The 115,343-nt window shown below is 60.7% G+C and carries 90 protein-coding genes (2 of these 90 cut by a window edge); 46 read left to right on the top strand and 44 right to left on the bottom strand.

Going from position 1 to position 115,343, the window contains the following annotated elements; translation table 11 throughout:
* On the bottom strand, positions 1-247 hold the beginning of the coding sequence (locus MUN80_RS20735) for a fumarylacetoacetate hydrolase family protein (RefSeq protein ID WP_244715919.1). Its footprint begins 368 nt before the window's first position; the window shows 247 of its 615 coding nt (coding positions 1-247); its start codon is at positions 245-247; its stop codon lies beyond the left edge, outside the window.
* A gap of 215 nt (positions 248-462) precedes the next feature.
* Between MUN80_RS20735 and MUN80_RS20730 the strand changes: the two genes are divergently transcribed.
* From MUN80_RS20730 to MUN80_RS20715, 4 genes are read left to right on the top strand one after another with little or no spacing between them, the layout of a single operon-like run.
* Positions 463-1,257, top strand: coding sequence for a M48 family metallopeptidase (locus MUN80_RS20730; protein ID WP_244715917.1), 795 nt, complete (start codon positions 463-465; stop codon positions 1,255-1,257).
* 23 nt (positions 1,258-1,280) lie between these two features.
* On the top strand, positions 1,281-1,850 hold the full coding sequence (locus tag MUN80_RS20725) for a hypothetical protein (protein ID WP_244715915.1): 570 nt from the start codon (positions 1,281-1,283) through the stop codon (positions 1,848-1,850).
* On the top strand, positions 1,850-1,999 hold the full coding sequence (locus MUN80_RS20720) for a hypothetical protein (RefSeq protein WP_244715913.1): 150 nt from the start codon (positions 1,850-1,852) through the stop codon (positions 1,997-1,999). Before MUN80_RS20725 ends, MUN80_RS20720 begins: the two co-directional genes overlap by 1 nt.
* Positions 2,000-2,044: 45 nt before the next feature.
* Positions 2,045-2,329, top strand: a complete 285-nt coding sequence (locus MUN80_RS20715) for a hypothetical protein (protein WP_244715911.1) — start codon at positions 2,045-2,047, stop codon at positions 2,327-2,329.
* Here MUN80_RS20715 and MUN80_RS20710 read toward each other — a convergent pair.
* Both MUN80_RS20710 and MUN80_RS20705 read right to left on the bottom strand, forming a co-directional pair.
* Positions 2,310-3,008, bottom strand: a complete 699-nt coding sequence (locus MUN80_RS20710) for an alpha/beta fold hydrolase (protein WP_244715909.1) — start codon at positions 3,006-3,008, stop codon at positions 2,310-2,312. The genes MUN80_RS20715 and MUN80_RS20710 overlap by 20 nt on opposite strands.
* A 146-nt stretch (positions 3,009-3,154) precedes the next feature.
* Positions 3,155-4,540 carry a UDP-N-acetylmuramate--L-alanine ligase gene (locus tag MUN80_RS20705; RefSeq protein WP_244715907.1) on the bottom strand — a complete coding sequence of 462 codons (1,386 nt, stop codon included), beginning with the start codon at positions 4,538-4,540 and terminating at the stop codon, positions 3,155-3,157.
* A 288-nt stretch (positions 4,541-4,828) separates the two neighbouring features.
* Between MUN80_RS20705 and dnaB the strand changes: the two genes are divergently transcribed.
* The 3 genes from dnaB (at position 4,829) to MUN80_RS20690 (ending at position 11,051) form a co-directional block, all read left to right on the top strand.
* Positions 4,829-7,384 carry a replicative DNA helicase gene (dnaB, locus tag MUN80_RS20700; RefSeq protein ID WP_244724934.1) on the top strand — a complete coding sequence of 852 codons (2,556 nt, stop codon included), beginning with the start codon at positions 4,829-4,831 and terminating at the stop codon, positions 7,382-7,384.
* 193 nt (positions 7,385-7,577) lie between these two features.
* Positions 7,578-9,701, top strand: a complete 2,124-nt coding sequence (locus tag MUN80_RS20695) for a YCF48-related protein (protein ID WP_244715905.1) — start codon at positions 7,578-7,580, stop codon at positions 9,699-9,701.
* Between the two features lie 6 nt (positions 9,702-9,707).
* Entirely contained in the window at positions 9,708-11,051 is a 1,344-nt protein-coding gene (locus MUN80_RS20690; protein WP_244715903.1) for a WD40/YVTN/BNR-like repeat-containing protein, read from the top strand.
* Positions 11,052-11,206: 155 nt separating this feature from the next.
* Here MUN80_RS20690 and MUN80_RS20685 read toward each other — a convergent pair whose 3' ends face one another.
* From MUN80_RS20685 to MUN80_RS20670, 4 genes are all read right to left on the bottom strand, one after another.
* Positions 11,207-11,866: an HAD family hydrolase gene (locus MUN80_RS20685; RefSeq protein ID WP_244715901.1), complete on the bottom strand. Its 660-nt coding sequence runs from the start codon at positions 11,864-11,866 to the stop codon at positions 11,207-11,209.
* A 215-nt stretch (positions 11,867-12,081) separates the two neighbouring features.
* Positions 12,082-13,338: a pyridoxal phosphate-dependent aminotransferase gene (locus MUN80_RS20680; RefSeq protein ID WP_244715899.1), complete on the bottom strand. Its 1,257-nt coding sequence runs from the start codon at positions 13,336-13,338 to the stop codon at positions 12,082-12,084.
* 195 nt (positions 13,339-13,533) lie between these two features.
* Positions 13,534-14,799: a PepSY-associated TM helix domain-containing protein gene (locus tag MUN80_RS20675; protein ID WP_244715897.1), complete on the bottom strand. Its 1,266-nt coding sequence runs from the start codon at positions 14,797-14,799 to the stop codon at positions 13,534-13,536.
* Positions 14,800-14,933: 134 nt separating this feature from the next.
* Entirely contained in the window at positions 14,934-17,453 is a 2,520-nt protein-coding gene (locus MUN80_RS20670) for a TonB-dependent receptor (RefSeq protein WP_244715895.1), read from the bottom strand.
* A 225-nt stretch (positions 17,454-17,678) separates the two neighbouring features.
* On the opposite strand from MUN80_RS20670, the gene MUN80_RS20665 reads away from it, so the two are divergent.
* The 6 genes from MUN80_RS20665 to MUN80_RS20640 all read left to right on the top strand — a co-directional run bounded on the left by MUN80_RS20665 (position 17,679) and on the right by MUN80_RS20640 (position 24,283).
* On the top strand, positions 17,679-18,257 hold the full coding sequence (locus MUN80_RS20665) for a Crp/Fnr family transcriptional regulator (protein WP_244715893.1): 579 nt from the start codon (positions 17,679-17,681) through the stop codon (positions 18,255-18,257).
* A gap of 319 nt (positions 18,258-18,576) precedes the next feature.
* Positions 18,577-19,044 carry a T9SS type A sorting domain-containing protein gene (locus tag MUN80_RS20660; protein ID WP_244715891.1) on the top strand — a complete coding sequence of 156 codons (468 nt, stop codon included), beginning with the start codon at positions 18,577-18,579 and terminating at the stop codon, positions 19,042-19,044.
* A gap of 149 nt (positions 19,045-19,193) precedes the next feature.
* Positions 19,194-20,081: a 4,5-DOPA-extradiol-dioxygenase gene (gene ygiD / locus MUN80_RS20655; RefSeq protein ID WP_244715889.1), complete on the top strand. Its 888-nt coding sequence runs from the start codon at positions 19,194-19,196 to the stop codon at positions 20,079-20,081.
* Positions 20,082-20,172: 91 nt separating this feature from the next.
* On the top strand, positions 20,173-20,532 hold the full coding sequence (locus tag MUN80_RS20650) for a winged helix-turn-helix domain-containing protein (RefSeq protein WP_244715887.1): 360 nt from the start codon (positions 20,173-20,175) through the stop codon (positions 20,530-20,532).
* 99 nt (positions 20,533-20,631) lie between these two features.
* Positions 20,632-23,268 (top strand): TonB-dependent receptor, encoded by a 2,637-nt coding sequence (locus MUN80_RS20645; RefSeq protein ID WP_244715885.1) that lies wholly within the window; start codon positions 20,632-20,634, stop codon positions 23,266-23,268.
* Between the two features lie 232 nt (positions 23,269-23,500).
* The gene (locus MUN80_RS20640) at positions 23,501-24,283 is read left to right on the top strand and encodes a S1/P1 nuclease (protein ID WP_244715883.1); all 783 of its coding nucleotides are present in this window, start codon (positions 23,501-23,503) and stop codon (positions 24,281-24,283) included.
* A gap of 289 nt (positions 24,284-24,572) precedes the next feature.
* On the opposite strand, the gene MUN80_RS20635 is transcribed toward MUN80_RS20640, so the two are convergent.
* The 3 genes from MUN80_RS20635 to MUN80_RS20625 form a co-directional block, all read right to left on the bottom strand.
* Positions 24,573-24,989 carry a response regulator gene (locus MUN80_RS20635; protein ID WP_244715881.1) on the bottom strand — a complete coding sequence of 139 codons (417 nt, stop codon included), beginning with the start codon at positions 24,987-24,989 and terminating at the stop codon, positions 24,573-24,575.
* Positions 24,990-25,033: 44 nt separating this feature from the next.
* Positions 25,034-27,655, bottom strand: coding sequence for a PAS domain-containing sensor histidine kinase (locus MUN80_RS20630; RefSeq protein WP_244715879.1), 2,622 nt, complete (start codon positions 27,653-27,655; stop codon positions 25,034-25,036).
* Positions 27,656-27,987: 332 nt separating this feature from the next.
* A complete protein-coding gene (locus MUN80_RS20625; protein WP_244715877.1) occupies positions 27,988-28,413 on the bottom strand; it encodes a hypothetical protein in 426 nt (141 codons plus the stop codon).
* 433 nt (positions 28,414-28,846) lie between these two features.
* Between MUN80_RS20625 and MUN80_RS20620 the strand changes: the two genes are divergently transcribed.
* The 4 genes from MUN80_RS20620 (at position 28,847) to MUN80_RS20605 (ending at position 37,870) form a co-directional block, all read left to right on the top strand.
* The gene (locus MUN80_RS20620) at positions 28,847-29,062 is read left to right on the top strand and encodes a hypothetical protein (protein WP_244715875.1); all 216 of its coding nucleotides are present in this window, start codon (positions 28,847-28,849) and stop codon (positions 29,060-29,062) included.
* 178 nt (positions 29,063-29,240) lie between these two features.
* Complete coding sequence (locus tag MUN80_RS20615) at positions 29,241-32,192, top strand: PAS domain-containing protein (protein ID WP_244715873.1); 2,952 nt, start codon at positions 29,241-29,243, stop codon at positions 32,190-32,192.
* A 437-nt stretch (positions 32,193-32,629) separates the two neighbouring features.
* Complete coding sequence (locus MUN80_RS20610) at positions 32,630-34,972, top strand: T9SS type A sorting domain-containing protein (protein ID WP_244715871.1); 2,343 nt, start codon at positions 32,630-32,632, stop codon at positions 34,970-34,972.
* Between the two features lie 270 nt (positions 34,973-35,242).
* Positions 35,243-37,870 carry an MGH1-like glycoside hydrolase domain-containing protein gene (locus MUN80_RS20605; protein WP_244715869.1) on the top strand — a complete coding sequence of 876 codons (2,628 nt, stop codon included), beginning with the start codon at positions 35,243-35,245 and terminating at the stop codon, positions 37,868-37,870.
* Here MUN80_RS20605 and MUN80_RS20600 read toward each other — a convergent pair.
* The 3 genes from MUN80_RS20600 to MUN80_RS20590 all read right to left on the bottom strand — a co-directional run bounded on the left by MUN80_RS20600 (position 37,853) and on the right by MUN80_RS20590 (position 39,752).
* A complete protein-coding gene (locus MUN80_RS20600; RefSeq protein ID WP_244715867.1) occupies positions 37,853-38,176 on the bottom strand; it encodes a DUF3817 domain-containing protein in 324 nt (107 codons plus the stop codon). The genes MUN80_RS20605 and MUN80_RS20600 overlap by 18 nt on opposite strands.
* 10 nt (positions 38,177-38,186) lie before the next feature.
* Positions 38,187-38,642, bottom strand: coding sequence for a hypothetical protein (locus tag MUN80_RS20595; RefSeq protein WP_244715865.1), 456 nt, complete (start codon positions 38,640-38,642; stop codon positions 38,187-38,189).
* A 186-nt stretch (positions 38,643-38,828) separates the two neighbouring features.
* Entirely contained in the window at positions 38,829-39,752 is a 924-nt protein-coding gene (locus tag MUN80_RS20590) for an AraC family transcriptional regulator (RefSeq protein ID WP_244715863.1), read from the bottom strand.
* A gap of 184 nt (positions 39,753-39,936) precedes the next feature.
* Between MUN80_RS20590 and MUN80_RS20585 the strand changes: the two genes are divergently transcribed.
* Positions 39,937-40,641, top strand: coding sequence for a dienelactone hydrolase family protein (locus MUN80_RS20585; RefSeq protein ID WP_244715861.1), 705 nt, complete (start codon positions 39,937-39,939; stop codon positions 40,639-40,641).
* A gap of 80 nt (positions 40,642-40,721) precedes the next feature.
* Here the strand turns inward: MUN80_RS20585 and MUN80_RS20580 are convergent, their stop codons facing one another.
* From MUN80_RS20580 to MUN80_RS20560, 5 genes are all read right to left on the bottom strand, one after another.
* Positions 40,722-40,958 carry a hypothetical protein gene (locus tag MUN80_RS20580; protein WP_244715859.1) on the bottom strand — a complete coding sequence of 79 codons (237 nt, stop codon included), beginning with the start codon at positions 40,956-40,958 and terminating at the stop codon, positions 40,722-40,724.
* Positions 40,959-41,177: 219 nt separating this feature from the next.
* Entirely contained in the window at positions 41,178-42,245 is a 1,068-nt protein-coding gene (locus tag MUN80_RS20575; protein WP_244715857.1) for a bile acid:sodium symporter family protein, read from the bottom strand.
* A gap of 143 nt (positions 42,246-42,388) precedes the next feature.
* Complete coding sequence (locus MUN80_RS20570; RefSeq protein ID WP_244715856.1) at positions 42,389-42,841, bottom strand: ankyrin repeat domain-containing protein; 453 nt, start codon at positions 42,839-42,841, stop codon at positions 42,389-42,391.
* A gap of 108 nt (positions 42,842-42,949) precedes the next feature.
* Positions 42,950-43,990, bottom strand: coding sequence for an LLM class flavin-dependent oxidoreductase (locus MUN80_RS20565; RefSeq protein WP_244715854.1), 1,041 nt, complete (start codon positions 43,988-43,990; stop codon positions 42,950-42,952).
* Positions 43,991-44,102: 112 nt separating this feature from the next.
* Positions 44,103-45,692 carry an MDR family MFS transporter gene (locus MUN80_RS20560; RefSeq protein ID WP_244715851.1) on the bottom strand — a complete coding sequence of 530 codons (1,590 nt, stop codon included), beginning with the start codon at positions 45,690-45,692 and terminating at the stop codon, positions 44,103-44,105.
* Between the two features lie 148 nt (positions 45,693-45,840).
* Between MUN80_RS20560 and MUN80_RS20555 the strand changes: the two genes are divergently transcribed.
* The 3 genes from MUN80_RS20555 to MUN80_RS20545 all read left to right on the top strand — a co-directional run bounded on the left by MUN80_RS20555 (position 45,841) and on the right by MUN80_RS20545 (position 48,089).
* Complete coding sequence (locus MUN80_RS20555; protein WP_244715849.1) at positions 45,841-46,617, top strand: sulfite exporter TauE/SafE family protein; 777 nt, start codon at positions 45,841-45,843, stop codon at positions 46,615-46,617.
* A gap of 180 nt (positions 46,618-46,797) precedes the next feature.
* Positions 46,798-47,316, top strand: a complete 519-nt coding sequence (locus MUN80_RS20550; protein WP_244715847.1) for a hypothetical protein — start codon at positions 46,798-46,800, stop codon at positions 47,314-47,316.
* Between the two features lie 338 nt (positions 47,317-47,654).
* On the top strand, positions 47,655-48,089 hold the full coding sequence (locus tag MUN80_RS20545) for a DUF4262 domain-containing protein (protein ID WP_244715845.1): 435 nt from the start codon (positions 47,655-47,657) through the stop codon (positions 48,087-48,089).
* 1,528 nt (positions 48,090-49,617) lie between these two features.
* On the opposite strand, the gene MUN80_RS20540 is transcribed toward MUN80_RS20545, so the two are convergent.
* The gene (locus tag MUN80_RS20540) at positions 49,618-50,247 is read right to left on the bottom strand and encodes an HAD family hydrolase (protein WP_244715843.1); all 630 of its coding nucleotides are present in this window, start codon (positions 50,245-50,247) and stop codon (positions 49,618-49,620) included.
* Positions 50,248-50,406: 159 nt separating this feature from the next.
* Positions 50,407-50,910 carry a DUF4890 domain-containing protein gene (locus tag MUN80_RS20535; protein ID WP_244715841.1) on the bottom strand — a complete coding sequence of 168 codons (504 nt, stop codon included), beginning with the start codon at positions 50,908-50,910 and terminating at the stop codon, positions 50,407-50,409.
* 181 nt (positions 50,911-51,091) lie between these two features.
* Here MUN80_RS20535 and MUN80_RS20530 point away from each other — a divergent pair, with 181 nt between their 5' ends.
* Positions 51,092-52,126, top strand: coding sequence for an SDR family NAD(P)-dependent oxidoreductase (locus MUN80_RS20530; protein ID WP_244715839.1), 1,035 nt, complete (start codon positions 51,092-51,094; stop codon positions 52,124-52,126).
* A gap of 221 nt (positions 52,127-52,347) precedes the next feature.
* Here the strand turns inward: MUN80_RS20530 and MUN80_RS20525 are convergent, their stop codons facing one another.
* The 13 genes from MUN80_RS20525 to MUN80_RS20465 all read right to left on the bottom strand — a co-directional run bounded on the left by MUN80_RS20525 (position 52,348) and on the right by MUN80_RS20465 (position 68,252).
* The gene (locus MUN80_RS20525; RefSeq protein WP_244715837.1) at positions 52,348-53,448 is read right to left on the bottom strand and encodes a PepSY-associated TM helix domain-containing protein; all 1,101 of its coding nucleotides are present in this window, start codon (positions 53,446-53,448) and stop codon (positions 52,348-52,350) included.
* A 15-nt stretch (positions 53,449-53,463) separates the two neighbouring features.
* Complete coding sequence (locus tag MUN80_RS20520; protein ID WP_244715835.1) at positions 53,464-55,860, bottom strand: TonB-dependent receptor; 2,397 nt, start codon at positions 55,858-55,860, stop codon at positions 53,464-53,466.
* A 250-nt stretch (positions 55,861-56,110) separates the two neighbouring features.
* Positions 56,111-56,608: a hypothetical protein gene (locus MUN80_RS20515; protein WP_244715833.1), complete on the bottom strand. Its 498-nt coding sequence runs from the start codon at positions 56,606-56,608 to the stop codon at positions 56,111-56,113.
* A 303-nt stretch (positions 56,609-56,911) separates the two neighbouring features.
* Entirely contained in the window at positions 56,912-57,742 is an 831-nt protein-coding gene (gene mutM / locus MUN80_RS20510) for a DNA-formamidopyrimidine glycosylase (RefSeq protein WP_244715831.1), read from the bottom strand.
* A gap of 121 nt (positions 57,743-57,863) precedes the next feature.
* Complete coding sequence (locus tag MUN80_RS20505) at positions 57,864-58,757, bottom strand: PhzF family protein (RefSeq protein ID WP_244715829.1); 894 nt, start codon at positions 58,755-58,757, stop codon at positions 57,864-57,866.
* Between the two features lie 127 nt (positions 58,758-58,884).
* The gene (locus MUN80_RS20500; protein ID WP_244715827.1) at positions 58,885-59,757 is read right to left on the bottom strand and encodes a M48 family metalloprotease; all 873 of its coding nucleotides are present in this window, start codon (positions 59,755-59,757) and stop codon (positions 58,885-58,887) included.
* Between the two features lie 299 nt (positions 59,758-60,056).
* A complete protein-coding gene (locus MUN80_RS20495; protein WP_244715825.1) occupies positions 60,057-61,850 on the bottom strand; it encodes an ABC transporter ATP-binding protein in 1,794 nt (597 codons plus the stop codon).
* A gap of 216 nt (positions 61,851-62,066) precedes the next feature.
* Complete coding sequence (locus tag MUN80_RS20490) at positions 62,067-62,756, bottom strand: peptidase associated/transthyretin-like domain-containing protein (RefSeq protein ID WP_244715823.1); 690 nt, start codon at positions 62,754-62,756, stop codon at positions 62,067-62,069.
* 270 nt (positions 62,757-63,026) lie between these two features.
* Positions 63,027-64,721: an MFS transporter gene (locus MUN80_RS20485; RefSeq protein ID WP_244715821.1), complete on the bottom strand. Its 1,695-nt coding sequence runs from the start codon at positions 64,719-64,721 to the stop codon at positions 63,027-63,029.
* 67 nt (positions 64,722-64,788) lie between these two features.
* Positions 64,789-65,559: an OBAP family protein gene (locus MUN80_RS20480; protein ID WP_244715819.1), complete on the bottom strand. Its 771-nt coding sequence runs from the start codon at positions 65,557-65,559 to the stop codon at positions 64,789-64,791.
* Between the two features lie 194 nt (positions 65,560-65,753).
* Positions 65,754-66,134, bottom strand: coding sequence for an STAS domain-containing protein (locus MUN80_RS20475; protein ID WP_244715817.1), 381 nt, complete (start codon positions 66,132-66,134; stop codon positions 65,754-65,756).
* Between the two features lie 212 nt (positions 66,135-66,346).
* Positions 66,347-66,904 carry a hypothetical protein gene (locus tag MUN80_RS20470; RefSeq protein ID WP_244715815.1) on the bottom strand — a complete coding sequence of 186 codons (558 nt, stop codon included), beginning with the start codon at positions 66,902-66,904 and terminating at the stop codon, positions 66,347-66,349.
* Positions 66,905-67,190: 286 nt separating this feature from the next.
* Positions 67,191-68,252 (bottom strand): chemotaxis protein CheB, encoded by a 1,062-nt coding sequence (locus tag MUN80_RS20465; protein ID WP_244715813.1) that lies wholly within the window; start codon positions 68,250-68,252, stop codon positions 67,191-67,193.
* A gap of 252 nt (positions 68,253-68,504) precedes the next feature.
* Here MUN80_RS20465 and MUN80_RS20460 point away from each other — a divergent pair, with 252 nt between their 5' ends.
* The gene (locus MUN80_RS20460) at positions 68,505-71,537 is read left to right on the top strand and encodes a CheR family methyltransferase (protein WP_244715811.1); all 3,033 of its coding nucleotides are present in this window, start codon (positions 68,505-68,507) and stop codon (positions 71,535-71,537) included.
* Between the two features lie 77 nt (positions 71,538-71,614).
* Positions 71,615-73,609: a PAS domain S-box protein gene (locus tag MUN80_RS20455; RefSeq protein WP_244715809.1), complete on the top strand. Its 1,995-nt coding sequence runs from the start codon at positions 71,615-71,617 to the stop codon at positions 73,607-73,609.
* 233 nt (positions 73,610-73,842) lie between these two features.
* Here the strand turns inward: MUN80_RS20455 and MUN80_RS20450 are convergent, their stop codons facing one another.
* The 3 genes from MUN80_RS20450 to MUN80_RS20440 form a co-directional block, all read right to left on the bottom strand.
* Positions 73,843-74,601: a hypothetical protein gene (locus tag MUN80_RS20450; protein ID WP_244715807.1), complete on the bottom strand. Its 759-nt coding sequence runs from the start codon at positions 74,599-74,601 to the stop codon at positions 73,843-73,845.
* A complete protein-coding gene (locus MUN80_RS20445) occupies positions 74,598-75,962 on the bottom strand; it encodes a hypothetical protein (RefSeq protein ID WP_244715805.1) in 1,365 nt (454 codons plus the stop codon). Before MUN80_RS20445 ends, MUN80_RS20450 begins: the two co-directional genes overlap by 4 nt.
* A gap of 148 nt (positions 75,963-76,110) precedes the next feature.
* On the bottom strand, positions 76,111-76,836 hold the full coding sequence (locus MUN80_RS20440) for a TVP38/TMEM64 family protein (protein WP_244715803.1): 726 nt from the start codon (positions 76,834-76,836) through the stop codon (positions 76,111-76,113).
* Between the two features lie 203 nt (positions 76,837-77,039).
* On the opposite strand from MUN80_RS20440, the gene MUN80_RS20435 reads away from it, so the two are divergent.
* From MUN80_RS20435 to rpiA, 3 genes are all read left to right on the top strand, one after another.
* Entirely contained in the window at positions 77,040-78,824 is a 1,785-nt protein-coding gene (locus tag MUN80_RS20435; protein ID WP_244715801.1) for a glycoside hydrolase family 15 protein, read from the top strand.
* A 111-nt stretch (positions 78,825-78,935) separates the two neighbouring features.
* Positions 78,936-79,592 (top strand): beta/alpha barrel domain-containing protein, encoded by a 657-nt coding sequence (locus tag MUN80_RS20430; protein WP_244715800.1) that lies wholly within the window; start codon positions 78,936-78,938, stop codon positions 79,590-79,592.
* 62 nt (positions 79,593-79,654) lie between these two features.
* The gene (gene rpiA, locus MUN80_RS20425) at positions 79,655-80,398 is read left to right on the top strand and encodes a ribose-5-phosphate isomerase RpiA (RefSeq protein WP_244715798.1); all 744 of its coding nucleotides are present in this window, start codon (positions 79,655-79,657) and stop codon (positions 80,396-80,398) included.
* A gap of 14 nt (positions 80,399-80,412) precedes the next feature.
* On the opposite strand, the gene pgl is transcribed toward rpiA, so the two are convergent.
* The 5 genes from pgl to MUN80_RS20400 form a co-directional block, all read right to left on the bottom strand.
* A complete protein-coding gene (pgl, locus tag MUN80_RS20420; protein ID WP_244715796.1) occupies positions 80,413-81,144 on the bottom strand; it encodes a 6-phosphogluconolactonase in 732 nt (243 codons plus the stop codon).
* A 4-nt stretch (positions 81,145-81,148) separates the two neighbouring features.
* Positions 81,149-82,663, bottom strand: a complete 1,515-nt coding sequence (gene zwf / locus MUN80_RS20415; protein ID WP_244715794.1) for a glucose-6-phosphate dehydrogenase — start codon at positions 82,661-82,663, stop codon at positions 81,149-81,151.
* 39 nt (positions 82,664-82,702) lie between these two features.
* Complete coding sequence (gene gnd / locus MUN80_RS20410; protein WP_244715792.1) at positions 82,703-84,202, bottom strand: NADP-dependent phosphogluconate dehydrogenase; 1,500 nt, start codon at positions 84,200-84,202, stop codon at positions 82,703-82,705.
* A gap of 518 nt (positions 84,203-84,720) precedes the next feature.
* A complete protein-coding gene (locus MUN80_RS20405; protein ID WP_244715790.1) occupies positions 84,721-86,901 on the bottom strand; it encodes a bifunctional alpha,alpha-trehalose-phosphate synthase (UDP-forming)/trehalose-phosphatase in 2,181 nt (726 codons plus the stop codon).
* A 195-nt stretch (positions 86,902-87,096) separates the two neighbouring features.
* Positions 87,097-87,423 carry a DUF6686 family protein gene (locus tag MUN80_RS20400; protein ID WP_244715788.1) on the bottom strand — a complete coding sequence of 109 codons (327 nt, stop codon included), beginning with the start codon at positions 87,421-87,423 and terminating at the stop codon, positions 87,097-87,099.
* A 491-nt stretch (positions 87,424-87,914) separates the two neighbouring features.
* On the opposite strand from MUN80_RS20400, the gene MUN80_RS20395 reads away from it, so the two are divergent.
* The 5 genes from MUN80_RS20395 (at position 87,915) to MUN80_RS20375 (ending at position 95,477) form a co-directional block, all read left to right on the top strand.
* The gene (locus tag MUN80_RS20395; RefSeq protein WP_244715786.1) at positions 87,915-89,576 is read left to right on the top strand and encodes a glycoside hydrolase family 28 protein; all 1,662 of its coding nucleotides are present in this window, start codon (positions 87,915-87,917) and stop codon (positions 89,574-89,576) included.
* 61 nt (positions 89,577-89,637) lie between these two features.
* Complete coding sequence (locus MUN80_RS20390) at positions 89,638-91,572, top strand: glycoside hydrolase family 88 protein (RefSeq protein ID WP_375373965.1); 1,935 nt, start codon at positions 89,638-89,640, stop codon at positions 91,570-91,572.
* Between the two features lie 177 nt (positions 91,573-91,749).
* Positions 91,750-92,865: a pectate lyase family protein gene (locus tag MUN80_RS20385; RefSeq protein ID WP_244715784.1), complete on the top strand. Its 1,116-nt coding sequence runs from the start codon at positions 91,750-91,752 to the stop codon at positions 92,863-92,865.
* Between the two features lie 229 nt (positions 92,866-93,094).
* Positions 93,095-94,132, top strand: coding sequence for a T9SS type A sorting domain-containing protein (locus MUN80_RS20380; RefSeq protein ID WP_244715782.1), 1,038 nt, complete (start codon positions 93,095-93,097; stop codon positions 94,130-94,132).
* Between the two features lie 160 nt (positions 94,133-94,292).
* Positions 94,293-95,477: an MFS transporter gene (locus tag MUN80_RS20375; protein ID WP_244715780.1), complete on the top strand. Its 1,185-nt coding sequence runs from the start codon at positions 94,293-94,295 to the stop codon at positions 95,475-95,477.
* A gap of 64 nt (positions 95,478-95,541) precedes the next feature.
* Here MUN80_RS20375 and MUN80_RS20370 read toward each other — a convergent pair whose 3' ends face one another.
* From MUN80_RS20370 to MUN80_RS20360, 3 genes are all read right to left on the bottom strand, one after another.
* Positions 95,542-95,844 (bottom strand): T9SS type A sorting domain-containing protein, encoded by a 303-nt coding sequence (locus MUN80_RS20370; RefSeq protein WP_244715778.1) that lies wholly within the window; start codon positions 95,842-95,844, stop codon positions 95,542-95,544.
* A gap of 3 nt (positions 95,845-95,847) precedes the next feature.
* The gene (locus MUN80_RS20365) at positions 95,848-97,254 is read right to left on the bottom strand and encodes a pectate lyase family protein (RefSeq protein ID WP_244715776.1); all 1,407 of its coding nucleotides are present in this window, start codon (positions 97,252-97,254) and stop codon (positions 95,848-95,850) included.
* 226 nt (positions 97,255-97,480) lie between these two features.
* On the bottom strand, positions 97,481-98,503 hold the full coding sequence (locus MUN80_RS20360) for a LacI family DNA-binding transcriptional regulator (protein WP_244715774.1): 1,023 nt from the start codon (positions 98,501-98,503) through the stop codon (positions 97,481-97,483).
* Positions 98,504-98,779: 276 nt separating this feature from the next.
* Here MUN80_RS20360 and kduD point away from each other — a divergent pair, with 276 nt between their 5' ends.
* The 14 genes from kduD to MUN80_RS20290 all read left to right on the top strand — a co-directional run.
* Complete coding sequence (kduD, locus tag MUN80_RS20355; protein WP_244715772.1) at positions 98,780-99,550, top strand: 2-dehydro-3-deoxy-D-gluconate 5-dehydrogenase KduD; 771 nt, start codon at positions 98,780-98,782, stop codon at positions 99,548-99,550.
* A gap of 93 nt (positions 99,551-99,643) precedes the next feature.
* Entirely contained in the window at positions 99,644-100,474 is an 831-nt protein-coding gene (kduI, locus tag MUN80_RS20350; RefSeq protein WP_244715770.1) for a 5-dehydro-4-deoxy-D-glucuronate isomerase, read from the top strand.
* 29 nt (positions 100,475-100,503) lie between these two features.
* The gene (locus tag MUN80_RS20345; protein ID WP_244715768.1) at positions 100,504-100,854 is read left to right on the top strand and encodes a cupin domain-containing protein; all 351 of its coding nucleotides are present in this window, start codon (positions 100,504-100,506) and stop codon (positions 100,852-100,854) included.
* 75 nt (positions 100,855-100,929) lie between these two features.
* Positions 100,930-102,957, top strand: a complete 2,028-nt coding sequence (gene pelA, locus MUN80_RS20340; protein ID WP_244715766.1) for a pectate lyase — start codon at positions 100,930-100,932, stop codon at positions 102,955-102,957.
* 11 nt (positions 102,958-102,968) lie between these two features.
* Positions 102,969-104,495 carry a tagaturonate reductase gene (locus MUN80_RS20335; protein ID WP_244715764.1) on the top strand — a complete coding sequence of 509 codons (1,527 nt, stop codon included), beginning with the start codon at positions 102,969-102,971 and terminating at the stop codon, positions 104,493-104,495.
* A complete protein-coding gene (locus MUN80_RS20330) occupies positions 104,492-106,147 on the top strand; it encodes a UxaA family hydrolase (protein ID WP_244715762.1) in 1,656 nt (551 codons plus the stop codon). Before MUN80_RS20335 ends, MUN80_RS20330 begins: the two co-directional genes overlap by 4 nt.
* A 189-nt stretch (positions 106,148-106,336) precedes the next feature.
* Entirely contained in the window at positions 106,337-107,788 is a 1,452-nt protein-coding gene (gene uxaC / locus MUN80_RS20325; RefSeq protein WP_244715760.1) for a glucuronate isomerase, read from the top strand.
* A 66-nt stretch (positions 107,789-107,854) separates the two neighbouring features.
* The gene (locus MUN80_RS20320; protein ID WP_244715758.1) at positions 107,855-108,865 is read left to right on the top strand and encodes a sugar kinase; all 1,011 of its coding nucleotides are present in this window, start codon (positions 107,855-107,857) and stop codon (positions 108,863-108,865) included.
* Between the two features lie 114 nt (positions 108,866-108,979).
* Complete coding sequence (locus tag MUN80_RS20315; protein ID WP_244715756.1) at positions 108,980-109,636, top strand: beta/alpha barrel domain-containing protein; 657 nt, start codon at positions 108,980-108,982, stop codon at positions 109,634-109,636.
* The gene (locus tag MUN80_RS20310; RefSeq protein ID WP_244724924.1) at positions 109,636-110,994 is read left to right on the top strand and encodes an MFS transporter; all 1,359 of its coding nucleotides are present in this window, start codon (positions 109,636-109,638) and stop codon (positions 110,992-110,994) included. The genes MUN80_RS20315 and MUN80_RS20310 overlap by 1 nt, the downstream gene beginning before the upstream one ends.
* Positions 110,995-111,015: 21 nt before the next feature.
* Entirely contained in the window at positions 111,016-111,492 is a 477-nt protein-coding gene (locus MUN80_RS20305; protein ID WP_244715754.1) for a nuclear transport factor 2 family protein, read from the top strand.
* A 288-nt stretch (positions 111,493-111,780) separates the two neighbouring features.
* On the top strand, positions 111,781-112,815 hold the full coding sequence (gene fbp / locus MUN80_RS20300) for a class 1 fructose-bisphosphatase (protein ID WP_244715752.1): 1,035 nt from the start codon (positions 111,781-111,783) through the stop codon (positions 112,813-112,815).
* A gap of 102 nt (positions 112,816-112,917) precedes the next feature.
* A complete protein-coding gene (locus MUN80_RS20295; RefSeq protein WP_244715750.1) occupies positions 112,918-114,462 on the top strand; it encodes an aldehyde dehydrogenase family protein in 1,545 nt (514 codons plus the stop codon).
* 174 nt (positions 114,463-114,636) lie between these two features.
* Positions 114,637-115,343, top strand: the beginning of a protein-coding gene (locus tag MUN80_RS20290) for an eCIS core domain-containing protein (protein ID WP_244715748.1). 1,714 nt of this gene lie beyond the right edge of the window; 707 of the gene's 2,421 nt are visible here — the first part of the coding sequence; its start codon is at positions 114,637-114,639; its stop codon lies beyond the right edge, outside the window.

The following is a 115,343-nucleotide window of genomic DNA, read 5'->3' as shown; positions in this document are numbered from 1 at the left end:
CCAAGCCGATGGCGTCGAAGTAGGTGTGGGCAAATTTGGGGTCGATGTTCTTGCCGTTCTTGCTTACGCGCAGCACCAGCTCGATTTCGTGGTGAATATCGGTCGAGAAATCGGGGTAGAAGAAGGGCATGCCGCGCTGCAGCAGGGCCGTTTCGGGCTTGGTAAAGATGACGGGCTCGTCGGGTGTTTCATTGTTGAGTTCGGCAATATGTTCGGCGTAGTTGCGGCCTATGCAGAGTATTTTCATGGGGAGGGAAGTCGGGAAGAAAAGGTGTGCGGCCAAAAATAGCGCTAATTCGCGGCCCGGAAAATCAAAATGCCGCCTACGTAACGCCGCGGCTTACCGTTGGAATACGCGGGCCTAAACATTTTACCCGCCGCTATTCGTATAGTACACACCAGCCGCGGCAGCCGCTACGGTTCTGCTCTGCCCCGCCTGTTTCCTCTCTACGTCCGAAGCCCATGCTCAAGAAAGTTATGCTGGCCAGCTGCCTGTTTGTGGCTGCCGCCTGCTCTACCGTTCCTATTACCGGCCGCCGTCAGCTCAGCCTGGTATCCGATACCGAAATCAATGCCCTGGCCGTGCAGCAATATCAGGAAGTCCTGAGCACCAGTAAGCTATCCTCCAACTCGACGCAGGTGGCCCTGGTGCGCCGCGTGGGCCAGCGGATTCAGCAGGCCGTCGAAACCTACTTCCGCAGCCAGAACCAGCAAGCCCAGCTGGCCGGCTACGCTTGGGAGTTCAACGTCATTGAGGACAAGCAGGAAAACGCCTGGTGCATGCCCGGCGGCAAAGTGGCCGTGTACACCGGCATTCTGCCCATCACCCAGGATGAAAACGGCCTGGCCGTGGTAATGGCCCACGAAATTGCCCACGCCGTGGCCAAGCACGGCTCGGAGCGGATGAGCCAGGGCCTGCTGCAAAGCTACGGCGGCCAGGCTCTGTCGGCGGCCCTGGCTGCCAAGCCGGAAGGCACCCAGCAGCTGGCCTTGCAGGCCTTTGGCGTCGGCTCGTCGGTGGGCTTGCTCAAATACGGGCGCAATCAGGAGTCGGAGGCCGACCACCTGGGCCTGATCTTTATGGCCATGGCCGGCTACAACCCCGACGGCGCAATTGCGTTCTGGCAGCGCATGGACGCCCGCGAAAACCAGGCTTCCCCGCCGGAGTTCCTCTCGACTCACCCCTCCAACGGCACGCGCATCGCCGATATCCAGCGGGAACTGCCCGAGGCCCGTAAGTATTACAAAGCCCGCTAATTTGGGGCTATTGCCCTTTTTCAATGAAAGTATTCTCCCGTTCCGCGCTGTACCTGGCCCTGCTGGCGCTGCCCTTTCTAGGGGTGCTGTCGGCCTGCGAAACCACCAAGCGCGGCTTCCCCGAAGTGAGTTCTCCCAGCAAAGACCCCGAAGAGGAAGCCAACCGTCGTAAGCGCGAAGGCGTCAGCACCCAACTGGCCCGCCTAAACGAGGGCAAAATCGAGTACATCATGCCCCGGGCCCAGCTGGCTACGGCCTTTATCCGAGAGTTCAACGACGGCACGGTGGTGGATAAGACCATGATCCGCAAGGTCCAGGAAAGCGCCAAGGACAAGCCTATCTACTACCTGGTGGGCATGGGTCTGCGCGACGGAATGTTCCGCTCCATGGCTATTCCGCTGATTACTTCCACCGACAAGACCCTGTACCTGAGCTCCCACGCCGAGCGCTACGTCATTACCAGCGTGGGCTGCTCGTTCTGCTATTTCTCCTTCGAGAAAAACCAGATTACCGGTACCACCTGCGGCGACAACAGCGGCGGTAGCCGCTGCGACCTGGTCGTGGAAAACAGTAACAACTTGTTCCGTAAGTGATGAATCGCAAATGGCTCCTGCGTCTCGGGCTTACTGCGCTGGCTCTGCTAATCACCACCGACCGGCGGCGCCCTAAGCCGGCACCCCGGCCCACCGAGCCTCCGCAGCCGCCCGAGGACGAAAAAGAAAAAGGCCCGCTCACCACGTAGCGGGCCTTTTGCCGTAGATTGTAGTCGTTTCGAAACCAGAGCACTATGAAGTACCGACTCTTAGCCCTGAGCGCCATGTATGGCGTCATGCTGCACGCGCTGCTGTTCCTGCTTTCTGCCCCTTTTCTCTTGCTCTGGGAAACCCAACCGACGTGGTGGCAGCAGGTGCTGGTTTTTGTCCTGACTTATCCCGTGCCGGTCAGCCTGCTGCCCGACAGCTGGACTTTGGCTGCCATGCTGCTCAACGGCGCGTACTGGGGCATGGTTCTATTCTCCGCCGCCTGCCTGTTGCATACCGTGTGGCGTGGGCTTAAGCCGCGCCTTGAATAAAGCGGCTGATGCGCTGCACCAACTCGTCCGGATTGACGCGCTCCAGCGGATGAGGCGTGTTCATCAGGATTTCAAACGTGGCCTCCGGCAAATAAGAGGCGAAGAGCGAGGAGCCATCCACGCCCGCCGTTTTATCTAATTCACCGACCAGAATTTGCACCGGAATGGTGATTTTGGTGAGCATGGCCGGCGTCAGGGGCGGGTTTTGGCCTAGTTCCAGCATCATCTGCCGGGTAGCGTCCAGCACGGCCGTCCAGTCCGTTGGGGCGTGGGTTTGGCTGAGCTGCTCGGCAAACTGCGGCACCTTTTCCCGAATCTTGGCCGCGTCCAGCAGCTTGTTTTCGGCCGCCGCCGTTTCCGGCGACCAGTCGAACTTGGTGCCCAGCGTCGTCACCGATTTGAGCAGACCCGGAGCCTGCGACGCCGCCAGCAAGGCCGCGTAGCCTCCCATACTGTAGCCAAAGGCATGCACGGCCGGCAGGTTTTTCTCCCGGATATAGTCTGTTACCTCCTGCGCAAAGGCCGTCATGGTGAACGAATTTGGCGTCAGCTCCCGCCCGCCGTGGCCGCCGAAGGAAAACGTGTGCACCTGGTAGAACTGGGACAAGTCGCGGGCTAGGCCCCGCAGTTGCTTATCGGAGCCCAAAGCGCCGTGCAGAAGCAGGAGGTTTTCTTTCATGGGAGTGGTGGGAGGGAAGTGTTGGAATAAAACAGAACGTCATGGCGACCAGCGGGAGGCATCTCGCATGCCAAAGTAATCAGATTACCCTTGCACGCGAGGTGTCTCCCGCTGGTCGACATGACGTTCTTCCTTTAGCTGAAATATTACTTTGTAACCTCCACTGCTAGTTGCGTCAGATCCAGGCCGTCGAAGGTGCCGGAGCTCATCATCAGCAGGTTGGCGTCCTGCCAGTTTTGCTGGTGCAGGAATTCGGCCAGGGCCTTGCTGTCGGTGAATACCCGCAGATCGGGACGCTGGAAAGCCTGCTGCACGGCCTCGGCGGGCAGGGCCGGTAGGCGCTTGTGTTCCAGCACGTGAGGGTTAAAGTAGACTACGGCTACGTCGGGCGCGTCGAAGGTGTGAGCGTACTGAGGCAGAAACGCGGGGTTCAGGGAGCTGAAGGTGTGGAGCTCCAGGCAGGCCACCAGCCGGCGCTTCGGAAATTGCTTCTTAAAGGCCGTAGCCGTGGCTTTGAGCTTGGACGGGGCGTGGGCAAAGTCCTTGTAGACCACCGACGAGCTGCCTTCGCGCACCAGTTCCAGGCGGCGGGCCGCGCCTTTAAACGTGGCCAGGGCCTCGTAAAAATCCTTGCCCTTGATGCCCAACTGCTTGCAAACTTCCTTAGCGGCCGAGATGTTGCGCAGGTTGTGCTCACCAAACACCTGAATCGGTACTTCCTCGTCCTTCTTGGTTACCAGCACCGTCTTGCCGTTGCGCACCTTATTCTCGTGCGGACCGTAGCCGATGTAGGTCACATCAGTGCTCGTGGGCACCGTCACGAGCTGCACCTGCTCGTCGTCGCGGTCATAAATCAGCACTCCCGCTTTGGGCGTCATCTCGGCGAAGATGCGGAACTGCTCCCGGTAGTCTTCTTCGGTCGGAAAGACGTTGATATGGTCCCAGCTGATGCCGGAAATAACCCCAATGTGGTGCTGATACAAGTGAAACTTGGGCCGCCGGTCGATGGGCGAGGAGAGGTACTCGTCGCCCTCGATGATGATGATGGGCGCGTCTTCCGACAATTGCACCATCAGGTCGAAGCCTTCGAGCTGGGCGCCCACGGCGTAGTCGAACTTGCGCTGGTGGTGGCGCAGCACGTGCAGAATCAGCGAGGTAATGCTGGTTTTGCCGTGCGAGCCCCCAATAACAACGCGCTGCTTGTCCTTGGAAGCCTCGTAGATAAACTCGGGGAAGGAATAGATGCGCAGGCCCAGCTCCTGGGCCCGTAGTAGCTCGGGGTTGTCGGCGCGGGCGTGCATGCCCACGATGACGGCGTCGAGCTCGGGCGTGACTTTCTCCGGAAACCAGCCTTCCTGGGCGGGCAGCAGGTCGGCGGCGGCCAGACGGCTTTTGGCAGGCTCAAAGATTTCGTCGTCGGAGCCAGTGACCTGAGCGCCACGGCGGTGCAGGGCCAAGGCCAGATTGTGCATGATGCTGCCGCCGGTGGCAATCAGGTGCAGACGCTGGAGAGAAGTGGGCGTTGGAGCCATTTAAGAAAACTAAATCAGGGCCGATAGGCTTTAAGAGCAGGGCGGCAAAGGTAATAAACCGCTGCTGTTGTACCGGAGCCTGATTGCGAAGCGTAGTGGGAAGAGCCGGGGAATATACCAAAAAGAAAGGATGGAGCCCATCAGATAATGTGCGTTTCAGCCGTTAGCTTTGTGCCCCTTTTGCGTTAGATTTGCTGAGTACCGATGAACGACCGGATGGATGACCGCCTAAAACAATCTGCCTCGCGGGCCAAAGCCGCTTGGAACAGCCGCCCCCCGCAGCTGTCCATGGGCACGCCCTCGGGTAAGCTCCCGCCCCAGGCGCGCGAGCTGGAAGCCGCTGTTTTAGGTGCCCTGATGCTGGAAAAGGATGCCCTGACCACCGTTATTGACATTCTCAAGCCCGAGAGCTTCTACGACGAGAAGCACCGGCGCATTTTCAAGGCCATCCTCAATCTGTTCGACAAATCCGAGCCGATTGACATCCTGACCGTGACCCACGAACTGCGGGAAATGGGGGAGCTCGAAGCCGGCGGCGGGGCCCACTTCGTGGCCAACCTCACCTTCAAGGTGAACTCGGCGGCCAACATTGAGTACCACGCCCGTATCATTACCGAAAACGCCATCAAGCGGGAGCTGATCAACATAGCCAGCACCATTCACCGCGACGCTTTCGAGGACACGACCGACGTTTTTAACCTGCTCGACAGCACCGAACAGGCCCTGTTCGAAGTTTCGGAATCCAACATCCGCAAGAACTTCGACGACATGCGCAGCCTGATGGGCAAGGCCATCAAGGAGCTGGAAGAAAAGAAAAACCAGAAGGACGGCCTCACCGGCGTGCCCTCGGGCTTCTCGGCCCTGGACCGGGTCACTTCGGGCTGGCAGCCCTCTGACCTCGTGATTATTGCGGCCCGTCCCGGTATGGGTAAGTGCTTAGGTAAAGGTACTAAGGTGCTGATGTACGACGGCACGCTGCGCAACGTGGAAGACGTGCGCGAAGGCGAACTGCTGATGGGCGACGACTCCACGCCCCGCCGGGTGCTCAACATTGCCCGGGGCCGGGAAAATATGTACTGGGTGCGCCAGAACAAGGCCGAAGGTTACCGCGTCAACGAAAGCCATATTCTCTCGCTCAAGCGCAGCCGCACCGAAGGCCCACACCGCCACGGCGACGTGCTCAACATCACGGTGAAAGACTGGCTGAACAAGTCCGAGAAGTTCCGCTCGAACTATAAGGGCTACAAAGTACCGGTGGAATTCGCTGCGCAGGAAATATCGGTTGACCCATATTTCCTCGGCGTGTGGCTCGGTGATGGGTCTTCCGACAACTGCCGCATCACCGGCCAGGATCAGGAAATCATTGACTACCTGCACGAATACGCAGAAGCCTTGGACATGCAGGTAACGGTGGGCGTGGTCGAAGGCCGCTGCAACAGCTACGGCATCACCCGGGGCCGGCAGGGCGGTAGCATTGCGCAGTATTCGCTGCAGGATGAGCTGCGGCAGCTGGGCGTGCTCGGCGACAAGCACATTCCGCAGCAGTACCTGAGCAACTCGACCGAGAACCGCCTGCGCCTGCTGGCGGGTCTGATTGACTCCGACGGCCACCTGGACCCAGTGAGCAATGGCTACGAAATCACCCAGAAAAACCACCGGCTAGCCCGACAGATTAAGTTTCTGGCCGATTCGTTGGGCTTCCGTACGTCATTGAAGAAAAAGCGGGCCGCCATCAGCAGCATCGGTTACGAAAGTGAAGTTTTCCGGGTGCGTATTTACGGCGACATCAATCGGGTGCCAGTGCGAATCGAGCGGAAGAAAGCCCAACCCTGGGCCAGTAAGGTTGATTGGCGCATGACGGGCATTTCGGTTGAGTTCGATAAAGAAGACGACTACTACGGCTTCGCTATCGATGGCAACCGTTTGTTCCTGCTCCAGGATATGACCGTGACCCACAACACGGCTTTCGTAGTGTCGGCGATGCGCAACGCGGCCGTCGACCACAAGAAGGCGGTGGCCATTTTCTCGCTGGAAATGTCCTCGATTCAGCTCGTGAATCGTCTGATTTCGGCCGAGGCGGAGCTGGACTCCGAGAAAATCAAGAAGGGCAACCTGGCCGACTACGAGTGGGCCCAGCTCAACCACAAGATTGCCGGCTTGTCGTCGGCCCCGATTTACATCGACGACACCCCGGGCCTGAGTATCCGCGAATTGCGCACCAAGTGCCGCCGCCTCAAGGCCCACCACGACATCCAGATGATTATCATCGACTACCTGCAGCTGATGACGGGTAACTCGGATGGGGGTAAGGGCGCCGGCAACCGTGAACAGGAAATTGCCTCGATTTCGCGGGCCCTGAAGGGGATTGCCAAGGAACTGAACGTGCCGGTGCTGGCCCTGTCGCAGCTTTCCCGTTCGGTGGAAACCCGCGGCGGCGACAAGAAGCCCCAGCTCAGTGACCTTCGCGAATCGGGCTCTATCGAGCAGGACGCCGATATGGTGGTGTTCCTCTACCGCCCCGAGTACTACAAGATTACGGAGGACGAAATGGGCAACCCGACCCAGGGCACTGGCGAGGTAATTATTGCCAAGCACCGGAACGGCTCCCTGGAAACGGTGCAGCTTAAGTTTATCGGCAAGTTCACCAAGTTTGCCGACCTCGACGGCGGGGGCTTTGGCATGGATGCCGAGTACAACACCGGCGCCTTCCCGGCCAGCACCTTCGACGACGAGCCGGGCTTCGCGCCGAACACCATCCGGCTGGGCAGCAAGATCAACGAGGGCGGCCCCGGGCCGGTACCCTTCCCAAAAAGCAACTTCGGCAACGACGACCCGCCGTTTTAAGCCGGTTGTGCCACCGCCAAAAGTGGGTCGAATGTATCAAGCACTGGTCTAACGGCCAGTGCTTTTTTGGCTCTGCCCAGGTACTCGGGCCCGCAGCTATGAAACCTGCCTGAATTCAAGCAGCTTTGTGGGAAAGTCAGAGCGGCTCCGTTCCTGACCCAAATAGAATTATACTAAGTAAGCACCATTTTGTATGAAGAAATTATACGCGTTGTTGTTTTGCCTGAGTTTGGTGGCCCGGCCAGTCTGGGCCCAATGGCAAGCCGCCTATCCGCTGGGCATCATGGCGACGGGCGTTTACTTCACCTCCGAGCAGACCGGCTACGTGGTGGGCGAACAGGCAGGCCGTGCCGTCATTGCCAAGACAACGGATTCGGGAGTCAACTGGCGCAAGCTGGCCAGTCCGGCCTTTGGCTCGTCTGTGCGGGCGGTGTGGTTTACGGCGGCCGATACGGGCTACGTGCTTCAGGAGTATAACCTGCTCAAAACCCAGGATGCCGGCGCTACCTGGACCAACCTGGGCAATCTGCCAACTCAGGCCATAGCTCAGGGTGTGCAATTTACCTCTGCCCGCACCGGGTACGTAAACTGCCTCAACGGGGCCGTGTACAAAACCACCAATGCCGGCCTGAGCTGGCAGAATACCCAGGTTCCCGCGGCCGGTTCAAACGGGTCGTACGGCAATAATAGTCGCCTTACGTTTCCCTCGGCCCAGGTCGGCTACCTGATTGTAGGATTTGAGTTGTTCAAAACCAGCGACGCGGGGGCTTCCTGGCAGCGCCTGTCCGGCGTATCAGGCGGCCGCTACCGGGCCATTATGTTTCGGTCGGTCCTGGAAGGATACGTCAACACCGACTCGGGCGGCACCTACGCCACCACCGACGGCGGGCTTACGTGGACGCGGCTGCCCGGGGGCTGGGACACAGTCGACCACCTGTATTTTCCGACGGCCCAGCGCGGCGTGTTGTTGTCGAGTTACTCCACTATCCGGCAAACTACCGACGGTGGCGCTACCACGCAGGCGGCGTATCATTCCAACTACACCTTCTCCTGGGCGGGCGTGCATTTTCCAACGGCTCGTTTTGGGTGCGCTGTGGGTAGCGACGGGGCCATCGTTATTACCCGGGACGGGGGCAGCAGCTGGCAGATGCACAACCCCAGCTCTACTAATTTGCAGCCCAACTATGCCATGACTTTTGGCCGCAATGGGCAGGGCATCATTGGCGGCGAAGCGGCCGGGCTTTGGCGCACTGCCGACTACGGTCAGAGCTGGGTGGTGGATGAGCAAACCCTGCCGTCCTATATGGATGTGTATGGCCTGCACTTTGCCGATCCGGACACCGGGCTCATCGTGACGACCAACAACGGGTTCTACATGACCCACGACGGCGGGAAAACCTTTCAGACCAATACGGGCCGGGCAGGAGCCTTTGTCGGGCATTTGTCGGCTACCGACTATCTGCTGCTCAGCAGCAAGGTGATTTTCACAACCGGCAGCTCAGTCAACGGCAGCGCCCGCCTGGCCAAATCGACCGACGGGGGGCGCACCTGGAGCTATTATGGTCCTGGCTTTCAGAACCGGCTGGCCTCGCTGGCCTTTCCTACCCGGCAGGTGGGTTACGCCTGCGGCGCGGTGGGCAAAGTGGTCCGCACGACGGACGGGGGCAACAGCTGGGAGCAGATTGATGCACCAGTCAACAATGACTTGCTTAAAATCCAGTTTCGTACGCCCACGTTTGGGCTGGCCGTGGGCACCTACGGTGGCATCGTGCGCACCACCGACGGCGGCACTACCTGGACCAGCGTCGTCAGTGGCTTGTCGTTTCCTTTGATTGCCATTCATTACGCGTCCGACTCGGTAGCCTACGTGGGTAGTACGCAGGGGGAATTAGCCCTCACCGAGAATGGCGGCCGGACCTGGAAAGTCATTACCACCCCCCAGGAGCGGATAAATGGCGTGCGGGAATATTATTTCCGGGACAACAATACCGTGCTGGCTATGAGCGAATACTCAGTATACCGCCGCGACCTGCCGGGCCAGACCACTTTGAGTGCCTTGCCGGGGGCCTCGCCAAGCCGCGCTGCGCTGCACGTATATCCCAACCCCGCGGCCGAAACGCTGACGGTGCAGTATCCGGCCAGCTTTGTGCCCCAGCGCCTGCGCGTGTACGACCGGCAAGGACGGCTGGTGCAGGAGCAGACCCAGGCTGGGCACCTACACGCCGTATCCGTCGCTAGCCTTCCGGCGGGTATCTACCTGCTCCGGGCCGAAAGCAGCCAGAATACTATTCTTAATCAGCGCTTTAGCAAACTATAATCCTTGATGAGCAAACTATTCATTCCCTGGCTGCTGGCCAGTGGTCTGCTGGTAGTAGCAGCCTGTAAAAAAGATCCAGCTTCGCCTCAGGATCCGCCCGTGGCGCAAACGGCCAAACTAACGATGGTACGGGGTGACAAGCAAACGGGGCCGTATGGCGCCGACTTGCCCGACAGCCTGGTGCTGAAAGTAACGCCCGCGGCCGGCGAAACGGCCCAGGACTACGTGGTAACCTATAAAATGCGGGTTGGCAACGGTACCGTAATGATGCCGGCCTATCCGTATTCGATAGGCAATCGGCTGTCCGTGGACCGCAAAGGCCTGACGCGCACCCGCTGGAGCCTGGGCTGTAACGCCTCCCAGCAGAAAGTCACCTTTTACTTGTCGGCCCCCAGCTGCTTGGGTGGCCAGTGCCCGCCGCTCGACTCGGTGAGCTTCACGGCTACGGCTCAGCGGCCCACGGGGTGGAGCCGCGCCTGTGGTGCCACCCCGGGGGGAATAAGCACCAGCTTCTGCAACTGCGGCCCCGGCTTGTATGCCTTGTTTAACGACCAGCCTTATGTTTCGGCCGACCAGGGCGTGAACTGGCAGCCCCTGACCGTGCCCGTGGCCAATGACCGGGTCAGATTTCTAAAATGCAACTCCCGGGGTGTGCTCTATGCCCTGCTGGAGAACAGCGGCATCTATACCTCCACCGACAAGGGCACTACCTGGAAGGCTATAAACAACGGCATCCTCGACCACCGCTATCCGCTCACCCTGCTGGTGGAAGACAACGCGCTTTTCGTCAGCTTTTCGTTTGATGGCCTCTACCGCACCACCAACAACGGCGGCTTCTGGCGCAAGCAGCTTCTGGACGGCAAGTACTATGAGGAGTACAGCTTCCTGACGCGGCATCCCAACGGCAGCCTGTACGTGTTCGACAAGTGGAGCGCCTTATTCAAGTCGACCGATAACGGCGACAACTGGCAGAAACAGACCACCTCGCGCCAGTACATCAGCAGCCCCACCTACGACATGACCGTTGATAACGCGGGCAACCTGGTGGTGGCTTCCGGCTACGATGGCTACGTGTCCACGCTGTCGCCGACCACGCTGACGGGCAATGTGACATCCTTCTACACTCCCCAGACGCATACTACGTGCCGAGTCGACCACCTAACGCCCTACCAGAACAAGCTCTACTTTACGGTAGATGGCAACCTGGTACCGGGGGTATACGCGGGCACTCCCGGCAATTACACTCTGGCCAGCACGGGCTTTACCAAGCCAATCAGTGGCTTCCATGTTCGGGATGACGGCAGCCTGCTGCTTGCTTCCCACGATGGGCTCTACTACTTCAGCCGTTAAGCGGTAGTACAGGCTACAGGCTTGCCGGGCAACCAAAATAGAAGGCCTCCCGCAGCAGTGCGGGAGGCCTTCTTGGGTGAAATAAGAAGCGCTTTTTGTTTCCAAGCGCGCTGCTCTTGCAGTGATTATGGGTAAGATGGATGGGCTGATTAGCGCTAAAGTGCCTGCGGGAGAGCTGTAATAGCATCAGCCGTAAAGTCGGCGGCGAAGTGCAGGATGTTGGGAAGGTGGGCAAACTCGTGCTGCTCGTGCGTAGTAGTGAGAACAACTGCTTTCATCCCGGCATTCAGAGCCGCTTCGGCACCTTTGGGCACATCCTCGAAGACGAGGCAGTCGGCTGGCTCCACCTGGAGCAGGGCGGCGGCTTTGAGGAAGGTCTCGGGATGGGGCTTGCTGCGCGTCACATCGTCGGCGCTGACGATGGCCTGGAAGTAGTGGCGGATGCCGAGGGTATCGAGCACGAAGTCGATATTAAAGGGAATAGCCGCCGAGCCGATGGCCATTGGAATGCCGAGCTGGTAGGCCCGTTCCAAAAACTCCGGTAGCCCGGGCAGCAAAGCCAGGTGGGGCCGGAACTGCTGTTGGTAGCGCTGCTCTTTGCGCAGGGCTAGCTCGGCCATTTCCGCTTCGGTAAACCGGTCGGGGCCGAACATGCGCACTAGTACTTCCTGGTTTTTGCCGTACATCTGGGGCTTCACTTCTTCCCGGGTGAAGTGGCCGCCCAGCTCATGGTTAAAAATGTGGTGCCAGGCATCGGTATGATAATCCATGTCGTGAATCATCGTTCCGTTCAGGTCGAAAAGAAAGGCTTTCATTGCGGAGGGGTGATATGTTGAGCGGTACGCTGCGCTGGCTATAGCAAGTGGAGCAGTAGGAGGGAAGAGGAGAGAGGGGCAAAAAGTTGGGGCAAACCGGCCTGGCTTGCCCCAACGGGTATTTGGTCAACAACTATTTGGCATGCCGAAACGCATACTTGCGCCTAGTCGTGCGCAACGAAGGTCGTTCGACGACAAGACACAACCGTGCGGTTCTACTGTAGCACGTCCAGGGCTTCTTTAAGGCGGGGTAGGGCGGCTTCCATGCTTTCCAGGGAAGCGCCACCAACGGACATGCGGAACCAGGTTGAGGTTTCGTCGGTGCCGAAAGCGCCGAAGGGTACCACCGCCAGCCGGGCCCGGGCAATGAGGTAGAAGGTAATGTCCTTGTTGGTAGCCAGCAGCTTGCCCTCGGGCGTCGTTTTGCCGAGGGCGTTGATCTGGGCCGTGAGGTAGATGGCACCCTGGGGCACGACGGCATCGACGGGGTAGCCCTGCTTTTTGAGGTCTTGCAGGCCGTTATACAGGGCATCGAGGCTGCGCTGGACTTTCACTTTGAAGCCAGTCAGGAACTCATCCACGGCGGCCCCCTGCTTGAGGTACTTGGCCGTGGCTACCTGCTCGGCCTTGGGGGCCCAGGCCCCTACGTGGCCCAAGATGGACTTCATCTTGTCGATGACATTGCTGGGGCCAAAGGCGTAGCCCACCCGCACGCCGGTAGCGGCAAAGCACTTAGAAATACCGTCGATGTAGATGACGTAGTCGCGCAGCTCGGGCCGCAGGTTGACCGGGTCGTAGTGCTGGGTCTGGCCGAAGGTCAGCATCCAGTAGATCTGGTCGTACATGATGTAGAGCGGCTTTTCGCCGGCGGCGCGGGTTTTGTTTTCGGCAATAACCAGGTCGCAGATAGCCTCCAGGTCTTCCCGGGAAAATACGGTGCCCGTGGGATTCAGCGGGGAGCAGAGGGCCAGCAGGGTGGCGCCTTTCAGGTGGGGCGCTACTTCGGCCGCGGTGGGCATGAAGTTATTCTCCACCGTCGTTTCAACCATGATGGGCTCGGCGCCGGAGAGGTGGCAGTAGTGGTTGTTGTTCCAGGAGGGCACCGGAAACACCACTTTGTCGCCGGCGTCAATCAGGGCCAGGTAGGTGGCGTAGATGAGCGGGCGGGAGCCGCCGGCTACCAGGATATCATTGACGGAGTAGGTGAGGCCCAGGCGCTCGGTCGTGAAGTCGGCTACGGCCGTGCGCAGGTCGGCCATGCCGTTGGCGGGCGGGTAGTTCGTCTGGCCGGCGGCATAGGCAGCGGCAATTTCGGTTTGCAGGCCTTCCGGGATAGGGTAAATTGAGGGGTCGAAGTCGCCGATCGTGAGGTTGCAGATTTCCTCGCCCTTGCGAATCATGTCGTTGACCTCGTTACCAATCTTGATAATCTCGGAGCCAATCAGGCTGCCGGCCATTTTAGAAACCATCATTACGTCGTTTTTTGCCAAATATAGGGGCGCCGCATTTTGTGCGTCGGAATTTATTGTTGCCGTTATGATTTCTAACGGGAGGCTTGGCTTATTCCTTTAGAAAACCCAAGCTGCTGTAGATGCCGGTGCCAAGAGCAAGGCCCGAACAAATTGCTTTGCCCGGGCCTTGCCGTGAAACGATTCACCGTAAAAGACTTAGGCGGCCACTGCGGCTTGTTTCTGCTGCTTTTTCTTGCCCTTGCGCAGGCGGTTAAGCCACATAATCACGCCCGTTACGGGGAAGGTCACGCCCAGTAGGCACACCACCACCGCTACGATTTTCGACGGAGTGCCGAAGATGGCGCCGGTGTGCACCGGCTTGAAGGTGCGCCGCACGCGCTGGCCCAGGTTGCGGTCCTCGAAGTTGAGCTTGCCCAGGGGCTGGCCCGTGTACTGATCCAGATACAGTTCATCGGTGGCGCCTTCGTAGGCGGCATTGGCCGAGGTCGTATTCACCCGCACGGCTTCGGTGGAGTCCTTGGGCAGAGAAATGCCGTACGACAGTGCGCCGGGCACCTGCTGCCGGGCCACGGTGTAGGCTTGGTCAAACGTCAGCTTACCCCCGGTCAGAGTTAAGGTCGACTTGGGGGCCTCGGGGCCTTTAGGGTCGGAGTTGGTGACGGCGAAGATGCCGTTGTTGAACCACTCAAACGACCAGGCCAGGCCCGTGAAGGCAAACACGAACAAGAACAGGGCGCTGTAGAAACCCAGCACGATGTGCAAATCGTGGTTGAGGCGCTTGAAGCTGGCGTCCCACTTGATGGTCAGGCGCTGCTTCACGATTTTGCGCGTAGCCGGCCACCACAGCACGATGCCGGTACCGATGATAAAGAGGAACATCAGCGTGCTGACACCTACTACGAGCTTGCCGATAGGGCCGCCCACCATACCGCGGTGCAGGGCCATCATGGTGAAGAAAAACGTGTCGCGGTAGTTGACTTTGTCAATCACTGCGCCGGTGTAGGGGTTCACATACAGCACCGGCCCGCGGCCACCTTCGCCACCGCCTTTGCCTTTTTCTCCCTTGCCCTTTTCACCTTTGCCGCCGTGCTCAGCGCCGCCCTGCTCGGCGCGGCCGCCACGGCCCCCTTCGGCCTTGCCTTCCCGGCCGCCTTCGGGCTTACCACCGGGGCCACCCGGACCGCCGGCCAAGCTGATTTCCACGGTGCGGGCAGGGTCGGCGTACACTTTCACCCCGCCGATTTTGGCCTTGGGGTCGGTGGCCTTCACGCCTTCAATCAGCTGGGCCAGGGGCAGGCGCTGCTGAGTGGTGGGCGGCGTCACGAAGAACCGCTCGGGGTGCCAGGCCTGGTCCAGCTCTTTCTCAAATACCAGCACGCCGCCCGTGAAGCAGACAATGGCGATGATGAGACCCGAAACCAGGCTCAAGTAGAGGTGAATGTTGCGAAACAGAATTTTCATACAAACGGTCGGTCGAGTCGGAAAGACAAAGATCGGGGTAAAGGCTTTATCGGCAACAAACCCGGAAGGCTACCAGTTGCAGCTGGAACCTCCCGGGCTTATTTTACCTATTCACTTACTTTATAAAAGACACCTTACAACCGGTAGCTGGCCGTGGCCTGGAAGTTACGGGGCGCAATGGGGTTCACGCTGTTGTCGTCGTGCAGGTTGTAGCTGAGCTCGTTGAGGATGTTGGCCAGCTTTACCCGCACCGAAAACCGGTCGTAGCTGTAGCCCAGCGAGGCGTCGAACTGCGTGTAGTTGGGAATCGAAATCAGCTTGAAAGCATCCCCGTTGGCCCAGGCTTTGCCCGTGGCGGGGTCTACCAGGCGGGTATTGCGGCCGGCCAGTTTGTCGCCCACGTAGTACGTGGTGATACCCGCATTCAGGCCGCGCAGGAAGGTGTTGCTGCCAAAGGCGCTGCTGAAGTTGTAGAACAGGCTCAGGTTAGCCGTGTGGGCGGGGTTGTAGCGCAGGCGGCTGCCGTTTTCGTAAATGTTGCTGTTGGTGTAGGCCGTGTTGTTGTAGCTGTAGCCGGTAATTACCGACCAGCCCATCATCGGCTTGCTTTGCACGTCTACCTCCACGCCTTTGCTGGTTACCTCACCGGCCATTTCCTGAGCGTTGGGGCGGTCGATGCTATAGTTATAAGCGCCGGGCAGGATGGTCTGCGTCTGGTTGCTGTTCACAATGCGGTAGGCCGTTATGTTGGCCGACAAAGCTCCTTTGAACAGGTCGTTCTTGATGCCAACTTCATACTGGTCAATCACGGAAGGGTCCAACGGCTTGCCTTCTGCATCGAAGGAGTTGGCCGACGTGTTGGGTACAAACGAGTTGGAGTAAGAGGCAAACAGCGACATCGTTTTGATGGGCTGGAATACCAGGCCAAGGCGGGGCGAGAAGGCATTGTCGTAGCGGGTCTTCGCCTCGGTAGCCGTAATCTTCTGTACGCCGTTAACGGGAGCATCGTAGGCGTAGGTCGTAACCGGCGTTTCCAGATAGCTCCAGCGTACCCCAGCCAGCATCTTCACTTTCTCCGAAATAGCCAGCAGGTCCTGCACGTAGAAGCCAGCCCGGCGGGTGCTGCCCAGCGTGCGGGAGCTGAACAAGAGCTGGTCGTAGCCGCTTACGCGCTTGGCCGGCGCCGGTACGGTCTTGCTGCGGTCCAGCACGTTGATGGAGTCAAACGCCTGGGCCCCGTAGGTAAGGGCATTGGTTTGGTACTGGTCGGCGTCGGCACCTACCAGCAAGGTGTGGCCCAGGAAGCCGGTGCGGAACTTGCCGGTCAGGTCGAGCTGGGCAATGTAGTAGTTCTCCGTCGATTGGGTGCGCGAGAGGCTGCGCTGCCAGTTGCCGTACATCTGGGGGCGCGGATACACCATGCTTACCTTCGTGGCCTGATTGGTTTTGGTAATGGTGCCGTTGTTGATGCCCGTAGGACGGTTGCCGCTTAGCTGCTCATTGTCGTAGCGCTGGAACCCGCCGATGGCCCGAATCTGCCAGGAGTCATTCAGGCGGCTAGTCAGGGTGGCGGTGGTGCTGGTCTGGTTGGTTTTGTTCTTGGCGCCGGGCACGTTCAGGAAGCGGGTGCGCGACTCCAGGATGTTGTAGTCGATAGCGCCGATACCGAAGTCGGGCGTGCGGTTGTCGCGCAGGTAGTCGCCTTCCAGCACCAGGGTCGTCTTGGGCGTCAGCTCAAACAGCAAGGAGGGGTTTACATACACTCGGTCTGACTTCACTTCGTCGCGGAAGCTGTTGGCTTTTTCGAAGGTGCCATTCAGGCGGAAAGCCACTTTGTCGCTCTTGCCCACGGCGCCGTACACGTCGAAAATAGGCTTCCACAAACCGAATGAACCCACGCGCAGACCCACCGAGCCGCCGCGCTCAAACTGCGGCTTCTTGGTGACCAGGTTCAGCACGCCGCCAGCCGCCACGTTGCCGTAGAGAATAGCCGCGCTGCCTTTCAGCACTTCCATGCGCTCCAGGGAGCTGGCTTCGGGCATTACACCGTTGTTGAAGCGTACCCCGTTCTTAAAGGTGTTGTTGGAGCCGTAGGCAAACCCCCGGCTGCCCAGTTCTTCCTGGGTGCCGCCGGTAGTGCTGGTCACGTACAGGCCGCTCACGTTGGCCAGCGCGTCGCTCAGGCGCAGTACCTGCTGCTGCTCCAGCACCTGCCGGTCGACGGTTACGACGGCCTGGGGCAGGTCGAGCAGGGCCACGGGCATCTTGCTGACGGTGGCCGGGCGCTGGTTGAGGCTGCGCTGCTCCATGATTTTCACCTCGGCCAGCTCATGCTTGTTGATCTGCAGGGTGATGGTGGGTACGGTCGTAGTTTGGCCCGCCACTACTTCTACCGAGGTTTCCTGAGTTACGAAGCCCAGGCCGCTGATGTGCAGCAACTGCACGCCGGCGTCGGCCTTGAGCTTGAAGCTGCCGTCGGAAGCGGTGTTGACACCGGTACCAGCCTTTTTCAGGCTCACCGAAATATTCTCCAGCGGCGCTCCATCCGTGCCCGTCAGCTTACCGACAATCAAGCCACCCAGTGCCTGTGCCCAGCCAGTGGCCGGTAAAAGTAGGGTGAGTAGCAGAATCGACAAGAGTAGGAAACGACGCATAGCGTTATTTAGAATGATTAAACTTAAGGCAAAGATGGGGGTTGTTTAGAATCCATCCAAACAAAACATCGACTTTTTAGAATAGATCTAAGTAGGAATCCCAGGTAGTGCGCAGGCGTGCATAGTAGGGCCTTGACGCAGCGCCAGTTGCTGCCCCCACTTCTTTGGTAGCTCAGGCTGGTGTAAACTTGGACGGTTTCCTACTTCTTTACTCTTTAGGATTATATGCTAGAGCATTTGCGCACGTATTTGCAAGCCAAGCTGCCCCTGACCGACGAGCAGTTTGGCGCCCTGGCTCCGTTATTAGTGCCCCGCCACCTAGCCCGGCAGCAGGTGCTGGTGCAGCAGGGCGAAGTGAGCCGCTACGGGGCTTTTGTGGTCCAGGGTTGCCTGCGCAGCTTCGTGGTCGATAAGAAGGGCAAGGAGCACGTATTGCAGTTTGCCCCCGAAAACTGGTGGATAGCCGACCAGCACAGCCTAATGCACCACGAGCCGGCCCTATTTTCCATTGATGCCCTGGAGGAGTCGCAGGTGCTGCTGTTTGGCCCCGACTTCTACCAGCAGTTGCCTCAGCTGGGCCCGCCGTTCCAGTCGTTTTTCGCCGACTTGAAGCAAAACAGCATGCAGGCCATGCAGAAGCGCCTGATTGCCACGCTCAGTGCCTCGGCCGAGGAACGCTACCTGAACTTCATTCGGACCTATCCGTCCCTGGCTCAGCGCCTGCCCCAGCGGCTGATTGCCGCCTATCTGGGTATTACGCCCGAGTCATTGAGCCGCATCCGGAAGGAACTGGCCCGACCCTAACTCCGGCCGCGGACTTTTCCCGTGTAGCACCACTGAGGATAGATAAGCTTTAATGATGATCTGCATGGGCTTGCTAATATTTGGTATTATTCGAATATATATTGGTAATAAATCAAAAGTTATACTTTGAATTAGATAGAGAGGCCATTGCCCTCCCATGCACATGGGCTTTTTAGTGGGCCGCAGGTGTGAGTTCTGCTGTAGAATTTCCGGTTATGCTTCCTGGAGTTGGTACGCCCTGCGGCAGACACCTTCCCGCCCTCCTCTCGCAGGAGGGCCCCTGGCTGACTATGCCCACTCATTTCTTTCCTTCTATTTCATGTGGTATCATCTTCACTTCCGCTTACTGCTGCTGAGTTGCTGTTTGTGTATTACTCCCAGCTTGCGGGCCCAGCAAGTCTCGGAAGCATGGACGGCCCGCTACGAGGGCAACGCCGATGCCTGTTCCGTTATCAGCGGTGGTTCCATTGTGATTCATGCGGGGGGCAATGCGGCCCGCGAAGTTGCCCCGGCCGGCGTCTCCGCGGTTCACGAGCTGTCGGCGTATCCCACGGTGGTGCACGATCAGGCCACCATCACATTTGTTGCCGAGCAGGACGGGAGCTACGAGCTGGCCTGCTACGATGCGTGGGGGCGGCTGGTCCGCACCCTGCCTGGAGGTACCACTCAGGCCGGCTGGGTGCAGCAGGCTTCGTTCCGGGCGGCGGGTCTGGTGGATGGGCTCTATATTATCCGGCTGCAGGCGGGGGCTCGTTCCCAGAGCGTTCGGGTACTGGTTCAGCGGTAACTCGCAGAAGGCAGCAGCGGCCCGCATTTGGTAGCAGGTGGCTGGTGGGTTTTGGCACCGTACAGGGCCCGGCAGCCGCATTTCTTATCCTAGGTCAAGGCGCGGAGCAGGCTGAGGCGGTATTTTTGAGGTGTATTTACCAAAGCAGGATGGACCGCCCCACCTTTCTCAAAACACTGGCCCTGCTGCCTTTTGCCTCCGCCATGAACCTCCACGATATTCATAAAACCGCCACTGCCTTCCCCAAATCGGAGAAAATGCCCGTGCTCTTCATTGGCCACGGCTCCCCGATGAACGCCCTGGAAGACAACGCCTTTACCCGCCGGCTAAAGCAGATGGGCCAAGACATCCGGCAGCGGCAGGTGCCCCATGCCATTCTGGTCGTGTCGGCCCACTGGCTGACCCGCGGCACGTTTGCCGGCACCAACCAGCGGCCCGAAACCATCCACGACTTTGGGGGCTTTCCGCAGGAGCTGTTTGCCATGCAGTACCCCGCGCCCGGGGCCCCCAGCTTTGCCCAGTCCATCATTGAGCACGTGCACGACGTGCACGGCTCCGACGAGTGGGGCCTCGACCACGGCACCTGGACCGTGCTGCACCATCTGTTTCCGGAGGCCAACATTCCCGTATTTCAGCTCAGCCTCGACGTGAACAAGTCCATGCAGCAGCACTTCGACCTGGCCCGGCAGCTGCAGTTTTTGCGGGAGCGGGGGGTGCTCATCGTCGGCAGCGGCAACATCGTGCACAACCTGCGCCAGAGCATGCCCAAGCTCATGATGGGCGACGCCTCGCCCTACGACTGGGCCACCGAGTTCGACGAGTGGGTGAAAGCCAAAATCGACCAGCGCGACTTCGCCAGCCTGGTCAACTACCAACAGCTGGCCGGTGGCAGTGGCCAGCTCTCAGTGCCCACCACCGACCATTACCTGCCGGTGCTGTACAGCCTGGGCTTGGCTGATAAGGACGAAAACATTACCCACACCTTCGAGGAAGTCAGCTACGGCGGCTTGAGCATGCGCACCTTTATGGCCGGCTAAACCGCAATTCCTCCTTCTGCACAACCCGGCCCCGCCTGACTAGTTTTAGGTGGGGCCGCGTGTTGTAGGGCAAATTCCTAAGATTGCAGCCATGAAAGACCTGCTGCACCCCGACCTGACCTTTCGCCTGAACGGCCGCCTGTGGCTGGAAGGACCCACCGACCGGATGATGGGCATCGGGAGGCTGGAGCTGCTGGAGAAGATTCACCGCTTGGGCTCGATTTCCAAGGCGGCCCAGGAAATGGAAATGTCCTACAAGCGGGCCTGGGACTTGGTAGCATCCATGAACCAGCAGGCCCGGGAGCCGCTGGTGAGCACCCAGGCCGGCGGTAAGCGCGGCGGCGGGGCCGTAGTAACCGAAGCCGGGCAACTGATGATACGGGAGTTTGCGGAGCTGCAGGCGCGGTTTCAAGCGTTTCTGGCCGTCGAAACTGCCCGGCTGGTGGAGTAGGCTGGGTTCGGCAGCGTCAGGACGAATCCAAACCATTAGGCGGGTTAAGCGTTATGTTTGGGAAAATATAACGCTTGGTTTCATCCGCTACGCCTCTTCATGCCGCTTTCTACTTTCTGCCAGTTCACCCCGCGGGCAGCTTACGTCGGCGTATTGCCGGTTTTCCTGCTGAGCGTACCCGCTGCCTGGGCCCAAACTGCAACACCTGCCGCCCCGGCCGACACCCTGCACAAGGTGGAGCTGGGCGAAGTGGTAGTGGCCGCCTCGCGGGTGGAGGAAAGCTTTTTACAGTCGCCGGTGACGGTGGAGAAGCTCGGGGCCCGGGCCCTGCGTCTGACGCCCGCGCCCACGTTTTTCGATGCCCTGGAAGGCGTGAAGGGCGTACAGGTGATTACACCCAGTCTGGGCTTTAAGGTGCTTAATGCCCGGGGCTTTGCCAATACTACCAATGTCCGCTTCGTGCAGCTCGTCGACGGCATCGACAACCAGGCACCCCACATCGGCGGACCCATTGGCAACGCCCTGGGGCCAAGTGACTTGGATATTGGCAGCGTGGAAATCGTGCCGGGCACGGTGGCGGCGCTTTATGGGCTCAACGCCATCAACGGGCTGGCCAATTTCAGTACCCGCAACCCGTTCAGCTCCGAAGGCCTGAGCGTGCAGCAAAAAACCGGCCTCAACCACGTAGCCGACCCGCTCGTTGGCGCCCAGCTCTACTCCGAAACCAGTGTGCGCTACGCCAAGGTGCTACGGCCCCGGCTGGCGTTGAAGGTGAACGGTACCTACAGCCGCGGCTACGACTGGATTGCCCACGACCAGACCGAGCTGAACCCCAACGGCAACGCCACTACCGGCCTGCTGGGCGCCGACAACCCCGCCCACGACCCGGTAAACAGCTACGGCAACGAGTCGTCGAACCGGATTACGTTTCGGCGCGGGGGCAAAACCTACTCGGTGGCCCGCACCGGCTATGACGAGAAGGACGTGGTGGATTACCGCCTGCAAACCATCAAGGCCGATGCAGCTCTGCACTACAAGCTGGGCCGGGCCGCCGAACTAGCCTACACCTACCGCCTGGCTTTGCTCGACAACGTGTACCAGCGCTCCAACCGGTTTCGGCTCCAGAACTACCGCCTGCAGCAGCACGCCCTGCAACTCACCGGCCCCGTGGTGCAGGCCCGGGCCTACGTGACAGGTGAAAACACCGGCCGCAGCTACAATCTGCGCTCCGCGGCCGAAAATCTGGACCGCAACTTTAAGCCCGACAATGCCTGGATAGACGACTATGGCACGGGTTACGACCAGGCCATTGCCAAGGGGCAAACCGTAGCGCAGGCCCACGCCGCTGCCCGAACCCAGGCCGATGCGGGCCGCTATGAGCCCGGCACGGCGCTATTCAATCAGAAGCTCGGCGAGCTGCAGAATATCAACAACTGGGACCAGGGCGCGGCCTTACGCGTGCAGGCCAGCTTGGTGCACGCCGAAGCCCAGGTGAACGTGGCCGAAGCCCTGCGCCGCGGAGGCCAAACCTGGTTGCCCGCTACCGTCGACGTGCTGGCCGGCCTCGACCACCGCACCTATGTCATCGTGCCCGACGGCAACTACTTCGTCAATCCCGAGCCGGGCCAGGACCCGCTGGGCGACAAGCTGACTTACGGCAAAACCGGGGGCTTCGTGCAGGCCGGGGCCCGCCTCTGGGAGCAGAAGCTGCGGCTCACCGCCACCCTGCGCGCCGACAAGAACGACTACTTCGATTTGCGCCTGAACCCGCGCTTTACGGCCGTGTACTCGCCCACTCAGCGCCACAACTTCCGGGTCAGCTACCAGAGCGGCTACCGGTTTCCAAGCTTATTCGAGGCCTTTTCCAACGTGAACAGCGGGCAGGTGAAGCGCATCGGCGGGCTGCGCGTGATGTCGAGCGGGGTGTTTGAGAACAGCTATTTGCGCAGCAGCATCGACGCCTTTAACGCCGCCGTGACGGCCAGCGTAAATGCCAATACTGACCCCACGCTCACCCCGGCTCAGAAGCAGAGCCGGGCAGTGGAGCAGCATAAAGGCCTGCTGCAACGCAATCCGTATACCTATCTGCGGCCCGAGCAGATTCGCTCCTTGGAGCTGGGTTATAAAGCCGCCCTGCTGCCGGGTGGGCGCCTCGTGCTCGATGTGGATGCTTACTACAACGCCTACCGCGACTTTATTGCGCAGGTAGAGGCCTACGTGCCCAAAACCCTGAACCCAGACTCGGCCGCCATCTACCTCAGCACCCGGGCCACCCAGAACCGCTACCGGCTCTGGACCAACGCCCAAACCCGGGTATATAACTACGGCGGCTCGGTGGGGCTGCGCTACGAGCTGCCCGGCGGCCTGCTGGCCGGGGCCAACGCCACCTACGCCCGCCTGGCCCGCACCGAGTCGGGCGACGGGCTGGAGGATGGCTTCAACACCCCGCGCTGGATGTACAACCTGAGTGTGGCCCACGAAAAGCTCTACCGGCAGTTGGGCTTCGGCCTGAGCTACCACTGGCAGCAGCATTATTATTCCCAAACCTTTCTGGTGAGCGGGAACGTACCGGCCTACAGCAGCCTCGACGCCCAGCTCACCTACACCGTGCCCCAGCCCCAACTGCGCGTGAAGCTGGGCGCTACCAACGGGCTAAACCAGTACTACACGTCCTTTCTGGGCGGCCCCAGCGTGGGCGGCCTGTATTACCTGGCCCTGACCTACACGGTGAACTAGGCGACAATTTGGCTCAGTGGTGCAACTGCGCCGGGCTTTGCGTGTTATTGGCAGCCCGGCTACAACCGGGAAGAGGCTTCCGGAGGCCTCAAGCGCCAGTCGTGGCGGGGCGGCCGGAAATGAACCCGCGCCGCCGCGGCGCAGTTCTGGCTTTCGTGCTACTTTTGTGGCTTCGGCCGCGGCCATCTTCTTCCTTTTCACCCGACTTCGTCGTCTGTCTATTTCCTGCTTTATGCTGAAAAAGTGCGTTGCCCTGCTGTGTCTGAGTATGCTGCCCGTGAGCCTGATGGCCTGGGGCGCCCAGGGCCACCGGGTCGTTGGTAAAATTGCCGAAAACCACCTGTCCAAAAAGGCCAAAGACCAGGTTGCCCTGCTGCTGGGCACCGAGCGGCTGCCGCTGGTAACCACCTGGGCCGATGAAGTGCGCTACTCGCCCGAGTATACCGCCACGGCCCCCTGGCACTTCATCAATACGGCCCTGGGCCTGCCTTTCGCCCAGTATGCCGGCGTGGTAACGGCCATGCAGGAGCCTAATGCCTACCTGGCTCTCAACCAGAATATAGCCGTGCTGAAGGACGCCAAGGCCACCAAGGAGCAGAAGGTGGTAGCTCTGAAGTTCGTCGTACACATCGTCGGCGACGTGCACCAGCCTATGCATGTAAGCCGGGCCGAGGACAAGGGTGGCAACGCCATAACCGTGAAGTACCAGGGCAAGGACACTAACCTGCACAGCCTCTGGGACAGCGGCCTGCTCGATTACGAAGGCATGACCTACTCCGAGCTGGCTACGCTGCTCGACAAGCCCACGCCCACCCAGGTGCAGCAGTGGCAGAAAGACGGCATCACGCAGTGGCTCTGGGAGTCGTATACCATCAGCCAGCAGCTCTACGCCGAAACCGAGAAAAGCGCCACTTTCGACTATAAGTACATACCGGCCCACCTGCCCACCGTGGAAGACCGCCTGCTGCAGGCCGGAATTCGTTTGGCCGGGGTCCTCAACAGTGTGCTTGGCTAAACCCGCTGGTTCTGCTATACCGGCCGAAGCCGCTCCGTTACCGGGGCGGCTTCGTTGTTTTCGGCGGTGAGTGAGCCGCGTCGGGCAACGCGTCATTACCGAGCTGACCTACCCGGCGGTGCGTGGCTTTCTGCGCAACTACCTGGAGCAGAGCTGGCCGAAACTCTGGCCAAGGTGGGCCTGCGCTACGAGCAGAAAACCGGGACTATCAGCGTGGCGGCTGAGCCCACTGCGGCCCGGCTGGCGTTGCGCCGTGCCTGGATTGGGCAGGAGCGGCGGCGCTTGGGGCCTACGCCGGCAGTGGGTGGCCGAAGTAGGTGTGCAGCACGTCGTAGATCTTATCCTTGGTCAGGGGCTTGGTCAGGAAGCCGGCAATGGGCAAGTCCTGCATGCGCACCACGTCCAGGGGGTTGAGCGAGGTAGTGAGCATGATAATAACCGACTCGCGCTGGGCCTGGGGCAGCTGCACGTAGGCTTCCAGGAACTCGAAGCCGTCCATGACGGGCATCTTCATATCCAGCAGAATCAGGCTGGGGAAAGCCGGATTGCCGGGCGTGCCGCAGGTCTGCAGATGGTCGAGGGCGTCTTGGCCGTTGAGGGCTACGAGCAGGGTTTCGGCTACGTCGAGGCGGGTAAAGAGCAGCTTATTGAGGTAGTTGGTCGTATCGTCGTCGTCCACGAGCAGGACGCAGGGCAGCTTGGGCATAGAGCAAAGTAAGGGGGAAAGAGAAGTAGTGACCGGGCGGCAGGTTAGCTAGCAGGGGAGGCGTAGAGCCTGAAGTAAATGAAGAAGCTGGTGCCCTGGCCGGGCTGGCTGGTGACTTCAATGCGGCCCCCGGCGTTTTCGACCATCTTCTTAACCATGTAGAGCCCGATGCCCGAGCCTTCGACGTGGTCGTGGAAACGCTGGAACATGGAGAACAGGCGCGGCAGTTGGGCTTCCTCGATGCCAAGGCCGTTGTCGCGCACTTCCATCACCATGTACTGCTCTTGGGTGCGACAGCGGAGCTCCACGCGAGGTTGCCGGTCGGGGGCGCGGTACTTTAGGGCGTTGCTGAGCAGGTTATACACCACCGAGCGCAGGTTCTTCTCCGGGAACAGAATCGGGGGGCAGTGGGCCACGTCCACCACGAGCTCGGCGTGGATCTCGTGCAGCAGGGGCTCCAGGTCCAGGCGCACGTCGTCGATGACCGAGGCCAGGTCGACGGGGGTGGTGGCCGGGGCGTGCTCTTTCTGGAGCTTGGATACCTCCGTGAGGTGGCTGATGGTGCGCTTGAAGCGGTTCACCGAGTCCAGCATCCGGCTCAGGATGGGACTCACGTTGCCGGTGCCGCTGACTTCGGGCGGCAGCTCCTCGTTGAGGGCGTAGAGCAGGCCCTCGATGTTGGAGATGGGTGCCTTCAGGTCGTGGGAGGCGGTGTAGATGAAGTTGTCCAGGTCCACGTTGCTGCGCAGCAGCTGCTGGTTGGTGTTGAGCAGCTCCTCGTTGGAGGCCTGTAGCTCTTCGTTGATGGCGGCCAGCTCCTCGTTGAGGTCCTGTACCCGCTCCCGGGCCTGCACCTGGTCGGTAATGTCGGTGATGAGGGTGTAGAAGCCCAGTACCTGCCCGTTCTGCACGTCGGGCACGTAGCTGGTGTGAATGTGCTTGATGAAGTCCGGGCGGTAGGGCATGCGGGCGTTGAAGTCGACCTGCTCCCCGGCCAGGGCCCGCTCCATATAGGGCACCAGGTTGGCAAAGGACTCAGAACCCACGATGCTTTCCACGGAGCGGCCCAGCAGGGCCGCCGGCTCCTGGTTAAACCAGGCTTTGTAGGCGTGGTTGGCAAACTGGTAGCGCCGCTCCCGGTCCACGTAGCTGATAAGTACGGGTAGCGCGTCGGTGAGCAGGCGCAGGCGGCGGGTGCTGGCCTCGGTGGCCTGGCGCGCGAGCACCTGTTCGGTGACTTCGAAGGCAAAGACCAGGACCCCGTCGATGCGGCCGTGCTCGTCGAAGCGGGGCTGCTGGACGTAGTCGAAGTAGCGGTCCTCGATGACCCCGTCGGAGTCGCGGACCAGGGGCACCAGGGTCGCATACTCCTCGTGGGGGGTGCCGGTAGCGTATATCCGCCGAAACACGTCCATCACCGGGTGGTCGGCCAGCTCCGGCACCGCCTCGCGGAAGGGGCGGCCCAGCAGGGGGCGAGTTGGCAGCAGGGCCTGGTAGGCAGGATTCACCAGCTCAAAGACCAGCTCGGGCCCGTCGAGGACGCAGATACCGGCCGGGGCCTGCATAAAGAACCGCTCCAGGCGGGTGCGCTGGCGCTGCTCTTCCAGCTGGGCCTGGCGCAGCTCCCAGGTGCGGGCCGCCACCCGGGCTTCCAGGTCGGCATTGATGATCTTGAGCTCTTGCTGGGCCACGGACAAGGCCAGGTTGTTGGCCAGCACTTCCTCGTTGGAGGCGTGCAGCTCCTCGTTGGTGGAGGCCAGCTCCTCGTTGAGCACGTTGGTTTGCTGCTCCTGCTGCTCGACCCGGTGGCGGCTGAGCACCTGCTCGGTTACGTCGTAGGCGAAGATGAAGACGCCAGTAATGGTCCCGGTCCCGTTGCGGGCGGCCTGGTAGATAAAGTTAAAGTAGATGGCCTCGGGCCGGCCGGTGTTCTGGCGGTCGATGTAGGCCACCTGCTCGTTGCCGTAATAGGTTTCGCCGGTGCGGTACACGCCCTCCAGCAGCTCCAGAAAGCCCTGGCCTTCCAGCTCGGGCCAGGCCTGGCGCAGGGGCTTGCCCAGCAGCTGCCGGTCGCCGACGAGGCGCTGATAGAGCGGGTTGACCAGGGTAAAGACCAGCTCGGGGCCTTCCATGCTGGCAATGCTGGCGGGGGCCTGCATCAGCAGGCTGTGCAGCTGCTGGCGCTGGGCTTCGGCCTCGGCGCGGGCGGCCTTTTCCCGGGCCTGGCTTTCGCGCAGGGCCAGCTCCACCGGGGAGCGGGGCTGGTCGGCCGTGTCGGTAAAGCTCACCAGCAGGCCCTGGCCGGCGCGGCGGGCCACCAAGTGGTAGAAGTTGTCGTAGCCGTCGGCCTGGTAGTTGATTTTATACTCGCGGGGCTCCCCGGTGAGGTAGGCCTCCACGTGGAAGTCGAAGGTGCCATGCTCCCGGCTGTGGGGCCACTGTTCGTTGTGGGTGAGCGTGGGGTGCTCGGGCATGCGCATCATGCGCTGGGCGGCGGCATTAAGCAGCTCGAAGCGGAAGTCAACGATGGTGGTACCGTCGGCCGGGTCGTAGATAGGCGTATAGAAAATCAGCCCGGTCACGGACATATCCACCACGAGGCGCAGCATCTCGTCGGGAGGCAGCCAGGAAGGTAAAGCCAGGGGAGGGGTAGAGGAAACGGACATTACAAGCGGATAGAAACAGGCCGAGGGGTGCCGGCCCGGCAAAGTAGCGGCTACAGGATACGGATTTTCAGGGACGAAGATATGCCCCGCAGGTTGCGCGGAAGCAGAAGCAGGCCGGGTCGCCCGGGCCGGCCGCAGCCGCGGGGTTTGGCCGGGCCCACCAAAAAGCCCTTGCCACCCGGAAGCGGCAAGGGCTTAACTACTCGAATAATAATACTTTTCCGGGGTGCTCGCCGGGGAAGATGGCGGGGAGATGGCGGGGAGGTCCAGGAGAGCTGGCCGCCGGAAAAATTTCCGAATTGGATTTTGATAAGGAGCCCGCCGCCTGGCCGCTAGAGGTTCTGGGTTGCCGTCGTGCGGTTACCGGGCCGGTCAATAGCGGTAACGGTAATTTTGTCGCCGTCCAGGGAGGCGTTGCTCGCCGTGGCCGTAAACCGGAACGTAAAGCCGTCGGGCTCAGGCTGGGCAGCACCTTCCTCGACCAGGGTACCATCGGGGTTCTGGATGCGGACCCGCACCTCGGCCACGGCGAAGTTGTCGGTGGCCTGCACCATAATCACGTCGCCGGCACGGCCCCGGTAGCCGGTAAAATCGACGTGGCGGATATCGGGCGCGCCTAGGTAGTCGGCCACGGCTACCAGGTAGCTGCTATTGGTCTGCACGTTGACACCGGTTTCGTAGGCCGCCTTCAGGGCGGGGTCCTGCTGCACGGCCCGGCCGTAGAAGGCAGCCTGCTGGAAGCGCTGGCGCTGAGCCACGGCTTCTTCAGAGGGCGCTTTGGCCGTGGGGCGGGGGCATTGCCGACGGTGACGGAGCCGTTGGCGTTGCGGCGAAATACGAGGCCCGATACCTTACCGGACAGGCCCTGGGTCAGGGCATTAGTGGCTTCAGCCATAACAAGAGAAGATAAAAAAGGTAGAAGGATGGAATGAAACCGGCGCTCTTGACGGAAAAAAGGCCGGGGACTATAGCAATAGGCAAGCGCAGGAATAACAATAGGACAGCTACGGCAAGTAAGGTAGCAATAACGGTGGAGCTGGCAAAGGGGCTGGGCGTCTGAATTTCAGGTTGCTATGCCGGTGCGGGACGGGTCTTTACGTGTTTAACCCCACCCGAATCCGTACTCGAACCGATGCGCTGCGGTAAATCAGTTCCGACCTTTGTTTTATTGTTTGATCTGACTGAGGTGGTATGGTGCAGAACGTTACTCCTGATTCCCGATTCGGGCCCTGTGCCCAGACGCCCCGGCAGCGGGCCTACGTACTACGGCAGATGCAGGCTGCCAACCCCACGCTCTACGCCCGGGCCTCGGCCTACGTGCAGCGGCTGCACGCGCGCTACGTGGCCGGGGAGCTGAGCTGGCCCGACGTGTGCGCCCTGCGCGACGCGCCCATGTATTTGCCCTAAGCAAACGCCGGATAGTCCTTATTCTGACCGGTTGAGCTTGTAGTGGAGCTTGAGAAAGGCTACCTTCATAAGGTAAGCGCTGTATTCGGTCCCGTTACTTCGGGGTCTGGCCCACCGGCTTGGTTGGTATAACGCTCTCACCAGGCCCTGCCCAGCGTGGAGTCGTTATCCTGCTCCGATGCCGAATGAACGCCCCGCTGCCACCCCGTCCGGCTTTTCGTACCCGCCTGCCTGGTCCGAACAGGTCCTGCACACCATGCCCTGGGCCGTGCTGGGCCTCGATGAGGCCGGCCAGCTCCAACTCCTAAACCCGGAGGCGGCCCAGCTGCTGGCCGGCACCGTGCCCGGGCTGCAGGGCCGGCTGCTGGAAGACGTCTTGCCAGCCGGCTTTCCGGCCGCCCTGCTGCGGGCCCTGCGCGAGGCCCGGCAGGCGCCCCATTCCGTGAAGGGTACCTTTTTCTTGCCCTACTGCCAGCGCTGGATTGAGATGAGCAGCGCCCCCAGCCCCCCTGGGCAGGTGCTGGTGTTCTGGCAGGACGCGACGCGGGCCGTGGGGCAGCGCCGCCAGTACCAGGCCGTGGCCGACCACCTGCCCGACCTGATTCTGCGCTGGGACCAGCACCAGCGGCTGCGCTACGCCAATGCCGCCCTGGAGGCCCTCCAGGGCCAGCCCGTGCGCCGGCTGCTGGGCAAAACCTGGGCGGAAATGGGCGCGTCGGCCCTCTTCGGCGAGGCCCACGCCGAGCACCTGCAGCAGGTGCTGCGCACGGGCCAACCCCAGGACTTCTACCACCAGCGGCCCACGCCCCAGGGCGAGCGGCACTACCACTCCCGCCTGGCACCCGAGTGGAAGGGCGGGGTGGTGTACCGGGTGCTGGAAATAGCCCGCGACGTTACCTCGGTCGTGGCGGCCCAGGCCCGGCAGGCGGCCAGCGAAACCCTGCTGCGGGAAGCCGAGCTCTCGGCCGGGACCGGCAGCTACGAAGCCGACGTGGCCAGCCCTGCCCTGCGGGCCTCCGACGGGCTGTTCCGGCTGTTTGGCGAGGAGCCCCAGGCCTTTGCCTTTACCCGGGAATTCATCGACTCGCGCACCGTGCCCGAGGATGTGGCCGAGGTGGAGCAGGTGCTGGCCCGGGCCCGGGCCGAGTGCGGGCCCTACCAGTACCGCCGCCGCATCTACCGCGCCGACGGGCAGCTGCGCACCCTGGAAGCCCATGGGCGGGTAGTGTGCGACCAAGCCGGAAGGCCGCAGAAGCTGCTGGGCCTGGTGCAGGACGTAACCGAGCGGGAGTCGGCCGAAATCCAGCTGCGGCGGGCCAACCGCACCATCCGGCGGATGCTGGACGGCTCCCCGGCCGCCATCTGCCTGCTGGAGGCCCGGCGCGAGCAGCCCGGCGGCCCCATCACCGACTTTATCTTTCGCGGGGCCAACGAGGCGGCGGAGGTGCTCAACCAGAAAACCGAGGCCGACATGCTGGACCACGGGCTGCTGGAGTTGTTTCCGGCCGTGCGCCACGCCTTCTTCGACGACTACGTGGGGGTGATGGAAACCGGGCTCACCTGGCGGGGCGTGCGCCACTACTCCGGGGAGCATTACCAGGACCGGTGGTTCGACGTGTCGGCGGTGAAAAACGGGGACGGGTTCATCATGACCTTTCTCGACATTACGGCCCAGAAGCAAACCGAAGCGCGCCTGGAAAAGGCCAACGACTGGCTGCGGGCCCTGCTGGAAGGCGGCCAGACCCTGATAAGCTACTACCGCGCCGTGCGCGACGAGGCCGGGGCCCTGCTCGACTTCACCGTGAGCACCATCAACTCAGCCCAGATGCGGACCAGCCGGCAGTTCGACCAGCCCGGGGGGCTGCTAAGCGAGGTGCTGCCCGGCATCCGGCAGCACCCGGCCTGGGAACACATGCGGCAGGTCACCGAAACCGGGCAGCCCCAGCGCCACGAGGTGCGCTACGACTTTGCTAACCTGACGGGCTGGTTCGACGTGGCCTACACCCGCCTCGACGACGGATTCTTCACCCAGGCCTTCGAAATCACCAGCCGCAAGGAAGTAGAGCAGGAGCTGGTCAAAAACCTGACCTTGCTGCTGCAGCTCGAGTCGGTGGCCCAACTCGGGAGCTGGGAATACGAGCTGACCACGGGCGCCTTCCGATGGTCGGCGGGGATGTACAAGCTCTTTGACCTGCTGCCGGGTACCCGGGTAGAGCCCGGCATTTACCAGGCAGTGGCCGACGACAACGACGGGGCGGTGGCCGAGCGGCTGGTGGGCCAGATTCGGCAGGGCGTGGCCGGCCTGGAAGAAACCTTGCGCATCCGGGTGGGCGGGGAGGAGAAAATACTGCGCATCAAGGCCAAGACCATGCTCGACGCCCAGGGCCAGCCCGAGCGGGTGCTGGGCGTCGACCTGGACATCAGCACGGTACGCCGCCTGGAAGCCGAAAACCTACGCATGCGGCTGGAGCAGCAGCAGGGCCTGTTCGATGCCGTGCTGGAGGCCCAGGAAGCCGAGCGGCGCCGCATGGCCGAAAGTCTGCACAACGGCGTAGGCCAGGTGCTCTACGCCACCAAGCTGCGCCTCGACCTGCTGAGTGGCCTCGACCTGCCGCTGTCGGCTCGGGCGGCCTGGCGCGACGCCGAGCAGCTGCTGGTAGAGGCCATCAAGCAAACCCGGGCGTTGTCGCACGAGCTGGTGCCCACGGTGCTGAAGGAGTTTGGGCTGACGGTGGCCCTGCAGGACATCAGCCGGCAGCTGAGCGGCCCTCAGCTGCGCCTGCACTGCCAGATTGTGCTGGATGAAGACGTGGCGCCCTTGCCTACGTCGTTGCAGCTGGCCCTCTACCGCATGGCCCAGGAGTTGGGCCAAAACATTGTAAAGCACGCCCGCGGGGCCACCGAAGCCAGCCTGGAGCTGGAAACCATGCCGGGCTTCGTGGTGCTGCGGGCCGAGGACAACGGGGCCGGCTTCGTGGCGGGCCCAGTGGCCTCCCCCGGCCTGGGGCTGCGCAGCATTCACGACCGGGTGCAACTGCTGGGCGGCACCGTGGACGTAGGCTCATCGGCTAAGTTTGGCACTTACGTCCGGATCCGGATTCCGCTGCCCGCGCCGGTGGTGGCGTTATAGGCGGGGTATACCTGCGCGGGAGGTTGCTAGTGGTCCGGTGCTAATCGGTGGCCGGGGAAGCTGGGCCGACGGCTGTTCCGTCCGGAAACCAGGTGCCAGCTAACTATCCTAAGTATAACAAATTGTGAATTCGGGCTGGGGTAATCTCGTTCAGCTGGGCAGAACAGCCCTTTTTAAGGCCTGGGGGGAGCCCCGGTAGGGGAAGGGGTAGGAATTGTGGCACCCGTTATACACTTTGCATTCACTAATCCCTATACACACCGGAGACAATAGTATGTCTCCCGTTGCAACTATTGTTTGCGAGGCCTTTTCTGATTTATAGTCAAGTTACTTCCTCGTGACGGCCGCTCTAATCCTAGGTGTTCCGCAACGCCGCGCTGGCGCTGTTATTTCTCACTTTTATCGTGTTACCTATGAAGAATTTCTTCAGGAAATGTATGCCCTTGGCCGTCGTGCTGGGCGGAGTCAGTACAACGGGAGCGGTGGCGCAGTGCCGGCTGAATTTTGATAATTCCCAGTGGGAGGAAATTATCCGGGACGATTTTGACAACCCCGTTCTCACCAACAAGCTGTGGCAAAACAAGTCCGACGACCCGGACATATACGGCGGCTGGGGCAGTGAGTGGTATGATACTTCCGACCCTTCGCTGGTAACTATGCAAAACGGAATAGTAAGCCTGAAGGCCAAGCGGTGGCGGGATTCGAACGGCACGCCCATAAATTTGGTGCACGGCGCCCGCACCGTGCGTTACCGCTCGGGAATGCTTTTCAGCCGGAAGTATGATCCGCAAACCAATCCTGACGGGCCTTTTATGGTCACCGATTCGTTTGGCGCCTGGGAAGCCCGCATCAAGATTCCCGCCAACGGCAGAGCTTGGCCGGCCTTCTGGCTGTGGTCGTGCCCGACCGAAATCGACGTGCTGGATGGCGTTGGTTCCGCCGGAATGCTTTCCAACGTTATTGACAACCGGCAGTCTTCCGCCAAGCCCAATGGGCTGCCGTGCGGCCTGAATGCCGGAGCGCCTAATCTGCCGCACTGCGGGGCCTGGGCCAAGCCCTGGAGTCCGAGCTTGCTAAGCGACGATTTTCACCTGTACTCCCTGGTCTGGACGCCGGATCAGGTCACCATCTTTCTGGATGGCCGGGAAGTACGGACGGTGCCTAAGTCGGCCGTGTTTACGGTTGGAAGCGTCAAGAACCAGAACGGGCAGATTACGGAGCAGTTCTACAACGACGTCCGGCTGACGCTGCAGATGTTCGAGAGCAACGACAATGGGGATGATCCGAATGAGTATCAGATGGACATCGACTACGTTCGGGTGCTCAAGCCCAAGGCCAAGGATGGGTATGGACAGCGGATCTACTCGGTGCCGACTTCCTCCTACAAAACGGACCATGAGTTCATCAACCACGATATTACGGTAAATGCGCTGCCCAAAGTGAGCTCAGAGGCGGCCTCTATTGTTCCCAATCCGAATAATGCCAACCAGGTTTTCTACCGGGGCCTCGACAACCAGATGTACGTGGCCACAAACAGCGGTGCTGGTGCCTGGAGCGTGCAAGCGCTGCCCAGCGTGTTTGGCGTGGGCGTGGCCGGCGATGTTACCTATCATGCCGGCCTCAACTACGTGCTCTACAAGGGTACCGACTACAACGTGCACGCCTACTATTACGCCAACGGCTGGCGGCACCGGCAGATTACGACCGAGGCCGGCAACTTGCGGGTAGCTACCGGGCAGGGCTCCATTGCGACCCGGACGAGCACCAACCAGATTTTCTACGTCGGCATGGATCAGCAGCTGCACTACTGGTCGGCTGGTACGGGCGTGAGTACCATTCCCAACTCGGAGGGTGCATTCGCCTACGTGCACAGCAATCTGCTCGTTGATCAGACCGTTGGTCACATCTTCTACCGCGGCGCCGATAGTCGGATTCAGTACTACTGGATCAACAACGGCAGCTATCAGCACGGTTTCGTGGATTCGTACTGGTCAACGACAGCCTACAATGTATCCGGGGAGCCCAGATCGATGGCGCTGACCAGCACTGGTATTTACTACATCGGGCAGGCCGATAATGAGCTGCACCACTTTGCCTATAGCGCGGCCTCCAATGGCTGGGTACACTCCTATCTGCCGACCAACGTGGGGCCCACGGGCTATCCAAACGCCAGCAAAGCCCACGGCGGAATCAACGTTAATCCGGACGAAACCCGCATCACGTACTTAGGCTACGATGGGCGCATTCAGGGCATGTATAAAAACAGCGGCGTCTGGTACCATAGCTGGCTGGACGGCTACTGGAATACCGGGGAGTTCTTGTCATTTGATAATACCATGGCCGGGCATTCCTCGGTCGTAAGCACGGGGAACCTAACGGCTTACTACTGCGGGCGCGACAATCACCTGCGCTACTTTGTGTATGAGCCCTGTCAGCGTTTTACGGATGTTACTACCTGCTCGCTAGGCGGGGATAATATCACCCTGAACCGGGGAGGCAATTCGCCGGCCCCGCTGCCGACCAAGCAGGGCGTAACGGTGCAGTCCTTGACTGTAGCTCCTAACCCGACCACGGGCCGTATCGAGGTAAGTGTGCCCACGGCGCTGCACGGCGCGGCCCTGCCTTACACGCTGACGAACTTGCTGGGCGCTACGGTACAGCAAGGCACGCTCTCCGCAGAGCACGCAACCGTTGACCTGACCGCCTGTAAGCCCGGTGTGTACTTGCTCCAGACCCAGAGCGGCAAGCAGATTTACCGCACCAAAATCGTGAAGTATTAGCGCTGCTACTACTGAGCGTAGTCTTACCCGACTGCCCGGCTACCTATAGCCGGGCAGTTTTGTTGTAAAGCCATTTCACCTCTGCTCCCGGCTCCTGCACCAGCCTGGTAAGGGAGGTGCCCAACCTGCGCTGTAGCAACCCTGCCCGTGAAAAATCAGTACGGCAGACTTCATTCGACCGGCTGGCCGCCGGCGGCCTTTGGGCCCGGCCCACCACTCCGGCGCCAATGCGGCGGCCGGGTGTATATTGACGGGGCCCCACACGAGAGTATGACGCAGGAACAACTACGCTTAGCTGAACACACCGCACACACCGCTGCCTGGAAAAAGTTTGGACCCTACCTCACCGAGCGCCAATGGGGCACGGTGCGGGAAGACTACAGTGCCGACGGCACTGCCTGGGACTACATTACCCACGAAATGGCCCGCAGCAAGGCCTACCGCTGGGGCGAGGAAGGAATAGGCGGCCTCTCGGACGACCAGCAGCTGCTGTGCTTTGCCGTGGCCCTCTGGAACGGGCAGGACCGGATTCTGAAGGAGCGCCTCTACGGCCTGACCAACGGGCAGGGCAACCACGGCGAGGACGTGAAAGAGCTGTACTACTACCTGGACAGCACGCCCACGCACTCCTACATGAAGATGCTGTATAAGTACCCGCAGCAGAAGTTTCCGTACGTGAAGCTCGTCAAGGAGAATGCCCGGCGCACCCGCCAGGATGCCGAGTACGAGCTGCTGGATACCGGCATCTTCAAGAAGAACCGCTACTTCGACGTGTTTATCGAGTACGCCAAGGCCGGGCCCGACGACGTGCTGGTGCAGGTGACGGTGCACAACCGCGGCCCGCAAAAGGCCCCGCTCACGGTGCTGCCCCAGCTCTGGTTTCGCAACACCTGGAGCTGGGGCTACGACGACACCCGGCCCGTGCTGCGCGAAACCGGCCCCGGCGTGGTGCAGGCCGAGCACCCGGCCCTGGGCCACTACCACCTCTATTGTGAGCAGGCTCCCGAACTGCTGTTCTGCGAAAACGAAACCAACGGGGCCCGCCTCTACGACTTGCCAGCCGAAGGCCGCCACTTCAAGGATGGCATCAATGACTACGTAGTGGACGGCGACCAGCAAGCCATTAACAGTGAGCAGCAGGGCACCAAGGTGGCGGCCCGCTACGAGCTGACGGTAGAAGCAGGCCAGTCCCAGACCGTGCGGCTGCGCCTGAGCCAGCCGGTTCAGGAGGCGCCGTTCGAGGATTTCGACCAGCACTTTGCTGCCCGTAAGCAGGAGGCCGACGAGTTTTATGACTGTATCCAGGAAGCCCTGCCGCCCGATCCCGACGTCCGCAACGTGCAGCGCCAGGCCTTTGCCGGTATGCTCTGGAGCAAGCAGTTCTACTACTACGACGTGACCCAGTGGCTCGACGGCGACCCAGCCGTGCTGACCCCGCCCGGGGAGCGCACCAAGGGCCGCAACCGCCACTGGCGCCACCTGCACAACGCCGACATCATCTCGATGCCCGACAAGTGGGAGTACCCCTGGTACGCGGCCTGGGACTTGGCTTTCCACTGTATTCCGCTGGCCATGGTCGATGCCGGTTTTGCCAAAGACCAGCTGCGCCTGCTCACCAAGGACTGGTACATGCACCCCAACGGGCAGCTGCCGGCCTACGAGTGGAACCTCTCCGACGTGAACCCGCCGGTGCACGCCTGGGCCACTTGGCGGGTGTACAAAATGGACAAAAAGCTACAAGGCGGCCACGGCGACCGGGATTTTCTGGAAGCCGTGTTCCATAAGCTGGCTTTAAACTTCACCTGGTGGGTGAACCGCAAGGACAAGAGTGAGCGGAATATCTTCGAGGGCGGCTTCCTAGGTCTGGACAATATCGGCGTGTTCGATAGGAGCGCTCCGCTGCCCACCGGGGGCTTTATCGAGCAGAGCGACGGCACGAGCTGGATGGCCATGTTTGCCCTGAACATGATGCGCATGGCTCTGGAGCTGGCCGAAACCAACCCCGTGTACCAGGAAATGGCCGGCAAGTTCTTCGAGCACTTCCTCTACATCGCCGACGCCATGACCCGGGGCGGCGACGGGCTCTTCAACCTCTGGGACGAGGAAGACGGCTTCTACTACGACGTGCTCCACACCCCCGACGAGGAGCGTACCAAGCTCAAGGTGCGCTCCATCGTGGGCCTGATTCCGCTGTTTGCCGTGGAGGTGCTCGATGATGAATTGCTCAACAAAATGCCCGAATTCACGGCCCGGGCCACTTGGCTGCTCCAAAACCGGCCCCACCTGGCCAAGCTGGTCAGCCGCTGGGAAGAGCCCGGCAAGGGCGCCCGCCACCTGCTGGGCCTGCTGCGCCGCTCCCGCCTCAAGAAGCTGCTGACCCGCATGCTCGACGAGACGGAATTCCTGTCGGAATACGGCATCCGGGCCATGTCGCGCCACCACCTAGAGAATCCCTACGTGTTCAGCACTGAGGAAGCCGACTTTACGGTGGAGTACGTGCCGGGCGAGGCCGAGTCGGGCATGTTCGGGGGCAACTCCAACTGGCGCGGCCCCATCTGGTTCCCGATTAACTACCTGATTATCGAGTCCCTGCAGCGGTTTCACTTCTACTACGGCGACAATTTTCAGGTGGAATATCCCACCGGCTCTGGTACCTTGCTCAACCTGCAGCAAGTAGCCGCCGCCCTGGCTGGCCGCCTCACCCGGCTGCTGCTGCGCGACGAAACCGGCCGCCGCCCGGCCTTTGGCACCGACGACAAGCTGCAGACCGACCCCCACTTCAAGGACTACCTGCTTTTCCACGAGTACTTCCACGGCGACAACGGCCGCGGCATGGGCGCCAACCACCAAACCGGCTGGACGGGCCTGGTCGTGCGCCTGCTACAGCTGCGGGGGTGAGGCTTGCAGCGGGGCCAAGATTTTCCGGTCGACGTAGAACGTGCCAAAGGGGATAATGCAGGCCAGCAGTACTTTCCAGGTGGTCGTGGCAAAGCGCCAGCGGTACTCGACGCCCACGCGCAGCGTGTTGAGCACAAAGAGCAGAAACAGCAAGCCGTGCACCGGCCCCAGGGCCCGCACGAAGCTGGGGTCGTCGGCGGCGTACTTCAGCGGCACGGCCACGCCCAGCAGCAGCAGCAACGACAAGCCTTCGAGCAGGCCGAGCAGCCGCAGGCGGCCAATGGGCGTTTTGAGAAGCGAAATCATAAACGAGGCATTAAAAGCGGAAGTAAGGCCGGCTGGCCAACGGCGAAAACGGCCAGGGAATAGCCAAAAAGATGAGCAGCAGGGCCGCCGTGAACCACAGGGCCATGGTGCGAAACTTGGCCTCGTCAGTCTCCCGGCGCTTGGCTAACGCCGAGCCGATGGTCAGCACCACAATGGCCAGCGTCATAGCTAGCACGTGCTGCAGGCCGAAGAACAAGGCGCCCGGGTCGTGCTCGGCATCGCGCAGGCGGAAGGCCCGCACCAGTGGACTGCTGAAATACAGAGCGTAGCCGAGCATCAGCTGCCCATGCGCAATGGTGGCCGTCCAGTGCCGGACGGCGTTGTCAGAGCCCGTGAAGGAGTGCCGGCCCAGCCAGCCCCGATAGGCCCGAACTAGGCCCAGCAGCAGGCTAAGCAGCACGGCCCAGCGGCCCAGGGAGTGCAGCAGCAAAAGGGTTGAGTACATGCGGCCGGGCTCAGGAAGTGAAGGGGCCGCAGGGGCTACTCAAACCAAAGAACCGGGCGCCGATGGGCTCTAATCCGCGCCACGGCAGACTTGTTGAAACGGGTGATAAAAGCATAAGACCTGGTGAATTACCAGGGCAAAGGTCAGGTTCCACGGCCCGGCTCGTTAGGACGCAGCAAGCCGGAATCAGGACTTTTCTATCCCTTTGCGGAACGCCAGCGGCGAGAGGCCGGTGTGCTTGCGAAAGAGCCGGCTGAAGTAGGAGGCGTCGGGGAGGCCCACAGCTGCCGCTACGTCGCCGATGGGCAAGGCGCTTTGCACCAGCAGCACCTTGGCTTCGAGCACCAGGGTCTGCTCCAGCCACTTGGCCGGCGACTGGCCCGTCACGGTGCGCACCGCTTTGGTCAGGTGGTTGGGGGTAATATGCAGCTGGGCCGCGTAGCCACTCACCGACTGTCGCGCCGCGCCCGGACTGGCCAGCAGTTGCTTGAAACGATTGGTAATCAGCAGGGCGGCGCTGGGCCGCTGCGGGGCGCTGGCCTGGTAAGCGCGGTTCAGCTCGTGGAGTACGGCCAGCAGGTAAGCCCGCAGAATATCGGGATAGTGCAGCGTGTTAGTGGTGTATTCCAGGAGAAGGCGCTGCAGCAGATTTTCCACGAAGCCGGCCGTGTCGGCCGTCAACTGAATAACCGGGCGGCCCCAGAACTGCAGGAAATCAAAGGTGGCGGCACCTTCCGCCGGGCTGCCCGGGGCCAGGAGCAGGTCGGGGTGAAAGTGACACAGGAAGCCGGTATTCTCGTCGCCGGGCGCAAACGAATATACTTGCCCGGCGGGCACTATCAGTACCTCCAGCGCCCCGATAACCACGGCTTCGGGGCCAATACTCATGCGGGCCGTGCCCGAAGTAAGAAAGATGCAGGTATGGGCCGTAGCCCGGCAGGGCGGAATAGCCTGGGTAAACAGCCGGTACATCTGCTCGACCCGCACGATAAAAAAATGCTCGGCCTTATCCGTCAGCAGAATATTTGGCTCCGGAGTGCCCGGCGCAAACCGTTGCAGAAAGGTTTCGGGCTGGTAGGTTTTGATAGAAGCAGAAGCAGGGCGGCGCATCGAAAGCAAAAGAGGTTCTGCCCCTGCTGACGGGCAACCCGGCTAGATATTTTGCCCGGCCCGGCAGAATTGACCGGCGGTTACTGCTTCTTGTTCTCTGAAAAAGGGTGTAAGCAGATCCACAAACAAAAGCAGCCAAGACTAGCTTTAGCACCTCAACTACCTACCAACCACACAACCCTCGATGAGCTACCCCAACGCTGTTACCCTCACCGCCACCGACAACACGCAGTTTCAGGCTTACACTGCCTTTCCCAGCATCGAAGGGCCCCATCCGGGCATCATTCTGCTCCAGGAAGCCTTTGGTGTCAACGGCCACATCCGCTCTGTGGCCGACCGCCTGGCCCAGGCTGGCTACGTCGTAATTGCCCCCGAGCTGTTTCACCGCAGCGCCCCGGCCGGCCTCGAAATTCCCTATACCGACTTTCCCAGCGCCGCGCCCCACTTCCAGGCCATTACGCCCGAAGGACTGACCGCCGACGTGCAAGCCGCTTACGCCTGGCTGCGGGCCCAAGGTGGCGTAACCGACAAAATAGGCAGCATCGGGTTCTGCCTTGGCGGCCGGGTGTCGTTTTTGACCAACATGGTGGTGCCGCTCTCGGCGGGGGTGTCGTACTACGGCGGGGGCACCCACCACTTGGCCGGCCGGGCCGCTGAGCTGCACGCGCCCCACCTGTTTTTCTGGGGTGGGCAGGATACTCACATTCCCAAAGAGCAGATTGATACGGTAACCGCCGCCCTCGACGCGGCCGGCAAGCCTTACATCAACACCGTCATTTCCTACGCTGAGCACGGCTTCCACTGCGATGAGCGGCCCAGCTACAACGCCGATGCCGCCCAGGAAGCCTGGGCCCTGACGCTGGCCTTCTTCCAGGAAAAGCTACGCTAGATAACGCCTGACTCCAATACCAAAAAAGCTCCTGACAGCAGTGTCAGGAGCTTTTTTGGTAATGGGGAGTACTGCCGTACTTAGTTGTTGCGGTTGCCCAGCAAGGCCAGCTGCGCGGCGGTTTCGGCCGGACCCTGGTACACGAGTTGCCCATCCTTCAGGGCACCGGCGTACACTTCTACTTCGGACGAGTCGCGGGGCAAAAACACCCGCACCGATTCGCGAGCACCGGGGCGAATAAAGGTTGTGCCTTCAATTACTTGCGTAGGCCAGGAAATTTCGTAGAATCCAGCATTCGCCAACTGCACGGTAAGCATAGTAAATGAGTTATGTTTTCAGGGCCACAATCATATTTTCCATTCGATAGTTCATATCAATGAAAAATATATTCTGATTGGTAGATAAATCTGGCTCCTATACGGCGTAAAGGCAGTTTTTGCTGTGTTAAATAATTAAAAACTTCCCGCTCCGGGATAAGTGCAAGACTGCTAACATGCTGGGTATTATTAGAGTTGAGCTTATGAATAAGGGATAGTCTAGCGCGAAACCGGGGCGGGAACGGGTGCGGGCTGCTCCTGAGCCTTCATGCGCCGCCCCGTCGCCTGGGCTATAACGCTGGCCAGGATGATTTGCAGGGCATGGTAGAGCATCAGCGGGAGCAGCAGGGTGCCCAGGGCAATGGTATTGGCAAACAGAACCTTGGCCAGCACCGTGCCGTGCACCAACGACTTTTTGGAGCCGCAGAACACGGCCGTAATCCGGTCTTCGGCCGAAAAATGGAGCAGGCGGCTGACGGCCGTAATCAGGCCGAAAATCAGCAGGAATAGAGCCACCATGCCGGCTGCCAGCGCCAGAATATCGGTGGCGCGGTAGTCGCGGAACAGGTTTTCGGCAAACGACTCACAAAAGGAAGTGTACACCAGCACCAAAATGATAATCTGGTCGAAGACGCGCAGCTGTTGCTTGTGTGCCTCAGCCCAGGTCCCGAAGCGGGAGTTGAGCGCCATGCCCAGCACCACCGGTACCACTACCTGCCCGCCCAGACTGGCTGCCATACCGCCCAGGCCCACCTGCGCTGCGCCGGTGTGCAGCACCATATTCACCCACACTGGCGTGAGCAGAATGCCCAGTAAGCTGGAAATGCTGGCGTTGAAAATGGCGGCCGGCAGGTTGCCCTGGGCAATGGACACCATGACTACCGAGGTGGAAACGGTGGAAGGTAGCGTGGTCAGGAAAAAGATACTGGCCCACAGCGCCTCGCCTTTAGGACCCGTAAACAAGGGCCGCACGGCCAGGGCCAGCAGCGGAAACAGCAGAAATGTAGCACTCTGCGTGACCAGGTGCAGGCGCCAGTTGCGCATGCCGGCCTTGAGCTTGTCGGCGCTGAGCCGCAGGCCGTAGAAAAAGAAAATAATGGCCACGCCCCCGTTCGTCAGCGCCGACCACGGCACGGGGCTGCTTTTGCTGCCGATGCCGGGTGCCAAATAGGCCGCACCCACGGCCAGCAGCAGGGCGCCCAAAAACCAGTCGATGCCGAGGCGGGAAAGCAGGCTGGGCGCTGAAGCAGCCGAAACAGGAGCGGGAGTAGGGTTGCTGGAAGACATAGGCGCTTGTACGCAGCAGCGGGCAATTGAGGTCGGAGGGGAAAGGGCCCAAAAACGACGATACCCCGAGCCGGCGCCCAGGTAAGGGCAGCCAATTCGGGGTATCGTCGGGTGGGCGGCGGAGCCGCCGGCAACCGGTATGGTTACATCAACTTCTGTTCAATCAGGGCAATAACTTCCTTATTGCCGCCTTCCTTGGCGTGGGCCAAAGCGTCTTTGCCGTCGTCGTCCTTGGCTTTGGCATCGGCGCCGCTGGTCAGCAGAAACTCTACAATGTCCTTCTTGCCTTTACCGGCGGCGGCCATCAGGGCGGTGCCTTTAAAGGCGTCGGCTTTGTTTACCTGCGCCTTGTACTTCACCAGGGCCTTTACCAGCTCCAGGTCGCCGTGGCCGGCAGCAGTAATCAGGAATGTAGTTGGGAAGCCGGGCACCAACTCGATAGAGGCGTTGGCGTCGGCACCGGCTTTGAGCAGGGCTTCGGCATCCGCCGGTTTATTCTTGACCACAGCCGTGTACAGTTCTTTGCTGGCGGTTTGGGCAACGGCGGCCGAAGCCAGGCTTACCAACAGGATAAGCAGGAAAAAACTCTTTTTCATAGAGTTGAGAGAAGTCGGAATACAATAGGGTTGGCAAAAATACAAAAAAGCTCCGGATGTGAGTATCCGGAGCTATATATAATTTTGCCGGGAATCGGCTGGGGCTAGCTAAACAGCGGCCACTGACACCGGAGTCGGGGTAAGTGCAAACGCCTCCGCTAGCAGCTCGTAGGAGCGGAGGCGGTCGGCAAAGTCGTAGGTGATTGTTACGGCTACTACTTCATCAACACCGTACTGCTGAGCTAGCTCGGTTAGCTGGGCTTTGAGCTGCGTTGGTGTGCCACTTACAATGCGCTGCCGGTGGTAGACCATTCGCTCTTGTTCAGCCGCCGAATATTGGTAATCTTTAATTTCTTCGTAAGGCCCCATGGGCTGTAGGTTGCCGCGCTCCAGCCGGAGCATCTGTAGGGCCAGGGACTCATGCAGTTGGCGGGCTTTCTCCTCAGTGTCAGCGCAGAGTACAAAAATAGCCACGTTGGCCAAAGGCTGCTGCAAGTGGACCGAGGGCTTAAACCGATCCTGGTACATCCTCACCATCTGCGGCCCGCCATTAGGGTTAATGAAGTGAGCGAAGGAAAAGGCCATGCCCAGGTAGGCCGCAAACAGCCCGCTCTGCCCGCTGGAGCTCAGAATCCAGGGCTCGGGCACGGTTTCGGCCCGGGGCGAGGCTTTCACCTTTTCCTGAATCGAACCGACCTCATCGGCGTCGGTCAGGTAGCGGCTCAAATCCATGAGCTGCTCGATAAAATCGTTTTCGGCGAAGTTATTTGCCGGGTTCAGCACCGAGGCGGTGAGGCGGTCGGAGCCCGGGGCCCGGCCTATGCCCAGGTCGATACGGCCGGGGAAGAGGGTTTCGAGCATCCGAAAGTTCTCGGCCACCTTCAGGGCGCTGTAGTGGGGCAGCATCACGCCGCCCGAGCCCAGGCGGATGCGGCTGGTAACGCCGCCAAGGTGAGCCAGCAGCACTTCGGGCGTGGAGCCAGCCAGCGTGGCTGTGTTATGGTGTTCCGAAACCCAGTAACGGGTGTAGCCCAGGCGGTCGGCCAGCTGGGCCAGCTCCACGGTTTCGAGGATGGCCTGCCGGGCCGTGCCGCCCTGCCGCACCGGCGACTGGTCCAGGATGCTAAGGCAAAGAGGTTGGTGGTTCATAGTCAGAGAGGAAAAGCCGCTGGCCCGCTATACGAGGGCGTTCGGGCATTCAGTAGCCTATAAAACCAGGTTGGGGCCGAGTAGGTTTAGCGGCAGCTTGGCCCACCTCCTGTTATTTCGCCCCGACCAGCACCGGGGGAGCGGCAGGCTTGCAGGCGGCGTTGGAGGTGCGCAACGGCAATTCCGGAATAAAGAACGTGGCCACCCACCCACAGAGCACCAGGCAGAGCGTGCAGAAGTACACCCGGGAAATACCGTGGGCAAAGGCCGCCCGAACTTCCGGCGTAGGCGGTGCCGCTGGGGCCACCGCTGTCCGACTTTCAGCGTGAGCCGCTACAGTGGAAGCCAGGGCCGGCGCTGCTGTGGCGGGCAGGGTCTGGGCCAAACTCAAGGTTAACACCGTGCCGAGCAGGGCCGCGGCCATGGCTCCGCCAATCTGCCGGAAAAACTGGCAGGCTGAAGTGGCCTGGCCGGTAAAGCCGGGCTCAATGGCGTTCTGAATAGCCAGCGTATAGAGCGGCATGCTGGGGCCCAAGCCGACGCCGCAAATCAGCACGTAGAGCAGCACCTGCTGGTAGGAAGCCGTGGCCGGCATGGTTGCCAGCAAGGCCTGCCCAGTAATCAAAATCAGGCCACCGCCCAGCATCCAGCGCTTGTAGTGGCCGAAGCGCGCCACCATCTGGCCCGCCAGCATCGAGCCGCTCACCACGCCCATCGACAGCGGAATCAGACTCACCCCGGCCTGGGTAGCCGACACGCCCACCACGTTGACCATGAACAGGGGTTCGAAGATGACGATGCTCAGAAAGGCCCCACCGAGCAGAAACAGGGCAATGTTGGCGGAGCGAAAAACCGGGTTGCGAAACAGCGTGAAGTCCAGAATCGGGTTGGGTGAGTGCAACGACCGGAACACGAACAGCAGCATGGCCAGGGCCGCGCCGCCCAGCAAGCCCAGTGTGAGCGGGGAGGTCCAGCCGTACACGGCCTTGTTGAGTTGCAAGCCCAGCACCAGCGGCACCAGGCTCATAATCAGTAGCAGGGCCGAGAGGTAATCCAGCGGCTTTTTCTCGCCCCGGGGCTTGAGGCGGGGCATGCGCGAAAGGATAAACCACAGCGCCAGCAAGCCCAGCGGAAGGTTGACGTAAAACACCAGCCGCCAGCCCGCAATGCCCGGAATCAGGCCCGAGCCGTGGTCGGTGAGCAGGCCGCCCAGAAACGGGCCCAGTACCGAAGCCGTGCCAAACGTGGCGCCCACGAAGCCCTGGTACTTGCCCCGCTCGGCCGGTGAAAACAAATCGGCAATGATGATAAAGGCCATAGCCAGCAGCCCGGCCCCGCCCAGGCCCTGCAGAGCCCGGAAGATGATGAGTTGACTCATTCCGTCGCCGAGCAGGGGCAGCGTGCCAAACTCGCCGGCTAAGCCGCACAGAGCCGAGCCGGTCAAAAAAATCAGGATGGCGGTGACCTCAATGTTGCGGCGCGAGTACATGTCGGCCAGCTTGCCATACACCGGCACCAGGGCTGTGCTGGCCACCAGGTAAGCCGTAGCTACCCAGGCAAACCGGTCGAAGCCGTGCAAGTCGGCCACAATGCGGGGCAGGGCCGTCGAAACGATGGTTTGGTCGAGGGAGCTCAGGAACAGGGCGAGCAGCACCCCAGCCAGCGTGAGCATCTTGCTGCGCTGGGTTAGATTTTCGGTCATGGCCCGAAGGTACGGTAGAAACGGCGGCGCGGTCCGAACTTTCCACGGTTTCAGCGCAGCTCAACCGTGGAAATCGGGCTTTTTGGCCCTGAAAATACCCCTGTACGCAGGACCGTAAGAAAAGTGCGCCCGTATCTTTGCCGCGCTTATGGACTTTCTCGACGCGACGCTGGCGCTACTCTGCGCCTTTGCTTTTCTGGCCGGTTTTATCGACTCTATCGTGGGCGGCGGCGGCCTGATTCAGCTGCCGGCCATGCTGCTGCTCTTGCAGGGCGTACCGGTGCCTACCATTCTGGGCACGGGCAAAGTGTCGTCTATTGCGGGCACGGCGGCAGCCCTGCGGCGCTACATGGGTCAGGTGCCCATCCGCTGGCGGGCCGTGGGCGCGGCCGCCGTTACGGCCGGCATTTTCTCTTTTTTGGGGGCCCGGCTGGTGAGTTTGCTGCCCAGTGAGCTGCTGCGCCCCCTGGTGCTGGGCCTGCTGGTCGTTATTGCCATCTACACCTTCTGGCGCAAGGATTTCGGCGCCATTCATGCCCCACGTCTGCCCGAGCGCAAGGAGCCGCTCTACGGTGTGGCCATTGGCCTGGTCATCGGCTTCTACGACGGGTTTTTCGGACCCGGCACCGGCAGCTTTCTGCTCTTTGCCTTCGTGGGCTTGTTCGGCTATGACTTCCTGAGTGCCTCGGCCTCCTCGAAAATGGTCAACGTAGCTACCAACCTGACCAGCCTGGCCTATTTTGCCTACACCGGCCACATCATCTGGCACATTGCTCTGCCCATGGCTGCCTGCAACATGCTGGGCTCCACGCTCGGGGCCCGCATGGCGCTCAAGCAGGGCGTAGGCTTCGTGCGGGTGCTGTTCCTGGTCGTCGTCTGCGGCATCATCCTCAAGCTAGGCTGGGAAACCTTCAAGGCTGCTTAGCGACGGCCCTTCGTCGTCCTCAGTTGCCGGGTTCAGAACGACATTTGGCTAACTCAAAACACTTCTTGGTGAATTGAAACCACCGTTTTCTTGAACATAATCAGACGACTAGGAACAGGTAGGTACATGCTGTTACCTTAGCTCCGTACATGGCAAAGGCTACCTTTACTGACGTCTCTTATGCGCCTCTCTACCGTCCTGTTCTGCGTGCTGTTCTTCTGTTCCTGCACGGATCAGGCGAAACAGACCACCGTAATTCCTTGTACTGGTACGTTGTATGAAATAGCACTCGACTCAACGGTTCATACCTACATTGAGCAGTATATCACGAAAGTAGCGCAAGCAGAAGTAGATGCTAAGGAAGCCGTGGTAGCGGTAACCTGGATGGGCATCTTTGGCGGGCAACGTGTGTACATCAGCCAGTCGGGCATCCATCCCAAAACGCAACAGCACTACCCTCAATTCTGGGCGCGCCACCGGGGCTACCTTGTCTTTGTCTATGACTCGAAGCATTCTGATCAATTAGTCAATCCGCAGGCCTTGCAACAGGAAATCGATCAGGTCTTGCAACAAGAGCACATAAAGCTGGAGACGGATCCGGGTCTTATCTATGAGCCGCTGCCATGGCGCATCACGGAAAGAGAGGGCAAAGTGCAAATTGATACGTCGCAAATGCTGCCCAAAGTACCGTTTTCGTGAACTAGGGAAGTTATCTAGATAGCGCTCACATTCTGCTCCATTTTATGCTAACTGCTCAAAGAGGTGATCTTGTTGAATTGAACGGCCTCCCATGTGTCATTATCGCCTTGGCTGGGGAATTCATTGGGGACGAAGCAGTGCCTGAGGAACACGTTGCAATATGGTACGGCGACCTCGAAGCCAAACCTATCTGGGAGGGAGGCACCGGCAACGTTAGAACCAAAGTATGGACAGTGCCATTGGAGTACTGTGTACCTGGCCAAATTCCCACAGTCCTGCACTAACGTGTGGTGCCTCGTTTGGACCGTTTTCCTGAACTGTACATTTGGCCTATGGCAATGAAGAATACGACCCGGGCGGAATTAGCCGCCAACATCAAAAAGCATCGGTGGTTGGTGTTCAGCGTTGTGGGAGACACCCAGCCGTTATATTCCTACACAGTAGGCTTGTTCGAAACATTCGGGCATCCGGAGGTGGTGCTCTCCGGGTTGGACATTGATCTGGCGCAAGACCTGCTTAATGACATTGGCAACACCGTGGCCCAGGGCTTGGTGCGGGAACCCGATGGCCTGTACGATGACGTGCTCGACAACTACCCGTGCTTGTTTAAGGCGGTGCCAGTCACGGCCTACGAACAGTACTTTGGCAGGGCTTTAGTTTTTTACGGGGACTCTACTTTCCCCGTCCTACAATGCCTATGGCCCGACGCCCAAAGTCGGTTTCCAGGAGATGAGGACTATAACCCTTTCAATCAGGAAGCCTTATTCAAGTAGTAAATCTTCGTTCCCGAACGACCGTTTATTTGAACGCTCAAATGCTATCTGATTCTAACTCGTACCACTTGGTTGAGATGCAGCTTGATCTGCAGTACCGGTGGGTGATAGAAAATTGTCTCCTGCATGGTGACAGTATCGCCATTGGGTCGGATGTGCCGTCCTATTATCCGACTGTTACTAAGAGGTAGGGCATGCTGCTTAGCAAACGCTTGCAGGTCCAAGGGCGGGTTCTGAGCACATGTACTTGCGACCACTAACACTTGATAGGCACCCAACTGCACCAGATCACAGGGCTCTAGGATCTGTAGTACAGTTGTCGTACCGATCAAGGAAGACATTTTCACTTCCGTGCTATCGCCTTGCTCAGTCACTTCCAGGTGATACAGCTGAGTTGAATCAATGGGGTTATGCAGGATATACGCCATAAGCTTCTCCTGCACGGTGACATTATCTAGTACAGCATAATGCAAGAGAGGCTTCTTCGTACAAGAGACCAGTAGGAAGATCATACCGAACCATTTCAACATAGAGCTATTGTGTAGCAGGGGCGGAAGATATACACTTGTCCTAGCAGTAGCCTTACGTTAAGTCGAGCAACTGGAGAATAGCTGCGTAAATGACCGTTTTCGTATACAAGACTGCACTAGTGAGTTCAGTCGATGATCAGCCGGTTAAGCTATCTGCTTTCGGTGGTATGAGACCAGAGCTTCCAGCGGCGTTTTGTGGTGGTTGGGGGTGAACCTTCCACAAATCCCACGACGAAGCTCATAATGGCTGGTATAGCTTTTCCCTGCACCAAGGCTGGCGTGAACCTCAAGGTGGAGACAATCTCATTCACCTCGGGTCGGATGAGCTCATTCGTTACGTGCAGCCGCAAGCAAGAGGGGGTGCCCCGCTCATCCAGAAGAACCCGGATGTAAGCAACACCTACGTGGTCTTTGGGCACATTATAGGTCCGTAACCGCTCTTTGCCAGCCGTAATTTGGGGTGGTTGGTCGAATAAGACTACCCCTGCTTTGCCGGCCATCCAGGCGTCGTAGCGAACATACATCGAATCGCAGGAAGCTTGTGCCTTACATTCTACAGTGCCCAGCGCTGCCAACAGAAAAAGTACTGCGTTTCGCATCATGTTAGTAAAATAACGCTCGTTTCTCTGAACCGCTCCCTGTGAGTACTGACAAGCACAGTAAACACCCTCCACTATTCAGGTTGGGTTCAAAAAACTCGTTCACGAAATCAAAGTTCAATAGACGCAACCGGGGATAAGTTTCGTGAACTCCGGCGTAGCGTGTTTCTGCGGCCGGCACGTGGAGTGAGGAGCAGATAGAACAGGCCCCGGCTCTCCGGCTATTCGGGCTGCTTGTCAGGGCCGATGTTGGCGGGTGGCTTGCAATTTTGGCAGCCGTTCTAGTTGGACCCTTTAGCTAATCGAAAACACTCCTTGGCGAATCGAAAATACTATTGGGCAAACTGAAAACCCCTCTTGACCAATGCAAAACACGAGTAGATCACACCCAACCGCCCGCTACAGCAGCTGCCTCAGGTCACTGAAAGCATTAAGCCGGGCCTCGTAGTCGGGGGCCGTGCCGAAGCCGTAGGCGGCAAAAATGAACGGCAGGCCGTTGGCCCGGCAGGCGCTATGGTCGCCTTCGGTGTCGCCCACGTAGGCAGGCTTCTGCAAACCAAACTGCTCCACGATTTCGCGGATGTTGTCGGCCTTGGGCAGGTTTTTGGTCCCAAAGCACTGGTGGCCTTCGAAGAACTCGCTGGTCTGGGTGTGCTCCAGAAAGGCCTCAATGTAGCCCGTCTGGCAGTTGCTGACGATGAAGAGCCGGTACTTCCGGCGCAGGTACTCCAGCGTTTCGCGCAGCTCCGGATACGGCACGCCGCCCCGCTCTTGGGCGCTACGCAGCTCCTCGACAGCACAAATCAAGCGGAATTCCTCCCGCTGCTCCTTGCTCAGATAGGGAAACAGCCGCTCGTACACTACCGGATACGGCTGCCCAGTCACGGCCCGCACGGCCTCCAGCGTCAGCTCGGTATGCACGTAGTCGACTTGCTGCTGGGCCCGGCGGAAACCCTCGGTTACGGTGGCGGTGGCGTCCCAGAGGGTGCCGTCCAGATCAAAAATCAGGCTGTCTAGTTGAAGCTGCATCAAGGCCAAAGTTGGTGGAATTAGGGCTTCAAAACCGAAGCCCCAAGCTGCTATAACCCCCGCCGGACCGGTTTTGTTGGCCTACGGGCTTGGCTGACGACCACAAAAAAGCGGGGTCACCTTGCCAGGCGGCCCCGCTTTTTTCAAATTCAATAGTGTTTACTCGTCGCGGCTGGGCAGGCCGGGCGCGGCGTTGCCCTGGCTGCCGGTGGCGTTGGGTACGCCCATTTTCTCTTCGCGCTTGCGCTGGTACTTGGCAAACTGGTCGGGGGCCAGCACGTCCTTCAGCATCGCCAGGCGTGACTGCCCGATGTCGTCTACCACGGCGTTGAGCTTGCGCACGTCGGCGCGGTATTGCAGGCGGGCTGTTTCCACGTTGCGCACACTGGTCAGGTTAATCTGGCGTACTTTCTCGGTTTGGGCCGGCGTCAGGTTCAGGCCCTGGCGCATGTTGTCGGTCAGGGCGTTGGCCTTGGCCTCTACTTTTTCGGCCGAGGGCGCAGGGGCGGGCTTGGGGGCCGCGGCGGGTTTAGCAGGTGCCGTGGTCTTGGTTTTCACCGTGGTGCCGGCCACCTCGGTCTTGGTTTTGGTTTTAACGGGGGCCGTCTGGGCCTGGGCTACGGCCGCCGAAAGCAGAAGGGAGGCCAGCAAAGAGGGTTTCATTGTCATCCGGTATGTCAGGGCAAAAAGGCCGGTTATTTCGTATTGATAGAACCTAGCCCACGTAAAGATGGTGCCAAAAATGACACAACAGCGCCAATAACGCGACAGTTGCCGGTTTTCTTGCCCCGCGGCCTCGGCCCCGAGTGTAACCTTTCCGGCCGGGTTTGCTTACAAGAGAGCTATGAAGCGACAATCCCGAAATAACTGGCTGGCTGCCGCGGGCGCCGGCGTTTTGATGGCCGCCGCCACGCTGTTCGTCAACCGCCGCGGCTCCTACGACCTCAACGGCCGTGTAGTGCTCATCACCGGCGGCTCCCGCGGCCTGGGTCTGGTGCTGGCCCGGCAGGCCGTAGTGGAAGGTGCCCGGGTGGCCATCTGCGCCCGCGACGCCGACGAACTGGAGCGCGCCCGCCAGGATTTGCGGGCCTGCGGTGCGTCCGAAGACGACGTGCTGACGTTGGCTCACGACATCACCAACGAAACGGAAGTGCGGGCCATGGTGGCCGAAGTAGAAGGACGCTTCGGCCCCATCGACGTGCTCATCAACAACGCCGGTATTATCCTTGGCGGCCCACTCGAAAATATGGAGGTGCGCGACTATGAGGAGTGCATGAACCTGCATTTCTGGGCCCCGCTGCACGCCATGTACGCCGTGCTGCCCAGTATGCGCCGCCGCGGCGCGGGCCGCATCGTCAATATTTCCTCCTTGGGCGGCAAGGTGGCCTTGCCCCACCTGATGCCCTACAGCGCCAGCAAGTTTGCCCTCGTAGGCCTCTCAGAAGGCTTTCGGGCCGAACTGAAGCAGTACGACATCAGCGTCACCACGGTGTGCCCGGGCCTGATGCGCACCGGCAGCCCCGGCCACGCTATGGTCAAGGGGCAGCAGCAGAAAGAATACGCCTGGTTTAGCGTGGCCGATTCTCTGCCCGGCATCACCATGAGTGCCGACCAGGCCGCCCGTCAAATCTGGAATGCCTGCCGCCGCGGTGACAGCGAAGTTATTCTTTCTCTACCGGCCAAGCTGCTGGCCGCCTTCCACGGGCTGCTGCCCGGCACCACCACCGATATTCTGAGCTGGCTCAACCGCGCCCTGCCCGCTACCGGCGAAAGTCCCGTCGCCAACGTGCGCCGCACCGGCTACGAAAGTGAGTCGGCCATCAGCCGTTCCCCCCTGACGATTCTCACCCGCAAGGCAGCTGAGGAGAACAACGAGTAAGTTGTTTGTTGTCAGTTGTTAAGCTTGATGGTTGAAAATCAGGCTACCCGGTGCCGCCCGCAACGCGCTACTGGTGTTCCCGGCTAAACTTGGCTAAGCAAAGCCCCCTGTTACGATTGACAGGGGGCTTTGCTTATCTATGCCTGCCACCTGTTAGGGGCTATGCAGGCTGCCTACCCAATAGCCACTTCTACCTACGCTGATCTGTCAACCAAACTGGTTCAGGCGCGCGTTAGGCGGCGCTGGGGCGTGCGGCGTCGGCGCTGCCACAGCACAAAGCCCGTTAGGCTAAGCAGGGCTGGGGACAGGCCGCCGACGGTCCACAGAAGTTTACTCAGTACGCCGCCAAACTGCCCGAAATGCAGCGTCAGCGCCACTAGTTCCGCCTGTTCGCCCACCCCGGCCTGCCGCACGTCGGCCGCTTTCAGAACCTGGCCGGTACGGGCCGAGAGTTCCACAGTCTGACTGAAGTTGCCGTAGAGGGGCCGGTCGGCCAACCGGCCTAAGGCCTTGACCACCGTATCGGCGGCGGTACGGGGCAGAGCAAGGCCCTGCAGTTTGAAGCCGGGCACGGCCCGAGCCGCCCGGCGGGCTAGGGTGTCGAGGGATACGGCTACCAGGGGCTGGGCAACCGAGGGCTTTTCCGGGGCCGCTGCGTACGTCGCGGGCAGGAAAGTATAGCGCAGCATCCATAGGCCACTAGCTCCCATCAAGAGGTTGAACAGCAAAGCCCACACGCCCACCACCCGGTGCAGGCCGGAGGAGGCCGCGCGCCAGTTTTTCCAGCTGAGCTTGGGCCGCAACAGCAGTACCGGCAGCAGGTGTTTGCGGTACACGACGGCTCCGGTGAGCACACTCAGCAGCAAGGCCATGCCCAGCAGGGCCACCGTCAGTTCGCCGCCCTTGCCCGCCAGCAAACTATAGTGCACTCCCAGTAGCCAGCCGAAAAGATGTTCCCGGGCGTAGCGCTGGCCCAGATACTGTCCCGTGTACGGGTCAAAGTAAGCCAGCGTCCAGGTGTGGTCGGGCTGGTCCACACTGACTTCCACCGCGTCGGTCGGCACTGTGGGAATACGGCGCAGGCGCAGGTAGGCAGGGTGCGGGAAGTGCCGGCGCGCCTCGGCCAGCACCCGGTCCAGGGAAGACCGGGCGCCGGGCGGCGCGGTTACCTGTAGCAGGCGTGGGTTGAGGGCGTGGTCCAGCTCGGGCTCAAACAGCAGCACTACTCCGCTCAGGCTTACCACCAGCAGCAACCCGCCCGTCAGCAGGCCCAGCCAGCTGTGCAGAGCAAATAAGCGGCGGGTAAGCGTGGCGCGCGACATGGCAGTAGCTAGCGCTTAGAAGGTGTAGCCCGCCGTCAGACGGAAGGAACGGCCGTTGCCCACCCACACGATGTCGCGGAAAAACACCCCGGAGTAGTAGCGCGTGTCGGCCAGGTTGTAGGCATTCAGAGCCAGTGAAACCTGCTTGTGCTGGTAATTTACCACCGCATCGAAGGTGGTGTAGGCCGGAATCGAGAAGCCCGAGTCGAAGCTGTAGCGTTTGCCGACGTGGTAAGCGCCGCCGCCAATGCCGAGGCCCGCCAGCGCGCCGCGCTGCAGCGTGTACACGGCCCAGAGGTTGCCCGAGTGGTTGGGCGCATTCTCAAACCACGGCGAGCCGTAGGGCTGGTCGGGGTTGCCGTTCTTGGTGATGCGGGCCTCGTTGTAGGCGTAGTTGGTAATCAAATTCAGACCCGGCAGCACCCGGCCCGTCACCGACACTTCCACGCCCTTGCTGGTGGCTTCGTTGCCGGCAATCTGGCGCTGTCCGTCGGGGTCGGTGGGGTCGGTAGTCAGAATATTGACCTTACGGATGCGGTAGAAGGCCAGGGAGCCCACCAGGCGTCGGCCCAGCAGCTCGGTGCGGGCCCCCACTTCCCACTGCTTGCCAGTTTCGGGGTCGAAGGGGCCACCGGCGCGCGGCAGGTTAGAGTATTGGGGCTCGAAGCTCTGGCTGTAGGAACCGTAGAGGCTCAGTTCGGGCAGCGGCTGATATACCAAACCCGCCCGCGGCACGAACGCCGACACCGACGACGTATCCCGGGTGAGTACCACGGCCGCGGCCGGGTCACTAACCTGTTCGGTACGGTCCTGGTCGAGGCTGCTGCTGCGGTAGGTGTCGTAGCGCAGGCCCAGCACGGCTTTCAGCTGGTCGGTGAGCGTGAGTTGGTCCTGCACGTAGGCGCCCACAAACCGGGTGGGGTTTTCGTAGCGGGCGTTGTAGCCCTCGCCGCGGTAAGTACCCCGGTCGAGGTTGCCATACTGCGGGCTAAAAATGTTCAGGCCCGCCACCCCCTCGTAGCTCTGGGCGTAGGTGTAGTGGCGCTGGGTGTTGCCGTAGTCGAAGCCAGCCAGCACGGTGTGCTCCACCGAGCCGGTAGTGGGTTTCCAGGTCAGGTAGCTGTTCACGAACACGTCGTGGTTGTAGTCATCGAAGTCGCGGAAGTGACGCTTAATGGTGCCTGTCGCCGCGTCGTAGCTGCGGCGGTTGATGTGGTGATACTGCTGCAGCGAGTTGTAGTAGCTGTAGCGGGCCAGCACGTGGAGGCTTAGCTTGTCAGTGAAGCGGTGCTGCCCCAGAAACTGGGCATTCACGATACGGTCAGTGCCCCTGTCATCCGAGTCGTGGTGGCTCCAGTCGCGCGGAAGCACGCCCAGGTCGCCGTTCACGGCCATAATGCCGCGGTTGTACCAGGTGCCGCCGTCCTCGTTCTGGTGGAAATACGACGTGGTCAGGGTCAGGTTGGTGCGGTCCGTAGGCCGGAACGTCAGGGAAGGGTTCAAAAAGAAGTTGCGGGTTTTCCAGTCCCGCATCTGGTGGTCGGTGCGCTCAGCCCCGGCCACTACGCGGTACAGCCAGCGGCCGTCAGCGGTGAGCGGACCAGTAGCATCGGCCACGCCGCGTAGCTGGTTGTAGCTGCCGTAAGTCAGGCGCACCTCGCGCCGGGCCTCGGCCTGGGGCAGCTTGGTGGTCTGGTTGATGATGCCACCCGGGGCCGCGAAGCCATACAGCACCGAGGCCGGCCCCTTAATGGCCTCTACGCTTTCCAGATTATAGGTGGGCTGGGGCGTGTACGACGAACTGCCCAGGCGCTGCCCGTTGAAGGCGAAGTTGCCGGTCGTAGACCGGAAGCCGCGCATGTTGAAGTCGTTGTAGCCTCCGAACTGGGTGATGCCGGCTAGGTTGCGGATGCTTTCCTGGAGCAGCTGCACTTGCTGGTCGCGCAGCACGGCCTCGGGCAGTACCTGCACGCTCTGCGGAATGTCGCGCAGGGGCGTCTCGGAGCGGGTAGCAATGTTGGTAGCGTCGCGCTGGTAAGCCGTGTAGCTGCGGCCCGTTACCGTGACTTCGCTCAAGCTGGTCGTATTGGCCTGCACTTCCACGTCCACGGTCGTGGCCTGGCCCGCAGTTACCACGACGGCTTGCTGCTGTGGGGTGTAGCCCACGCCCTGCACCACCAATGTGTAAGAACCGGCGGGCACGCGGGGCAAACGGTAGCGGCCTTGTTCATCGGCCGTGGTAGCTAGGTCGGTAGTCTGGAGTGCCACGGTCACAAAGGCCGCCGGTTGTCCGTCGGAGCGCCGGACTATGCCCGAGAGGGTACCAAAGTCGGCAGCTATTGCCTGAATGCTGAAAGTGCTCAGTAAAACACTGAGCCCAAGTCCGCTACGCAGCGAGGAAAAGTTCGCCATGTCTATTTAGAATGATTATCAATAGCGCAAAGGACGAGCTTGCATTCTAAACTATCAAGGCTATTTAGAATTATTATAAATTATTAATGAGGTTTTAATCTTCCCAAAATTGTCTGAGCAGTTCAGTTCTTACCGTTGAGCTGCTCGTACAAGCGGGCCAGCTAGTTCACCCAGTGCCTAGGAGGCAAAAAAAAAGACCTTGCTAGCGCAGCAAGGTCTTTTGTCGACGTAAGCAGAAAAACTGCTTGATTTAGTGCGAAAACACCGTGGTATAGGTCGTTACCGGGTTCGTGCCTTCCGAGTAGTTCAGCCGTAGGGTGGAGGCCGTCAGCTCGGCAATGGCATAACGACGCACGGTCTTATCCTGGCGTACGGTCAGCGAATCACCTTTGGCGTTGAGCTGCCAGGCACCGGTCGTCAGGGCAGGGGCGTCGGGTGAGGCTTTCAGGGCCCCTTCGTTTACGCTGTAGGCGCCGCCATCTTTGTATTCAATGGTATTATCCTGCACCCAGGGCTTGAGGCGGCCCAGCAGGCTGACCGTCGGCACCTCTGAGGAGCCCGGCGTAATCGTGCGCGAGGTAAGGTCCGTGAGGCGCCAGCCGCCAGCCGAGAGCAGGTCGGTGGCCGATTGAGATTTCACGGCTACTGCTTCCTGAACGGGCGCACTTACTTCTTCCAATTCTTTTTCACAGGCTGCCAACGACAAGGTAGCAGCCGCCAGGCTCAGGAAAATGGGCAGTTTCTTCATGAAAACGACAATAAGGTGAATGAAACATCACGCAATAACGCGTTGTAGCCGTGGGGCATAGGCACTGATTTTCTTCTTCCAACTACACAAACTCTCCGTCACACTTGCCTCCAAGTTGCTGACCTAACCCAAAGGTAAAACACTTCGTTCGGACTTTCGCGGAAAAAGACAATTATTCAAACATTTTGCCAGGAAAGTTCAACTCGACAAATCAAACATAAGATTTTGTGCTTGAGTGTATTGTAATACAGAAAAAGCCCTCCTATTAGGTGATAGGAAGGCTTTTTAAGAAACTAAATAGCACTATTCTATAGCGCTGGGAGCGGGCTGGCAGCGCGGGCAAATGTAGGTAGCCCGACCGCCAACGTAGCTTTTTTCTATCTCCACTTTTGGATGACGCGGGCAGAAGCGGTGCTGCTCGGTGCCGGGCGTGGCGGAGTCGTCCCATTCCCGGGCATGAATCAGAAAGGACGCCGGGAAATGGCGGTAGGTAGCTTCGTGCCCAATGGCAGTGCTCAACACCAGTTGGATAGCCGCTTGCAAAGCGGTAAAATCCTTGCCTGTGAGAGAGTTGGCCCGGCGCTCGGGATGGATTTTGGCCTGAAACAGCACCTCGTCCACAATCCAGTTGCCCAGCCCTGCCGTGATGCTTTGGTCGAGCAGCAAGGGCTTAATCATCATCTTTTTCGCGCCCAGCTTTTGCTGCAAATGTGCGGCCGTTACTTCCAGAGCGTCGGGGCCCAACTTCTTGGCTTTCTGGTAGTGGTCCACGCTTTCGGCGTGGCGGATGCGGCCAAATTTGCGCGGGTCGATGAAGGCTACGCGCATTCCGTCGGCCAGGTGCAGGGCCACGCGGGTAAAGCGCGGGGCGTCGTGGTCGTAGCGGTAGGCATTCACGTCGCCGGTCATGCCAAAGTGCAGAGCTAGGGCCGACCCGTCGCTCAGCTCGAGAAAGCAGTTTTTGCCGATGCGGCGTGTGCCCGTCACGTGCTGGCCCACTAGGCGCTGGCGCAGCGTGTCTTCGTCGGTGCCCAGCACGTGGGCGTCGCGCACTTCGAAGGCCGTAATAGGTTGGTGTAAAATAACTTCGTCGAGGAAGCGGCGGTAGGTTTCAACTTCGGGTAGTTCGGGCACGGGCGGAAAGTATGGGCGGAACAATAACTCCAAAGCCCCGTCGGCTCGCAGGCTAACGGAGGCTTTGGATAACATCCAACCGCCTACTGGAGTTGCACCGGAGCTTCGCTATTTGCCCGCCCTATAGCTCCAGCTGCCCGGCCACGACCACCACGCCCGGCCCGCCGATAGTCACCGACGCAATATCTTCCCGCGGTCCTGCCACCGTAACCAGCACCGTGCCGGGCCGGCCCATCCAGTGGCCCTGCTCGGCTACAAACTCGGCATTCTTGAGGTAGCCGTAGTGCCACAGAAATGCTGCCATACCGCCGGTCGCCGAACCCGTCACTGGGTCTTCGGCAATATCGGGTGGGGTGCCGAAGTGGCGGGCAAAGGTGTTGCCGGTGGTCGTGACGCCACCCAGGCAAAAGAGGTGGGGGCTGAAAAAGTCGCTGCTGAAGCGGTAGCGGGCAAAGGCGGCCGCATCGGGAATATGGGAGCGGCGCAGCGCGTCGTGGTCGCGCAGTAGCAGCATAAGCTGGGGCGTGCCCGTGCTAACGGTTTGTACCACAGAGCCTGGATATAAATCGTCAGGGGTGAGGCCAAACAGCGGCAATACGACGGCCGGGTCGTGCACCTGCCCGAATATCGGTTTGCGCTGGGTCATCAGCACTTGGGCCGGGCTGCCGGGAGTAGCCTCCACGGCAATGTTGATGGGCCCATCCAGTAATTCCAGCTGCAACTCGGTCCGCGGCTGAGTCAGGGGCAGGCGGCCGGCGTGCACTAGGGCGGTAACCGTCGCAATGGTGGGGTGGCCGGCCAGGGGAATTTCTTCGGCGGGCGTGAAATAGCGCACCCCAAACTCGGCTACCGCTGAGCGGCGCACGAAGGCCGTTTCCGACTGGTTGAACTCGCGGGCCAGGCGCTGCATGGTTTCGGCCGAGAGGTCGTCGGCATCGAGGACCACGGCGCAGGGGTTGCCGCCCAGGGCAGACGTGGTGAAGGCATCAACCAGCAGAAAGGGATAGGAAGGCATACGGCGTAGAAATAAGGAGTGGAGCCAGCAAAGCTAGCACCGGGCGGCGGATGCGCGAGGCCCGTCCGGGAAAAGAAAAAGGCCTGCTCCGAGTAGAGCAGGCCTTTTAGGCGAAAACCAAGATAGGTTACGACGGATCGGAAAGCAGGCCAACCTGCTGACCCTGGTTGTTGAACACTCCGCCGTTGGCACTGATATAGAGGCGGCGGTCCTGGCCGTCAACCAGAATGAAGGGGAAGTCCGAGCTGTTGGAGCGAGTCACGCGGCCCACCACTTGGGCAGTCGAGTTGTTCTGCATCCGAACTACGTTGAGCTTGCTGGTCAGGTAATAACGTTGCTCGGGAGCGTCACGGAATACGATTTGACCCACCACGTTCATGGGCACGGCCGGGTTAGAAACGGCCCGCACCGGCGTGCGCGTAGGCGCAACAGCTACCGGGGCGGCGGAAGGAGCCGTGGCGCGGCTGCTGGCGGCAATCTGGGTGTTGGCCTGCTGCCAACCCTTACCAATAGCCGCAAGGCGGGTAGAGCGGCCCGGGTGGGTGGGTGAAGCCTCCTCGTCCGAAACGACGGCCATACCGGCTTGCGCTTCAGCTAGGCTGGCGCCCATCTTGCGGAGCACAAAGCCCGAAAACTCGTCGGCTTCCAGCTCATCGGCCGGCTGGGAGCCGCCGGGGCGCAAGGTGTGGCCGTTGAGGTGGTGACCCATTTCGTGGGCCAAGATGCTGATACCGGCCCAGTCGGTGCGGCCAGCCCGGTTCACGGAGGCTACGAACTGCGGGTTGTAGAGCAGAAAGCGTTTGCCACTGTAGACTACTGCGGCGGCGTTTTGTACCTGGGTAGTGGCCTGCAACTCGAAGCGAGGCTTGAGGCCCACCACGTCGGTAATTTCGCGGAGCACGTCGCGGGTGCCGGTCTGCGCCTGCGCGGCGTTTGTTATAAGAAGCCACCCGGCAAGCATCAAACCTGCGAAGCGGCGGAACGTGCGATATTGGGTCATGGAAAAATCCTTTTGGCTGATAAACTACTAAGTCAAGAACCCTGCCGAAAATAAACCGTTTCCAGGGAGCTGCGGGGCTATTTTATAAACGTAAACCCGGCTGTTTTCGTGCTCATCGTTCCCTAAAATCTACGAAAGACCGATCCGTGACCCCGGGGAAAGCCTGTTTTGGGAGGAGTTACTTTTTCTAAAGAGCCCAAGAACGGCCACCGGGTTGCCTGCGGCTGGGGATAAAGCAAAGAGTCAGGCCGGAAGGGCTCCGACCTGACTCTTTTGCAGCGCGTTCTGCCGAAGTGGCGCTAGGCTTTGGCCAACTGCTTGGGCGCGGCGGCCGGAGCCGGCCGTTCCCCGATTTGCTGCCGCCACATGGCATAATACAGGCCTTTGAGGGCCAGCAACTCCTCGTGGCGGCCCTGCTCGGCGATGTGGCCGCGCTCCAGCACGAAAATTTTGTCGGCGTGCAGAATGGTGCTTAGGCGGTGGGCAATCAGGATGGTGATGTGCTGGCGGGAGCCCGACAATTCGCGCACGGTAGTGCTGATTTCTTCCTCGGTGAGGGAGTCCAGGGAGGAAGTGGCTTCGTCGAAAACCAGCAAGGTGGGGTGACGCAGCAGGGCGCGGGCAATGCTGAGGCGCTGCTTTTCGCCACCCGACACCTTCACGCCGCCTTCCCCAATCACCGTGTCGAGGCCGAGCGGGGCCCGGGCCAGCAGGCCGTCGGCGGCGGCTTGGTGCAGGGCGCGCAGGCACTCTTCGTCGGTGGCCTGGGGCGCGACGAAAAGCAGGTTTTCGCGAATAGTGCCGGCAAAGAGCTGGGTGTCCTGGGTTACAAAACCGATTTGCTCCCGGAGCTGGTCCAGGTCCAGCTCGGTGCCAGGAATGTTGTTGTAGCGAATCTGGCCGCTGGCCGGGGGGTAGAGGCCCACCAGCAGCTTGACCAGGGTGGTTTTGCCCGAGCCCGAGGGCCCCACGAAGGCTATGGTTTCGCCGAGCTTAGTTTCAAAGGAAATACCGTCCAGAGCCGAGGTGGCGGCCGAGAGGTGCTTGAAGCGCACGTCGTCGAAAGTCAGGGTCTGGATCTGGTCGATAACCTGGGGGTGGCTGGGTTTCACTTCCCGGGGCGTGTCGAGGATGAGCTGGTAGTTGGCCAGGGAAGCCTCTGTTTCGCGGTAGATGTTGATGATGCTGCCCATTTCCTGTAGCGGCCCGAAGATGGCGAAGGAGTAGATGAAGAACGAGAAAAACTCGCCCGGTGTAATCAGCTTCTGCACCACCAGAAACACGAGCATCAGCAGAATCACGTTGCGCATCAGGTTCACGAACGTACCCTGCACGAAGGACAAGGACCGTAGGTAGCGTACCTTTTTAAGCTCCAGCTTCAGGATCTTGTCGGTGGTCGTGTTCAGGCGGGTGGTTTCCTGTTGGGCCAGCCCCAGACTCTTAATCAGCTCAATGTTGCGCAGGCTCTCGGTAGTGGAGCCGGCCAGGGCCGTGGTTTCGGCCACGATGGTCTTCTGAATCACCTTGATGCGCCGGCTTAGAAAGAAGCTCAGCGTGCCCAGCAGCGGAATCGTCAGAAAGTATACCACCGCAATGGGCCAGTACACGCTGATGGCGTACCAGGTCACGAACAAAATGGCCACCAGGGAAATAAAGAGCACGTTGACGAAGCTCTGAATCAGGCGTTCTACGTCGGTGCGCACTTTCTGGAGCTTGCCCAGGGTTTCGCCCGAGCGTTGGTCCTCAAACACCTGGTAGGGTAAATCCAGGGAATGGCGCAAGCCGTCGGAGTAGAGCTGGGCCCCCAGGCGCTGGGTAATAACGTTGGTGTAGTAATCCTGGAAGTTCTTGGCAATGCGCGACACCATGGCCACGCCCAGGGCCTTGAGCACCAGCAGGCCCGCGCCGCTGAGTACGAAGGCCCAGAACGTTGGCGTCTGGGGGCTGCGCAGCGCCGGCGACACGTACCGGTCGATAATCTGTCGCAGAATATAGGGGTCGAGCAGGGAAAAAACCTGGTTGATGGCTGCCAGCAGCAACGCCAGGGCTAGCAGGCCCCAATAGTTGCGCAGGTAGCTGTAGAGAAGTTTCATGTGTGGTGTGGCGAGAGAGGAGAAAGAGTTCGGGTACAAAGCCGCAACCCGGCCCAGAAGTTTTCGGAATTCGGCTTCCGGCTCCTGCGGGGCACGGCGGCAGTCTGAAAATGCCCTTACCACCGCCGGTAAGGCTTCCCTGCGGCTGAAAGAGGCCGTTACCAACGATGGTAAGGCCACCCCTTGCAAGCTTAATCCTGGCTGCCAGGTAGCGAATTAGCCTTTGGGTGGGGTTTCGGGGCGCTTGGGCGGCACCACCCGGCCCATAACCTGTCCCCGGCCCTCGATGGATTCCATCTGAATCAGCAACTCGATCGGCGGGCCGGCGGCGGGCGTGGTCACCGGCACTGTTTTGGGCTTGAAGGTGAAGGGACTGCCCTGAACCCACAACGTGAGCTGGCCCGCCCGTACGGGTGCCCAGCCAGAAGCCAGCACCAGCTCGAAGTGGCCGTTTTCGTCGGTTACAGTGCCGTATTGAGTGTCGTTGATAAAGAGGAAGGCCCCGGCTACGCCCGGCCCATTGACCCCGTCGAGCACCCGCCCGCGAATCACAACGGATTGCTGTGGGTCGGCCGTGGGGGTGGCACTGGAGGCGGTGGCCGTGGTAGGTGGCTGCTGAGGCGGCTGGGTGGCGCACGACGAAACCGACTGCCAACCCAGCAGAGCCAGGGCCGCCACAGCCCAGCGCCGCCAGCGGCTTGCCGGGGGCGGCGGGGCCAACTGCGTCACGTAGGCATTGGCACACACGCGCTGCCCGCTACGCTGGGCCAGAAAGGCCAGAATCTCGGCTTCGCTGAGGCGGGTAAAGTCAACCACTTCGGTGGCGCAAGCGGCACAGTGGCGACCCGCCGCCGTCGGCGACATGGTGGCCCAGGGCTGAGCGCAGGGCTGCGGAATTGAAATCATCGGGTTAATGGGCTAATGTGGAGGAAGGAAGATGCAGAGGTGCCATTGTGGTAAAGGTGTCATTGCCAGGCTGAAAGCCGAAGTAATCCGTCCTCTGCGGAGGTAGCCCCAGTCTTTTCCCACAAAGCACTTTTGCCTATGCACCGATTAGGCTTGTCAAGATAGAAGGCTCCGTCCATTTTAGAGAACGAATGGCTTCGCAAGCTCGCAAGGACATGAGCTTTTACCCTATTACTTCAGCACATTGCCCACATTGCCCACATTCGTCCATTACGAGGTGGCTTCGCCGGCAGTGCTGGCCACCAGGCGGGTGCTGCCGGGCACCATGGGCTGCTCGGGGGCCAGGGGCAGGGCGTGCTGGGCTAGCAGGTGGGCAATGACGGGCGGCTCAGGGCCGATGTGAAACTGCCGGGCCCGAATTTTAAGCTCGGCTTCTTCCCGGCTCACGCCCCGCTCGTGCTGCTGCTCGTGCTCTTCCCAGGTTTCGACCATAAAGTACTCTACCAGGCGGCTGGGGTCGGCCAAGTCGGCGTAGGTGCCCACGCGGATGGCACCTTCGCGGCGGCGGATGTCGGCTAGCTGGTCCATGATGAACACAAAAGCCTGCCGGTGCTCGGGTGCCACGTGGTAGGTGGTCGTGACGATGACCGGGCCCTGGGTGGGCACTGGCTCCTCGGCCAGCACCGGCTCCAGGCGGGGACGGGCGGGTGTAAAATCGATGGTTTCGCCGCTGCTCAGGGCAAAGCGCAGCACCAGCAGGGTGCTTAGCAGCAGCCAAACGGCGGCTCCGGCCAAGGCCCAGGAAATATCCACCCGTTCGGCCACCCCGCCCCACACGATGCTGCCCAGGGCCATGCCGCCCTGAATGGTGAGCAGGTACAGGCTGATGGTGCGGGCCTGCACCCAGCGCGGCACTACGGTTTGCACACCCACGCTAAAGGAGTTGAGCACCAGCATCCAGGCCAGCCCAACGAGCGTGAGCAGCGCGTAGAGCAGCCAGTGGTTATCAGCAAAGGCCAACCCCAGCAAACCCGCCGCAAAAGCCACCGTAGCCGCCGTGACGCGCCAGTTAATGCTCAGGTACTTATTGAGACGGGGCAGAATAAAGGCCCCAAGCACCGCGCCCAGGCCCATGCACGAGAGCAGCAGGGAGTAGAACGAGGTCGGCTCGTGGAGGCGGCGGGCCACTACGGCCGGCATCAGGGCAAACAGGGCGCTGGCCCCGAAGGTGAAGCTCACGCCCCGCACCAGAATGTTCTGCACCGGCGGGGCGTAGCGGGCGTAGCGGATGCCGCCCCGGATGGCGGCCAGGATTCGTTCCCCGGCCAGCGGGGAGGTTGCCTGGGGCTCCCGCTTCCAGCTCCAGACCATGTACATCGTGGCCAGAAAGGAAAGGCCGTTAATGAGAAAAGCCGCCCCGGCCGAGAAGTAACCGATAACCAAACCGCCCAGGGCCGGTCCGAAAGCCCGGGCCAGGTTAAAGCTCACACTGTTGAGGGCAATGGCCTGGGGCAGCTCCTTGCGGGGTACCAGCTCGGGCGTTACGGTTTGCCACACGGGGTTGTTCAGGGCCCCACCCAAGCCCAGCATAAAGGTGAGCAACAGTAGCAGCCAGGGCGTGGTAAAGCCCAGCAGCGTGACGGTAGCCAGTACCAGGGCCGTACCCGCCATCCAGGTCTGGGTGAGCAGCAGCATCTTACGGCGGTCCACCAGGTCGGCCAGGGCCCCAGCGGGCAGGCTAAGCAGAAACACCGGCAGGGCCGAGGCCGTCTGCAGCAAGGACACCAGGATGGGCGAGGGCGTCAGCTCGGTCATCAGGCCCACGGCCCCCACGTTCTGCATCCAGGTGCCGATGTTCGACACGAAGGAGGCAATCCAGAGCATGCGGAAAAACGGAATCCGCAGCGGGGTAAACGGCGAGGTACTGGCAGCGGGAGCGGCGGGAGCAGAAACGGAAGCAGGCATACCCGGGAAATACTCCGGACAGCCGGCCTGAGTTGCCGCCCCCGCTTACTTGCGGCGTGCTGTGGGCCTAGTGGTGGTGCAGGGCCGTCTTGGCGTCGGGCACGACGCCGAGCTGCCGGACCTCGCCTTTTTCCCAGGCATCGGCGCCGGGCGCCACGGGCGGGGCCACGATGTCGGCGCGCTGCTGTCGCTTTTGCTTAGAGGAAATACCCAGGCGCTTATCCCGCTGGGCCACCATGTTAGTATCAATCTGCCCGTCCTTGGTAAAGCCCATCATCAGCAGGGGCGTGCCCAGGGGCAGGGTTTTGTCCCGGTCGGTGTGCCAGGTGTGGAAGGTTTTGCCGTAGGTCGAAACCAGCTCTTCCATCAGCTCGTGCTCGGCCACGTCGGGGATGCCGGGTGCTACCAGCGTGCCCGATTTTACTTCGTGCACGTGGCTGTGCCAAAGGGGCTTTTCCTCGGCGGGCAGCTGCTCAAACAGTTTTTTCGAGACGATGTACTCGATGCCCATAATCTTGGCGTCGGGGCCGTTGCCGTCGTAAATCACGCACTGAGTCACGTCCTCGTTGAGCTTGGCGCAGAAATGGTGGGCTTCCATCTGTTGGCCCAGGGCCCCGTTGTAGAAGTGGAATCCGTCGAGGTACATGTTCAGCTTCTGCAGCGGCTCCTTGCCCTGGAGCACGTCGGCTCCGGCTTCCAGCACCCGCGTCTTGGCCGACTTCTCCGCGCCCGGCGCTTCGACCGGGGAGCGGGTGTTGTTGTCGCCGCAGGCGGTGGTAAGCAGCACCGTGGCCGTCAGAAAAGCAGGAGGGAAGCGAAGCAGAAGGAAACGCGGCATACGAAAAGGATTAGGTGAAAGAATAGCGGGGTAAAAACGAACAAGCCCCCGAGGATACATTCCCGGAGGCTTGTAACCGGTAATCTGGCTAGGTGCCAAATTATCGGGCGCTCAAGTTGCCGGAGGCAGCCAAACGGGCTCCGTGCAATAGGGTGATGAAGTTGGAGTATGGAAAAATCAGAGCAGTAGAAATACTAGGCCGAAGCCGCCGCGCCGGACGACAGTAGCTCATTTTGCCAGGCCACGGGCGGCTGAGTGGCCGGCGAATCCTGGTCAATCTGGAAAATCTTGTCGAGGTGGAGTACGCGCAGGGCGCGCAGCAGTTGAGCATCTACGTTGCGCAGCAGCACCTTGGCCCCGGAGGCTTGCAGCGTGAGCAGCTGGGAGGCAAAGTAGCCCACGCCGCGGGTGCGCAGGCAGCGCAGGCTCTGGCAGTCAATCAGCAGGCGGGGGCGGCGCAGCTTGTTGTAGCGCATCAGCAGGCGGGCCAGCTCCATGGGCTTGATTTCATCGAAGTCTACCCGAATCAGGTAGGGGGTAAAATCGTTGGCTGGGGAGGTAGTTAGGTTGTTCATAGTCGTGGTGTGAAAAGGAGCGGAACAACAGACACCCGAAGACTTTCAGCAGGTGGCCAACCGGCCCAAACGGCTACTGCCGCCTGGGTCAGATCTGTCGGAAAGTAAAATTAGTCAATGCCTTACGCTTATAACAGGGTATTTGCACGCATTTACGGCTGTGGTTACTACGGAATCCTTGCCCCGGGTTTGACGCGTACCAGGGCCGGGCGCTAGGCCTGGGCTGGGGCCCAGCGGAGCGGCAGTTTCCGCTCGCGGCCCAGCTCCCAGGTGTGGCTGTCGGCGGGCAGGCGCTCCAGGCAAAACGCCCCGCGCAGGGTACGGCCCGCGAAGGTGAGCTGCAGATACCCGGCGCGCAGCTCCTTTTCCAGCGAAGCTCCCCCGTCGGTAGGGCAGTTGCGCAGCAGGCAGGTGCCTTCGTCGATGAGGTGGGCCGGCAGCGGCAACGAATCGGTGGCTTCTACCAGGTAGGCCGGCGGCGTCAGGGCGGGCTGGGGCAGCGAGTCGGCGGGCAAAATCCAGTGGGCCAGCTGCCGCTCCCGGCAAAACAGGGCCAGGTGCAGGAAGGCCGCCCCGCCCGCGGCCCGGCGCAGTACAAACCGCAGCCCATCGGTAGCGGGGCCGTAGGGGTCCACCACTTCGGTATTGTCGAAGGAGCGGGCCCGGCGCCGCTCAGCGGGCAGGCGGACCCGGGTAGTGGGCTGGTTCAGGTCCAGCAAGGAAACATGGCCCAGGCAGCTGGGCAGAAATGCAGTAAACTGGTGATTCATAGCTCAGAAGTGCGGTTGCAGATACGAAAGAGAGTGGCTGGCTGTAGCGCTACACGCAAGGGGCAAGGCGGCAGTCCAAGAAATTGTAGTATGGATAGGATTTGTTCAAAGTAAACGGGAAATCTCCGCTTTCTACTCACGGGATACTACGGAAAAGCTGCGCCGTAAACACTGATTTTCAACTCCGTAGTAGGCGCGGCTTAGTACGGATACGAAAAGCCCCGAGGCAGGCCCCGGGGCTTTCAGAATACTGCACTGTAAGGAAGAACGTACCGCCGCCCCAGGGCTAGGGGCGGGGAGCGGCTAGGCCGCCAGGGGCCTGGTCGTGGCCGTTAGAATGGGTGCCCGGGCCGTTGGCCGCGTCGGGGCTTTTCGGAACGCCGTTGAGCAGAAATTCCCGCAGGCGGTTGATATGCGTCTTCATTTCCTCGATACGCTCTTCCTGCTGCACGCTGTAGGGGCCTTCGCCCCGGCTGGCCATGTTGGTGAGCAGGTTTTTGCGCTCCTCCATCATGCGCAGAGCTACCCATAGGCTTTCTTCCAGGCCGTGCTGGGTGCGCTGCAGCAGCATGTCGGCCGTGAAGGCGTGGCCCGTGTGGCAGCGGTAGCGCAGCAGCTTGCCGTGTTTGAGCTCGAAGAGGGAGCCGCCGCAGTCGGGGCAGGTCATGGGCACGGGGCGGGCCAGGCGCGTTACTTCATCAATAGTTCCCACAACTCTTTCCGCAATAGCGGCCTCCAGTTTGATGTCCTCCGGAATGTTCTGAACACTAGCTAAGGGCATGCGGGCCAGGCGGGTGAGCAAAAAGCCCATTTCCTTCAAAGGCACCACATAGTCGATGTCCACGTTGCTGAGCGCACTCTCGGGCATGCTCGGAAACTCGGCCTCGTGCGGGTCCTGCACCACCGTCAGGCCCCCGCTGCGCTTGACGAACTCCAGGCCGGCCGTGCCGTCGTGAAGCATGCCGGTGAGCACCACCCCGATAACGTTGGGGCCATAGTAAGCCGCCGCCGAGCGAAACAGGGCGTCGGCGGCCGGGCGGTAGTGGTTTTCGTGCGGACCCTTGGTCACCAGGAGGTAGCCGTCCTTTACCAGCAAGTGGCGGTCGGGCGGGGCCAGGTACAGCGTGTTGGGCTCAATCAATTCGCCGCCCTGGGGCAGCAGGCAGCGCAGGTTGGTTTGGCGGGAGAGGCGGTCTACCAGGTGCTCACCCGAAGAGTCGGGGGCAAAGTGCTGCACGATGAGTACGGCCGCCGGCAAGTCGGCCGGAAGCTGGGCCACCAACTGGCAGAGTGCCGGCATGCCGCCGGCCGAGGCACCAATAACGATGACGTGGGTAGGATGGTCCACGAAGTAGAAATAAGAGGATGAAAGGCGGTGGCAAGCCACCGACAAAAGCAGGAAAGTCTTTTAGATGTACGCAGCCCCACGCCATCTGGATATGGTGGCGCTTGCCGATGTGTAGCAGGCGGAAGCAGCCTTTGAAACCCCGCCGGTGACTTTTTTGTGCGTACTTTTGAAGAATTGTCGTAAGCCCTTAGTGCGCGGAAACCCTCAGCAGACGCTTGACCGAAGCCGCCTCAGCTACGACTCCGCTCAAAGATGAAGACACCCGCCCAAGCCAATTCCGACGAGGAGGAAACCATCCTGCCCGTTGCCCCCGCCGACTTACCCCTGGAGCCCCAGCCTTCGCAGCAGCAGCTGCGCGAGGCGGAGCGCCAGGAAAAGCCGAACGAAAAGTTTACCATCGTGGGGCTGGGCGGCTCGGCAGGCTCGGTAGGGGCGCTGGAAAAGTTTTTCCAACACATGCCCCCCGGCAGTGGCATTGCCTTCGTGGTGGTGCTGCACCTGATGCCCGATCAGCCCAGTCAGCTGGCCCAGGTGTTGCAGCAAAACACGAGCATGCTGGTGCTGGAAGCCACCGACGGGCAGAAGGTGCGGCCCAACCACGTCTACGTGATTCCGCCCGACCGTGACTTGAGCATTCTGCACGGCACGCTGCTGCTGTTTGCCCCCGAACAGCCCCGGGGCAAGCGCCTGCCCATCGACTACTTCTTCCAGAGCCTGGCCAAGGACGCCCGGGAGCGGGCCGTGTGCATCGTCTTGTCGGGCCTGGGCACCGACGGCACCGTGGGGCTGAAAATGGTGATGGAAAACTTCGGGATGGTGATGGTGCAGGCTCCCGATACGGCCGAGTACGACAGCATGCCCCGCTCGGCCATTGCCACCGAGTTTGTGGACTACGTGCTGCCCGCCGAACAGCTGCCGGCCAAGCTCCTCGAATACGTAAACAAGCCCCTGGGAGCCCGGCCCCGGCGCGAAGTGGCCGAGTCGGCCTCCCAGCCGGCCCACGCCCTGCAGAAAATCTTTACCCTGATCCGGACCCAGACCGGGCACGACTTCAGCTTCTACAAGCGCAATACCGTGTTTCGGCGCATCGAGCGGCGCATGAACTCCCACCAGATTCAGGAGTTCACCCACTACGTGCGCTTTTTGCAGGAAACTCCCTCGGAGGTAGAGGCCCTGTTCAAGGAGCTGCTGATCGGCGTCACCAAGTTTTTCCGCGACAAGCAAGCTTTCGATTTGCTGAAGGTGCGGCTGCTGCCCGTTCTGCGCGCCAAGCCCGCCGACAGCGTGGTGCGGGTGTGGGCCCCGGGCTGCTCTACCGGGGAGGAAGCCTATTCCCTGGCCATGACCCTGCTCGAAGCCATGGACGGCATCGACCCCACGCGCCACCTCAAAATCCAGATTTTCGCCACCGACATCAACGCCGAGGGCATTGACTTTGCCCGCGCGGGCCTGTACCCGGCCAACATCGAAGCCGACGTGAGCCCGGCGCGGCTGGAGCGGTTTTTTCAGAAAACCGACGGCCACTACCTGATTCGTAAGGAAGTGCGCGACCTGGTCATCTTTGCCCTGCACAACCTGAACAAGGATGCCCCCTTCACCAGGCTTGATTTGGTATGCTGCCGCAACCTGCTGATTTACCTCTCGGCCGAGCTGCAGAAAAACATCATTCCCATCTTTCACTACGCCCTCAACCCCAACGGCTTGCTGTTTCTGGGGCCGTCGGAGAACCTCACCGGGTTTCAGGATCTGTTTCAGCCCCTGGACGTGAAGTGGAAGATTTCGCGCCGCTCCGAAACTTCTTCGCCCCTGCCGCGCATCGTTAATTTCCCTTTTTCCCTGACCCCCCAAACGGCTTCCAACGCCCCCGCCAACAGCGCTATGCACCCTATTGCTCCCCGTAAAGACGGCCCATTCGCTTCCTTGGTGCAGAAAGTACTGCTGCGCACCTACACGCCGCCGGCCGTAGTCATCAATGCTCGGGGCGAAATCCTGTACGTGAACGGGCGCACCGGCCGCTACCTGGAGCCGGCCCCGGGTCTGGGCAGCATGAATCTGTTTGAAATGGCCCGCGAAGACCTCAACTACGAGCTCAGCGGCCTGGTGCACAAGGCCACCGCCACCCACGAAGACGCCGTGGCCGACAACGTGCGGGTCAAGACCGAAAGCGGCTACCAGCTGCTGCGCATCACGGTGAAGTACCTGGAGGAAGTCGACACGCTGGCCGGCCTGCTGCTGGTCGTGTTCGAAGACCAGCCCACGCCCCGCAAGGTGCGCCTGAGCAAAACCAGCCTCGGCGACGGAATGAACAAGGATGCGGCAGCCGCCCTGGAAAAAGAGCTGCACTACACCAAGCGCCGCCTGCAAATCACCATCGAGGAAATGGAAAGCAGTGTGGAGGAGCTCAAAAGCACCAATGAGGAACTGCAAAGTGCCAACGAGGAACTGCAAAGCACCAACGAGGAGGCCATGACCAACAAGGAGGAAATGCAGAGCCTTAACGAGGAGCTCATGACCCTGAACATGCAGTACCTGAGCAAGACCGAGGAACTCTCGATGGCCGCCAACGACATGAAAAACCTCCTCGACGCCACCGAAATTGCCACCATCTTCCTCGACAATGACATGGTCATCAAGCGGTTTACGCCCTCGGTAAGCCGTATCATCAAGCTGCTGCCCTCGGATGCGGGCCGGCCCATCACGCACTTTGCCAGCAACCTGCGCCACGAAAACCTGGCCGCCGACATTCAGCAGGTGCTCGACCGGCTGGTGAGCATCGATTCCAACATCCAGACCACTACGGGCGAATGGTACGCCATGCGCATTCTGCCCTACCGCACCCTCGACAACTACATCAGCGGCACGGTCATCACCTTCACCGATATTTCGGGCCTGAAGCACCTGGAGGAGCAGCTGCAGGAAACCTCGCGCTTTGCCAACAGCATCATCGAAACCGTGCGGGAACCCCTGCTCGTGCTCGACCAGCACCTGCATATTCTCACGGCCAGCCGCTCGTTTGCCCAGATTTTTGAGGTGGATGCCGACGCCGTGCGCCATCTTTCCCTCGCCAAGCTGCAGGGGGGCGCCTGGAACCAGCCCGAGCTGCGCCGCCACTTGCAAACCCTGCTCGACCGGCAGGCCGAGGAGTTCAATGGCCTCGCCCTGACGCTACTTCTGCCCGGGACCGAGCCGCGGGAAGTGGTAGTGCACGGTCGCCGCATTATGAGCGAAGGTCACGAAACCGGCCGCCTGCTGCTAGGCGTGGAGCAGAAAGAAGCCGGACGCTAGCCGGTTCGAGTAGTGGAGATAAGTCGTTCGATAAGGTTGAGCTTCCGTATTGAAGGTAATTTCTCTAGCTTGTCCGTATGAATACGCCCCATTCCCAGTCGGCTGCCTCGGTGCACGCGGCCCTGCAAGAGCTGCGGGAGCGGGCCGAAAAGCGCAAAAGTCTGGTCACCCAGAGCCTGAGCGAGGGGCTGCCCGCGGACGTGCAGCGCCTGGTGCAGGACTTGCAGGTGCACCAGCTTGAGCTGGAAGTGCAGTACGAGGAGCTGCTGCTGGCCCAGGCCGAGCTCGAAACCATGCGCGCTCAGTACGTGGACCTCTACGACTTCGCGCCGGTGGGCTACTTTAGTCTCGACCCGCTGGGCGTTATCACTCAGCTGAACCTGAAGGGCAGCCAGCAGCTGAGCTCGGTGCGCCAGCGCCTGATCGGGCGGCGCTTCACCTGGTTTGTCGACCCGGAGTACCGCGCCGCGTTTCAGCAGTTTCTGGTTCGGGTGCAGGCCAGCGAGCAGCGTCAGACGCTGGAGCTGATATTGCGGCGGGAAGACGGTACCGTATTTTATGCCCTGCTCGAAGGCCTGGCCGTGGCCCGGGAACCCGAGGCGCAGCCTACCCACTGCCGCGTGGTCGTTATCGACATTACCCGGCAGCACGAAGCCAAAAAGGCTCTGGAAGCCAGCGAAGCCCGGTTTCGGCGGCTCTTTGAGCACAGCTCCGACGCGGTGGTGCTGCTCCAGGACAACTACTACCTCGACTGCAACGCGGCGGCCATGCACCTGCTCGCCGCCCTGGACCGGGAGGAAGTAGTAGGCCACCACATCACCGATTTTTTTCCGGAACGGCAGCCCGACGGTACCCCCAGCCTGCAGCTCATCAACACGGTGGTGAAGGAAGCCATGCGGCAGGGCTCGGCCAAAATGGAGCTGCTCATGCAGCGCATCACCGGCGAGGAAGTGTGGGTAGAGGCCGTCATCACGCTGTTTGCCCTCCAGAATAAGGCGCCCTTGCTGCACGTGGCCTGGCGCGACGTGACGGCCGCCCGGGCCGCCCGCGCCGAGCTGCTGCGCCAGAAGGAATTCTCGGAAAGCCTGCTCGACAACAGCGTGGACGGCATTCTGGCCTTCGACCAGGAGCTGCGCATCACGGCCTGGAACCGGGTGCAGGAAGCGTTTTCGGGCCGCTCCGAAGCCCAGGTGCTGGGGCAGGGCGTGCTGGAGCTTTTCCCCGAATACGCCGGCGGCGAGCAGGAAGAAGGAATGCGCCAGGTGCTGCAGGGCCGGCGCATGATGCGCCAGGACATGCCGTTTCATTCCAGCCAGGGTTATTTCGAGTCGTACTTCGTGCCTTTGGCCTCGCCCGAGGGCCGCATCAGCGGGGCCCTGGTCCACATCCGCGACGTGACCGAGCGGGTGCGCCTGGCCGAGGAGGCCACGGCCCTGAAGCTGCGCCAGCAGCAGGAAGTGCTGGCCGCCATCCTCACGACCCAAGAGGAGGAGCGTAAGCGCATTGCCGAGGCCCTGCACAACGGCGTAGGCCAGTTGCTGTACGCAGCCAAACTCAACCTGGAAAACCGCTCGGGCACCACTCAGAACCGCGCCGCCGCCCTGAGTTTGATTGACGAGGGCATCAAGGCCACCCGCTCCATCTCGCACGAGCTGACGCCGGGCATCCTGGAAGACTTCGGACTGAAAATAGCCCTGGAGGAGCTCACCAAGCGCATTCCCAAGCAGCAGCTGCACGTGCACCTGCACTTAGACGGCCTAGAGCAGCCCCGGCCCCGCCTCTACGACGTGGCTGCCTACCGCATCGTGCAGGAACTGCTGACCAACATCATCAAGCACGCCCAGGCCCACGAAGCCTACCTGTACGTGGTGCACGAAGACGGCAATCTGCACATTACGGCCGAGGACGACGGCATCGGCTTCACCCAGTTGGCGGCCGACACGGGCAAGCAGGCCAAGGGTATCGGCCTAGCCGGCATCCGCAACCGCCTCGACCTGCTCGGCGGCACCATCTTCGTCGATTCCCGCCCCGGCAAAGGCTCCATCATCACCATTGAAATTAGGGTGAAGTAGTGAACTGGTGAGCCGTCGTTCAATGTGTCCTTGCGAGGCGCAGCCGAAGCCATCCGTTCTGTGCGCAAGTAGTCCCGCACTTTTACGAAAAATCCCCTTCCTGCAGGCCGTAGGAAGGGGATTTTACATTAGAAGGCTGAGCACATTTCAGAGGACGGATTGCCACGGCTGCGTCTCGTAAGGACACGTGGCGTTGAACAGCAACTCACCAATTCACCAATTCACCATCTCACCTACAGCCGCACGCCGATGCCGGGGCCGAGCAGGAAGAAGGGCTTGCCGGCGGAGAGCAGGTAGCCGCCGCCGAGGTAGAGGGGGAAGGTAAGCTTGGCGTCGCGGCGAGTGGGGTAGATGGAGCCCAAAATAACCACGCCCAGGTCCCGGTTACCGCCGTTTTTGCTCAGGTCAAAGGCATTGAGGGCCACGAAGCCGGCCCCCACTTTATACGGGCGCAAGCGGTTGATTTTCTCAGGGTGGTAGAAGCTCAGTTGGCCCAGCATGGCCAGGGAAATACCACCGAACGAGGTGTAGCTCGACTCGCCCTTGTACTTGGTGAGCAGGCCGCCGGGGAAGCTCACGTCGATGTCGAACTTGATGCGGCGCTTGAGCACCAGCTCCAGCTTCTGGGTGAAGCCCGGCTCTTGGTACTGACTCTGGTTGTGCCGGATGGTGATGATAATCGTGCTCCAGTCGTCCAGGTCGTAGGTTTTGCGGGAGCTGAGCAGGTTGTTGAGGCTGATGTTGCCGACCTGGCACTGCTTGTCCTGGTAGAAGGCGGCCCGCACCGAGTTGTCGCCGGGGCAGACCACTACGTTGTCAATGGTGCGCATCTCAATCAGCTCCCCTTTGGCGTTCTGGGTCCGGATGTCGAAGGTCAGGTACTGCTTGCCGTAGAGTTGGGTTTCGGTGTCGATGCCGTTGGGGTTGAAACTGAATACGACGTCGGAAATGGTCCGGTCGTAGAGCACCGGGCCGTTGAGGCGGTTAATCACCCGCGGACTTTCCCGAAGTTGACGGCCACGAAGTCGAGCGGGTGGGGCCGCTGAAACTCCTTCACTGCCAAGGCATAACCCGTGGGCTGCCCGGCGTTGAAGATGGTGACGCGGCGCTTGTCGATGGTTTGGGGCACCTGCACGCGGTACACCACCGCGGCGTCGGAGCGAATGGAGGAGTCCGAAGGGATGATGGCCACGTCCTCGAAGTGGAAGCGGGCCTTCTGCAACGACTCCCCTTCGAGGCGCACATCCACGGTTTCGCCGGGGTTCACGTTCAGGCTCGGGCTCCAGTCGCCGCCGCGGTGCCGCACCTGCACGCTGCTGATGGCCGTTTTGGGCGAGATATTGAAGTTGGTGATGTACTTGGCCTGGTCGTTTTCCTTGATGTAGAGGTAGCTGTCGGTCTGACGGTGGGTGTTGTAGACGCGCAGCCAGCACAGCACCCGGTCGTTGGTCAAATACTGGCGGGTGAAGAGCTCGGCCATCAGGGCCCCGCCGGCTTCTTCCTGGTCCTCAATGCGGTAGGTGCGCTTCAGGTCAAACGTGCGGCCGTTGTCGAGGATGATTTCCACGCCCCGGCGGCGGGCGGCCTCGTCCATGGTTATTTCCTTTTTATCGACGCTCAGAAACCGCAGCCGGCTGGCTTTTACGGTGAATTCCTGGCGCAGCGGGGGCAGGCCGTAGCTGAGGCGGCGGTTGTTGTCGGTCAGGAAGGGCCGCTCGGTTTGGGGCCGCACCGTAAGCAGGCGGGTGCCCAGCTCGTTGGGCACCACCCGCAGGCGCAGTTGCCCTTTTTCCTGCACGATGCGCCAGTCGATGTCCTGACCCTTGGTCCATTCCGAGGAGACGCGGATATTTTTGGGGTTGTTGCTGGTCAGGTCGAACACCTTTTCCTCGCCCACAAACAGCTCGGTGTCGTTGGGCTTAAACTCCAGCGTGGTGCGCGTCACGGGCAAGAGGTTTACCGTCTGGGTCAGGGGCGGGCGGCCCGTGCTGTCGTTGGCCTGGGTGAAAGTGAGCTGCAGAAAGCGGGCCGCGGGCAAGTCCTTGAACCGGATTTTGGTGCGGTAATACTGGCTCCCAACGGCCGTGAGCGAGTCGAGCAGCACGAAGTCGGCGGAGCGACGCAGGCGCACGGGCTTTTGCCAGCTCAGCGGGTAAAGCAGCAGCTCGGCCGTTTCATCGTCTTGGCGGTAGTAGAAATACAGGTTGGGCTCGCCCTGCACGGCAATGGTGTGGCGACTCAGCGAGTAGCGCGTGGTGTCGGTGCGCAGCGTGAGCTCACGCAGCAAGGGAGTCGAAGAAGAGGGAGCCGTTTGGGCCTGGACCGAGGCGGACAGGCACAGGAGGGCGGCCAAGCCGGCAAGCCAGCTAAAACCCGGAAGAAAACGCACGGGGCACTGCATCAGAAGTGAGGGGAGCGGGCAAACCGGCAATTCGGTTCCCGTTTAAGCTCGCAAAGGTAGCAGCTACTGAATCCTATCCAGGCGGTTTTCGTCCAATTCCTCAGTTTTTCTCGGCCAACGCTGGCTCAGGCTGGTTTTTGCCCCGGCGCTTGTCCCACCACACGTAGGCTACAAACAGCACCACGCTAACAACCGACACCCAAAGCAGGCCGCTTTTGAGCCGCTCACTGTTTTCGCCCAGCCAGGCCAGCAGGGCAATCAGCGGGGCCACGCCGGCCACCGTGGCCAGGATAAAGCGCACGTAACCCAGGCGCGCCACGCCGGCCACGAAGCTTACCGCGTCGTCGGAGAGGGCCGGGGAGAGGCGGGCAATAACCACGGCCCAGGTGCCGTAGCGCTGTACTTCCTCCACCATCTTTTTCTCGTTTTTCTCCCCAATTAGGCGGCTGATAAACGTTTCGCCGGCCGAGTGGCCCAGCCAGTAGCCCACCGACGAGGCCACCACGCAGCCCACCAGGGCCAGCAAGGAGCCCCACCAGGGCCCGTAGGCCAGAATAGCCACCAGAATCAGCAGCACCACGTTGACGACCACCAGAAACATTTGCAGCACCATGGCCGCCACAATTACCACCGGGCCCCAGTAGCCAAACTGCTTGATCCAGGCCGAAACCTGGGCCTGCTCCCCGCTTTTGAGCACCGTGTAGGCTTCCTTGGCCGTGGTTTGGAAGGCGGGCCAGAGAAAGTAGCAGGCCGCCAGCGCCAGGAGCAGGCCCCCGGCCAGGTAAAGCGGTAGTCGGCTGCGGTGGGAAGCGGAAGAGGCGGGCATTTCAGGCAAAAGCAGCGGGTCCGAAAAGTGAGCAAATGACCCCGAAATGCTTTCTGCGGGGCAGTTTTAGCCGGGGCGTCCGGGGTTTACGCAGGCCGGGCCCAGGAGTTGGCGGCAACCCGGCCGGGGCCAATGGGGTACTAAGGAGCTCGAAACTCCGCCACAAGCGCCCCCAAGTGGGCCTTTACCCGTACTCCCCGGCCATGAGCAAACATACCTACGACATGGGCCTGGTGGGCAACTGCGCCTACCTCGCCCTGATAAACAAAGACACCGCCGTATCGTGGCTCTGCTGGCCCCGCTTCGACAGCAGCTTCGTGTTTGGCCCCCTGCTCGACACCCGCAAGGGCGGCGAGTTCAGCATCAAGCCTGCCGAAGACGCCGACTACCGCACCCGGCAGTACTACCTGGAAAATACCAACGTACTGTGCACGGAAATTGAAAACGCCGAGGGCCGCTACCGCGTCACCGACTTTGCCCCGCGCTTCACTCAGTACGACCGGAACTACAAGCCCCTGATGTTTATCCGCAAGCTGGAGCCCTTGGCCGGCGTGCCCCGGGTGAAAGTGGTGTGCAACCCCGTGGCCGAGTACGGCGAGCAGCAACTCACCCGCCGCCGCAGCTCCAACCATATTGCCTTCCTGGGCATGGAAGAGGAAATGCGCCTGACCACCGACATTCCCCTGACCTACATCCTCGACGGGGAGGGCTTCGTGCTGACCGAAACCCGCTACCTGGTGCTGACGTACGGTGCCCCGCTGGAAGCTTCGCTGCACAGCACGGCCGAGGAGTTTTTGCGCAAAACCGTGCAGTACTGGCGCCACTGGGTGAAAAGCACCAGCATCAGCAACTTCTACCAAACCCAGGTTATCCGCTCGGCCCTGGCCCTGAAGCTGCACCAGTACGAAGATACCGGCGCCATCATTGCCGCTACCACTACGAGTTTGCCCGAAGCGCCCGGCAGCACCCGCAACTGGGACTACCGCTTCTGCTGGATGCGCGACACGTACTACATCCTGACGGCCTTCAACAACATCGGGCACTTCGAGGAGATGGAGAAGTACTTCCACTACATTGCCAATATCTCGACCAAGGTGCGCGATAAGTACCAGCCGCTTTATAGCATCAGCGGGGCCGCTAAGCTGGTAGAAAAGGAGCTGCCGCTGGAAGGCTACCTCGGCAACCAGCCCGTGCGCATCGGCAACGACGCCTACACCCACATTCAGAACGACGTGTACGGGCAGGTGCTGGTGGCTTTGCTGCCGCTGTATGTGGACCGCCGCTTCGTGGGGGCCGAGCGGGCCGACTCCGAGCGGATGATGTACGAGGCCCTGCGCCTGATCAAGGAAACCATGGACATGCCCGACGCCGGCCTCTGGGAGTTCCGCCACATTGCCCAGCACCACTGCTATACGTTTCTGTTTCACTGGGCCGGGGCCCACGCCGCCCGCAAAGTGGCCCGCTACCTCGGCAACCGCGACATTGAGGACATGGCTGAGCAATTGGCGCATACCGCGGCTCAGAAAATCGAGGAGTGCTACGATGCCGAGCGGGGCGTGTATACCAACGCCATTGGCTCGCCCCACCTCGACGCCAGCGGCCTGCAGCTCATCCTGATGGGCTACCTCGACCCGAATTCCGACCGGGCCAAAAACCACCTGCGGGAGCTGGAAAAGGAGCTCAAAACGCCCGAGGGCCTGTTTTACCGCTACCGCCACCCCGACGATTTCGGCACGCCCGAAACTACCTTCCTCATCTGCTCCTTCTGGTACGTGGAGGCCCTGGCCTGCGTCGGCCGCCTCGACGATGCCGCCCGGGAGTTTGAGAAGCTGCTGGGCTACACCAACCACCTGGGCCTGCTCAGCGAAGACGTAGACGCGCGCACCGGCTCGCAGTGGGGCAACTTCCCCCAGGCCTACAGCCACGTGGGCATGGTCAATGCTGCCTACCGCATTTCCAAAAAGCTCGACCGGCCTAATTTTCTGTAAGTTTCAGCTAGTCGGAAGCTAGTCGGGAATCAGGCAAAAAAGCAGGCTTTACTTTCCACTGCCCAGCATGGTTTTCGACTAGCTTTCTTCGTTTCCCTATATTCAACTCGTATGGCCCGTTTTACCAAGGCTGATGCCGTGTCGCACGCGCTGCAAAGCCCGTTGATTCCCGTCTTTTATCACGCCGAAGAGCCCTACGCCCGACGCGTGTTGCAGGCCTGCTACGAGGGCGGCGTGCGGCTGTTCGAGTTTACCAACCGCGGCCCGAATGCCTTTGAAATCTTCACCGATTTGCAGCAGTTCGTGGAAGCCGAATACCCGGATTTGATGCTGGGCGCCGGTACCATTTACACGGTGGAGGAAGCCGAGCGGTTCATCAGCGCCGGCGCCGACTACATCGTGCAGCCTGTCATCGGGGCCGAGGTAGCCGCGCTCTGCCAGCAGCAGGATTTGGCCTGGCTGCCCGGCGTATCGACGCTCAACGAAGTGTATCAGGCTTCCCAGCTCGGGGCCACGTTTGCCAAGCTGTTTCCGGCCGCCATGCTCGGCCCCAACTACCTAAAGACCATCAGCGCCCCGCTGCCGAAAGTGCGCTTTATGGCCACCGGCGGCATTCAGCCCGACGCTGAAACTATGGCCGCCTGGATGCAGGCCGGCGCCACCTGCGTGGGCGTCGATTCGCGCCTGCTGCAAACCCAGGACCCGGCCGCCCTCACCGCCCAGGTACGGGAACTGCTGGCCGCCATGCAGCCCAAAGCGGCGCAGTAAGTGTAGCTGAAAAGTAGTATTCTGGGCCCCATGTCAGTTGCAACCTTAGCAAGCCCCCGATAATGAATGCCGCCGACCAACCTCAGCTGCTGCAGAAGCAACGAGCCGCGGCCCAGGCCCTACGTTGGGTGCGCAGTGGTATGCGGATAGGGCTAGGCACAGGCAGCACCGCCGCCGAGTTTATTACCCTGCTGGGCCAGGTCGTGCAAGCGGGGGAGCTGCGCATAGAAGCCGTGGCTACTTCCCTGGCCAGCGAGAACCTGGCCCGCCAACTCGGCATTCCGCTGCTGCAACCCCGGCGTGGCCTGCGCCTCGACCTAACCATCGACGGAGCCGACGAGCTGGACGACCGGCTGCAACTGATTAAAGGTGGGGGTGGGGCGTTATTGCGCGAGAAAATTGTAGCTACCGCCTCCGACTACCTGCTCATCATTGCCGACGCCAGCAAGCACGTGACCCAGCTGGGCCGGTTTCCATTGCCCCTCGAAGTCGTGCCGTTTGCTTTGCCCTGGGTGCTCGACGCCGTAGCCAACCTGGGCGGCAACCCCGAGTTGCGCCTAGATAAAACCAACCCCACCGAGCCGGCCCGCTCCGACCAAGGCAACCTGCTCGTGGATTGCCACTTCGGCCAGCTACCCAACCCACCGGAGCTGGCCCAGCAGCTGCAGCAGATTCCCGGAGTCGTGGAGCACGGCTTGTTTCTAAACCTGACCCGGGCGGCCATAGTAGTCCAGGCCGATACCACGCTGGTGCTCCGCCCCGGTGCAGCCCCCGCTTCTGCCGCCGATTTCACGGACTTGCCCTAAGGCCGCAAGTGGTATCAGGAGGCGGCCGGCAGCAGGGCCGCCGCGGCAGCCATATCCAGAAACCAGTGCAGCTCCCCGGCTGGGGCAATCAGCTGGGCCGGAAACTCCTCTACGTTGCGCGCCCCTTGGATTACCTGCTGCACGGCGGCAGCTTTATCGGCGCCATACACCAGGAAGGCCACGGCCTGGGCCTGGTTGAGCAGCGGGGCCGTCAGCGTGATACGGAACGTCTGTTTCTCTTCCACAAACACTTCCCGGGCTCCCACGCTGGTCTCGTGGAGCACGGGCGTGTGGGGAAACAGCGAAGCCGTGTGCGAATTATCCCCCAGGCCCAGCAGCACCAGGTCGAATACGGCTTTGTCGGGGGCAAAGAAGTTTTGAATCGTGCGGGCGTAGGCTTCGGCTGCTTCGGCTGGTGGCAGCGCCGTATCGACTGGGAAAACCTGCGCGTCGGCAATAGCCAGCGGGTTGAGCAAGGCTTCCCGGGCCATGCGGTAATTACTCTCCGGGTCAGTCGCCGGCACGTTCCGTTCGTCGCCGAAGAAGAAATACACCTTGTCCCAGGCTACCTGCTCCCGGTAGGGCGTCGCGGCCAGCAGCTCGTAGAGCTTGCGCGGCGAATTGCCCCCCGAAAGGGCCACCGAAAACCGGCCGTGGTCGGCAATGGCGGCTTGGGCCTGGGTTACGAAGTATTGAGCCAGGCTGTGCAAAACGGCCTCGGGCGAAGCGTGAACGTGAAGCGACATAAGACTATTTTTTACCGTTGAGCGGCAGCGTGAACCAATGGAATCCGTCCCGGGCAATAAGGGCCTCAGCCAGCTCGGGACCCCAGGAATCGGCCGAGTAGTTGGGGAAGCTCTGGCTGGTCCGGCCCTCCCAGGAATTGAGAATCGGCATAATCAGGTCCCAGGCTGCCTCCACCTGGTCGCCGCGCATAAACAGGGTTTGGTCGCCCAGCATCGTGTCGAGCAGCAGGGTTTCGTAGGCCTCCGGGGCGGCCGTGGTGTAGGTGCCCTTGTAGTCGAAGACCATGTCTACGGTGTTGAGCATCATGTCCAGGCCGGGGCGCTTGGCCTGGACCTGCAACCGGATGCTCATTTCGGGCTGAATACTGATAATCAGGCGGTTTTGCTGCCAGTTTTCGGCCGTTTCGGGCGGAAAGATGTAGTGCGGCGCGTCCTTGAACTGAATGGTGATGATGGAGGCCGAGCGGTGCATCCGCTTACCGGTGCGCAGGTAAAATGGCACTCCCTGCCAGCGCCAGTTGTCCACGAAAAACTTCACTGCGGCAAACGTCTCCGTGTTGGACGGCACTTCGGAAGCTACTTCTTCGCGGTAGCCGGGCACTTTCTCGCCTTCCATCCAGCCCTCGCCGTACTGCCCCCGCACCGTCGACTCGCGCACCTCCTCGGGCCCAAACCGGCGCATGGCCCGCAGCACGTCTACCTTGCGGTTGCGCACCTCGTCGGCCGTAAAGTTGACGGGCGGTTCCATAGCCACCAGGCACAAGAGCTGCAGCAGGTGGTTCTGAATCATGTCGCGCAGGGCCCCGGCCCCGTCGTAGTAGCCGCTCCGCTCACCTACGCCGAGTTGCTCGGTTACCGAAATCTGCACGTGCTCGATGTAGTTGCGGTTCCAGAGCGGTTCGAGCAGGGCGTTGGCAAAGCGGAAGGCCATGATGTTCTGCACCGTTTCCTTACCCAGGTAATGGTCGATGCGGTAAATCTGGCGCTCCTGGAAGGTCTGGCCCAGCAGCTGGTTCAGTTCCCGGGCCGAGTCTAGGTCGTGGCCAAAGGGCTTCTCGATGACGATGCGCGTACGGTCGGGGTCGGTAGCCAGGTCGGCTTTGGCAATATTGGCGGCAATGACGGGAAAGAACTCGGGGGCCACGGCCAGGTAGTAAATCACGTTAACCGGTCCCTGCCACTCTTTCTCGTAGGCCTTGATGCGCTTGCTAAACTCTTTATAGGTGGCGGCATCATTCACATCGGCGGCCTGGTATACCACGTGCTGGCTGAATTCGGTCCACTTCGCCTTAACTGCTTTGCCGTTACGGGAAAACTGGTTGATGCCCTCCAGCAGCCGGCCCCGAAACTCCTCGTCCGAGAGCTGGGTGCGGCCGGTGCCGATGATGGCAAATTCGGCCGGCAGCCAGTTGTCCAGAAACAGGTTATAAAGGGCTGGGGCCAGCTTGCGGGCGTTCAAATCACCGGTGCCCCCGAAAATAACGAAGACGGTGGGCTGCACTTGTTGGTTAGAGCTCATGCGGAAGGGTGTGGCAGGAATAGATAGGAAGCAGGCCGCTTACTTGTTGGGAATGACCGGCTGCTCGTTCTGGTTGGCCGGGCCCGTAAAGGTGTCCTGCTTGTTGGCAGCATCCTCGTGGGCGGGTGTCCACTGGGTATGAAACACACCTTCGTGCCCGATCAGCTCGTAGGTGTGGGCTCCGAAATAGTCGCGCTGGGCCTGAATCAGATTCGAGGGCATGCGGGCACTGCGGAACGTGTCGAAGTAGCTCAGTGAAGCGGCGTAGGCCGGGGCGGCAATACCAGCCGTGACGGCCGCGGCTACCACTGTGCGGGCCCCGGGCACGGCCGCATTGACCAAGGCGCGGACCTGCTCGTCGAGCAACAGGTGCGGCAGGTCGGGGGTGTGCTGGAAGGCGTTGAAAATGTCGCTCAAAAAGCTGGAGCGGATAATGCAGCCGCCCCGCCAGATCTTAGCAATTTCGGCCAGTTGCAGCCCGTAGCCGTAGTCCTTCGACGCCTTGGCCAGCAAGTGCATGCCCTGGGCGTAGGTAATGACCATGTTGAAGTAAAACGCCTGCTCCAGGCTTGCCAGGAAAGCTTCCTGGTCGCCGTTCAGCGCGGCCGGCTCAGGACCATACAGCGTGGCCAGCTTTTCGCGCAGGGCCTTGTACTTCGACAGGTCGCGCATGGCTACGGCCGTATCGATGGTGGGAATGGCCATTTCCAGCTCCTGGGCTACCTGTGAGGTCCATTTGCCGGTGCCCTTGGAACGGGCCTCGTCCTTGATGTCGTCGAGCAGCAGGTGGTCGGTGCCCGGAGCCTGAAAGGTGAAGATATCCTTGGTGATGTCGAGCAGGAAGGACTGCAGCCGGCCGTTGTTCCACTGGGCGAATACCCGGCCAATGGCCGCGTTATCCAGGCCCAGACCGCGCTTCATCAGCTCGTAGGTTTCGGCAATGAGCTGCATCAGGCCGTACTCGATGCCGTTGTGCACCATTTTCACGAAGTGGCCCGAGGCCCCGGGCCCAATGTAGGTCACGCAGGGTTCACCGCCGACGCGGGCGGCAATAGCCTCAAACATGGGTTGCACCACCTGGTAGGCCTGCTGGTCGCCGCCGGGCATCATGCTGGGGCCGAAACGCGCCCCTTCTTCCCCGCCCGAAATGCCCATGCCGAAAAAGTGGAAGCCGGCTGCCGCCACGGCCGCGTCGCGGCGGTTGGTATCGGTAAAGTGGGAGTTGCCGCCGTCGATGATGATGTCGCCGGGCTGCAGCAGGGGCTGCAGCTCCTCAATCACGCTGTCGACGATGGGGCCGGCCGGAACCAGCATCATGATGGCCCGCGGCGTGCGGAGGTTGCTCACAAACTCGGGTAGACTGGAAAAGCCCTGCACCGGCATTCCCGCGCCCTCCTCGGCCAGCAGGCTCACTTTGCTGGTGTCTTTGTCGTAGCCCGCCACGGCGAAGTCGTGGTCGGCTAGGTTCAGCAGCAGGTTGCGGCCCATGGTGCCCAGGCCAATCATGCCAAAGGAAAAGGAGGTTGGCGTTTCGTTCATCGGAAGTGCGTTTCGGAAGTGTATCAGAAAAACCGGTTAGGGAAGGCGGCCTCCGGCAGAAAGCAAGAAGGTCCGGCGCAAGTATAGCAGGATTCAGGCGGGCCGGCCATGAAGAATGTATGAACAACCCACGGCTGGCGGGCAGCGCGACCCGACTCAGCCGTAGAATGCAGGGTAGTAAGAAAAAAACCGGCCGCAGGGTTTTCAGTCGGCCCGCCCCGAAGCTGAGGGATTAAGCTATGTTATTAGAATTCAATTGAGTATAAAAGAAGCAGATTGGTAAAAATGTCCGCCGTACAATGAGGCGCTGGGTGGCCTTAGCCGGTTGTTTTCAGTTGAATACAGGTATGCTGCCCTTGCAGTACCACCCTGTGGGAGTGACTTGGCATGTGAGTACTGCACGGGCAGCGTGCCTTGTCGCAAGAAGAAATTGGTTGGCCGTAACAAACAAGCCGGAGGTTCTGCCCACACAGTTGATGGCGGGCAGAACCTCCGGCTTGTTTGTCAACGCACCCCGGCTACAGCAGCGTCCGTAGCGTGCGGCGCACGTCCTGGGGGCCTTTAATGTGGAAGCGCGCAAATGAGCGGCCCGTCTCGCCGACTTTCACCGTGTAAGCATCCTCCGGCATGGCCTGAAACGTGTCTTCGTCGGTCCGGTCGTCGCCGATGGCCAGGATAAAGTCGGCGGGGTAGGTGGCCAGCCAGCGGGCCGCGGCGGCACCTTTGTTGACCCCGGCATTCTTGATTTCCACCACTTTATTGCCTTCCAGTACCTGCAAATCGGTGTTGGAAGCCAGGAAGTTGAGGTGGCTGGTCAGCTCCCGGGCCCGCACGGCTCCCAGCTCCACGTCGGCCCGGCGGTAGTGCCACACCAGGGAATATTCCTTCTCCTCGATAAAGGAGCCGGCCGTACGGCTGACCAGGAGCTCCATTATCGGCCGGATTTCCTGCTTCCAGGTGTTGGTCATGGGCTGCAGCATGGCCCAGTCCTGGTCCTCGCCGCTGGCCCGTAGCCACACGCCGTGCTCGGTGATAAAGTCGAGCGGCAGGTCGCCGAGCCAGGAGAAGAGCGTGTTCCGGTCCCGGCCGCTGATAATCACCACACGGTTGCGCGGCTCGGCACTCAGGGCACGCAGCAGGTGGCGCAGCTCGTCGTCGGGGCGGGCGTGCTGCGGGTTTTTGGTAAAAGGCGCCAGCGTGCCGTCGTAGTCCAAGAACAGCAGGCGCCGCGGGGCCTTCTCAAAGTCGGTGCGCATCTGTTGCAGCTCGTCGGGGCCCAGCATTTCCGTGGCCAGGGTCTGCTGCTTGATCTTAATGTAGGCCAGCCGGTCCATAAACAGCTTCACCCATTGATACACGTTATACTGGCTCACCAGGGCCTGCATGTTGCTCATGCGCAGGCGCTGCTCGTCTTCGGGCATCACTAGCGCCTCGTGCATGGCTTCGGCCAGCTGCCGCGTGTCGGTAGGGTTGATGATAATGGCGTCCGAAAGCTCCCGTGCCGCGCCGGCCCGCTCACTGAGAATCAGCACGCCCGGTAGCTCGCCCTTGCTGGCTACAAACTCTTTGGCTACCAGGTTCATCCCGTCGCGCATGGGCGTCACCAGGGCTACTTCCGCCAAGCGGTACAGGCCCGAAAGGTGCTCCAGCGGAAACGACCGGTAGAAATATTGAATGGGCGTCCAGCTGATGGTACGATACTGGGAGTTGATGCGCCCCACCAGCTCATCGACTTCCACTTTCAGCTCCTTGTATTTTTCCACTTGGTCGCGCGAGGGCACCACCAGCATCAGCAGCGTCACCCGTTCGCGCCACTCGGGGTAGAGCTGCAACATCTGCTCATAGGCCCGCAGGCGCTCGGCAATACCCTTGGTGTAGTCGAGCCGGTCGATGGACAAAATCACGCGGGCGTCGCCGGTGGCCTCCCGGTAGAGCTGCTCACTGTCCTTGGCTTCCTGCGACTCGGCCACCTGGGCATATTTGTCGTAGTCGATGCCCATCGGGAAAGCATCGACCAGCACGCTGCGCTGCCCGGCCTCGATGATGCCGTTCTGACTCGGGTAACCCAGGCTTTGGGCTACGGCGCTCAGAAAGTGGCGCATGTAGCCGTAGGTATGAAAACCAATCAGATCAGCGCCCAGCATGCCTTCCAGCAACTGCTTGCTCCAGGGCAGCACGCGTACTAGCTCGTGCGAAGGAAAGGGAATATGCAGGAAAAAGCCGATGCTGCAGTCGGGCCGGGCCGCGCGCAGCATCTGGGGCAAGAGCAGCAGCTGGTAATCGTGCACCCAGATGGTATCCTCGGGGCCGGCCAATTCGAGCACGGCCTGGCAGAATTTCTCGTTTACGCCGACGTACGACTCCCAATACGACTGCTCGTAGACGGCGTACTGACTGAAATAGTGGAAAGTGGGCCACAGCGTCTCGTTGCTGAACCCCTCGTAGAAGTCCCGGATTTCGTCCTGGGTCAGAAACACCGGGGCCATGCTGTCGTTGCGCAGCTCCTCGGTCACGTAGCGCTGCTCCTCGGGGTCCTCGATTTCGACGCCGGGCCAGCCCACCCACACGTTGCCATCGGCGCGGTAGATGGAGCCCAGCCCCGTGGCTAAGCCGCCTTCGCTGGGGGTAAAATGCAGTCCTTCTTCGGTGCGTTGCGCCTTCGTAGGAAGGCGGTTAGAAACAATAATAGTGCGGGACATAAGCGTTCAGCTTCGGATGCTTTGAGCCCTTGCTTACGAGAAAACGCCCAAAAACGCCCAAAAAATAAACTTCCCACCCTACGGTTGGCTGCCAGCAAACTTATAATATTCGGCTAGCAATATATTGACTGCTAGTCGATTGAGCTTGCCATCCAAAAGAAGCAAAAAACAGGTTTCCACCGCCGACAAACCGCCTTATCGGGCCGCGCTGCCGGCCAGAATCAGCTCCGCTTCCAGCAGCAGGTTGGCGCTCATCAGCAGGTCGTGCAGCAGGAAGACTTCCTCCAGCGTAAACACGAAGGCCTGGCAGCTCACCGGACTTGGAACGGTAATGCAGCGGGCATCAGGGTCGGTAAGCTGGGGGGCGTACTTCTGGTAGAGGCCGGCGGCCATGCGGCGCCATTCGGTCAGCTCTTCAGCTTTAAGGCAGAGGGCTACGTTGCCAAAGTACAGGTGCAGGCAGCAGCCGCTGGGGCAGCGGGAGATGCAGCCAAATTCGTTGTGGTGCAGATACTGGCGCATAATGAGGTTCGGTTACGGGTTACAGAAGAATAAAGAATTGTTATTTGGATAGATTCTAAATACGCCCAAAAGTAGCAAGGAAAACGAACTTGTCAAGCTTTGTTTAGAATTTGTATAAATAAATTTCCGGCTGCTGGTTGTTGTAGTTCACCACCCGAAAAGCCAATTGTATTTGCTGAACCCGGTCCTGTAATTCGCTGTCAGCACTGGTTCCGGTCCATTTATAGCCTGCTGTGGACTAAGAAAGTACAAGCTCCGGCTGGTCCTTGACAACGTTCCCGGTAACGTTTGCATAGAAAATAGCGGCGCTTCTGCGGGGAATCCTGATTTTCCTTCAATCTTAACGGTAGGATAGGGAGAAACCCAATCTGGCTTTATTCTTGGAATAGTGTAATACGTTGGCTGCTTTGGCAGTTGGAATACGCACCTTTCTACCGCACTCAATCCGGTCTGCTTTCCACCACTTCTGGTAGACACGTAACCCACCCCGTATGAAATTCCCCTTCGTTTCCACGGCCGCCCTCGGCCTGCTCTTTACCAGTTTCGGCGCCACGGCGGCCGACCAGCCCAAGCCCAATCTGCCGGCGGTGAAAACCCCCTCGTTCCGGGCCGACACGCTTTCCATCACCAAGTTTGGGGCCGTATCCGACGGCCTGACCCAGACCAACGCCATCCAGCAGGCCATTGATGCCAGCAGCAAGGCTGGCGGCGGGGTGGTGCTCGTACCCCGCGGCCACTGGCTGACGGCGCCCATCGAGATGCGCAGTAACGTGAACCTGCACCTGGCCCAGGGCGCTTACGTGCAGTTCAGCAAGGCGCGCAAGGACTACCACCTGATTAAAACCAGCTGGGAAGGCGTGGAGGCCGTGCGCAACCAGGCTCAGATTTACGGCAAAGACCTCGAAAACATTGCCATTACCGGCAAGGGCGTATTCGACGGCGACGGGGGCACCTGGCGCTCGGTCAAGAAAAGCAAGCTGACCGAGAGCCAGTGGAAGCGCCTGGTAGAAAGCGGCGGGGTGACCAACGAGAAAAAGGATACCTGGTATCCGTCGGCGCAGTCGCTGAAGGGCTCTACCATTCCGGAGGCATTCTATCTGAAGCCGGGCAAAGAAGTGAAGGACTACGAGGATATCAAGGACTTCCTGCGGCCCGACATGCTCGTGCTCGACCACTGCAAGCGCCTGATGCTGGACGGCGTGACGTTCCAGAACTCGCCTGCCTGGTCCTTGCACCCGCTGATGAGCGAGGATATTACGGTGCGCAACGTGACAGTACTCAATCCTGAGTACGGGCAGAACACCGACGCCATCGACCTGGAATCCTGCAAGAACGGCATCGTGGAAGGCTGCACCTTCGACGTGGGCGACGACGGGATTTGCATCAAGAGCGGCCGGGATGAGCAAGGCCGTAAGCGCGGCATGCCCACCGAAAACTTCATCATCCGCGACACGAAGGTGTACCACGCCCACGGCGGCTTCGTGATTGGGTCGGAAATGTCGGGCGGGGCCCGCAACATCTACGCCTACAACCTGACCTTCATGGGTACCGACGTGGGCCTGCGCTTCAAGGCGGCCCGCGGCCGGGGCGGGGTAGTGGAGAACATCTTCATCAACAATGTCAACATGAAGAACATCGTGGCCCAGGCCGTGATTTTCGACCTCTACTACATGGCCAAAGACCCGGTGGCGCTGGTCGGGGAGTCGTCGGCGCCGCCCGTTATCAAGGCCGAGCCGCTCAACGAAGGCACGCCCCAGTTCCGCCACATCGACATCCGCAACATCACCTGCGACGGGGCTGACGTGGGCATCATGATGCGCGGGCTGCCCGAAATGCCGTTGCGCGACATTACCATCGAAAACGCCGTGCTGCAAAGCGACAAAGGCTTGGTGTGCATCGAGGCTGAGGATATTCGCCTGAAAAACGTGACCCTGCTGAGCAAGAATACCATGCCCGTGATGGAAGTGCAGAACAGCAAGGACATCAGCCTCGACGGTATCAAGTACACGCCCGGCGCCACGCTGCTGATGCGCGTGACCGGCGACCGAGCCAAGAACGTGAAGTTGGCCAACACCGACACCAAAGCCGCCAAGAAGGACGTGGAAATCGGCGACAAGGTGTCGAAGAAAACGGTAACCATTTCTCAGCGCTAGTTTTGAGCGGCCTCCTTCCGGCAAGCAGGAGGGAGGCCGCCGTGCTTACATATCCCACCGCATGAAAGCTCCCTTTTCCCTGACCTTGCTGGGCCTGACGCTGTTCAGCGCCGCGGCCGAAGCTCAAACTGCCGCGCCGGCCGCCAAGCCCATGTCGCAGCGCATGGCCGATTCCTTTATTGGCTGGCACCCCGATTCCATCTTGATTGGCAACCGCAAAACAGCCCGCTGGGACTACGAGCAGGGCCTGATGCTCAAAGCCCTGGAGCGGGTCTGGAACCGTACCGGCGACCCGAAATACTTCACCTACATCCAGAAGGACCTCGACCAGTTTGTGCGCGAGGACGGCACGATTCGGACCTACAAGCTCGAAGACTACAACCTCGACAACCTGACCACCGGCCACGCCCTGCTCACGATGAGCCAGACCTCGGTGCCTAAGCAGGAAAAGTACATCAAGGCGGCCCAGCTCCTGCGCAAGCAGCTCGACGGGCAGCCCCGCACCAAGGCCGGCGGCTTCTGGCACAAGAAGGTGTATCCCAATCAGATGTGGCTCGACGGCCTCTACATGGCCGAGCCCTTCTACGCCGAGTACAGCGCCGTCTTCAACAAGCCTGAGGGCTTCGACGACGTGGCCAAGCAGTTTGCCTTGATTGAAAAGAATCTGGTCGACCCCAAAACCGGGCTCATGTACCACGGCTACGACGAAAGCAAGGAGCAGAAGTGGGCGAACAAAACCACCGGCCAGAGCCCTAACTTCTGGGACCGGGGCATGGGCTGGTACGCCATGGCTTTGGTCGACGTGCTCGACTACTTTCCCCAGAACCACCCCCAGCGCCAGCAGCTGATTAAGGACGTGCAGCGCCTGGCTCCGGTGCTGGCCAAGTACCAGGATTCGAAAACCGGCACTTGGTCCCTGGTCGTGGACCAGGCCGCGCGCAAGGGCAACTACGCCGAGGCCTCGGGCAGCAGCATGTTTGTGTACATGCTGGCCAAGGGCGTGCGGATGGGCTACCTTGATAAAAAGTACGCCGAGGTGGCCAAAAAGGGCTACGACGGGCTGCTGAAAACCTTCGTGGCCGAGGAAAACGGCGCCCTGGCCTTCAACGGCACGGTGAGCGTGGGCGGTTTGGGCGGCAACCCCTACCGCGACGGGAGCTTCGAGTATTACCTCTCGGAGCCCCTGCGCAAAAATGACTTGAAAGGCGTGGGGCCGTTTATTCTGGCCAGCCTGGAAATGGAAATTGCCGCTACCCAAAACGTGGGTCAGAACAAGACCATCGGCCTGGACTACTACTTCAACAATGAATACCGCAAAAGCGCCATTACCGGCCAGCAGGAGCGGTTTCACTACACCTGGGAAGACCGGATGCACTCGGGCTTCTGGCTTTGGGGCAACACCTTCCGCGACTTAGGTGCCAAAACCGTTTCCATTCCGACGGCGCCCACCAAGGCCTCGCTCAAGGGCGTCGACGTGTATATTATCGTCGATCCGGACACCAAAAAGGAAACGGCCAAGCCCAACTTCATCGGGGCCGCCGATACCAAGGTGCTGACCGACTGGGTGAAGGATGGCGGCGTGCTGGTGCTGATGGCCAACGACACGGCCAACTGCGAAATCAAGCACTTCAACGAGCTGGCCAAAAGCTTCGGCATTCAGTTCACCAACCGCAGCGTGAACATGGTCAAGGGCAGCCAGTTCGAGCAGGGCAAAGTGACTTTGCCGGCCGGCAACCCCATTTTCACCAAGGCCCGCGCGGCCTACATCAAAGAACTCTCGCCCCTGAGCCTGCAGGCCCCAGCCCAGCCCGTCATTACGCAGGGTCAGGACCAGATTGTAGCCGTGGCCAAGCTGGGCAAAGGAACGGTCTTCGCCGTGGGTGACCCGTGGCTGTACAACGAGTACGTGGACGGCCGCAAGATTCCGGCTGAGTACGAGAATTTTCAAGCAAGTAAAGACCTGGCAAACTGGCTGCTGCAACAGTCGAAACGCTAGGGAGTAGCGCAAATCCGACGTTGGCCTTGTGGTGAGGAAAGCCCGGTCCGGTCCAGAAAATGGAACTCGGGCCGGGCCGCCGACTAAGGATTTGCGCTTTCCCGTTTTTTAGCCCTATTAGCCCTAAGCAGGTGTCCTGCTAGCTCCGTCCTTTTTCCTGTTTAAAACACACCGTTTGTGAAGCAATACTCCTCCATCCTGCCCGTTGCGGGTAGCATCCGGCTACCTCGTGTCGGTACGGCCCTAGCCCTGGCGCTGCTGCTTGGCACGACGGCCTGCGCGAAGAAACCGCTCGAATCGGCTGGTGCGCCGGCGCCGGCAGCTGCTACTACGTCGGCCACCCCGGCCGCTGTGTCTGGGCTGGTGGGCTTTGCTGCGGAAAACGGCGGCACTACCGGCGGGGCCGGGGGGCGCACGGTGGCCGCTACTACGTTGGCCGAGCTGACGGAATACGCCAAGAGCAAGGAGCCCCTCATCATCACCATTGCCGGTACGATTTCGGGCGGAACGGAAGGCGCCTCGGTGCGGGTGGCTTCCAATAAAACTCTGCTGGGCGTGGGCAAAACCGGCTTTCTGGAGGGCGTGGGTCTTACCATAAGCGACCAGCGCAACATCATCGTCCAGAACCTGCGCTTCACGATGTCGACAGTGACCAACACCAAAATCAACGACGAAAAGCGCCCGCAATTAGCCGTCAACGATGGGGACTGCATCACCATTCAGGGTACGAGCCAAAACCTGTGGTTCGACCACTGCGAGTTTTTTAACCTGGACCCGGCCACGCAAACCAACCAGGACCTCTACGACGGCCTGATCGACGCCAAGGGGGCCAGCGCCTACATCACCATTTCCTGGAACTACTTCCACGACCACCACAAGGCCCACCTGATCGGCAACTCCGACAAGGACGCCGGTGACCGGAAAGTGACATTTCACCACAACTACTACCGCAACATCCACGAGCGGGTGCCGGTCTACCGCTTCGGCACGGGCCACGTGTTCAACAATTACTACCAGCACGTGTACGGTACGGGTATCAACTCGCGCATGGAGGCCTGCCTGCGGGTAGAGCAAAACTATTTCGAGGACAGCAAGGATCCGCTGACGACCAAGAACAGCAGCGTGCCCGGCAAGTGGGACGTTGCCGGTAACTTGTATGCCGGCAGCAAAGGCTCCCAGCCCACCACCAGCACCTGCTCATTTCAGCCGCCTTACCAGTATTCTTCCGTGCTGAATGAGGCCGCCCAGGTAAAGCAAATCGTGTTGCAAGGTGCCGGGGTCGGTAAGCTGTAGGCGGCTCAGGTAAGCATCTTTTTCCTGCTTTTATCGGCCCTCGCCGCAAACGTTACCGGTAGCGTTAACAGCTGGGAACGTTCCCGGTAACGTTTGCGCAAATTAAAACCTGCCGCTGCTTCCCATTTAGCTTCGAATAGTGAAACTTGGAAAAGCATTACCAGCCCTTCTGCCTTCGGCAAGCTCGGCTCGTTAACCATTCAATTCCCACAAACAGTTCTCCTTCGTTATGAAGAAAAATCTACTCGCTGGCCTTACTCTTTCGGCTGCCTTATTCGTGTCCGGACAGGCTATGGCTCAAACGCCTGGTTTCGTACGGTGGAACCTGGAGGCCAACAACCAGGACAACGCAGCCGTGCGCTCCGGCCTCACCGGCGCTCCTTCAACCTTCAAGCGGTTGGTTATTTCCGACGGGCAGGTGCCGACTGGTGGCACGGCATACGCGCCCTACACGCCTGGTTTGGGTCAGGCTTTTGCCGTACTGGCTAACGGCGGCGGCTGGAGCTCTAACAATACGCCTCCCGGCCCCGGTGCTAACCCCCGTCGCACGTTCTACCAGCAGTTTCAGGCTACGGCTACGGCTGCTACCCGCCTCGACTCGGTGCTTCTGGATGCTTCCGTTGTCAGCTCGGCTGCCGGCAAGGTGGTGGTTATGTATTCGCTGAGCAACTTCGTCAACGACTCCACTAGCATCGTGGCTGGCAAAGGCCCGGCTATCAGCAACTCCACCGTTACGTCGCCCGGCGGGGTGCTGCCTGCCACAGCTAATGGCTCTTTCGGCAACAACACCAGCGGTATTTCTTCCGCCGGTGCCGTGTTGCCCCAGTACGCTACGGGCGGTGTGCCCAGCTCTTTCCGCTTTGCCATGACCTCTGGCTCGGGCGTTACACTGGCTGCCGGCCAGACTATCACCGTACGCCTGTACTTCGGCGTAGGTAGCAGCAGCGTAGGTCGCTATGTATTGCTGCGCAACGTGACGTTGAAGAGCACCCAGCCCGCTCTGGCTAGCAAGCAGGCCGTAGCCAAGCAGAGCCTGAACGTGTACCCGAACCCCGCCCAGGACATGCTGGCCGTGGCTCACCCTGCTGCTGCTAAAGGCGCCACGGTAGCCGTGTATGCGTCGAACGGCCAGAAAGTAGCCTCGTTTGCTGCCCAGCCCAACTCGACGGCCACGGAAGTGCGCCTGTCAACCCTGACGGCCGGTATCTACATGGTAGAGTACAACGACGGTCAGCAGCGCATCACTTCCAAAGTGGTGAAGCAGTAACTACCCCACGGTTTTAGCCGTTCAATGCGCGACGCCCGGTCTACCCCGGGCGTCGTTTTGTTTTGTATAGGTCTTATAATCATTGTGCTGGCGCAAAATCTGGGTTGGTATGTCCTGATTCTACAGCCAGCCCGGCGGGAAGTGTGCAGAAGTTTCGAGTATGAGTGTTTCGCAAAAAATAGCTCCGCCTGCCGAAGCAGCGGCTTTAGGTCCGGCCTCGGCGCGCCTGGCCATTGCCGTATTTTTCCTGGTTTCGGGCTTCGGCTATGCCACCTGGGCTTCCCGCATTCCGACCATTCAGCAGCATCTGGGCCTCAATGAAGCCGAGCTCGGTGGGGTGCTGCTGGCCCTGCCCACTGGCCTGCTCCTTACCCTACCCGTAACGGGTTATTTGCTACAGCGCTTCAGCAGCCGGCAAATCATGCTCATCGGGGCCGTGCTCTACAATGCTGCCCTGGGCCTGCTGGGCTTCGCGGGCCAGACCTGGCAGCTGGTTGGGCTGCTTTTCTGCTTTGGCTGCTCCCGCAACTTGCTCAATATCTCGATGAACGCGCAGTCGGTGGGGGTGCAGGCCCTCTACAGTCGCTCCATCATTGCTACCTTTCACGGCGTTTGGAGCGTGGCTGGCTTTGCCGCAGCGGCCGTAGGAGCGGGGCTGATCAGCCTCAACATTGCCCCCGGCTACCATTTCGTGGCCGTCGGCCTGGTGCTCACCGGCCTGGCCTTTGCTTTCTTCCCGCGCAGCCTCGACCTACCGCCGGCCCCGCCCGCCGAGGGGCAGCCTGCCAAGCCGCGGTTTGCCCTGCCCGACAAGCACCTGCTCAAGTTTGGCCTGATCTGCTTTGCGTCTATGGCCTGCGAGGGCACGATGTACGACTGGAGCGGGGTGTATTTCGACAAGGCCGTGCACGCGCCTAAAAACTGGGTGGCTGCTGGCTTTGCCACTTACATGGTGGCCATGACCACCGGCCGCTTCCTCGGCGACTGGCTCGTAAACCGCTACGGCGTCAAGCCCCTGCTGCGCCTGAGCGGCCTGCTGATGACGGCGGGGCTAGTGCTGGCGGCCCTGCTGCCCTTGCCGCTTACCGCCGGCCTGGGTTTTGCCCTGGTGGGGCTGGGGGTGTCCTGCGTGGTCCCAATGGTGTTCAGCATGGTGGGACGGTCCAGCCAGTTGAGCTCGGGCGCGGCCATTGCGGGCGTGTCCACGGTGGGCTACATTGGCTTCCTGATTGTGCCTCCGGTGGTGGGCTTTATAGCCTCCGCCGCTGATTTACGCTGGTCGTTTGCCCTGATGGCCCTGCTGGGAATATTCGTCGTGCTGTTGGTGTCGCGGCTGGAAGAGTAACCCCTAACGCCAAAAACGCCCGGCCGAGCCGGGCGTTTTTGGTACAAGCAACAAAGAGTCTGGTCTACTGCTTAACGATTTTGGCCGTGAGCTGCTGAGGGCCGTCGGAGTAGCGCACCAGGTAAGTGCCAGCGGCCAATTGGCGCAACGGCAGCAGCGTCTGGTGCTGGCCGGCTGCGCCAGTAAAAGACGCTACCCGCTGCCCGGCGAAATTGTACACCTCGAAGCGGGCTGTCCGGCTGGCAGTGGGGTGTACTACCAGCAACTCTTCGCGGGCCGGGTTGGGGTACACGGCCAGTTGCAGGCTGGCCGCCGACTGCGTAGCCGTTATGGTGGCTGCCAGGCCGTTGATGTAGGTTTCGAGCATGGTTTAGCCGCTGCTGGCCAGGGTGTTGCGGTCTGCGGCATCAGTGGGGTTCAGGCCCCGGGCCGTTTCCCAGGCGTCGGGCATGCCGTCGTGGTCGGTGTCAGCGGGGGCGGCGGCTGTGTTGTATACCGGCCAGCCACCTACGGCGCTCTGCGAGTCGATAATGCCCTGGCCCGGGCCGTAGGTGGCGCTGCCCTCGGGACTGCCGCCGGTGGCCGTGCCAGTAGCAGTTTCATTGACCACGCGGCTGTCCACGGCGTCGCGGCGGGGCAGGGTAGCCCCGGCACCGGCCAGCACCGACGCGTAGGCCTCGGTAGCCGTTTGGGTGGTAATTGGCGCTATGCCGGTGGTAGGAGCGGCTTGCCGGAACTGGCTCAGAGTAGTCGCCGGGTAGTATTTCACCCGTAGCCCGCCGGCCCAGTTGTCGGCCGTCACGGCGGCGTTGGCCGTCACGTGGTTGCCGTTGGCGTACACCATGCCCACCGGTTTATTGGGGGTGGCCGCATTGTAGGCCTCGGTTATTTCGAAGATGTTGGCCGCCCGGCTGGCGGGCGTGGCGGGCCCGGCTTTGTAGTAGTTGTTTACCAGATTCAGCTGGGCCGAGCCGCCGTTGATTTCAATTTCGTTACCGTAGGCCGCATTGCTGTTGCCCCAGTTGTAGATAACGTTGTTGCGGTAATCGACCACGGCCGTCGTGTCGTGGGCGCGGGCCCCGTTGAAGCGAATGGCACGGCTGTGGTGGTGGGCAATCAGGTTGTGGTGGTAAGAGGCGTACTGCCCACCCCAGACGCCGCCATAGCCGTGGTCGCCCTTGGAATTGTACGACGAGTTGAGGCTCTCGCTGAGCAGGCACCACTGCACGGTCGAATTCTTGTTGTCGTAAAACGTGGCCACTTCCTCAATGGCCCAGCTAAAGGAGCAGTGGTCCACGATGAAGTTCTTGCAGTTCTCCATGTTGATGCCGTACACCGCCGGGCTGTTGGAGCCCGAGGCGTCGCCCGGCCGGGAGCGGATATAGCGCACGATGATGTTGTTGCCGAAAATCTTGAACGTATGCTTTTTCAGGCAAATTCCGTCGCCGGGCGCGGTCTGGCCCGCAATGGTGACGTTGGAGCGCGAAGGCCGCAGCGGCGTGTTCAACTCAATCGTGCCGCCCACCCGGAACACGATGGTAATGGGCTGACCCAGAAACTCGTTGAAAGCCTGCCGGAAGCTGCCCGGCCCCGAGTCGTTCAGGTTGGTAACTTCGACTACCTGTCCGCCCCGGCCGCCGGTGGCGTTGCGGCCAAAGCCTTCGGCCCCGGGAAAGGCCGGTACTTGCTGGGCAAGGCCCGCCGTGGCCGCGAGCAGCAAGGCTGCCAGCGCAGTAGTGGGTCGTAACAAGGAAGGGGGAGTACGGAGTACGCGCATAGAAAACAGGTTAGGGTGGAAAGTAGGAGAGGTAGTCTACCGTAAATTCCCCGTTCTATGCGGTACTATCCCGGCCTTTATTTGTGCAAACGTTGCCGGGAACGTTCTCAAAGACAGTTGCTTAATTTGGTCATTAGGCTAGTAAGGGTCTAAACCAGAAACGGCGCCCCGGCCAAGCCGGGGCGCCGTTTTACAAGCTCCTACCAGGGCGAAGTGCTTGGGGTGCTCAGCCCACCACCGTGCGGGTCGAGTCGCGGGCAATAAGCGTCGTCGGAATCTTGATGACGCTTGGCGGGGCGGCTTTTTGCTTACGCTCAATCAGCTCAATAAGGCGCTCGACGGCCACCTGCCCGATTTCCTGGGCCGGCTGGACCACCGTGCTCATCGGCGGAGACAACAGCTCGGCCACGGTCATGTTGGTGAAGCCAATCAGGGCAATATCCTCGGGAATGCGCAGGTTGCGCTTCTGCAGGGCACCCAGGCAGCCGGCCGCGAGCCGGTCGCTGGCGGTGAAGAAGGCATCGGGACGGGGCTCCAGGGCCAGCAGCTCATCCACCATTGGGCCTACTTCATCGGGGCCGAAGGTGCCGTAGCGAATCAGGTTTTCGTCGTAGGGAATGCCGTGCTTTTCCAGGGCGGCGCGGTAGCCGGCCAGGCGCTCCTGGGTAATCGACAAGAACGGTGGAATGGTGAGGTGGGCAATGCGCCGCCGCCCCGACCAGATCAGGTGCTCGGTGGCTTCGAAGGCACCCTTAAAATTATCGGCCACAACCTGGGTAGCATTCAGCTCCGACGAAACCCGGTCGAACAATACGACTGGCATGCCCTGGTCCTGTAGCTCGCGCAGGTGGGTCACGTCGGACGTTTCGCTGGAAAGTGAAATTAGCAGCCCATCCACCCTTCGCGACACGGCCTGCTGCATGTTTACCACTTCCCGCTCGTAGGATTCGTGGGTCTGGAAGATGATGACGTGGTAGCCGCGGTTGTAAGCAATGGCCTCGATGCCGTTGATGGCCTGGGAAAAGAAGTAGTTGGCAATCTGCGGAACGATGACGCCGATGGCACGGCTGCGGTTTTCCTTTAAGCTGAGCGCAATCGGGTTGGGCCGGTAGTTAAGCCGCTCGGCGTATTCCATGACCAGCCGTTTGGTCTCAGCGTTAATCTCATAGCTCCCGCGCAGGGCCCGCGACACTGTGGAAGTGGACAGGTTCAGGGCCTTGGCAATATCCTTTATGGTAACGTTATCCAAGAGGTGGGCTTGTTAAAGTGCAATTAGTAGAAAGGAGGGAAGAGCAGCGGTTTCGGGGCCTAAAGTAGAGTTCTATTCCGAATTTTTCCTCATCCGGGTTTCAGCCTTCCGCAAAATGCGCTATCGGCAACGTTCCCGATAACGTTTGCACAAATAAACATTGTGCTATTCTTCCTTTTGCCTGTGCTGTCGTGTAAACTTATCAAACCAGTTTCTGGGCAGATAGTGCCCAAAACCAATTACCATTCTCTAAAAAGTTACGAAACCCCTCGCCCTATGCATACGGCCCCTTCCTTCAGCCTTACCGGTAAACTTGCCATCGTTACGGGCTGCAATCGGGGTATCGGGCAGGCTATGGCCCTGGGCCTGGCCGAAGCCGGCGCCGACATCATCGGCGTGTCGGCCACGCTGGCCTTGAGCGGCTCCGAAACCGAGCAGAAAGTACAGGCTCTGGGCCGCCGCTTTCACGCCTACCAGGCCGACTTCAGCAGCCGCACCGCCGTCGATGCCTTTATCGAGAAGGTGCAGCAGGACTTTCCCCGCATCGACATCCTGATCAATAACGCCGGCACCATCAAGCGCGCCCCCGCCGCCGAGCATGGCGACGACCTGTGGGACGAGGTACTCCATATTAATCTGGATGCGCCTTTCCGCCTGGCCCGCGCCATTGGGGGGCGGATGCTGGAGCAGGGCTCGGGCAAAATCATCTTCACGGCTTCGCTGCTGACTTTCCAGGGCGGTATCAACGTGCCGGGCTATGCAGCCAGCAAAGGTGCCATCGGCAGCCTGGTAAAAGCCTTGGCCAACGAGTGGGCCGGCCGCGGCGTCAACGTCAACGCCATTGCCCCCGGCTACATTGCCACCGACAATACCGAAGCCCTGCGCAACGACCCGGACCGGAGTCAGAGCATTCTGGCCCGCATTCCGGCCGGCCGCTGGGGCACCCCCGACGACTTCAAAGGCCCTACGGTTTTCCTGGCCTCAGAAGCCGCCAACTACATCCACGGTACCATTCTCACCGTCGACGGCGGCTGGATGGGCCGATAAAAGTGAAATGGTGAATGAGTGAATGAGTGAGTTTCGCCTCCTGATTCGTTCAAGCACCACACTTCACTCATTCACTCATTTACTCATTCACCGATGACCCAACGCTTTGCCATCAGCCCCCGCGAAACTGCGGGCATGAATACGACCGAACTCCGGGAGAATTTCCTGATTGAACGCCTGTTTGTGGCTGATGATATCACCCTGGTCTACACGCACTACGACCGGATGATTGTGGGCGGCGCCGTGCCGACTGATAAGCCCCTGACCTTGCCCTGCCCGCCTAACCTGAAGGCCGACTACTTCCTGGAACGCCGGGAGCTGGGCATTCTTAACGTGGGTGGTGCCGGCCAGGTCACCGTGGATGGCACGACCTACGAGCTTGGCAACCAAGACTGCCTTTATGTGGGCAAAGGCTCACAGGACGTGCAGTTTTTGAGCAATTCGGCCGATGAGCCGGCCCGCTATTATATCCTGTCGGCCCCGGCTCACGCCCAGCACCCGACCACGCTTAAGACCCAGGCCGAAGCTACGCCGGTGGAAATGGGCGCGGTAGAAACGGCCAATCAGCGCACGATTTACAAGTACATCTATTCGGAAGGCATTCAGAGCTGCCAGTTGGTAATGGGCCTGACTCAGCTCAAAACCGGCTCGGTATGGAACACGATGCCTTCGCACACCCACGACCGGCGCATGGAGGCTTACCTCTATTTCAATATGCCCGCCGGTCAGCGCGTGCTGCACATGATGGGGGAGCCCAACGAAACCCGCCCCTTGTGGGTGAGCAACGAGCAGGCCATTCTCTCGCCGCCGTGGTCGATTCACACCGGTTGCGGCAGTTCCAACTACGCTTTCATCTGGGGTATGGCCGGCGAAAACCGCGAGTACACCGATATGGACGCCGTGCCCCTGGACCAGCTTCGCTAATTAGTTTTTAACCGCAAACCTTCCCACTCATGAGCACTGCCACCAAGGAAATTCCGGCCAGCTTCATCACAGAGCAGGATGCCGTCTGGACCGATGTCGGGCCCGGCATGCGCCGCCGCATTATTTCCTACGACGCGCAGATGATGCTGGTGAAAGTGACCTTCGAAACCGGCGGGGTAGGGGCCCTGCACCACCACGTGCACGTGCAGCAGAGCTACATCCAGAGCGGAGTGTTTGAAGTGACGTTGGGCGAGGAAAAGCAGGTGCTCCGGGCCGGCGACGCGTTTTACGTGCCCTCCGACGTGTGGCATGGCGTGGTCTGCCTGGAGGCCGGCGTGCTGCTGGATGCCTTTTCGCCAATGCGGGAAGATTTTGTGTAGACCTGCAAAGGCGAATTGAAGAAAGAACGAATGAAAGGGTATTTGAAGGCAATGCTTGTGCTGGCAGGGGCAATTTTGGGAGAGGTTTCCTCGGCCTACGCACAGCATTTGACGGTGGCTCTGGATGGCTCGGGCGACTTCCCGACCATTCAGGCCGCCGTCAACAGCCTGCCCGCCAGCGCCACCCAGCAACGGGTGATTCGCATCAAAAAAGGTACCTATAAGGAAAAGGTCTTTATCGACGGTAAGGACCACATTACCCTGCAGGGCGAGTCGGAAAAGAGCGTGGTCATCACCATTTCCCAGGCCAACGCCATCTTCCGCTGCGACCCGGCCACCGCCAACGACTGGACTATTGCCACGCTCAGCCTGCGCAACAGTCCCGACATCACGCTCGAAAAGCTCACGGTGATGAACACCTACGGGGCCGAAGCTACTGGCTCCGTCACCATCGACTGCCCCTCGGACCCCACGGGTAAGAAGATCATCAAGAAGACCGACCACCAGATGGCACTCTACACCGGCAAGGGCACGACCCGGCTGACGGTGAAGAACTGCACTTTCCGCACGCTGGGCAACGACACGGTGAGCCCCTGGGATGCTGAGGCCGGCGTGTACTACTTCAAGGATTGCACCATGGAAGGCAGCGTGGACTTTTATTGTCCGCGCGGCTGGGCCTTTGCCGAGAACTGCCGCTTTATCTGCCACAATATGAATGCCGCCATCTGGCACGACGGCTCGGGCAGCAAAGACGCCAAAACGGTGCTCAAGAACTGCACCTTTGAGGGCGACGACAACTTCAAACTGGGCCGTTACCACACCGAGTCGCAGTTCTACCTGATTGACTGTCAGTTTCCCAAGAACATGGCCGATGCGGATATCTACGCTGCGCAGTCGGGCAAGGGTACGCCGCAGTGGGGGCGCCGGGTGTACTACTCCGGCTGCCACCGCCAGGGCGGCGACTACGCCTGGCACCGCGACAACCTGAACACGGCCGAAAACGCCCCCAAGGCCCGGCAGATTGATGCCGCCTGGACATTTGGGGAGCGGTGGAAGCAGTTTGGTAACTCGTCGGCTACTTCCTCGCACAACCTGAAAATGGGCGGGCTGCTGGCCGAAGCCACTGACACTACGGCCGAGAAAATGCTGGTCTACCAGCGCAGCATCGGCGGCTGGCCCAAGGCCGTGAAGGAAAAGAAGGTGGACTACAAAGCCCCGCTGAGTGCTGCTCTCAAAGCCGCTACCCTGGCCGACGCCAACCGCAAGGACGCCACCATCGACAACAATGCCACGACCCGGGAAATTGAGTACCTGGCCAAAGCTTACAAAGCCACGGGCAACGCCGCCTACCGCGCCGGGGCTGAGAAGGGCATCCGCTACCTGCTCAAGATGCAGCACAAAAACGGCGGGTTTCCCCAGTTCTACCCCGACAGCAGCGGCTACCGCGCCCAGATTACCTACAACGACAACGCCATGGTGCGGGTGCTGAACCTGCTCAAGGCCGTGGCCGAAAAGCAGGGCGACTATGCCGCTCTGGACCCAACGCTGGCCCCGGCGGCCAAGCTGGCCGTGGACAAGGGCGTGAGCTGCATTCTCAAAACCCAGTACGTGCAGAACGGCAAGCTCACCGTGTGGTGCGCCCAGCACGACCGGAAAACCCTGCTGCCGGTGAAGGCCCGGGCCTTTGAGCTGGCCTCGCTCAGCGGGGCTGAAAGCGTGGGCATCGTTGAGTTTTTGCTGACCCTGGATAACCCTTCACCGGAAGTAAAGAAGTCTATTGCCGCCGCCGTAGCCTGGTTTCAGGCCGTGAAAATGGAAGGCTTCGCCCTCAAGGATATTGCCGACCCGACCCAGCCCAAGGGCAAAGACCGGGTAATCGTGCCTGAGGTCGGCAGTGTGCTCTGGGCCCGGTTCTACGACCTGGAAACCAACAAGCCGATTTACGTGGGCCGCGACGGGCAGAAGCGCAGCCAGCTGAGCGAAATTGAGAATGAGCGCCGGACGGGCTACGTGTACGCCAGCACCTGGCCGCAAAAACTGTTGACCAAGGACTATCCGAAGTGGCAGCAGAAGTGGGAGAAGAAAGAAGGAAGCAAAATTTAAGGCTCGGAATTATGGCCAACCTATCCAAACAAGCAGCATTAGCCCTCTCGTCATTGGCGGTAGCCATGCCCGAGGCAGCACACTTTACCTTACCCGAAAAGGTGCTGCAGTTCGGCACCGGCGTGCTGCTGCGCGGCCTGCCCGACTACCTCATCGACAAAGCCAACCGCCAGGGTGTATTCAACGGCCGCATCGTGGTGGTCAAGTCGACCGACGGCGGCGACGCTACGGCTTTCGACCGGCAGGACGGGCTCTACACGCTCAGCATCCGCGGCATTGCCGATGGGCAGACCGTGGAAGAAAACGTGGTCTGCTCGGCCATCAGCCGGGTGTTGTCGGCCAAAAGCCAGTGGGAGCAGGTGCTGGAAGTAGCCCGCAACCCCGAGCTGACGGTGGTCATTTCCAATACCACTGAGGTCGGTATTCAACTGGTTTCGGAGTCTATCAAGCAAAGCCCGCCCCAGTCGTTTCCCGGCAAACTGCTGGCCGTGCTCTACGCCCGGTATCAGGCATTTGCCGGGGCTTCGGATAAGGGTTTGGTGATTGTGCCCACCGAATTGATTCCCAACAACGGCTCGAAGCTGGAAAGCATCGTGCTGGAACTGGCCCACCTCAACGGCCTCGACGCCGAGTTCATCGAGTGGCTGGAATCGGCCAATTCGTTCTGCAACTCCCTCGTTGACCGTATCGTGCCCGGTCGCCCCGACGCGGCCACGCAAGCTGCTTTGGAAGCTGAGCTGGGCTACTCCGACGACTTGCTTACGATGTCGGAAGCCTACTTGCTCTGGGCTATTGAGGGCGACGCGCACGTGAAATCGGTCCTCTCGTTTGAGCAGGCTGATGCGGGCGTCATCGTGCAGCCCAACATCGACTTGTTCCGCGAACTGAAGCTGCGCCTGCTCAACGGCACGCACACGCTCAGCTGCGGCCTGGCCTTCCTGGCCGGCTTCGACACCGTGCGCGGGGCTATGGACGACGCGGCCATGGCCGGCTTTATCCAGAACCTGATGCTGGCCGATCTGCTGCCCGGTATTCCCTACAGCGTGGATGAAAAAGTAGGGCAGCGCTTCGGTATGCAGGTCCTGGACCGGTTCCGCAACCCCTACATCGAGCACCGCTGGCTGGGCATTACGCTCAACTACACCATGAAAATTCAGATGCGCAACGTGCCCACGCTGCTGCATTACTACAAGAAGCTGGCCGTGGTGCCCGACTACATGGCCCTGGGTTTTGCGGCTTACCTGCTCTTTATGCGTGGCACCCAGCAGCGCGGCGACGCGTGGTACGGCGAGGCCAACGGGCAAGCTTACCCGATTCAGGACGAGAAGGCCAGCTACTTCGCCGACCTCTGGCAGCACCAGCAGCCGGCGGAATTAATCGGGACCGTATTGCGTAATAAAACCCTCTGGGGCCATGATCTGACCCAACTGCCCGGCTTTGCGGCCCGCGTCGAGAAGTACCTGCACAAGCTGCTGCAGGACGGCGCCCCGGCTACGCTGGCCAGCTATTTCACCCAAAAGGTTTCCCTTGCCTCATGAAGCATTTAGTAGCCCAGATTCACCCGCACGATAACGTCCTGGTAGCCCTCACGGACCTGCCCATTGGTACGCCCGTGCCGTGGAAGGACGGCATGATTACGACTACCCAGGCCATTCCGGCCAAGCATAAAGTAGCGCCCCAGGCTTTCGAGCCCGGCGACCTGGTGCACATGTACGGCGTGCTGGTGGGCAAAGTGCGGGAGTACATTCCCCTCGGCGGCCTACTCACCACCTCCAACATTCAGCACGCCACCGACTCCTTCGACCAGAACACCGGCATGCACCGCCTGAACTGGCCCGTGCCCGACGTTTCGAAGTGGCAGGAGCGCACCTTCATGGGCTTCCACCGCGCCGACGGCCGCGTAGGTACGGCCAACTATTGGCTGGTCATTCCGCTGGTATTCTGCGAAAACCGCAACATCCAGGTGCTCGAAGCGGCCCTGGTAGATGATTTGGGCTACGGCCGCAAGAAAAGCTACCAGCCCCAGACCCAGGAGCTGATTTCGCTGATGCAGGCTGGCAAAACGGTGGAGGAAATCCTGGCTACCGACCTGCACTCGGCCGAAACCAGCCGCCAGAAGCCCCGCCTGTTTCCCAACGTGGATGGCGTGCGGTTTTTGCAGCACGAAGGCGGCTGCGGCGGAATCCGCCAGGATGCCCAGACGCTCTGCGGCCTGCTGGCCGGCTACATCACCCACCCCAACGTGGCCGGCGCGACGGTCCTGAGCCTGGGGTGCCAGAACGCGCAGGTGAGCATGCTGCAGGACGAAATCAACAAGCGCAGCCCCCAGTTCTACAAGCCGCTCTACATTCTGGAGCAGCAGAAAATTGGGACCGAAGAGGCCCTGATTAGCACCGCGCTGCGCCAGACCTTCGCCGGCCTCATGCAGGCCAACGCCCAGCACCGCCAGCCCGCTCCCCTGAGCAAGCTGACCATTGGCCTGGAGTGCGGCGGCTCGGATGGCTTCTCCGGCATTTCGGCCAACCCCGCCGTGGGGCACGTGTCGGATATGCTGGTCGCCCTCGGTGGCTCGGTTATCCTGGCTGAGTTCCCCGAGCTTTGCGGCGTAGAGCAGGAACTGGTGGACCGCTCGGTAGACCAGCCGACGGCCGAGCGGTTTAGCTCCCTGATGAAGGCCTACGGCGAATCGGCGGTAGCTGTGGGCTCGGGCTTCGACATGAACCCCTCGCCGGGCAACATCCGCGACGGTCTGATTACCGACGCCATGAAATCGGCCGGGGCGGCGCGCAAGGGCGGTTCTTCGCCGGTAGTAGCCGTGCTGGATTACCCCGAATTGGTGACCAAGCCCGGCCTGAACCTGCTCTGCACGCCCGGCAACGACGTGGAGTCGACCACCGCTGAGGTAGGGTCGGGGGCCAACATCGTACTCTTTACCACTGGCCTGGGCACGCCCACCGGCAACCCGATTGCGCCCGTGGTAAAGATTTCGAGCAACACGGCCCTGGCCAACCGCATGCCCGATATTATCGACATCAACACCGGAACGGTTATCGACGGGGAAGAAACCATCGAGCAGGCCGGGGAACGGATTCTGGACTACGTCATCCGCGTCGCCAGCGGCGAGGAAGTAGCCGCCGTGCGCCACGGCCAAACCGACTTCATTCCCTGGAAACGCGGCGTTTCTTTGTAGATAGTTGTTCGTTGTGAGTTGTCAGTTGTTAGGTAGGGCTGGTGTCTGATCCTAACAACTGACAACTCACAACGAACAACCACTGACTACCAGGAGAGTTCAGGACGCGCCTCTACCCCCGGAGCTTTTCTTTGCCTTTGTAACCCGACCACACTCTTATAAGCCGACTTCCCACCCGGCCCTGTGATTATGAAAAAGCCTTTCCTCGACGCGGATTTCCTGCTGCAGACCGAAACGGCCCGCACCCTGTACCACCAGTTTGCGGCCCCGCAGCCTATCATCGACTACCACAACCACCTGCTGCCCGACCAGATTGCCAACGACAAGCAGTTTGAGAACCTGACGCAAATCTGGCTCTATGGCGACCATTACAAGTGGCGGGCCATGCGCACCAACGGCATCGATGAGCGCTACATCACCGGCGACGCGTCGGACTGGGAAAAGTTTGAGAAGTGGGCCGAAACTGTGCCCTACACCCTGCGCAACCCGCTCTACCACTGGACCCACCTGGAGCTGCAGCGCTACTTCGGCGTCACGGAGCTGCTCAACAAGGAGTCGGCCCGCCGCATCTACGACCACTGCTCGGCCCTGCTGCGCACCCCGGAGTACTCGGTGCGCAACCTGCTGCGCAAGATGAATGTGCAGACCCTGTGCACCACCGACGACCCGTCGGATGCCCTGGAGCACCACCGCGCCCTGGCCGCCTCGGACTTCAACGTGCAGGTGCTGCCTACGTTCCGCGCCGATAAGGCCATGTCGCCGGAAGACCCCGCGGGCTACAACGCCTACCTAGACAAACTGGGTGCTTCGGCGGCCGTGGAAATCCTGAGCTACCAGGATCTGCTCACGGCCCTGCGCGTGCGCCACGACTACTTTGCCGCCCTGGGCTGCCGCTTGTCGGACCACGGCCTGGAGCAGATATACGCCGCCGACTACACCGACGCCGACATCAGCCGCATCTTCGGCAAAGTGCGTGGCGGCGAAACGTTGGAGCAAAGCGAAATCCTGCAGTTCAAGTCGGCCATGCTGGTATTCCTGGCGGAGCTCGACTGGGAAAAGGGCTGGACCCAGCAATATCACGTAGGCGCCTTGCGCAACAACAACGCCCGCCAGCTGCGCCAGCTCGGCCCCGACACGGGCTGGGACTCTATCGGCGACTTCTCGCAGGGCCAGGCCATGAGCAAGTTCCTGGACCGGCTCGACACCCAGGACAAGCTGGCTAAGACCATTCTCTACAACCTGAATCCGGCCGATAACGAGCTGTTTGCCACCATGATTGGCAACTTCCAGGACGGCACCGTGCCAGGTAAGCTGCAGTTCGGCTCGGGCTGGTGGTTCCTGGACCAGAAAGACGGCATGGAGCGGCAAATCAACGCCCTGTCGAACCTGGGCCTCTTGAGCCGCTTCGTGGGCATGCTCACCGATTCGCGCTCCTTCCTTTCGTATCCGCGCCACGAGTATTTCCGCCGCATTCTGTGCAACATCCTGGGCAACGACGTGGAAAACGGTGAGCTGCCCGATGACCTGGAGCTGGTAGGCACGATGGTGCAAAATATCTGCTTCCACAACGCCCAGGGCTACTTCGGCTTTGCCAAGCAGGCTGAGCCGGTAGAAGCTGCCGGTGTAGCCGAGAAAGCCTAGCTTGCGGCGGGCCCGCCGACCGGTTGGCCCGCTCTTTCCTAATCCTCTACTCTCAACGACCCCTAGATGAAGCAGGTAGTAACGTTCGGCGAAATCATGTTGCGGCTCTCGCCGCCGCTGAACTACCGCTTAACCCAAACCGCCACCTTCGAGGCCACGTACGGCGGTGGCGAAGCCAACGTGGCCGCGTCATTGACCCAGCTGGGCATGCCCGCGGCTCACGTCACCTGCTTTCCGGCCAACGAGCTGGGCCAGGCCGCTACCCAGCACTTTCAGCGCTACGGCGTGAATATGGAACACACCGTGTTTCACGGCGAGCGGCTGGGCTTGTACTTTCTGGAAGTAGGCGCCTCGATGCGGCCCAGCAAGGTGGTTTACGACCGGTTCGACTCGGCCTTTGCCAACCTGCGGCCCGAGGATTTCAACTGGGAGGAAATCCTGAAAGATGCCAGCTGGTTTCACTGGACGGGCATCACACCTGCCATTTCGGCCTCGGCGGCCCAGGCTTGCAAAGACGCCATCCAAACGGCCCGCCGCCTCGGCATCACCGTCTCAGGCGACGTGAACTACCGCCGCAACCTGTGGCAGTACGGCCAGAAAGCTCAAGACGTAATGCCTGGGCTGGTCGAAGGCTGCGACGTCATCGTGGCTTCCGAAAACGATTCCGAGGATTTATTCGGCATTGTACCGCAAGAAGGTGCCCAACATAGCTTTACTTCGATGGCCGAGCAACTGATTGCCCGCTTTCCCACCGTGAAGCAGGTCATCACGACCCGGCGCGAAACCCTGAGTGCTTCCCACAACCAGCTCAAAGGCATTCTTTACGACGGCCAAAACTTCGTGGAAAGCCCCAGCTACGACATCGTGCCCATCGTGGACCGTATCGGTGGCGGCGACGCCTTCATTGCGGGCTTCATCTACGGCTCCCTCACCACCAACGACCAGCAGCAGGCCCTGACCTTCGGGGTGGCTTCTTCCGCCCTCAAGCACACCATTCACGGCGACTTCAACCTGGCTACCAAGGCCGAAGTCGACGAAGTCGTGAAAGGCAATACCTCGGGGCGCCTGCTCCGGTAAGTTGGTTTTTAGTTGTGGATTGTTCGTTGTCAGTTGTTAGGGCGCCCTGCTTATACAACCAATAACTGAAAATCGATAACTACCAATTGACAACCAACAACTAACAACTAAACAATGTCCCAATACTCTTCTGCGGAAGTGCTGGAGCGCGTGCTGCAGGCACCTTTGGTACCGGTCTTTTTCCATGCCGACGCGGCCTATGCCCAAGGTGTGGTGCAGGCCTGCTACGAAGGTGGCGTCCGCGTCTTTGAATTCACGAACCGCGGCGCCAATGCCTTCGAGGTGTTCGCTCAGCTGCAGCGCTTCGTGCGGGAGCATCTGCCGGAAATGCTTTTGGGCATCGGCACCATCTACACCGCCGCCCAGGCCGAGCAGTTCATCAGCGCCGGCGCCGACTTCGTGGTGCAGCCCATTATGACTACCGACGTGGCCGAGGCCTGCCGCCGTCACGATGTAGCCTGGGTGCCCGGCGCCATGACGCTGACCGAGGTCTATAATGCCACGCAGTTGGGCGCGGGCTTGGTCAAGATCTTCCCCGGCAACGTGCTGGGCCCTGATTTTATTAAGAGTCTGCGCGGGCCCATGCCGGGCGTGAAGCTCATGGTAACCGGCGGGGTAGAGCCCACCGAGGCCAGCCTCACCGAATGGTTTGGGGCCGGCGTAAATGTGGTTGGGATTGGCTCCCAGCTTTTTAAAGGTGCCGATGACGTGGCCGTCATCGCGCCGCGTATTGCGCCGCTCATGCAATTTCTCACCTCTCGCGCCTCGTGATGCAAACAGCTCCGGTTATCCCCCCAGCCGCGCCCAACTCACCCTTGCTGGAAAACTCCACCATCGGTAAATACCGCTGGACCATCTGCTCGCTGGTCTTCTTTGCCACCACGGTCAACTACCTCGACCGGGCGGTAATTTCCCTGCTCAAGCCGTATTTGGAAGTTGAGTTCAAGTGGAACTCGGGCGATTACGCCAACATCGAAATTGCCTTTAAGCTGGCGTATTCGCTCGGGATGCTGGGTGTGGGCCGGGTTATCGACAAGCTCGGCACCAAGATGGGCTACGCGCTGTCGACCTTTCTATGGAGTCTGGCCGCTATTGGCCACGCCTTTGTGAGCAGCACGCTGGGTTTTAGCGTGGCGCGGGCGTTTCTGGGCGTCACGGAGGCCGGCAACTTTCCCGCCGCCATCAAAACCACGGCCGAATGGTTTCCGCAGAAGGAACGGGCCCTGGCTACCGGTATTTTCAACTCCGGCTCCAACGTGGGGGCCATTATTGCCCCCCTGTCGGTGCCGCTGATTGCCGAATCCATTGGCTGGAAATGGGCTTTTATTATCACCGGCGCCTTCGGGTTCGTGTGGCTGGTGCTGTGGTTTGCCCTCTACGAAGTGCCGGCCCGCCACGCCAAGCTAACCAAAGCCGAATTCGACTACATCCACTCCGACGTCGATGATTTGGCCGCAGCCTCCATCGAAACCGAGCCGAAAGTATCCTGGTTTAAGCTGCTGACCTTTCGCCAGACCTGGGCCTTCGTACTGGGCAAGTTCCTGACCGACCCGATCTGGTGGTTTTACCTGTTCTGGTTGCCCGACTTCCTCAACAAGCAGTATGGTTTGAAAGGCACGGCCGTGTCGTTGCCCGTGGCGGTGGTGTACATTCTGTCGAGCGTGGGCAGCATCGGGGGCGGCTGGATTCCGCTGAACTTCATCAAGAACGGCTGGCCGGCATTCAAGGCCCGCAAGACCTCGATGCTGCTCATTGCCCTGTGCGTGTTCCCGATTGTATTTGCCCAGAAGCTTGGGCAAGTAGATATGTGGCTGGCCGTGCTGGTAATCGGCATTGCCGCCGCTGCTCACCAGGCCTGGAGCGCCAACATCTTCACTACCGTCTCGGATATGTTCCCCAAGCGGGCCGTAGCCTCCGTAACCGGGATTGGTGGCATGGCCGGTGGGTTGGGCGGCATTGCCCTCACAGCCCTGGTGCAGAAGCGCATGTTCGTGCACTATGAAAGCATTGGCCAGCTCGATAAGGCCTACTTCATCATGTTCTGGATTTGTGGCGCGGCCTACCTGCTGGCCTGGGTGCTGATGCACTTCCTGGCGCCCCGCATGAAGAAAATTGACCTCGAAGCTTAGTCCGTTAGCTCCTCCAACCCCATGAAACGACTCCTCACGTTTGCCCTGCTGCTCGTACTCGGCGTGGCGGCTTTTGCCCAAACTTCGACCAATAAGAAAGATATGGCCGCTGCCAAAGAAGTGGAAGCCCTGGAGCGGCAGCGCTTCGAGGCTCAGGTGAAAAAGGACTACGCCTTTTTGGAAAAGGCCTTTGCCGACGACCTGGTGTATACCCACTCCAACGGCAAGCAGAACGGCAAAACCGACTACATCCAGTCCATTCGGGACGGCAAGAGCGTCTACGACAAGATTGACGTGGAAGCCCTGAACGTGCGCGCCTACAATGACGGTAAAGCCGCCGTGGTCAATGGCACCATCACCATCTACCAGCCCAATAAGCCCGACGGTACGCCCAACATTGCCCACCTCAAATACGTGGTGGTGCAGGTGAAAGACGCCAAGAAAGGCTGGCAGGTTGTGCTCTGGCAAAGCCAGAAGCAGCCCGAAGCCAAAAGCTAATGCCCCTGCAGCCCTGGTTTGACTTCGCTGTGGCAGGGTCAAACCAGGGTGGGGCAGGAGCCCCTACTTCGTAACCACAAGGAATGCCGACCCGTGTCAGGTAAAACCTGGCTTGTGCAAACGTTTCCACACCAAGCAGATTAGTATGGCTAGCTTTGGCCGTGCTTCGTGTCCGAAACCCGCTTCCTGCTCCCAAAAACAAGTTTCTGCCAGTTTCACACCGCCCGCAAAAAGGCGGTACGCTAGCCTATTGCCCTAATCTTACTCGCCCACTTTCTGACCTCACCCATGAGTGCTCCTAACGAAAACACACTTGCCAGCCCCGTCGGGACCACGCTGGACCGTTATATCATGCGCAAACAGGCTGAGTTTCCCTTTGCTACCGGGGAGCTGAGCCAGCTGCTGCGCGACATTGCCTTGGCCGCCAAAATCGTGAACCGGGAAATCAACCGGGCCGGCCTGATGGACATTACCGGCAACTACGGCGCCCAGAACGTGCAGGGCGAGCAGCAGCAGAAGCTCGACGTGGTAGCCAACATCCGCTTTATCCGGGCCCTGAAAAACGGGGGCGAGGCCTGCGCTATTCTCTCTGAGGAGGACGACGAAATCATCCACACCGGCAACGACCAGGGCCGCTACGTGGTGGCCATGGACCCCCTGGACGGCTCCTCCAACATCGATGTCAACGTCAGCATCGGCACCATTTTCAGCATTTACCGCCGCGTCTCGCCGATGGGCACCAAGGCCACCCGGGAAGACTTCCTGCAGGGCGGGCGCAAGCAGGTGGCCGCCGGCTACATTCTCTACGGCTCCAGCACCATGCTTGTGTATAGCACCGGGCACGGCGTGGCCTGCTTCACGTATGAAAATTCACTGGGCGAGTTTTTCCTTTCCCACGACGGGGTGAAAATCCCCGAGCAGGGCACCACCTTTTCCTGCAACGAAGGCAACTGGCTCGACTACCCCGAGTGGGTGCGCTGCTACCTGACCGAGTGCAAGGAGCGCCGCTACTCTGGCCGCTACATCGGCTCCTTGGTGGCCGACTACCACCGTAACCTGTTCAAGGGCGGCATTTATCTGTACCCGCCCACGGCCAAAAACCTCAACGGCAAGCTGCGCCTGCTCTATGAAGGCTACCCGCTGGCTTTCCTTATTGAGCAAGCTGGGGGCAAGGCCTTGGCCGGGACTGAGGCCGTCCTGGACATCGTGCCCACCGACTACCACCAGCGCGCCCCGCTCTTTATCGGCTCGTCCAGCATGGTCGATGACCTAGTGGCCTGCATGGAGCAGGAGCAGGGCCCGGCTACGGCCAAGGTTGCCTAAGTAAAACCAAACAACTTTCTTAGTTCGCGGCTTTTACAAACCAAATTCCGCTTATCTGCTCCCACCCGCCCGGTCCAATCCACCATCATCACACATTCTTTCATGCCCAAAATCATTTCGCCCGCGGTAGAATTCGGCTCGTTGCTGAATCAGGTTAAGCAGATTACGCCCGAAATTTTCACCCCGGACGGTAAGTTTCAGAACCTGATGGAAGGCCAGTGGCAGCAGCCCGGCACGCCCCGCGAGTTTACCTCGCCCATCGACGGTACCCAGCTGGCTGCCATGCCCATGCTGAACCGGGAGCAGGCCCTTCAGGCTGTGCAGTTTGCCAAGAAAGAGTCTGCCGCCTGGGCTGCCACCGACCTGGATGAGCGCCGCCACAAGGTGCAGGAATGCCTCAACCAGCTGCGCCCCCACGTGGAGCTGGTGGGCAAGCTGCTGATGTGGGAAATCGGCAAAACCTACAAGCTGGGCTTCACCGACATTGACCGCGCCATCGAGGGCGTGCAGTGGTACGTGGATAATATCGAGGAAATGCTGGGCTCCCGCACGCCGCTGGGCCTGGTTTCCAATATTGCCTCCTGGAATTACCCCCATTCGGTACTCCTGCACGCGGTGCTGGTGCAGGCTTTGTGCGGCAACTCGGTTATTGCCAAAACGCCCACTGACGGCGGCTTTATTTCCCTGAGCTTCGCCTTCGCCATTGCTCGCCGCTGCGGTCTGCCCGTCACGCTGGTCAGTGGCCCCGGCGGGGAGCTGAGCGACGTGCTGGTGAAAAACGAAGCCGTGGACTGCCTCAGCTTCGTGGGGGGGCGCTACAACGGCCGCAACATTGCCGACGCCCTGAGCCAGGAGCACAAACGCTACATGCTGGAAATGGAAGGCGTAAACACCTACGGCATCTGGAACTACAGCGACTGGCAGAGCCTGGCCGACCAGCTCAAGAAGGGCTACGACTACGGCAAGCAGCGCTGCACGGCCTACGTGCGCTTCGTGGTGCAGCGCAATCTGTTTCCGCAATTCCTGGAAACTTACTGGGAGGCCGTCAAGAGCCTGAAAGTAGGCAACCCCACCCTGGTCGACAACCCCGACGACAAGCTGCCCGAGCTGGCCTTTGGCCCGGTTATCAATAAAACCCAGGCCGAAGACCTCGACCGGCTCTACGAAAATGCCCTTAAAACCGGCGCGACGCCCATTTTTGAAGGCAAGCTCGACGAGAGCCTGTTTTTGCCCGGCCAGGATATGAGTGCCTACCGCGCCCCGCGGGCCCTCGTGAACCTGCCCCGGCAAAGCGAATTGTACTTCAAGGAACCCTTCGGCCCCATCGACTCCATCGTGCTCGTCGACCGGGTTGAGGAGCTGGTGGGCGAAATGAACATCAGCAACGGCGCCCTGGTCGGCGCCCTGGCCTCCGACGACGAGAAGTGGGCCCAGCGTACCGCCAAAGAAGTGCGGGCCTTCAAAATGGGCGTCAACAAACTTCGCTCCCGCGGCGACCGGGAAGAGGTGTTTGGCGGCCTGGGCGAGTCCTGGAAAGGCGCGTTTGTGGGTGGTAAGCTGCTGGTAGAAGCCGTAACCGAAGGTGCCCCGGCCCAGCCCGTACTCGGCAACTACCCCGAAGCAACCCTGTTGCCCGAGAAGATTTAATTCCGGGTTACAGCCAACCCGTCCGAAAGCGTGGTTTTCCTTGGCAGTGAGCCGAGGGGAACCACGCTTTCGGCTTTCGTGACTAGCTATATTGCGCGGCGCCATTATTCGGCGTAAGTTTAACCAGCAAGGGAGGCGGCTAATTATAACTGTGTAGTATCGAATAGTTAGCGTATGAAACAAAAGCTTCCTTCAGGTCCCGGTCGTGAGGCCGCCCCGGCCAGTACCGATGAGCCCCGGAAAGCAAGCCAGGGAATAAGTCATCCGGCCGTGGCCCAGCCGAAGGCTCCACAGCCCCTGGTGCAGCGCCCAGCCCATTCTCTGGCTGCCCGGCCCGCGCCAGCGCTGCAGAGAAAGGAAAACCGGACGGGCCTGCCCGATGGGCTCAAGGCGGGGGTGGAAAGCCTCTCGGGCCACTCCCTGGACGAGGTGCGGGTGCATTACAACTCCCGTACGCCGGCCCAGCTGCAGGCCCACGCCTACGCCCAGGGCTCAGACATTCACTTGGCCCCGGGCCAGGAGCAGCACTTGCCCCACGAGGCCTGGCACGTGGTGCAGCAGAAGCAGGGGCGGGTGCAGGCGACCCGCCAGCTGCAGGCCGGCGTGCCCGTCAACGACGAGACCGGCCTGGAACACGAGGCCGACGTAATGGGCGCCAAAGCCGCGCAGCTCCGCGCTGAACAGCCGACCGCCGTGCTGGCAACGACGCCTACCTCGGGGGCGGTGGTGCAGCGTAAGCCGTATTCGTACCCGACGACAGCGGCGCAGAAGGACAAGAATACCTACCAGGCTCGCATTGACCGTATCGTGGATGTCATTGACAAAGCCGTGGATCGGGCCCGGGCGCTGGCCCTGCAGTGGCGGGCATTCGAACACGCCCC

The sequence above is a fragment of the Hymenobacter cellulosivorans genome (assembly GCF_022919135.1).
Lineage (GTDB): Bacteria > Bacteroidota > Bacteroidia > Cytophagales > Hymenobacteraceae > Hymenobacter > Hymenobacter cellulosivorans.
This window is presented reverse-complemented; position numbering and strand designations above follow the sequence as displayed.

What these genes read in the sequence shown, in the direction of transcription:
- MUN80_RS20730 (WP_244715917.1), top strand. Translation starts at nt 463, where the DNA reads ATGCTCAAGAAAGTTATGCTGGCCAGCTGCCTGTTTGTGGCTGCCGCC.
- MUN80_RS20725 (WP_244715915.1), top strand. Translation starts at nt 1,281, where the DNA reads ATGAAAGTATTCTCCCGTTCCGCGCTGTACCTGGCCCTGCTGGCGCTG.
- MUN80_RS20720 (WP_244715913.1), top strand. Translation starts at nt 1,850, where the DNA reads ATGAATCGCAAATGGCTCCTGCGTCTCGGGCTTACTGCGCTGGCTCTG.
- MUN80_RS20715 (WP_244715911.1), top strand. Translation starts at nt 2,045, where the DNA reads ATGAAGTACCGACTCTTAGCCCTGAGCGCCATGTATGGCGTCATGCTG.
- MUN80_RS20710 (WP_244715909.1), bottom strand. Translation starts at nt 3,008, where the DNA reads ATGAAAGAAAACCTCCTGCTTCTGCACGGCGCTTTGGGCTCCGATAAG.
- MUN80_RS20705 (WP_244715907.1), bottom strand. Translation starts at nt 4,540, where the DNA reads ATGGCTCCAACGCCCACTTCTCTCCAGCGTCTGCACCTGATTGCCACC.
- dnaB (WP_244724934.1), top strand. Translation starts at nt 4,829, where the DNA reads ATGGGCACGCCCTCGGGTAAGCTCCCGCCCCAGGCGCGCGAGCTGGAA.
- MUN80_RS20695 (WP_244715905.1), top strand. Translation starts at nt 7,578, where the DNA reads ATGAAGAAATTATACGCGTTGTTGTTTTGCCTGAGTTTGGTGGCCCGG.
- MUN80_RS20690 (WP_244715903.1), top strand. Translation starts at nt 9,708, where the DNA reads ATGAGCAAACTATTCATTCCCTGGCTGCTGGCCAGTGGTCTGCTGGTA.
- MUN80_RS20685 (WP_244715901.1), bottom strand. Translation starts at nt 11,866, where the DNA reads ATGAAAGCCTTTCTTTTCGACCTGAACGGAACGATGATTCACGACATG.
- MUN80_RS20680 (WP_244715899.1), bottom strand. Translation starts at nt 13,338, where the DNA reads ATGATGGTTTCTAAAATGGCCGGCAGCCTGATTGGCTCCGAGATTATC.
- MUN80_RS20675 (WP_244715897.1), bottom strand. Translation starts at nt 14,799, where the DNA reads ATGAAAATTCTGTTTCGCAACATTCACCTCTACTTGAGCCTGGTTTCG.
- MUN80_RS20670 (WP_244715895.1), bottom strand. Translation starts at nt 17,453, where the DNA reads ATGCGTCGTTTCCTACTCTTGTCGATTCTGCTACTCACCCTACTTTTA.
- MUN80_RS20665 (WP_244715893.1), top strand. Translation starts at nt 17,679, where the DNA reads ATGCTAGAGCATTTGCGCACGTATTTGCAAGCCAAGCTGCCCCTGACC.
- MUN80_RS20660 (WP_244715891.1), top strand. Translation starts at nt 18,577, where the DNA reads ATGTGGTATCATCTTCACTTCCGCTTACTGCTGCTGAGTTGCTGTTTG.
- ygiD (WP_244715889.1), top strand. Translation starts at nt 19,194, where the DNA reads ATGGACCGCCCCACCTTTCTCAAAACACTGGCCCTGCTGCCTTTTGCC.
- MUN80_RS20650 (WP_244715887.1), top strand. Translation starts at nt 20,173, where the DNA reads ATGAAAGACCTGCTGCACCCCGACCTGACCTTTCGCCTGAACGGCCGC.
- MUN80_RS20645 (WP_244715885.1), top strand. Translation starts at nt 20,632, where the DNA reads ATGCCGCTTTCTACTTTCTGCCAGTTCACCCCGCGGGCAGCTTACGTC.
- MUN80_RS20640 (WP_244715883.1), top strand. Translation starts at nt 23,501, where the DNA reads ATGCTGAAAAAGTGCGTTGCCCTGCTGTGTCTGAGTATGCTGCCCGTG.
- MUN80_RS20635 (WP_244715881.1), bottom strand. Translation starts at nt 24,989, where the DNA reads ATGCCCAAGCTGCCCTGCGTCCTGCTCGTGGACGACGACGATACGACC.
- MUN80_RS20630 (WP_244715879.1), bottom strand. Translation starts at nt 27,655, where the DNA reads ATGTCCGTTTCCTCTACCCCTCCCCTGGCTTTACCTTCCTGGCTGCCT.
- MUN80_RS20620 (WP_244715875.1), top strand. Translation starts at nt 28,847, where the DNA reads ATGGTGCAGAACGTTACTCCTGATTCCCGATTCGGGCCCTGTGCCCAG.
- MUN80_RS20615 (WP_244715873.1), top strand. Translation starts at nt 29,241, where the DNA reads ATGCCGAATGAACGCCCCGCTGCCACCCCGTCCGGCTTTTCGTACCCG.
- MUN80_RS20610 (WP_244715871.1), top strand. Translation starts at nt 32,630, where the DNA reads ATGCCCTTGGCCGTCGTGCTGGGCGGAGTCAGTACAACGGGAGCGGTG.
- MUN80_RS20605 (WP_244715869.1), top strand. Translation starts at nt 35,243, where the DNA reads ATGACGCAGGAACAACTACGCTTAGCTGAACACACCGCACACACCGCT.
- MUN80_RS20600 (WP_244715867.1), bottom strand. Translation starts at nt 38,176, where the DNA reads ATGATTTCGCTTCTCAAAACGCCCATTGGCCGCCTGCGGCTGCTCGGC.
- MUN80_RS20595 (WP_244715865.1), bottom strand. Translation starts at nt 38,642, where the DNA reads ATGTACTCAACCCTTTTGCTGCTGCACTCCCTGGGCCGCTGGGCCGTG.
- MUN80_RS20590 (WP_244715863.1), bottom strand. Translation starts at nt 39,752, where the DNA reads ATGCGCCGCCCTGCTTCTGCTTCTATCAAAACCTACCAGCCCGAAACC.
- MUN80_RS20585 (WP_244715861.1), top strand. Translation starts at nt 39,937, where the DNA reads ATGAGCTACCCCAACGCTGTTACCCTCACCGCCACCGACAACACGCAG.
- MUN80_RS20580 (WP_244715859.1), bottom strand. Translation starts at nt 40,958, where the DNA reads ATGCTTACCGTGCAGTTGGCGAATGCTGGATTCTACGAAATTTCCTGG.
- MUN80_RS20575 (WP_244715857.1), bottom strand. Translation starts at nt 42,245, where the DNA reads ATGTCTTCCAGCAACCCTACTCCCGCTCCTGTTTCGGCTGCTTCAGCG.
- MUN80_RS20570 (WP_244715856.1), bottom strand. Translation starts at nt 42,841, where the DNA reads ATGAAAAAGAGTTTTTTCCTGCTTATCCTGTTGGTAAGCCTGGCTTCG.
- MUN80_RS20565 (WP_244715854.1), bottom strand. Translation starts at nt 43,990, where the DNA reads ATGAACCACCAACCTCTTTGCCTTAGCATCCTGGACCAGTCGCCGGTG.
- MUN80_RS20560 (WP_244715851.1), bottom strand. Translation starts at nt 45,692, where the DNA reads ATGACCGAAAATCTAACCCAGCGCAGCAAGATGCTCACGCTGGCTGGG.
- MUN80_RS20555 (WP_244715849.1), top strand. Translation starts at nt 45,841, where the DNA reads ATGGACTTTCTCGACGCGACGCTGGCGCTACTCTGCGCCTTTGCTTTT.
- MUN80_RS20550 (WP_244715847.1), top strand. Translation starts at nt 46,798, where the DNA reads ATGCGCCTCTCTACCGTCCTGTTCTGCGTGCTGTTCTTCTGTTCCTGC.
- MUN80_RS20545 (WP_244715845.1), top strand. Translation starts at nt 47,655, where the DNA reads ATGAAGAATACGACCCGGGCGGAATTAGCCGCCAACATCAAAAAGCAT.
- MUN80_RS20540 (WP_244715843.1), bottom strand. Translation starts at nt 50,247, where the DNA reads ATGCAGCTTCAACTAGACAGCCTGATTTTTGATCTGGACGGCACCCTC.
- MUN80_RS20535 (WP_244715841.1), bottom strand. Translation starts at nt 50,910, where the DNA reads ATGAAACCCTCTTTGCTGGCCTCCCTTCTGCTTTCGGCGGCCGTAGCC.
- MUN80_RS20530 (WP_244715839.1), top strand. Translation starts at nt 51,092, where the DNA reads ATGAAGCGACAATCCCGAAATAACTGGCTGGCTGCCGCGGGCGCCGGC.
- MUN80_RS20525 (WP_244715837.1), bottom strand. Translation starts at nt 53,448, where the DNA reads ATGTCGCGCGCCACGCTTACCCGCCGCTTATTTGCTCTGCACAGCTGG.
- MUN80_RS20520 (WP_244715835.1), bottom strand. Translation starts at nt 55,860, where the DNA reads ATGGCGAACTTTTCCTCGCTGCGTAGCGGACTTGGGCTCAGTGTTTTA.
- MUN80_RS20515 (WP_244715833.1), bottom strand. Translation starts at nt 56,608, where the DNA reads ATGAAGAAACTGCCCATTTTCCTGAGCCTGGCGGCTGCTACCTTGTCG.
- MUN80_RS20505 (WP_244715829.1), bottom strand. Translation starts at nt 58,757, where the DNA reads ATGCCTTCCTATCCCTTTCTGCTGGTTGATGCCTTCACCACGTCTGCC.
- MUN80_RS20500 (WP_244715827.1), bottom strand. Translation starts at nt 59,757, where the DNA reads ATGACCCAATATCGCACGTTCCGCCGCTTCGCAGGTTTGATGCTTGCC.
- MUN80_RS20495 (WP_244715825.1), bottom strand. Translation starts at nt 61,850, where the DNA reads ATGAAACTTCTCTACAGCTACCTGCGCAACTATTGGGGCCTGCTAGCC.
- MUN80_RS20490 (WP_244715823.1), bottom strand. Translation starts at nt 62,756, where the DNA reads ATGATTTCAATTCCGCAGCCCTGCGCTCAGCCCTGGGCCACCATGTCG.
- MUN80_RS20485 (WP_244715821.1), bottom strand. Translation starts at nt 64,721, where the DNA reads ATGCCTGCTTCCGTTTCTGCTCCCGCCGCTCCCGCTGCCAGTACCTCG.
- MUN80_RS20480 (WP_244715819.1), bottom strand. Translation starts at nt 65,559, where the DNA reads ATGCCGCGTTTCCTTCTGCTTCGCTTCCCTCCTGCTTTTCTGACGGCC.
- MUN80_RS20475 (WP_244715817.1), bottom strand. Translation starts at nt 66,134, where the DNA reads ATGAACAACCTAACTACCTCCCCAGCCAACGATTTTACCCCCTACCTG.
- MUN80_RS20470 (WP_244715815.1), bottom strand. Translation starts at nt 66,904, where the DNA reads ATGAATCACCAGTTTACTGCATTTCTGCCCAGCTGCCTGGGCCATGTT.
- MUN80_RS20460 (WP_244715811.1), top strand. Translation starts at nt 68,505, where the DNA reads ATGAAGACACCCGCCCAAGCCAATTCCGACGAGGAGGAAACCATCCTG.
- MUN80_RS20455 (WP_244715809.1), top strand. Translation starts at nt 71,615, where the DNA reads ATGAATACGCCCCATTCCCAGTCGGCTGCCTCGGTGCACGCGGCCCTG.
- MUN80_RS20440 (WP_244715803.1), bottom strand. Translation starts at nt 76,836, where the DNA reads ATGCCCGCCTCTTCCGCTTCCCACCGCAGCCGACTACCGCTTTACCTG.
- MUN80_RS20435 (WP_244715801.1), top strand. Translation starts at nt 77,040, where the DNA reads ATGAGCAAACATACCTACGACATGGGCCTGGTGGGCAACTGCGCCTAC.
- MUN80_RS20430 (WP_244715800.1), top strand. Translation starts at nt 78,936, where the DNA reads ATGGCCCGTTTTACCAAGGCTGATGCCGTGTCGCACGCGCTGCAAAGC.
- rpiA (WP_244715798.1), top strand. Translation starts at nt 79,655, where the DNA reads ATGAATGCCGCCGACCAACCTCAGCTGCTGCAGAAGCAACGAGCCGCG.
- pgl (WP_244715796.1), bottom strand. Translation starts at nt 81,144, where the DNA reads ATGTCGCTTCACGTTCACGCTTCGCCCGAGGCCGTTTTGCACAGCCTG.
- zwf (WP_244715794.1), bottom strand. Translation starts at nt 82,663, where the DNA reads ATGAGCTCTAACCAACAAGTGCAGCCCACCGTCTTCGTTATTTTCGGG.
- gnd (WP_244715792.1), bottom strand. Translation starts at nt 84,202, where the DNA reads ATGAACGAAACGCCAACCTCCTTTTCCTTTGGCATGATTGGCCTGGGC.
- MUN80_RS20405 (WP_244715790.1), bottom strand. Translation starts at nt 86,901, where the DNA reads ATGTCCCGCACTATTATTGTTTCTAACCGCCTTCCTACGAAGGCGCAA.
- MUN80_RS20400 (WP_244715788.1), bottom strand. Translation starts at nt 87,423, where the DNA reads ATGCGCCAGTATCTGCACCACAACGAATTTGGCTGCATCTCCCGCTGC.
- MUN80_RS20395 (WP_244715786.1), top strand. Translation starts at nt 87,915, where the DNA reads ATGAAATTCCCCTTCGTTTCCACGGCCGCCCTCGGCCTGCTCTTTACC.
- MUN80_RS20390 (WP_375373965.1), top strand. Translation starts at nt 89,638, where the DNA reads ATGAAAGCTCCCTTTTCCCTGACCTTGCTGGGCCTGACGCTGTTCAGC.
- MUN80_RS20380 (WP_244715782.1), top strand. Translation starts at nt 93,095, where the DNA reads ATGAAGAAAAATCTACTCGCTGGCCTTACTCTTTCGGCTGCCTTATTC.
- MUN80_RS20375 (WP_244715780.1), top strand. Translation starts at nt 94,293, where the DNA reads ATGAGTGTTTCGCAAAAAATAGCTCCGCCTGCCGAAGCAGCGGCTTTA.
- MUN80_RS20370 (WP_244715778.1), bottom strand. Translation starts at nt 95,844, where the DNA reads ATGCTCGAAACCTACATCAACGGCCTGGCAGCCACCATAACGGCTACG.
- MUN80_RS20365 (WP_244715776.1), bottom strand. Translation starts at nt 97,254, where the DNA reads ATGCGCGTACTCCGTACTCCCCCTTCCTTGTTACGACCCACTACTGCG.
- kduD (WP_244715772.1), top strand. Translation starts at nt 98,780, where the DNA reads ATGCATACGGCCCCTTCCTTCAGCCTTACCGGTAAACTTGCCATCGTT.
- kduI (WP_244715770.1), top strand. Translation starts at nt 99,644, where the DNA reads ATGACCCAACGCTTTGCCATCAGCCCCCGCGAAACTGCGGGCATGAAT.
- MUN80_RS20345 (WP_244715768.1), top strand. Translation starts at nt 100,504, where the DNA reads ATGAGCACTGCCACCAAGGAAATTCCGGCCAGCTTCATCACAGAGCAG.
- MUN80_RS20335 (WP_244715764.1), top strand. Translation starts at nt 102,969, where the DNA reads ATGGCCAACCTATCCAAACAAGCAGCATTAGCCCTCTCGTCATTGGCG.
- MUN80_RS20330 (WP_244715762.1), top strand. Translation starts at nt 104,492, where the DNA reads ATGAAGCATTTAGTAGCCCAGATTCACCCGCACGATAACGTCCTGGTA.
- uxaC (WP_244715760.1), top strand. Translation starts at nt 106,337, where the DNA reads ATGAAAAAGCCTTTCCTCGACGCGGATTTCCTGCTGCAGACCGAAACG.
- MUN80_RS20320 (WP_244715758.1), top strand. Translation starts at nt 107,855, where the DNA reads ATGAAGCAGGTAGTAACGTTCGGCGAAATCATGTTGCGGCTCTCGCCG.
- MUN80_RS20315 (WP_244715756.1), top strand. Translation starts at nt 108,980, where the DNA reads ATGTCCCAATACTCTTCTGCGGAAGTGCTGGAGCGCGTGCTGCAGGCA.
- MUN80_RS20310 (WP_244724924.1), top strand. Translation starts at nt 109,636, where the DNA reads ATGCAAACAGCTCCGGTTATCCCCCCAGCCGCGCCCAACTCACCCTTG.
- MUN80_RS20305 (WP_244715754.1), top strand. Translation starts at nt 111,016, where the DNA reads ATGAAACGACTCCTCACGTTTGCCCTGCTGCTCGTACTCGGCGTGGCG.
- fbp (WP_244715752.1), top strand. Translation starts at nt 111,781, where the DNA reads ATGAGTGCTCCTAACGAAAACACACTTGCCAGCCCCGTCGGGACCACG.
- MUN80_RS20295 (WP_244715750.1), top strand. Translation starts at nt 112,918, where the DNA reads ATGCCCAAAATCATTTCGCCCGCGGTAGAATTCGGCTCGTTGCTGAAT.